109 protein-coding genes, 6 tRNA genes, 1 pseudogene and 2 riboswitches (2 of these 118 cut by a window edge) are annotated in these 112096 nt (G+C 62.4%); of the genes and pseudogenes, 38 read left to right on the top strand and 78 right to left on the bottom strand.

The features are described 5' to 3' along the window. The 30 genes from CLU91_RS07430 to CLU91_RS07575 form a co-directional block, all read right to left on the bottom strand. Positions 1-1064, bottom strand: partial view of a DUF2341 domain-containing protein gene (locus CLU91_RS07430; protein WP_100873647.1) — the 5' portion only. 718 nt of this gene lie to the left of the window's left edge; 1064 of the gene's 1782 nt are visible here — the first part of the coding sequence; the start codon lies at positions 1062-1064; the stop codon falls past the left edge of the window. A 56-nt stretch (positions 1065-1120) separates the two neighbouring features. Continuing rightward, positions 1121-2734, bottom strand: coding sequence for a ShlB/FhaC/HecB family hemolysin secretion/activation protein (locus tag CLU91_RS07435; RefSeq protein WP_100873648.1), 1614 nt, complete (start codon positions 2732-2734; stop codon positions 1121-1123). A gap of 408 nt (positions 2735-3142) precedes the next feature. Then, positions 3143-3216, bottom strand: a tRNA-Cys gene (locus tag CLU91_RS07440). 42 nt (positions 3217-3258) lie between these two features. Then, a tRNA-Gly gene (locus tag CLU91_RS07445) sits at positions 3259-3334 on the bottom strand. Between the two features lie 89 nt (positions 3335-3423). Further along, a tRNA-Gly gene (locus CLU91_RS07450) sits at positions 3424-3499 on the bottom strand. 55 nt (positions 3500-3554) lie between these two features. Then, positions 3555-3630 (bottom strand) — tRNA-Gly (locus tag CLU91_RS07455). Positions 3631-3701: 71 nt separating this feature from the next. Next, positions 3702-3777: transfer RNA gene (locus tag CLU91_RS07460), tRNA-Gly, on the bottom strand. A 92-nt stretch (positions 3778-3869) separates the two neighbouring features. Beyond that, positions 3870-3945 (bottom strand) — tRNA-Gly (locus CLU91_RS07465). Positions 3946-4059: 114 nt separating this feature from the next. After that, on the bottom strand, positions 4060-4644 hold the full coding sequence (gene pgsA / locus CLU91_RS07470; protein ID WP_034749601.1) for a CDP-diacylglycerol--glycerol-3-phosphate 3-phosphatidyltransferase: 585 nt from the start codon (positions 4642-4644) through the stop codon (positions 4060-4062). A 124-nt stretch (positions 4645-4768) separates the two neighbouring features. Continuing rightward, complete coding sequence (uvrC, locus tag CLU91_RS07475) at positions 4769-6649, bottom strand: excinuclease ABC subunit UvrC (protein WP_100873649.1); 1881 nt, start codon at positions 6647-6649, stop codon at positions 4769-4771. 24 nt (positions 6650-6673) lie between these two features. After that, complete coding sequence (gene acpS / locus CLU91_RS07480; RefSeq protein ID WP_100873650.1) at positions 6674-7069, bottom strand: holo-ACP synthase; 396 nt, start codon at positions 7067-7069, stop codon at positions 6674-6676. A 19-nt stretch (positions 7070-7088) separates the two neighbouring features. Beyond that, the gene (gene pdxJ / locus CLU91_RS07485) at positions 7089-7853 is read right to left on the bottom strand and encodes a pyridoxine 5'-phosphate synthase (RefSeq protein ID WP_100873651.1); all 765 of its coding nucleotides are present in this window, start codon (positions 7851-7853) and stop codon (positions 7089-7091) included. 42 nt (positions 7854-7895) lie between these two features. Next, positions 7896-8732: a DNA repair protein RecO gene (gene recO, locus CLU91_RS07490; protein WP_100873652.1), complete on the bottom strand. Its 837-nt coding sequence runs from the start codon at positions 8730-8732 to the stop codon at positions 7896-7898. A gap of 28 nt (positions 8733-8760) precedes the next feature. Next, positions 8761-9663, bottom strand: coding sequence for a GTPase Era (era, locus tag CLU91_RS07495; protein ID WP_034749612.1), 903 nt, complete (start codon positions 9661-9663; stop codon positions 8761-8763). 1 nt (position 9664) lies between these two features. After that, positions 9665-10480 (bottom strand): ribonuclease III, encoded by an 816-nt coding sequence (gene rnc / locus CLU91_RS07500; RefSeq protein ID WP_086140332.1) that lies wholly within the window; start codon positions 10478-10480, stop codon positions 9665-9667. 74 nt (positions 10481-10554) lie between these two features. After that, positions 10555-11478: a signal peptidase I gene (lepB, locus tag CLU91_RS07505; protein WP_100873653.1), complete on the bottom strand. Its 924-nt coding sequence runs from the start codon at positions 11476-11478 to the stop codon at positions 10555-10557. A 3-nt stretch (positions 11479-11481) separates the two neighbouring features. Then, on the bottom strand, positions 11482-13272 hold the full coding sequence (lepA, locus tag CLU91_RS07510) for a translation elongation factor 4 (protein WP_100873654.1): 1791 nt from the start codon (positions 13270-13272) through the stop codon (positions 11482-11484). Positions 13273-13587: 315 nt separating this feature from the next. Then, positions 13588-13833, bottom strand: a complete 246-nt coding sequence (locus CLU91_RS07515) for a glutaredoxin family protein (protein ID WP_100873655.1) — start codon at positions 13831-13833, stop codon at positions 13588-13590. Between the two features lie 52 nt (positions 13834-13885). After that, the gene (locus CLU91_RS07520) at positions 13886-15382 is read right to left on the bottom strand and encodes a DegQ family serine endoprotease (RefSeq protein WP_100873656.1); all 1497 of its coding nucleotides are present in this window, start codon (positions 15380-15382) and stop codon (positions 13886-13888) included. 279 nt (positions 15383-15661) lie between these two features. Beyond that, positions 15662-15985 carry a sigma-E factor negative regulatory protein gene (locus CLU91_RS07525; RefSeq protein ID WP_100873657.1) on the bottom strand — a complete coding sequence of 108 codons (324 nt, stop codon included), beginning with the start codon at positions 15983-15985 and terminating at the stop codon, positions 15662-15664. 72 nt (positions 15986-16057) lie between these two features. Beyond that, positions 16058-16681, bottom strand: coding sequence for an RNA polymerase sigma factor RpoE (gene rpoE / locus CLU91_RS07530; protein ID WP_198521274.1), 624 nt, complete (start codon positions 16679-16681; stop codon positions 16058-16060). Between the two features lie 66 nt (positions 16682-16747). Continuing rightward, positions 16748-17224 (bottom strand): hypothetical protein, encoded by a 477-nt coding sequence (locus tag CLU91_RS07535; protein WP_157814641.1) that lies wholly within the window; start codon positions 17222-17224, stop codon positions 16748-16750. A gap of 163 nt (positions 17225-17387) precedes the next feature. Further along, complete coding sequence (fabF, locus tag CLU91_RS07540; RefSeq protein ID WP_100873659.1) at positions 17388-18638, bottom strand: beta-ketoacyl-ACP synthase II; 1251 nt, start codon at positions 18636-18638, stop codon at positions 17388-17390. Between the two features lie 29 nt (positions 18639-18667). Continuing rightward, positions 18668-18907: an acyl carrier protein gene (gene acpP, locus CLU91_RS07545; protein ID WP_008449912.1), complete on the bottom strand. Its 240-nt coding sequence runs from the start codon at positions 18905-18907 to the stop codon at positions 18668-18670. 178 nt (positions 18908-19085) lie between these two features. After that, on the bottom strand, positions 19086-19829 hold the full coding sequence (fabG, locus tag CLU91_RS07550) for a 3-oxoacyl-ACP reductase FabG (RefSeq protein WP_100873660.1): 744 nt from the start codon (positions 19827-19829) through the stop codon (positions 19086-19088). Between the two features lie 53 nt (positions 19830-19882). Next, positions 19883-20824 (bottom strand): ACP S-malonyltransferase, encoded by a 942-nt coding sequence (gene fabD / locus CLU91_RS07555; RefSeq protein WP_100873661.1) that lies wholly within the window; start codon positions 20822-20824, stop codon positions 19883-19885. Positions 20825-20854: 30 nt separating this feature from the next. Beyond that, entirely contained in the window at positions 20855-21853 is a 999-nt protein-coding gene (locus tag CLU91_RS07560) for a beta-ketoacyl-ACP synthase III (RefSeq protein WP_100873662.1), read from the bottom strand. Positions 21854-21868: 15 nt separating this feature from the next. Beyond that, positions 21869-22936, bottom strand: a complete 1068-nt coding sequence (gene plsX, locus CLU91_RS07565) for a phosphate acyltransferase PlsX (protein WP_100873663.1) — start codon at positions 22934-22936, stop codon at positions 21869-21871. Positions 22937-23146: 210 nt separating this feature from the next. After that, positions 23147-23329, bottom strand: a complete 183-nt coding sequence (gene rpmF / locus CLU91_RS07570; protein WP_034749653.1) for a 50S ribosomal protein L32 — start codon at positions 23327-23329, stop codon at positions 23147-23149. A 202-nt stretch (positions 23330-23531) separates the two neighbouring features. Further along, positions 23532-24029: a YceD family protein gene (locus CLU91_RS07575; RefSeq protein ID WP_100873664.1), complete on the bottom strand. Its 498-nt coding sequence runs from the start codon at positions 24027-24029 to the stop codon at positions 23532-23534. Positions 24030-24251: 222 nt separating this feature from the next. Between CLU91_RS07575 and CLU91_RS07580 the strand changes: the two genes are divergently transcribed. Together CLU91_RS07580 and CLU91_RS07585 are read left to right on the top strand one after the other, a co-directional pair. After that, on the top strand, positions 24252-24860 hold the full coding sequence (locus CLU91_RS07580) for a Maf-like protein (RefSeq protein WP_100876626.1): 609 nt from the start codon (positions 24252-24254) through the stop codon (positions 24858-24860). Positions 24861-24878: 18 nt separating this feature from the next. Next, entirely contained in the window at positions 24879-25628 is a 750-nt protein-coding gene (locus tag CLU91_RS07585) for an SAM-dependent methyltransferase (protein ID WP_100873665.1), read from the top strand. A 69-nt stretch (positions 25629-25697) separates the two neighbouring features. Here the strand turns inward: CLU91_RS07585 and CLU91_RS07590 are convergent, their stop codons facing one another. Then, positions 25698-26615, bottom strand: a complete 918-nt coding sequence (locus CLU91_RS07590) for a 23S rRNA (adenine(2030)-N(6))-methyltransferase RlmJ (RefSeq protein ID WP_100873666.1) — start codon at positions 26613-26615, stop codon at positions 25698-25700. 276 nt (positions 26616-26891) lie between these two features. On the opposite strand from CLU91_RS07590, the gene CLU91_RS07595 reads away from it, so the two are divergent. Continuing rightward, complete coding sequence (locus CLU91_RS07595) at positions 26892-27323, top strand: thioredoxin family protein (RefSeq protein ID WP_100873667.1); 432 nt, start codon at positions 26892-26894, stop codon at positions 27321-27323. 3 nt (positions 27324-27326) lie between these two features. On the opposite strand, the gene CLU91_RS07600 is transcribed toward CLU91_RS07595, so the two are convergent. Both CLU91_RS07600 and CLU91_RS07605 read right to left on the bottom strand, forming a co-directional pair. Then, positions 27327-29600, bottom strand: coding sequence for a xanthine dehydrogenase family protein molybdopterin-binding subunit (locus CLU91_RS07600; RefSeq protein ID WP_198521275.1), 2274 nt, complete (start codon positions 29598-29600; stop codon positions 27327-27329). A 16-nt stretch (positions 29601-29616) separates the two neighbouring features. Further along, entirely contained in the window at positions 29617-32733 is a 3117-nt protein-coding gene (locus CLU91_RS07605) for an EAL domain-containing protein (RefSeq protein ID WP_100873668.1), read from the bottom strand. A 261-nt stretch (positions 32734-32994) separates the two neighbouring features. Here CLU91_RS07605 and CLU91_RS07610 point away from each other — a divergent pair, with 261 nt between their 5' ends. Beyond that, entirely contained in the window at positions 32995-33501 is a 507-nt protein-coding gene (locus tag CLU91_RS07610; RefSeq protein WP_034779265.1) for a DUF1993 domain-containing protein, read from the top strand. A gap of 116 nt (positions 33502-33617) precedes the next feature. Here CLU91_RS07610 and CLU91_RS07615 read toward each other — a convergent pair whose 3' ends face one another. Together CLU91_RS07615 and CLU91_RS07620 are read right to left on the bottom strand one after the other, a co-directional pair. After that, complete coding sequence (locus CLU91_RS07615; RefSeq protein ID WP_035820271.1) at positions 33618-33812, bottom strand: DUF1289 domain-containing protein; 195 nt, start codon at positions 33810-33812, stop codon at positions 33618-33620. Further along, positions 33812-34384, bottom strand: a complete 573-nt coding sequence (locus CLU91_RS07620; protein ID WP_100873669.1) for a DUF1415 domain-containing protein — start codon at positions 34382-34384, stop codon at positions 33812-33814. The genes CLU91_RS07615 and CLU91_RS07620 overlap by 1 nt, the downstream gene beginning before the upstream one ends. A 362-nt stretch (positions 34385-34746) precedes the next feature. Between CLU91_RS07620 and CLU91_RS07625 the strand changes: the two genes are divergently transcribed. From CLU91_RS07625 to CLU91_RS07645, 5 genes and pseudogenes are all read left to right on the top strand, one after another. Then, a complete protein-coding gene (locus tag CLU91_RS07625; protein WP_100873670.1) occupies positions 34747-36162 on the top strand; it encodes a transglycosylase SLT domain-containing protein in 1416 nt (471 codons plus the stop codon). Positions 36163-36256: 94 nt separating this feature from the next. After that, positions 36257-37045 carry an enoyl-ACP reductase FabI gene (gene fabI / locus CLU91_RS07630; protein ID WP_100873671.1) on the top strand — a complete coding sequence of 263 codons (789 nt, stop codon included), beginning with the start codon at positions 36257-36259 and terminating at the stop codon, positions 37043-37045. 72 nt (positions 37046-37117) lie between these two features. Then, positions 37118-37394: pseudogene (locus CLU91_RS28450) on the top strand (hypothetical protein). Positions 37395-37399: 5 nt separating this feature from the next. Next, positions 37400-37921, top strand: coding sequence for a helix-turn-helix transcriptional regulator (locus CLU91_RS07640; protein WP_100873672.1), 522 nt, complete (start codon positions 37400-37402; stop codon positions 37919-37921). Between the two features lie 382 nt (positions 37922-38303). Continuing rightward, positions 38304-39710, top strand: a complete 1407-nt coding sequence (locus tag CLU91_RS07645; RefSeq protein ID WP_100873673.1) for a DEAD/DEAH box helicase — start codon at positions 38304-38306, stop codon at positions 39708-39710. 88 nt (positions 39711-39798) lie between these two features. Here the strand turns inward: CLU91_RS07645 and CLU91_RS07650 are convergent, their stop codons facing one another. The 4 genes from CLU91_RS07650 to CLU91_RS28225 form a co-directional block, all read right to left on the bottom strand. Further along, positions 39799-40257 (bottom strand): acyl-CoA thioesterase, encoded by a 459-nt coding sequence (locus CLU91_RS07650; RefSeq protein WP_071326331.1) that lies wholly within the window; start codon positions 40255-40257, stop codon positions 39799-39801. Between the two features lie 81 nt (positions 40258-40338). After that, entirely contained in the window at positions 40339-40707 is a 369-nt protein-coding gene (locus CLU91_RS07655; RefSeq protein ID WP_077406755.1) for a hypothetical protein, read from the bottom strand. Between the two features lie 129 nt (positions 40708-40836). After that, entirely contained in the window at positions 40837-40974 is a 138-nt protein-coding gene (locus tag CLU91_RS28220; RefSeq protein ID WP_198521276.1) for a hypothetical protein, read from the bottom strand. A 229-nt stretch (positions 40975-41203) separates the two neighbouring features. Beyond that, positions 41204-41377, bottom strand: coding sequence for a hypothetical protein (locus CLU91_RS28225; protein WP_198521277.1), 174 nt, complete (start codon positions 41375-41377; stop codon positions 41204-41206). A 247-nt stretch (positions 41378-41624) separates the two neighbouring features. Between CLU91_RS28225 and pepA the strand changes: the two genes are divergently transcribed. After that, positions 41625-42476: a flocculation-associated PEP-CTERM protein PepA gene (gene pepA, locus CLU91_RS07660; protein ID WP_100873674.1), complete on the top strand. Its 852-nt coding sequence runs from the start codon at positions 41625-41627 to the stop codon at positions 42474-42476. 78 nt (positions 42477-42554) lie between these two features. Here the strand turns inward: pepA and CLU91_RS07665 are convergent, their stop codons facing one another. From CLU91_RS07665 to CLU91_RS07685, 5 genes are all read right to left on the bottom strand, one after another. Further along, positions 42555-43673, bottom strand: coding sequence for a nitroreductase family protein (locus tag CLU91_RS07665; RefSeq protein ID WP_100873675.1), 1119 nt, complete (start codon positions 43671-43673; stop codon positions 42555-42557). Then, on the bottom strand, positions 43674-44543 hold the full coding sequence (locus CLU91_RS07670) for a ThiF family adenylyltransferase (RefSeq protein ID WP_100873676.1): 870 nt from the start codon (positions 44541-44543) through the stop codon (positions 43674-43676). Positions 44544-44630: 87 nt separating this feature from the next. Further along, positions 44631-46214, bottom strand: a complete 1584-nt coding sequence (locus CLU91_RS07675) for a methyl-accepting chemotaxis protein (protein WP_100873677.1) — start codon at positions 46212-46214, stop codon at positions 44631-44633. Positions 46215-46358: 144 nt separating this feature from the next. Further along, complete coding sequence (locus CLU91_RS07680; protein ID WP_010399555.1) at positions 46359-46556, bottom strand: hypothetical protein; 198 nt, start codon at positions 46554-46556, stop codon at positions 46359-46361. 93 nt (positions 46557-46649) lie between these two features. After that, on the bottom strand, positions 46650-49493 hold the full coding sequence (locus CLU91_RS07685; protein WP_100873678.1) for a M16 family metallopeptidase: 2844 nt from the start codon (positions 49491-49493) through the stop codon (positions 46650-46652). A gap of 185 nt (positions 49494-49678) precedes the next feature. Then, positions 49679-49829: riboswitch (FMN riboswitch) on the top strand. 96 nt (positions 49830-49925) lie between these two features. On the opposite strand from CLU91_RS07685, the gene ribB reads away from it, so the two are divergent. Then, a complete protein-coding gene (gene ribB, locus CLU91_RS07690) occupies positions 49926-50573 on the top strand; it encodes a 3,4-dihydroxy-2-butanone-4-phosphate synthase (protein WP_100873679.1) in 648 nt (215 codons plus the stop codon). A 7-nt stretch (positions 50574-50580) separates the two neighbouring features. Here the strand turns inward: ribB and CLU91_RS07695 are convergent, their stop codons facing one another. Further along, positions 50581-51951: an MFS transporter gene (locus CLU91_RS07695; RefSeq protein WP_100873680.1), complete on the bottom strand. Its 1371-nt coding sequence runs from the start codon at positions 51949-51951 to the stop codon at positions 50581-50583. Between the two features lie 114 nt (positions 51952-52065). Here CLU91_RS07695 and CLU91_RS07700 point away from each other — a divergent pair, with 114 nt between their 5' ends. The 5 genes from CLU91_RS07700 (at position 52066) to CLU91_RS07720 (ending at position 56973) form a co-directional block, all read left to right on the top strand. Next, positions 52066-52941: a LysR family transcriptional regulator gene (locus CLU91_RS07700; RefSeq protein WP_100876628.1), complete on the top strand. Its 876-nt coding sequence runs from the start codon at positions 52066-52068 to the stop codon at positions 52939-52941. A 72-nt stretch (positions 52942-53013) separates the two neighbouring features. Beyond that, positions 53014-53829: an MlaE family ABC transporter permease gene (locus tag CLU91_RS07705; protein ID WP_100876629.1), complete on the top strand. Its 816-nt coding sequence runs from the start codon at positions 53014-53016 to the stop codon at positions 53827-53829. A 52-nt stretch (positions 53830-53881) separates the two neighbouring features. Beyond that, positions 53882-54892: an MlaD family protein gene (locus CLU91_RS07710; RefSeq protein ID WP_100873681.1), complete on the top strand. Its 1011-nt coding sequence runs from the start codon at positions 53882-53884 to the stop codon at positions 54890-54892. Then, positions 54889-55560 carry a hypothetical protein gene (locus tag CLU91_RS07715; protein WP_100873682.1) on the top strand — a complete coding sequence of 224 codons (672 nt, stop codon included), beginning with the start codon at positions 54889-54891 and terminating at the stop codon, positions 55558-55560. Before CLU91_RS07710 ends, CLU91_RS07715 begins: the two co-directional genes overlap by 4 nt. A gap of 87 nt (positions 55561-55647) precedes the next feature. Further along, complete coding sequence (locus CLU91_RS07720) at positions 55648-56973, top strand: ATP-binding protein (protein ID WP_100873683.1); 1326 nt, start codon at positions 55648-55650, stop codon at positions 56971-56973. Here the strand turns inward: CLU91_RS07720 and CLU91_RS07725 are convergent. The 8 genes from CLU91_RS07725 to CLU91_RS07760 all read right to left on the bottom strand — a co-directional run bounded on the left by CLU91_RS07725 (position 56970) and on the right by CLU91_RS07760 (position 64945). Continuing rightward, entirely contained in the window at positions 56970-58313 is a 1344-nt protein-coding gene (locus tag CLU91_RS07725) for an HD domain-containing phosphohydrolase (RefSeq protein WP_100876630.1), read from the bottom strand. The genes CLU91_RS07720 and CLU91_RS07725 overlap by 4 nt on opposite strands. Before the next feature lie 14 nt (positions 58314-58327). Next, on the bottom strand, positions 58328-59809 hold the full coding sequence (locus CLU91_RS07730) for an ATP-binding protein (RefSeq protein WP_232730664.1): 1482 nt from the start codon (positions 59807-59809) through the stop codon (positions 58328-58330). Continuing rightward, positions 59806-60645: an HDOD domain-containing protein gene (locus CLU91_RS07735; protein ID WP_100873684.1), complete on the bottom strand. Its 840-nt coding sequence runs from the start codon at positions 60643-60645 to the stop codon at positions 59806-59808. The genes CLU91_RS07730 and CLU91_RS07735 overlap by 4 nt, the downstream gene beginning before the upstream one ends. Next, complete coding sequence (locus tag CLU91_RS27815; RefSeq protein WP_157814642.1) at positions 60642-60986, bottom strand: hypothetical protein; 345 nt, start codon at positions 60984-60986, stop codon at positions 60642-60644. The genes CLU91_RS07735 and CLU91_RS27815 overlap by 4 nt, the downstream gene beginning before the upstream one ends. Continuing rightward, positions 60983-61825 (bottom strand): response regulator, encoded by an 843-nt coding sequence (locus tag CLU91_RS07745; protein WP_232730665.1) that lies wholly within the window; start codon positions 61823-61825, stop codon positions 60983-60985. The genes CLU91_RS27815 and CLU91_RS07745 overlap by 4 nt, the downstream gene beginning before the upstream one ends. 173 nt (positions 61826-61998) lie before the next feature. After that, the gene (locus CLU91_RS07750) at positions 61999-62451 is read right to left on the bottom strand and encodes a hypothetical protein (protein ID WP_100873687.1); all 453 of its coding nucleotides are present in this window, start codon (positions 62449-62451) and stop codon (positions 61999-62001) included. A 93-nt stretch (positions 62452-62544) separates the two neighbouring features. Beyond that, entirely contained in the window at positions 62545-63807 is a 1263-nt protein-coding gene (locus CLU91_RS07755; protein ID WP_100873688.1) for a DEAD/DEAH box helicase, read from the bottom strand. A 79-nt stretch (positions 63808-63886) separates the two neighbouring features. Next, the gene (locus CLU91_RS07760; protein WP_198521278.1) at positions 63887-64945 is read right to left on the bottom strand and encodes an Lnb N-terminal periplasmic domain-containing protein; all 1059 of its coding nucleotides are present in this window, start codon (positions 64943-64945) and stop codon (positions 63887-63889) included. A gap of 173 nt (positions 64946-65118) precedes the next feature. Between CLU91_RS07760 and CLU91_RS07765 the strand changes: the two genes are divergently transcribed. Further along, positions 65119-65475, top strand: a complete 357-nt coding sequence (locus CLU91_RS07765) for a glyoxalase superfamily protein (protein WP_100873689.1) — start codon at positions 65119-65121, stop codon at positions 65473-65475. A 2-nt stretch (positions 65476-65477) separates the two neighbouring features. On the opposite strand, the gene CLU91_RS07770 is transcribed toward CLU91_RS07765, so the two are convergent. Next, complete coding sequence (locus CLU91_RS07770; protein WP_100873690.1) at positions 65478-66647, bottom strand: mandelate racemase/muconate lactonizing enzyme family protein; 1170 nt, start codon at positions 66645-66647, stop codon at positions 65478-65480. Between the two features lie 97 nt (positions 66648-66744). On the opposite strand from CLU91_RS07770, the gene CLU91_RS07775 reads away from it, so the two are divergent. Together CLU91_RS07775 and motA are read left to right on the top strand one after the other, a co-directional pair. Next, positions 66745-67665, top strand: a complete 921-nt coding sequence (locus CLU91_RS07775) for a LysR family transcriptional regulator (RefSeq protein ID WP_100873691.1) — start codon at positions 66745-66747, stop codon at positions 67663-67665. A 42-nt stretch (positions 67666-67707) separates the two neighbouring features. Beyond that, positions 67708-68571 carry a flagellar motor stator protein MotA gene (gene motA, locus CLU91_RS07780; RefSeq protein ID WP_071076441.1) on the top strand — a complete coding sequence of 288 codons (864 nt, stop codon included), beginning with the start codon at positions 67708-67710 and terminating at the stop codon, positions 68569-68571. A gap of 15 nt (positions 68572-68586) precedes the next feature. Here motA and CLU91_RS07785 read toward each other — a convergent pair whose 3' ends face one another. The 5 genes from CLU91_RS07785 to CLU91_RS07800 form a co-directional block, all read right to left on the bottom strand. Beyond that, on the bottom strand, positions 68587-68985 hold the full coding sequence (locus tag CLU91_RS07785) for a VOC family protein (RefSeq protein ID WP_100873692.1): 399 nt from the start codon (positions 68983-68985) through the stop codon (positions 68587-68589). Positions 68986-69043: 58 nt separating this feature from the next. Further along, complete coding sequence (locus CLU91_RS07790; protein WP_100873693.1) at positions 69044-70486, bottom strand: aminotransferase-like domain-containing protein; 1443 nt, start codon at positions 70484-70486, stop codon at positions 69044-69046. Positions 70487-70496: 10 nt separating this feature from the next. After that, positions 70497-71081: a LysE family translocator gene (locus CLU91_RS07795; RefSeq protein ID WP_100873694.1), complete on the bottom strand. Its 585-nt coding sequence runs from the start codon at positions 71079-71081 to the stop codon at positions 70497-70499. A gap of 266 nt (positions 71082-71347) precedes the next feature. Next, positions 71348-71659: a hypothetical protein gene (locus CLU91_RS27820; RefSeq protein ID WP_157814643.1), complete on the bottom strand. Its 312-nt coding sequence runs from the start codon at positions 71657-71659 to the stop codon at positions 71348-71350. Positions 71660-71870: 211 nt separating this feature from the next. Continuing rightward, entirely contained in the window at positions 71871-72866 is a 996-nt protein-coding gene (locus tag CLU91_RS07800; protein ID WP_100873695.1) for an AraC family transcriptional regulator, read from the bottom strand. A gap of 59 nt (positions 72867-72925) precedes the next feature. Here CLU91_RS07800 and CLU91_RS07805 point away from each other — a divergent pair, with 59 nt between their 5' ends. After that, entirely contained in the window at positions 72926-74143 is a 1218-nt protein-coding gene (locus CLU91_RS07805; protein ID WP_100873696.1) for an MFS transporter, read from the top strand. 482 nt (positions 74144-74625) lie between these two features. On the opposite strand, the gene CLU91_RS27825 is transcribed toward CLU91_RS07805, so the two are convergent. From CLU91_RS27825 to CLU91_RS07815, 3 genes are all read right to left on the bottom strand, one after another. After that, positions 74626-74964 carry a hypothetical protein gene (locus CLU91_RS27825; protein ID WP_157814644.1) on the bottom strand — a complete coding sequence of 113 codons (339 nt, stop codon included), beginning with the start codon at positions 74962-74964 and terminating at the stop codon, positions 74626-74628. A gap of 155 nt (positions 74965-75119) precedes the next feature. Then, entirely contained in the window at positions 75120-76937 is a 1818-nt protein-coding gene (locus CLU91_RS07810) for a DUF4153 domain-containing protein (protein ID WP_100873697.1), read from the bottom strand. 102 nt (positions 76938-77039) lie between these two features. Continuing rightward, positions 77040-77477: a hypothetical protein gene (locus CLU91_RS07815; protein WP_100873698.1), complete on the bottom strand. Its 438-nt coding sequence runs from the start codon at positions 77475-77477 to the stop codon at positions 77040-77042. Positions 77478-77560: 83 nt separating this feature from the next. On the opposite strand from CLU91_RS07815, the gene CLU91_RS07820 reads away from it, so the two are divergent. Further along, positions 77561-77956: a MerR family transcriptional regulator gene (locus CLU91_RS07820; RefSeq protein WP_100873699.1), complete on the top strand. Its 396-nt coding sequence runs from the start codon at positions 77561-77563 to the stop codon at positions 77954-77956. Between the two features lie 52 nt (positions 77957-78008). Here the strand turns inward: CLU91_RS07820 and CLU91_RS07825 are convergent, their stop codons facing one another. The 3 genes from CLU91_RS07825 to CLU91_RS07835 all read right to left on the bottom strand — a co-directional run bounded on the left by CLU91_RS07825 (position 78009) and on the right by CLU91_RS07835 (position 80559). After that, on the bottom strand, positions 78009-78650 hold the full coding sequence (locus CLU91_RS07825) for a choice-of-anchor C family PEP-CTERM protein (RefSeq protein ID WP_232730666.1): 642 nt from the start codon (positions 78648-78650) through the stop codon (positions 78009-78011). A gap of 146 nt (positions 78651-78796) precedes the next feature. Beyond that, the gene (gene rraA / locus CLU91_RS07830; RefSeq protein WP_100873701.1) at positions 78797-79291 is read right to left on the bottom strand and encodes a ribonuclease E activity regulator RraA; all 495 of its coding nucleotides are present in this window, start codon (positions 79289-79291) and stop codon (positions 78797-78799) included. A 32-nt stretch (positions 79292-79323) separates the two neighbouring features. Then, entirely contained in the window at positions 79324-80559 is a 1236-nt protein-coding gene (locus tag CLU91_RS07835; RefSeq protein ID WP_100873702.1) for an MFS transporter, read from the bottom strand. 100 nt (positions 80560-80659) lie between these two features. Between CLU91_RS07835 and CLU91_RS07840 the strand changes: the two genes are divergently transcribed. Next, the gene (locus tag CLU91_RS07840) at positions 80660-81460 is read left to right on the top strand and encodes an AraC family transcriptional regulator (protein ID WP_198521280.1); all 801 of its coding nucleotides are present in this window, start codon (positions 80660-80662) and stop codon (positions 81458-81460) included. 112 nt (positions 81461-81572) lie between these two features. On the opposite strand, the gene fliD is transcribed toward CLU91_RS07840, so the two are convergent. The 4 genes from fliD to alr form a co-directional block, all read right to left on the bottom strand. Further along, entirely contained in the window at positions 81573-82958 is a 1386-nt protein-coding gene (gene fliD / locus CLU91_RS07845) for a flagellar filament capping protein FliD (RefSeq protein WP_100876633.1), read from the bottom strand. A gap of 231 nt (positions 82959-83189) precedes the next feature. Further along, entirely contained in the window at positions 83190-83510 is a 321-nt protein-coding gene (locus tag CLU91_RS07850) for a PilZ domain-containing protein (RefSeq protein ID WP_269800625.1), read from the bottom strand. 131 nt (positions 83511-83641) lie between these two features. Further along, positions 83642-85018 carry a DNA repair protein RadA gene (gene radA / locus CLU91_RS07855; protein ID WP_046683923.1) on the bottom strand — a complete coding sequence of 459 codons (1377 nt, stop codon included), beginning with the start codon at positions 85016-85018 and terminating at the stop codon, positions 83642-83644. Between the two features lie 73 nt (positions 85019-85091). Continuing rightward, positions 85092-86183 (bottom strand): alanine racemase, encoded by a 1092-nt coding sequence (alr, locus tag CLU91_RS07860; RefSeq protein WP_100873705.1) that lies wholly within the window; start codon positions 86181-86183, stop codon positions 85092-85094. A 247-nt stretch (positions 86184-86430) separates the two neighbouring features. On the opposite strand from alr, the gene lplT reads away from it, so the two are divergent. After that, the gene (gene lplT / locus CLU91_RS07865) at positions 86431-87693 is read left to right on the top strand and encodes a lysophospholipid transporter LplT (protein ID WP_100873706.1); all 1263 of its coding nucleotides are present in this window, start codon (positions 86431-86433) and stop codon (positions 87691-87693) included. Positions 87694-87728: 35 nt separating this feature from the next. Here lplT and CLU91_RS07870 read toward each other — a convergent pair whose 3' ends face one another. Genes CLU91_RS07870 through tsaB form a run of 4 tightly spaced genes read right to left on the bottom strand, consistent with a single transcriptional unit; the run spans position 87729 to position 90736 of the window. Then, complete coding sequence (locus CLU91_RS07870; protein WP_232730667.1) at positions 87729-88664, bottom strand: DUF1853 family protein; 936 nt, start codon at positions 88662-88664, stop codon at positions 87729-87731. After that, complete coding sequence (locus tag CLU91_RS07875) at positions 88657-89526, bottom strand: uracil-DNA glycosylase (protein WP_100873708.1); 870 nt, start codon at positions 89524-89526, stop codon at positions 88657-88659. Before CLU91_RS07875 ends, CLU91_RS07870 begins: the two co-directional genes overlap by 8 nt. After that, positions 89523-90011, bottom strand: a complete 489-nt coding sequence (gene rimI, locus CLU91_RS07880) for a ribosomal protein S18-alanine N-acetyltransferase (RefSeq protein ID WP_442906600.1) — start codon at positions 90009-90011, stop codon at positions 89523-89525. The genes CLU91_RS07875 and rimI overlap by 4 nt, the downstream gene beginning before the upstream one ends. After that, positions 90011-90736, bottom strand: coding sequence for a tRNA (adenosine(37)-N6)-threonylcarbamoyltransferase complex dimerization subunit type 1 TsaB (gene tsaB, locus CLU91_RS07885; RefSeq protein WP_198521281.1), 726 nt, complete (start codon positions 90734-90736; stop codon positions 90011-90013). Before tsaB ends, rimI begins: the two co-directional genes overlap by 1 nt. Before the next feature lie 186 nt (positions 90737-90922). On the opposite strand from tsaB, the gene dapC reads away from it, so the two are divergent. The 9 genes from dapC to CLU91_RS07930 all read left to right on the top strand — a co-directional run bounded on the left by dapC (position 90923) and on the right by CLU91_RS07930 (position 100867). After that, positions 90923-92152 carry a succinyldiaminopimelate transaminase gene (gene dapC, locus CLU91_RS07890; RefSeq protein ID WP_100873710.1) on the top strand — a complete coding sequence of 410 codons (1230 nt, stop codon included), beginning with the start codon at positions 90923-90925 and terminating at the stop codon, positions 92150-92152. A gap of 16 nt (positions 92153-92168) precedes the next feature. Further along, on the top strand, positions 92169-92996 hold the full coding sequence (gene dapD, locus CLU91_RS07895; RefSeq protein ID WP_070223998.1) for a 2,3,4,5-tetrahydropyridine-2,6-dicarboxylate N-succinyltransferase: 828 nt from the start codon (positions 92169-92171) through the stop codon (positions 92994-92996). 121 nt (positions 92997-93117) lie between these two features. Then, positions 93118-94665 carry an FAD-dependent oxidoreductase gene (locus CLU91_RS07900; protein WP_100873711.1) on the top strand — a complete coding sequence of 516 codons (1548 nt, stop codon included), beginning with the start codon at positions 93118-93120 and terminating at the stop codon, positions 94663-94665. 115 nt (positions 94666-94780) lie between these two features. Next, positions 94781-95497 (top strand): hypothetical protein, encoded by a 717-nt coding sequence (locus CLU91_RS07905; RefSeq protein WP_100873712.1) that lies wholly within the window; start codon positions 94781-94783, stop codon positions 95495-95497. Positions 95498-95507: 10 nt separating this feature from the next. Further along, on the top strand, positions 95508-96116 hold the full coding sequence (locus tag CLU91_RS07910) for an RES family NAD+ phosphorylase (protein WP_157814645.1): 609 nt from the start codon (positions 95508-95510) through the stop codon (positions 96114-96116). A gap of 142 nt (positions 96117-96258) precedes the next feature. Then, complete coding sequence (locus CLU91_RS07915) at positions 96259-96612, top strand: ArsC family reductase (RefSeq protein ID WP_100873714.1); 354 nt, start codon at positions 96259-96261, stop codon at positions 96610-96612. Positions 96613-96723: 111 nt separating this feature from the next. Further along, positions 96724-97860, top strand: a complete 1137-nt coding sequence (gene dapE, locus CLU91_RS07920; RefSeq protein ID WP_100873715.1) for a succinyl-diaminopimelate desuccinylase — start codon at positions 96724-96726, stop codon at positions 97858-97860. 56 nt (positions 97861-97916) lie between these two features. Then, complete coding sequence (gene prmB / locus CLU91_RS07925; protein ID WP_100873716.1) at positions 97917-98807, top strand: 50S ribosomal protein L3 N(5)-glutamine methyltransferase; 891 nt, start codon at positions 97917-97919, stop codon at positions 98805-98807. A gap of 56 nt (positions 98808-98863) precedes the next feature. After that, a complete protein-coding gene (locus tag CLU91_RS07930) occupies positions 98864-100867 on the top strand; it encodes an ATP-binding cassette domain-containing protein (protein ID WP_100873717.1) in 2004 nt (667 codons plus the stop codon). A 40-nt stretch (positions 100868-100907) separates the two neighbouring features. On the opposite strand, the gene CLU91_RS07935 is transcribed toward CLU91_RS07930, so the two are convergent. Next, complete coding sequence (locus tag CLU91_RS07935; protein WP_100873718.1) at positions 100908-101390, bottom strand: chemotaxis protein CheW; 483 nt, start codon at positions 101388-101390, stop codon at positions 100908-100910. A gap of 198 nt (positions 101391-101588) precedes the next feature. Between CLU91_RS07935 and arfB the strand changes: the two genes are divergently transcribed. Next, the gene (gene arfB, locus CLU91_RS07940) at positions 101589-101987 is read left to right on the top strand and encodes an alternative ribosome rescue aminoacyl-tRNA hydrolase ArfB (RefSeq protein WP_034749850.1); all 399 of its coding nucleotides are present in this window, start codon (positions 101589-101591) and stop codon (positions 101985-101987) included. A gap of 3 nt (positions 101988-101990) precedes the next feature. Here arfB and CLU91_RS07945 read toward each other — a convergent pair whose 3' ends face one another. Together CLU91_RS07945 and CLU91_RS07950 are read right to left on the bottom strand one after the other, a co-directional pair. Further along, positions 101991-103850, bottom strand: a complete 1860-nt coding sequence (locus CLU91_RS07945; protein ID WP_232730668.1) for a flagellar assembly protein A — start codon at positions 103848-103850, stop codon at positions 101991-101993. Positions 103851-104015: 165 nt separating this feature from the next. After that, positions 104016-104405, bottom strand: coding sequence for a hypothetical protein (locus CLU91_RS07950; protein WP_100873720.1), 390 nt, complete (start codon positions 104403-104405; stop codon positions 104016-104018). A gap of 263 nt (positions 104406-104668) precedes the next feature. Here CLU91_RS07950 and ompR point away from each other — a divergent pair, with 263 nt between their 5' ends. The 3 genes from ompR (at position 104669) to CLU91_RS07965 (ending at position 108307) form a co-directional block, all read left to right on the top strand. Continuing rightward, on the top strand, positions 104669-105370 hold the full coding sequence (ompR, locus tag CLU91_RS07955) for an osmolarity response regulator transcription factor OmpR (protein WP_232730910.1): 702 nt from the start codon (positions 104669-104671) through the stop codon (positions 105368-105370). A gap of 13 nt (positions 105371-105383) precedes the next feature. Then, on the top strand, positions 105384-106742 hold the full coding sequence (locus tag CLU91_RS07960; protein WP_100873721.1) for a sensor histidine kinase: 1359 nt from the start codon (positions 105384-105386) through the stop codon (positions 106740-106742). Positions 106743-107086: 344 nt separating this feature from the next. Next, entirely contained in the window at positions 107087-108307 is a 1221-nt protein-coding gene (locus CLU91_RS07965; RefSeq protein ID WP_100873722.1) for an IS110 family transposase, read from the top strand. A 103-nt stretch (positions 108308-108410) separates the two neighbouring features. Here CLU91_RS07965 and CLU91_RS07970 read toward each other — a convergent pair whose 3' ends face one another. Continuing rightward, the gene (locus CLU91_RS07970; RefSeq protein ID WP_100873723.1) at positions 108411-108890 is read right to left on the bottom strand and encodes an Imm26 family immunity protein; all 480 of its coding nucleotides are present in this window, start codon (positions 108888-108890) and stop codon (positions 108411-108413) included. Positions 108891-108983: 93 nt separating this feature from the next. Next, positions 108984-109289, bottom strand: coding sequence for a ferritin family protein (locus CLU91_RS07975; protein ID WP_232730669.1), 306 nt, complete (start codon positions 109287-109289; stop codon positions 108984-108986). A gap of 142 nt (positions 109290-109431) precedes the next feature. Between CLU91_RS07975 and CLU91_RS07980 the strand changes: the two genes are divergently transcribed. Together CLU91_RS07980 and CLU91_RS07985 are read left to right on the top strand one after the other, a co-directional pair. Continuing rightward, on the top strand, positions 109432-110589 hold the full coding sequence (locus tag CLU91_RS07980; RefSeq protein ID WP_100873725.1) for an iron-containing alcohol dehydrogenase: 1158 nt from the start codon (positions 109432-109434) through the stop codon (positions 110587-110589). Between the two features lie 67 nt (positions 110590-110656). Further along, positions 110657-110754: riboswitch (TPP riboswitch) on the top strand. Positions 110755-110839: 85 nt separating this feature from the next. Then, positions 110840-112096: the 5' portion of a TonB-dependent siderophore receptor gene (locus CLU91_RS07985; RefSeq protein ID WP_100873726.1), read on the top strand. It continues 888 nt past the right edge of the window; the window shows 1257 of its 2145 coding nt (coding positions 1-1257); it begins with the start codon at positions 110840-110842; its stop codon lies off the right edge, out of view.

Raw genomic sequence — 112096 nt, forward strand, 5'->3', positions numbered from 1 at the left:
TTGCCCGCTTGCTGTTCATCGGCGCCAAACACGGCCAGGCGCGATTCGGAACCTTGCGAGACGGCGTCGGCCAGCAGCAGCGCATCGGGACGGGCCGTGCGCGACAGGCGCAGCTCGTCGATGGCGCCCGTGAAGTTGGCCAGCGTGGCGGCGCCGGAAGCGACCGGCGGCGCATCGGCGCCCACCGAGGCGGCCGTGGCGAACGCCGGCAGGGCCGTGGCCAGCGAGACGGCCGGACGGCCGCCCACGTACAGGGCCACGTTGGCTTTATCGGCTTTCACCGCCAGGTGCGACCATTGCGCCGCCTGGATCGGCTGGCCCGGCTTGCTGCGCTGGCCATTCACCTGCACGAAGGGCACGCCCTGGTCGATTCCGATCAGCAATTCATTGGCGCCATCGCGGCGCGCATACAGCACTTGCTGCGCGCCCAGGCTGTCCGGGCGCACCCAGGCCGAGAAGGTGAATGGCGCGCCGGCGGCCAGCGCCAGCGAAGGCGAGGCGGGCAGCATCAGCGGCGCGCTGCCCAGGCGGGCGCCGGCGCCGATGACGGAACCGTCCAGCGACGGCACGGCCGTCTGGGCGTGGTTGCCGTAGGCGGTGCTGTCGCGCGAGGGCACGCCAGGCTCGGTGAAGTGGTACACCAGGCTGTAGTCGGGATCGAACGTGCGCTGGCCATTGCCGGACGCGGGCGCCTTCGGATTGCCGTAGTACATCCACAGCTGCTGCGGCGTGCCGGCCGTCAGGGCCGGTACGTCGACCCAGATCAGGGCGATGCCCAGGAGCGGGTTGAACTGTTCGATCTGGTGGTTCAGCACCGTTTTATCGTCGCCCGCCACGAAGCGCAGGTCGGCGCCGTTGTCGCTGACGCCTTCGAAATTGAAATTACCCGAATGCAAGCGCAGCAGCACGGGAATGCGGCCGGGATCGCCGCCCACGGCGCCGGCCTTCGGGCCCGCGTCGACGGTGACGGGTTTGCGGTAAGCCCAGTCGGGCTGCCACCAGGCATGCGCCAGGCCGGGAACGAGCGTGCCCAGGATCGTGAGCAGGAATAATAAACGTTGCATGACAGTGATTCTCCGAATTAAAGTCTAAAAAAGTGCAGTGCTGGTGAGCTGGCCCGTCAGTAGCTGGCCGACAGGTTGAAATTAATGCGGCGCACGTGTTTGTGCGTGCGCGGGCCATCGCGCAGCGGATACGCAAAGTCGATGCGGCCATTCAGGTAGCGCAGGAACTGAAAGCTGCTGCCCACGCCCACCGAGGCCAGGCCGAACAGGTCTTTCTGTTCCACCAACGGGTCGCGCAGGCGCAGGCGCGCGCCATCGGCAAACGCGTACAAACGCCAGTTTTCCAGGCGGCTGAAATACGTCAGCTGGGGCGTGCGCCATTCGACCGTGCCGGACACGCCGTAGTCGCCCGTCGCTTCGGCCGACAGATAGCCGCGCACGGAATTGGCGCCGCCGGCGGCCATCTGCTCGCCCGACACCAGCGCCGCGTCGGCCAGTTGGCCGGCCAGCTTGCCGTACAGCTGCGCGCCGCTGCCCAGGGTGGTGGTGGCGTTGGCGTCGCCTTTCAGGACGAGGAAGCTGGGCGAGGCCTTGTAGCGCTTGTTGTCGTAGGCGGCGCTGTCGCTGCCATAGCCGAATGAAGCGCGCGTGCCGGCCACCAGCGACAGGCCCAGGCCGTAGGTCGCCGCCTCCGTCTGCGCAAAGCCGTTATATGACACGCTGAGCGGCACGTATTTCAAGGGAACGCTGGAACCGGCGCCATTCAGTTTCAGCGCTTCCTGGTTATCCTTGAAATCGATGCCGGCGCTAAAGCTGTGCCACCAGATGCCGCTGTTGGGCACCGTGTAATTGACTTTCATGCCCAGCGCATGGCCCTTGCCCAGCACGCTGGTGCCGCCCGTGCTGGCCACGTTGCTGTTCGACTGGTAGCCGGTCGCTTCCACGCTCCAGCCCTGCGTGCCGATCGGCGCCACGTACGAGGCGGACCACACCTTGGTCTGGTTCAGGTCGCCCGGCGTGCCGAAAAAGCTGATGGTGGCGCTATGGCCCAGTTGCCACAGGTTGTCGTGGCCGAGCGAGACGCTGCTGCGCAATTTCTTCGTGTCGGCGCTGTAATCGTTGTTCAAGCCGACGCTGGCGCGCCACGGGCTGCTGTCCTCGACTTTCAAGTCCACGTCCATGGTGCCGGGCAAGCTACCCTGCTTGACCAGCGGCATCACCTGGCGCTTGGGTCCCCGGTTCAGGGCCGTCAGTTCCACTTGCGCCTGGGTAAAGTCGGGCACCTTGCCTTCCGTCAGGGCCGGCACTTGCTGGCGCACGTCGAGCGGCGAGTTGTATTGCGCGCCGACCACACGCAAGCGGCCCACCCTGGTTTCGCTCACCTGCAGCACCACCACGCCCTGCTCCACCTGCTGCTCGGGCAAATCGACGTAGACGGACTGGTAGCCGCGCGCCTGGTAGGCAGCAACGAGGGCGTCGCGCGCCCCTTCCACGTCCTTCAGCGTGCGGCCCGGCCCCAGGAACGGCGTGACGGCCTCTTCGATGGCACGCGCATCGAGCACGGTATTGCCGCGCACCAGGTATTCCTCGATCGTTACTTGCCGTTCCGGCGCGGCCACGGGGGCGGCGTCCTGGGCGCGCGCCATGCCGGGCAGCGCCAGCATGGCCAGGCACAGCATCGTCAAGGCGGTTGCGGGCGCCTGCGGCGTGCCGTTACCTCGTTTCTTCATCTCACGCATCTTCCATTCACCTTAAAATCAAACGGTTACCCTACCCCGGTATTGCGGCACTGGGCCGGCGTATCTCGCAACGGCTATCGGTTACCGTACTGCCCTACCTAGACGAGCAAGCTGTGTTGCGCCTGTCATATGTCATCAAATGTTCATAAATCTCCGGGCCAGGGCTGCCCAAGACGGAGTTGACCGGGTTTTGCTTCAGGATGGATGGGATGGGATACTGGCGCCGCTGGACGCACGCATGGGATGAGCGCGCAGGCGAGCCTTGGCACAGTTGGGCAGACTTGCCGGCGCAGCACATGGGCGGCGACCGGCAAGCCGTATTGATGTCTGCGGCATGAAGAATGACGTAGCGTACAGGCAAAAAAATAGCCCACTCGAAAGTGGGCTATTTTTTTCATCTGGAGGCGAGGACGGGAATCGAACCCGTCTAAACGGCTTTGCAGGCCGCTGCATAACCTCTTTGCTACCTCGCCAGAGGAACTGCTTCGATGCGCCTTGCGGCCCACCTTGAAAACTGGAGCGGGAGAAGAGTCTCGAACTCTCGACCTCAACCTTGGCAAGGTTGCGCTCTACCAACTGAGCTACTCCCGCATTGGAGCTTGTTTACCGCCTGATCACGCCGCATGACTGCTTTGCAGCGGATAAAAAAAGGAAGCCAGCTTAGCTTCCCTTTAGAATTCTGGAGCGGGAGAAGAGTCTCGAACTCTCGACCTCAACCTTGGCAAGGTTGCGCTCTACCAACTGAGCTACTCCCGCATTGGAGCTTCTATTTTCTGCTACTGCCATCTTGCTGTACTGCTTCAGCTATCGCTGGAGCGGGAGAAGAGTCTCGAACTCTCGACCTCAACCTTGGCAAGGTTGCGCTCTACCAACTGAGCTACTCCCGCATACGAACCGCTATTTTACTGCTTTTTACTACCGTTTACCAGTGCCGCTTTACTGCTGATCCAGTGTTCACTGGAGCGGGAGAAGAGTCTCGAACTCTCGACCTCAACCTTGGCAAGGTTGCGCTCTACCAACTGAGCTACTCCCGCAGTGGACAACATTGTATCAGAAGCTCTACTACATCGCCAGTACTACTTTTTACTGCATTTGCTGTTTTTACCTATGACACGATCCAGAAAACTGGAGCGGGAGAAGAGTCTCGAACTCTCGACCTCAACCTTGGCAAGGTTGCGCTCTACCAACTGAGCTACTCCCGCGTCATCAACAACAGGCCAGCATTATAGAGGGATTACAGGGGCTGTCAACGGGCAATATCTGGTGTTTTGCAAAATATTCCAAAGAAAGCTGTTCACTGCCTAATCCCTGTGCAATTAATGGAGATTGCCGGCCTTTTCCTTGATCAAGGGCCATGCCAGGCGCAAGTAATAGAACATCGACCACACCGTCAGCACGCAGGCGATCCACAGCAGCTTCTCGCCCCACACGTGGGTGTCGATCGCGCCGAAGATCACTTCGTGGTACAGCAGCAAGGGAATGGCCGTCATCTGCGCGGCCGTCTTGATCTTGCCGATCGAACTGACGGCCACCGATTTCGAGGCGCCGATCTGCGCCATCCATTCACGCAGCGCGGAAATGGTGATTTCGCGGCCGATGATGATGAAGGCCAGCACGGCATTGACGCGGTCCAGCTGCACCAGCACCAGCAAGGCGCCCGCCACCATCAGCTTGTCGGCCACGGGATCGAGGAAGGCGCCGAAGGCCGAGGTCTGGTTCCAGCGCCGCGCGAGGAAGCCATCGAACCAGTCGGTGACGGCGGCTACGATAAAGACCAGCGTGGCAACCAGGTTCTGGTCGCCATGCAGCAGCATCGACGGCGGCAAATAAAACACGCCGACGACGAGCGGTATCAGGGCCACGCGCAGCCAGGTCAAGAGGATGGGAATATTAAAAGGCATAAGGGTGCAATCGGCCGACGGGTAAATTGAATATGAGAAAGCGTGAAGCAAGCGGCACTAGTCTACATGGCCCCGGGGTATTAGCCTAGTCCGGTTGCCGCAGCACCGGACCAGGCCCTATTCATTAATGCAGCTGCTTGTAAATCTCTTCCGCAAGTTGCGTGGAAATCCCCTCCACCGACATCAGGTCCTCGACGCTGGCATCGGCGACGCCGCGCAAGCCGCCAAAGCGCGACAGCAGCTTCTGGCGGCGCTTGGCGCCGATGCCCTCTATCTCTTCCAGGCGCGAGGTCTGGCGCGTCTTGGCGCGCTTGGCGCGCATGCCGGTAATGGCGAAGCGGTGCGCCTCGTCACGGATCTGTGCGATCAGCATCAGGGCCGCCGATTCCTTGCCCAGTTCCTGCGCCGCGCGGCCATCGACGAACAGCAAGGTTTCCAGGCCCACCTTGCGCCCTTCTCCCTTGGCTACGCCGACGATCAGGCTGATATCGAGTCCCAGCTCGGCGAACACCTGGCGCGCCATTTCGATCTGCCCCTTGCCGCCGTCGATCAAGACCACGTCGGGCATCACGCCGTCGCCATTCGCCACTTTTTCATAGCGGCGCATCAGGACCTGGCGCATGGCCGCGTAATCGTCGCCGGGCGTGATGTCGTTGATGTTGTAGCGCCGGTATTCGCCATTCTGCATGGCGTGATGGTGAAATACCACGCACGAGGCCTGCGTCGCCTCGCCCTGCGTGTGGCTGATGTCGAAACACTCCACGCGCAGGCTGTCGAGATCTTCCGTTTCCAGGCGCAGCGCCTCGGCCAGCGCGCGCGTACGCGACTGCTGCGAACCCTGCTCGGACAACAAGCGCGCCAGCGAAATCTCGGCGCCCTTTTGCGCCATTTCCAGCCATTGGCGGCGCTGTCCCTGCGGCTGGAAGATCAGATTGATGCGGTGGCCGCACTGCTCCATCAGCGCCACCATCAGGGCCGGCTGGTCGAATTCGATATTCAGGATCAGGGTGCCGGGGATGAATTTTTCCGTGTAGTGCTGGGCCAGGAAGGCGGCCAGCACTTCCACCTCGATGGGCTCTTCGGCAATCGCCGCCGCATCGCTGAGCTGGCTGGGGAAGTAGGCGCGGTCGCCCAGATGGCGCCCGCCGCGCACCATGGCCAGGTTGACGCAGGCGCGCCCGCCCTGCACCAGCACGGCGAGGATATCGACGTCGGCGTCGCCCGTCGTTTCCATGCTTTGCTGATGCAGCACGCGCGACAGCGAAGCGATCTGGTTGCGCACCACCACGGCCTGCTCGAATTTCAGCTCGGCGGCAAACGCGTGCATCTTCTTTTCCAGGTCGGCCATCACTTCGCTCTGGCGCCCGCGCAGGAAGCGCGCCGCGTTTTCCACGTCGTTTTTATAGTCTTCCTTGCTGATCAGGTCCACGCACGGCGCGCTGCAGCGGCCGATCTGGTGCAGCAGGCAGGGACGCGTGCGGTTGGCGTAGACGCTGTCCTCGCAGGTGCGGATCAGGAACACCTTTTGCAGGATCTGCATCGACTCCTTGACGGCCCAGGAACTGGGGAACGGCCCGAAATACTGGTTTTTCTTGTCCACCGCGCCCCGGTAATACACCATGCGCGGCGCATCGCCGTTGGTGATTTTCAGATACGGATACGATTTATCGTCGCGGAACAGGATGTTGTAGCGCGGCTGCAGCGCCTTGATCAGGTTGTTTTCCAGGATCAGCGCTTCCGCCTCGCTATGCGTGACGGTGGTTTCCAGGCGCGCGATGCGCTCGACCATCATGGCGATGCGGGGACTGGCCAGGTTTTTCTGGAAGTAACTGGAGACGCGCTTTTTCAGGTCGCGTGCCTTGCCGACATACAACACCTTGTCGGCCGCGTCGAAATAGCGATACACGCCGGGCAGGTTCGGCAGCCTGGCGACGGTGGCCAGCACCTGTGCGCGGGGGTCGGGCGGCGTCTCCGCCAAGGAAGGTTCTGGGCTTGCTTCGGTCATTGCTGGCTCATTGCGCACTTATAGTTACACTGCTTGCTCCACGATCACAAACGCGACCGCATATTCTTCTTCATCGCTGATCGTCACTTGCGCGCTCAGCCGGTTTGCGGCCATGAAGTCCGCCAGCACGCCGCTGCAGACGATCATCGGCTTGCCGCTGGGGTGATTCAGCATCTGCGCCGCGGGCCAGGTCATCGGCATGCGCAAGCCCAGGCCGATGGCCTTGGAAAACGCCTCCTTGGCCGCGAAGCGGGTGGCCAGGAAGCGCACGCCGCGCACGGCGTTTTTCGCACTGCGGGCGCGGAATTTCTCCATCTCCTGCGGCCCCAGTATTTTTTTGGCAAAACGCTCGCCATGGCGCGCCAGGGCCGCCTCGATGCGGGGGATCTTGCAGATATCGGTACCGATGCCGTAGATCATGCTGCCTCCTTGCTATCGCTTAATAGGCCCTGTGGCCCAGGCACGTGGCCACCATGATGGCCTTCATTTCACGCACGGCGTTTTCCCAGCCGACAAACACGGCATGCGCGACGATGGCGTGGCCGATGTTCAGTTCGGCAATATCGGGAATGGCGGCAATCGCTTGCACATTGGTGTAATGCAAGCCGTGGCCCGCATTGACCTTCAAGCCACGGCCCACGCCGAACAGCACGCCCGCCTTGATGCGCTCCAGTTCCGCCAGCTGCTCGGCGCCCTCGGTATCGGCATAGCGGCCCGTGTGCAGCTCGATCACGGGCGCGCCAAGTTCGGCAGCGGCGGCGATCTGCTGCTCGTCCGCATCAATGAACAGGCTCACGCGGATGCCCTCGCCTTGCAATTGTTGCACGGCCGCCTGCACTTCCTTGAAGTAGCGCACCACGTCCAGCCCCCCTTCGGTGGTCACTTCCGTGCGTTTTTCCGGCACCAGGCAGACGTCGGCCGGCTTGATGCGGCAGGCGAAATCGATCATCTCGGCCGTCACGGCCGCTTCCAGGTTCATGCGCGTGAGCAACTGTGGTGCGATGGCGATCACGTCCGCATCCTTGATGTGGCGGCGGTCTTCGCGCAAATGCAGGGTGATGGCGTCGGCGCCCGCCTGTTCGGCCAGCAAGGCCGCGCGGATCGGGTCCGGATAGGCGGTGCCGCGCGCATTGCGCAAGGTAGCCACGTGGTCGATATTGACGCCCAGGTCGATGACGGGGCCGGAAGGCTGCAAAAAGCTCATAGTGATGGTATCCGTAAAGTGCTGTCGTGCGGCAAACCGCCGCTACAGCTGCATTAAATCGATCAGTATCTGGCGCGTATTCAAGGTGGCGCCGCCCAGTTGATGGGCCAGCAAAAAGCGCATCAGCAGCTTGCTTTGCGCCTGCGTGGCCACGTCAAGATAATCTTCGCGCTCCATGTCGAGCAGGGTCTTGCCCGTGATCTTGGGCCAGGCGTCGGCGGCGCGTGCCGGGCGCGGGCCCCGTTCCGGGTCGACCACGTAGACCTGCCCCGCCTCGACGGCCTGGCGCGTGCCCGTGCAGCGCGTCAGGTCGGCCGCCACGCCCGTTTCCTTGAGCAGGGCGCGCTCGAACTTGCGCAGCACGATGGGCGGCGGCTCATTGTGCGCCAGTTGATTCAAGGTAGCAACGTAGTGGTCGAACAGGACGGGATGCGGGTCGTCGCGCGCCAGCAGTTTCACCAGCAATTCGTTCAGGTAAAAGCCGCACAGCAAGGCGGTCTTTTCCAGCGGCAGCATGCCGCCCACCCATTCCGCACCGGTGAGGATGCGCAACTCGGACTTGCCCGTCCAGCCCGCCTGCAGCGGCTGGAACGTCTGCAGCACGCCGCGCAACTGCGAATGGGGCCGCTTGGCGCCCTTGGCGACGAGCGCAATGCGGCCGTACTCGCGTGTAAACACGTCGACGATGAGGCTGGTTTCTTTATGCGGATAGCTGTGCAGCACGAAGGCTGGCTGGCCCGTGATGCGGCCGTCGCGCGCAGGCGGACGGCTGCGCCGGGGGGCTGCGGAAGGTGCGGCCGGCGGCGGGATGGCCGCCGGCGCGGGGACAACGGGTGAGGCTGGCGCAGGATCGTGCAGCGCTGGCGTGGTGGTGCTCATGCGTGTAGCGTCGCCCCCGGGTTGCGGATTACTCGTAGCCGTAGGCGCGCAAGCCCGCCTCGTTGTCGGCCCAGCCCGATTTGACCTTGACCCAGATTTCCAGGTACACGGGACCGCCGAACAGCTTTTCCATATCCAGGCGGGCCTGGGTGGAGACTTCCTTCAGACGCGCGCCCTTGTTGCCGATGATCATGGATTTATGCGTATCGCGCTCGACCAGGATGGCGGCGAACACGCGGCGCAGATCGCCTTCCTGCTCGAATTTCTCGATCAGCACGGTGCTCGTGTACGGCAATTCGTCGCCGACAAAGCGGAAGAGTTTTTCGCGCACGATTTCCGAGGCGAGGAATTTTTCGCTGCGGTCCGTGATGTCGTCCGGGCCAAAGATGGGCTGGTTTTCCGGCAAGAAGCGCTTGATTTCGTTCTGCAAGCCTTCCAGCTGGAAATGCAGCTTGGCGGAGACGGGCACGATGGCGGCGAAGTCGCGCATGGCGGCGATCTTTTGCGCGAACGGCAGCAAGACAGCCTTGTCCTTCACGCGGTCGGACTTGTTGATGACGAGGATGCACGGCACTTCCTTCGGCAGCAAATCCATCACTTGCTGGTCGGCCGGGCCGAACGTGCCCGCCTCGATCACGTACAAAATCACGTCCGAAGAAATCAGGGTGTTGGTGACGGTCTTGTTGAGCGTCTTGTTCAGCGCGTTCGAGTGGCGCGTCTGGAAACCGGGCGTGTCGACGTAGATGAATTGCGCGTCCGGCACCGTCTGGATGCCCGTGATGCGGTGGCGCGTGGTTTGCGCCTTGCGCGAAGTGATGCTGACCTTCGCGCCGATCAGCACGTTCATCAGGGTCGATTTGCCCACGTTGGGGCGGCCCACGATGGCGATATAGCCACAGCGGAAGTTGTCGGGCATTTTGGTGGCTGTCATGCTAGTGTCGATTCTGTTTAGTGTGAGCGGCGATCGCCGGGGCAGCCGGGGCTTGCGCGTCGTCGCTCTGGATGGTGGCAATGCCGGCCAGCTTGAGCTGGGCGGCGCGCGGTTTCGGCTTGCGGCTGGCGGCAGGCGACTTCAACAGCGCCTGCTCGGCCACGTCCAGCGCCAGTTTGGCGGCGGCTTGCTCACCGGCGCGGCGGCTTCCGCCACGGCCGTAGACCTGGATGTTCAATTTCGGCACCAGGCATTCGATCTCGAATTCCTGGCTGTGGGCGGCGCCATGGGTGGCCACCACGTTGTACTGTGGCAGCGAAATTTTCTTACTTTGCAAAAACTCCTGCAGCAGGGTCTTGGCATCCTTGCCCAGCGTTTGCGGATCGACCGAGTCGAGGATGGGAATGTAGAACGCGCGGATCACCGTGCTGGCGGCGTCAAAACCCGTATCGAGGAAAATCGCGCCCAGCAAGGCTTCCAGGGTATCGGCGAGGATCGAGGGACGGCGGAAACCGCCCGATTTGAGTTCGCCTTCACCGAGGCGCAAAAATTGCGACAATTCCAGCTTTTGCGCGATTTCATACAGCGATTGCTGTTTCACCAGATTGGCGCGGAGGCGCGACAGGTCGCCCTCGTCGATGGTCTTGAAGCGTTCGTACAGGATGGAAGCGACCACACAGTTGAGAATGGAGTCGCCGAGGAATTCCAGCCGCTCATTATGCAAACTGCTGTGGCTACGATGCGTCAAGGCTTGCTGCAACAGGCCAGCATCCTGGAACGTATAGCCTAAACGGGTTTGCAATAGCTGAAGATTCATTGTTGTTTCTGTATCATCTGAGTAATTCGGCTGGCCGCCGCGCGGGGAATCGGCGCGGCAGCCATAGGGGCGGCCTAGTGGATGCCGCCCACTCTTTTCGGGTTGCTGAAGTTCATCCACACGAGGAAAGCCTTGCCGACGATGTTCTCGTTCGGCACGAAGCCCCAGTAGCGGCTGTCCGCGCTATTGTCGCGGTTATCGCCCATCATGAAGTAATTGCCTTGTGGCACCACACACGTAAAACCATCTTCGTTGTAGTTGCACGCTTCCTTGTGCGGAAAATCCTTCACTTCGCGCAAGTTCAACGTGGGAGCAGGCTCGTCGTTGAGGATGCGGTGGCTCACGCCCGTCAGATTTTCTTCCAGTTGCTTGTGGTACACCGTGCTTTCGTCATCGAGGTAGTCGTCCAGCGGGGTGTACTGCACTTCCTTGCCGTTGACCGTCAAGCGCTTGTTTTCATAGGTGATTTTATCACCGGGCACACCGATCACGCGCTTGATATAGTCTTGCGACATATCTTTCGGGTACTTGAACACCATCACGTCGCCGCGCTGCGGATCGTTGACTTCAATGATGCGCTTGTTGACGATGGGCAAACGAATACCATAAGTAAACTTGTTGACCAGGATCAGATCGCCCACCAGCAAGGTCGGCACCATCGAGCTCGACGGGATCTTGAACGGCTCGTACAGGAACGAGCGCAGGCAAAAGACCAGGGCGATGACGGGGAAGAAGCTGCCCGAATACTCGACCCAGGTCGGCTGGCGCAACAGATCGGCCTCGATGGTGGCACGGCGGATGCTACTGTTACCATCAGACCTGATGCCTTCAGCCAACGACTTCGCTTGACGCGCATCGAATTCAGCCAGGGCGCGGTCGGCCGCCAGGCGGCGCTGTTTGGACAGATAAAACACATCCAGGCACCAGACCAGGCCCGTCAACACCATCAGCACAAACAGGATTAAAGCGAAGTTTCCTAAAATCACTTGCAGGTTCATTGATTAACCATCCACTTGTAAAATTGCCAGGAATGCCTCTTGCGGGATCTCCACGGAACCCACTTGCTTCATGCGCTTCTTGCCCGCTTTTTGTTTTTCCAGCAATTTTTTCTTGCGGCTGATGTCGCCGCCATAGCACTTGGCCAAGACGTTCTTGCGCAAGGCTTTCACGTTCTCGCGCGAAATGATGTTGGCGCCGATGGTCGCCTGAATCGCCACGTCGAACATCTGGCGCGGGATCAGTTCGCGCATCTTGGCGGCCACCTGGCGGCCACGGTACTGGCTGTTCGAACGGTGGACGATGATGGCCAGCGCATCGACTTTTTCGCTGTTGATCAGCATGTCGACCTTGACCACGTCGGCCGCACGGTATTCCTTGAACTCGTAATCCATCGAGGCATAGCCGCGCGACGTCGATTTCAGGCGGTCGAAGAAGTCCAGCACGATCTCGGCCATCGGCATTTCGTAGACCAGCTTGACCTGGCGGCCGTGGTAGCTCATGTCCATCTGGATGCCGCGCTTGCCGATACACAGGGTAATCACGGAGCCCACGTATTCTTGCGGCATGTACAGATTGACCGTGACGATAGGCTCGCGCACTTCCTCGATGCGCGACGGATCGGGCATCTTCGATGGATTGTCGACGTTGATCATGGTGCCGTCGCGCTGGATCACTTCATACACCACGGTGGGCGCCGTGGTGATCAGGTCCATGTCGAATTCGCGCTCGAGGCGCTCCTGCACGATTTCCATGTGCAGCAAGCCGAGGAAGCCGCAGCGGAAGCCGAAGCCCAGCGCCTGCGACACTTCCGGCTCGTACATCAGGGCCGCGTCGTTCAGTTTCAGCTTTTCCAGCGAGTCGCGCAGCGCGTCGTACTGGTTCGCTTCGACCGGAAACAGGCCGGCGAACACTTGCGGCTGCACTTCCTTGAAGCCGGGCAATGGCTCGGCGGCAGGACGGCTGACCAGGGTGACGGTGTCGCCCACTTTCGCCGCTTTCAATTCCTTGATGCCGGCGATGATGAAGCCCACCTGGCCAGCGGAGAGTTGCGGCAAGGATTGCGAACGGGGCGAAAACACGCCGATGTCTTCCACCAGCTGCACCGAATCGGTGGCCATCAGGCGGATCTTGTCTTTCGGTTTCAGGGTGCCGTTGACCACGCGCACCAGCATCACCACGCCCACATAGGCGTCATACCAGGAGTCGACGATCAGCGCCTGCAGCGGCGCATCGGGGTCGCCCTTCGGTGGCGGCACCTTGACGATCAGCTGCTCAAGCACGTCGAGCACGCCGAAGCCCGTCTTGGCCGAGCAATGCACGGCGTCGGCCGCGTCGATGCCGATCACGTCTTCGATCTCGGCAATGGCGTTTGGAGGGTCCGCGTTCGGCAAGTCGATCTTGTTCAGGACGGGCACCACTTCCACGCCCAGGTCCAGCGCCGTGTAGCAGTTGGCGACCGTTTGCGCTTCCACGCCTTGCGATGCGTCCACCACCAGCAGTGCGCCTTCGCACGCCGACAGCGAGCGCGACACTTCATAGCTGAAGTCGACGTGGCCTGGCGTATCGATCAGGTTCAGGTTGTAGATCTGGCCATTGCGCGCCTTGTAGTGCAGGGCCGCCGTTTGCGCCTTGATGGTAATGCCGCGCTCGCGCTCCAGATCCATCGAATCGAGCACCTGCGCCTCCATCTCGCGGTCGGACAAGCCGCCGCACAATTGAATGATGCGGTCAGCCAGGGTCGATTTACCGTGGTCAATATGGGCGATGATGGAGAAGTTGCGTATGTTATTCATTAACTAATATATGTGCGAGTGACAACACTGCTTTAACAGGAATCAAGGGGATCATGTCCGGGCCAAACAGGGCCAAAACCAGGCGCCCCACTCATGATGAAAAAAGCGCTCCGAGCAGGACATCTGCATGCCCAGGCGAGCGCTTTTGAAGCGACAGAAGCTGCTGCCTCGGACAGTAGCTTTTTCGACCTCCCCATTTTACCGGATTTCAGAGCGGAAAGCCCGTCTTTCAGAGGACGGCAGTGGGCAAGCCGACATTTTCAGCTGTTTCCAGCAGCGGAATGCTGCAATGCAGTGTTAATATTGATATTTAAGCTACACCAGGCAGCGCCGCACAACCGCCTCGTCCAGAAAATAATGGCATAGCTCGGGCTGCGTCAGGTCGCCAAACAGCACCGGCACGAGCTCATCGAAGCGCGCCAGCAAACTTGCATCGGGCGACTCGTCGATGTCGATCACGTCCACCGTGAACGGTTTTCCGGGTGGCTGCAGCAGGAGCAAGGCGTCGAGCATATCCTGGCAAAGGTGGCAATAACTGCGGGAATAGAGGGTGAAGTGCATGGCGGGCAGGATACCGCATCCCGGCCGCGGCCGGAATGCGGGATGATCACATTTACTTCGCCGACGGACGCAGCGACACGAATTGCGCCACGTCGCCGCGGCGCACCAGCACGGCCGACGACTTCTTCGGATCGAGCTTGGCCACCAGGGCATTGAACTGCCTGGCGTCTTTGACGGCAACGTTGTTCAATTGCAAGATCACATCGCCAGGCTGCAGGCCGGCCAGGGCCGCCACGCCATCGGCGTCGTCGACCAGCACGCCCGCGTCGATCTTCAGCTCCTGTTTCTTCGCAGCCGGCACGTCGCTGACCTTCAGTCCCAGTGCATTGACGGCTTGCGCTTCCGGTTCCCGGGCGCCCTTCTTCGCCGTTTTCTCGGCTTCCAGCTCGACGATAGTGACGGGGATATCCTGCTGCGCGCCCTTGCGCCAGACGGTGACCGTGGACTTGCCGTTGACGGCGGCGCCGCCTACCAGACGCGGCAGGTCGGACGAACGCTCGATCTGCGCGCCATTGAATTTCAGGATGATGTCGCCCGGCTTGATGCCCGCCTTGTCGGCCGGGCCGCCCTCTTCCACCATTGACACTTGCGCGCCCTTGGCGTTCGGCAAGCCCAGCGATTGCGCCACATCCTTGCTCACTTCGCCGATCTGCACGCCGATACGGCCGCGCACCACTTTACCCGTCTTTTTCAGCTGCTCGCCCACGCGCATGGCTTCATCGATGGGCACGGCAAACGAAATGCCATTATAGGCGCCGGACAAGGTGGCGATCTGCGAATTGATGCCGATCACTTCGCCGCGCATATTGATCAAGGGACCACCGGAGTTGCCGGGGTTGACGGCCACGTCGCTCTGGATCAGCGGCAAGTAGTCGCCCGTGTCGCGGGACTTGGCGGAAATGATGCCGGCCGTCACCGTGTTTTCCAGGTTGAATGGCGAGCCGATGGCGATCACCCACTCGCCCACGCGGATCTTGTTCGAGTCGCCGATGGTCAGGCGCGGCAGGTTGCCACCCTCGATTTTCAGCAGGGCCACATCGGTGCGGGCATCAGCGCCGATGACCTTGGCCTTGAATTCGCGCTTGTCCGTCAGGGTCACGTAGACTTCATCGGCGCCGTCGACCACGTGGGCATTGCTCAGCACGTAGCCATCGGCAGAGATAATGAAACCGGAACCGACACCGCGCTGCACTTCCTGCTCCTGCGGCACGGCGCGACGACCGCCGCGCGGCGCCTGCTGGCGCGGTGTCGGCATGGCGCCTCCAAAGAAACGGCGCAGGAATTCCTGCATTTCCTGCTCATCCTGGCCACCCGCGCCGGGCGCCGTCATCTTCAGGCGCTCGGTGGTGCGGATATTCACCACGGCCGGGCCGACGGCATCGACCAGGTCCGAGAAATCAGGCAGTTTCACGGCCGGCACGGCAGCGTGGGCCTGTGGCGCCAGGCCCAGCATGGTCGGGGCGAAAAAGACGCCAGCAGTACCGAACAATAAAGCGGAAAGCGTCTTCACTGAAAACGACTTGCTGGCGGCACACATGTTTTTTTTCATGGAAAGGATCTTTTCGAGTATGTAAACGGATCAAAACGCCGATCAGGCGATTGCCTGCGTGCATGATTGGTTCATGACGGAATCCCGGGGGCAAACACACCTGGTCGCGCGCATGGCAGCCACAATATATCGCAAAAGCAAGATATTGCCGCACACAGTGTCAATCGTACCGAAGCCCAGTGTCAAGAGGACCAGAAGCAGCTTAATAGCCACCCCTTTAAAGGTGTAGCTCTAAGTGTCAAGACCCGCCTGGCATAAGATGCCGCAGATGCCACAGCGCTAGCGTTGCGCCAGCGGCCCCGCCTCCAGCGGCTCGGCAGCGCCCGGCGGCACGATGGGCAGCAAGGCTTCCGCGTGAACAGCCGGCTCGTCAGGCGCCGTCTCGGCGGCCAGCCGGCTGGCCAGGCGTGCGTCGAATTGGGCACTCAGGGCATAGCCGCACTGCTCCGAGCGCAGCACGTCGCCGATCAGGCGATAGGCATCCCAGGCTTGCCGCCCCTCATCCGTGTCGAGGGCGGCAAAAGCCAGTTCGAGTTCGCTCGCCGCCAGCTCGCCATCGGCCAGGGCGGAAATCGTCTCGTGCAATCGTGTATGCGTATCCATGATGGGTCCTGCCATTTCAAGAGGATAGTTGCGGAAACCGGACGCAGCCATGCCAACCTCATACTCCGCAGATTACCAGCGCTTGTCAATCGGCATATCCAACAACGGTTTCAATTTCTCTGCGATCACTTCGCGCGCGCGAAAAATGCGGCTGCGCACGGTGCCGATGGGACACGCCATGATCTCCGAGATCTCCTCATAGCTGAGGCCCTCGATCTCGCGCAGCACGATGGCCGTGCGCAGCTCGATGGGCAGCACCTCCATGGCCGCGTTGACTGTGGCGGCAATCTGCTTGCTGGCCAGCACCGATTCGGGCGTATTGTTGTCACGCAATTTATTGCCGTCATCGAAGGACTCCGCCTGCTCGGCGTCGGCATCGCTGGACGTGGCGGCACGCCGCCCTTGCGTGACGAGATAATTCTTGGCCGTATTGATGCCGATGCGATACAGCCAGGTATAAAAGGCGGCCTCGCCGCGAAAATAGCGCAGCGCCCGGTATGCCTTGATAAAGGTTTCCTGCACCACATCTTCGGCCTCCGCCGGGTCATGCACCAGCCGCGACACCAGGCGCATCAAGCGGCGCTGGTATTTCGATACCAGCACATCAAATGCCCGTTTGTCGCCAGCCTGCACCCGCTCGACCAGTAACTGATCATACTCGCGCTCTGTCCTCACGCCCAATGTCCCTGTAGTCATGCAGCGTGGGCGCCTGTATGGATATAGAGTTGGCCCGCTGCAAGAAGTTCAGTGTTCGCACCACTTTTATTTTTCCCTGTTCCGTGCCGCGATCGCCCGGCAAGCCACAGCCAGCGGGCGGAAGGTGGCGCAGCTGCCGCCGCGCTGCACCAGCACATCCGTGCGCCGCCCGGCGGCATCGGCCAGGCACAGCACCAGCAGCGACGGCCACAGGGTCGAGCCTGGCAACAGGCGCAGCCCCGGCGCCGCCTCAGCCGGCTCCGCCACCCCGGCAGCACCGGCTCCAGGCACCTCGCCATGCTCCAGATATACCGCCAGTCGCAACTGCCCAACCGGCGAAATATCAAGCGCCTGCGGCTTTCTGCGCCAGCGCAGCAAGGCCAGCAAAAACACGCCGCTAGCCGCACTCAGCAAGGCTGCAAACAAGCCCAAGGCATAGCCGCCCACCAGTTGGCCGGGCGCGGGCAGACTGCGCCAGACACCACTCAAGGGCCAGGCAGCCAGCACCGCGCACAGCCCCAGCACTGCTTGTAACAGGCGCAAGCAGACAGGCGTGCGAATGACAGCCGCTATCGCGATCGACATACTTCATGGGAAAAAAAAGGCGCGCCGGCACCATGCCGGGCAAATTCAGGCACCAACGAACGTTGGCACCGAATCAGCGCTCACTACGGTTTGACCGTAGTGAGCGCTTGAAAGTTCCTGCTTATTTCGCTTTACCGAAAATCAGCGTGCCATTCGTTCCGCCGAAGCCGAACGAATTCTTCACTGCATAATCGATCTTCATGTCCCGCGCCGTATTGGCACAGAAATCGAGATCGCAAGCGGGATCCTGGTTGAAGATGTTGATGGTCGGTGGCGACACCTGATGGTGCAATGCCAGGACCGTAAACACCGCTTCCAGACCGCCCGCGCCGCCCAGCAAATGGCCCGTCATCGACTTCGTCGAGTTGACGACCATATGCTTGGCATGCTCGCCGAAGGTGCGTTTGATGCCCATCACTTCCGCCACGTCGCCTTGCGGGGTCGACGTGCCGTGCGCGTTCAGGTACTGAATCTGATCCGCGTTCAAGCCTGCGTTGTTGAGGGCCGCGATCACCGATTTGCTGCCGCCGCTACCATCTTCCAGCGGCGAGGTCATGTGATAAGCATCTGCGCTCATCCCGAAACCATGCACTTCGGCATAGATCTTGGCACCACGGGCCACCGCGTGCTCGTACTCTTCCAGCACCATGACGCCAGCACCCTCGCCCAGCACGAAGCCGTCGCGGTCGGCATCCCACGGACGCGATGCCGTTGCCGGATCGTCGTTGCGGGTCGACAAGGCACGTGCCGAGGCGAAACCGCCCAGGCCCAGCGGCGACACGGTCGATTCAGCACCGCCGGCGATCATGACGTCGGCATCGCCGTACTCGATCATGCGCGCTGCGGCACCGATGCTGTGCAAACCGGTGGTACACGCTGTAACGATCGCCAGGTTCGGGCCCTTCAGACCATATTTGATCGAAAGGTTGCCAGAGATCATGTTAATGATCGAGGCAGGCACGAAAAATGGCGAGATACGGCGCGGACCGCGCTTTTCGTACTCGGACTTGGTGTCTTCGATCAGCGGCAAGCCACCGATACCGGAACCGATGATCACGCCGATGCGCTCGGCGTTTTCTTCGGTCACTTCCAGACCGGAGTCCTGGATCGCCTGGATGCCCGCAGCCATGCCGTAATGGATAAAGGTATCCATATGGCGGGCTTCCTTACCGGAGATGTACTCTTCGATATTGAAACCTTTGACTTCACCGGCAAAATGCGTGGTGAATGGCTGTGCATCGAACTTGGTAATCGTGGCAATGCCGGATTTACCTTCGACGATTGCGCCCCACGTTTCGGCAATAGTATTGCCGACAGGTGAAACGCAGCCCAGGCCGGTGACAACAACACGACGGTTTTTAGAACGGCTCAAGCGATTCTCCTGAAGTCGGTCAGACAGGCTTAGGCCTTGACGTGTGCAGTGGCGTAGTCGATCGCCTGTTGCACGGTGGTGATTTTTTCAGCTTGTTCGTCAGGGATTTCCATTTCGAATTCGTCTTCCAGGGCCATGACCAGTTCCACGGTGTCCAGGGAATCGGCGCCGAGATCGTCGACGAAGGAGGATTCGATTTTGATGTCTGCTTCTGCAACGCCCAGTTGCTCAGCGACGATTTTCTTAACGCGTTGTTCGATATCCGACATGTTATGGCTCCAAAGTGTGTGTTACGGAAAGTGCGCGCATTTTATCAGGTTTGCGCGTCCGAATACTAATTTCGGTGTCTGCTGCTAATTCGACCGAAGCTGCTGCTAAAAGATGCGATTATAGACAAAAACGACCGTTGAATCATGCCACAAACGCCCGCCCTGTCTACCTTTCACATCAATTCATGTACATTCCGCCGTTCACGTGCAGGGTCGTGCCCGTGATATACGCCGCTTGCGGCGAGGCCAGAAAGGCCACCGCCGCTGCCACGTCTTCCGGCTTGCCCAGGCGGGACAGGGGAATTTGCGTCAACAGGGCCGCATGCTGTTCTTCGCTCAAGCCCTTGGTCATGTCGGTATCGATGAAGCCGGGGGCGATGCAGTTCACGGTAATGTTGCGGCTGCCGATTTCGCGCGCCAGGGCGCGGCTCATGCCTTCCACGCCGGCCTTGGCCGCCGCGTAATTCATTTGTCCCGGATTGCCCGACGAGGCCACTACCGAGGTGATATTGATGATACGCCCAGTTTTGGCTTTCATCATGCCGCGCAGTACCGCCCGCGACAAACGGCCGACGGCCGACAGGTTCGTCGAGATAACGCTGTCCCACTCTTCATCCTTCATGCGCATGGCCAGCTGGTCTTGCGTGATGCCCGCATTGTTGACGAGGATCGACAGGCTGCCGTAGGTTTTCTGCACTTCATCGACGACTTGCGCGCAGCGCGCCGCATCGGTGACGTTCAGCACCAGGCCCTTGCCCGCCACGCCTTCGGCGGCCAGGTAATCGGTGATGGCTTGCGCGCCGCTTTCCGAGGTGGCGGTGCCGACCACGGTGGCGCCCTGTTTGCCCAGCTCAGTGGCGATGGCGCGGCCGATGCCGCGCGAGGCGCCCGTGACCAGCACGACTTGATTTGCTAAATTCATGAGTATCCTTAAAGATGGCTGACGGCAGTCACAGCTGCGCTGCCGTTTGCTGTTTACTTGAGCTGCGTCAAAATGCGTTCCAGCGAGGCCTGGTCGACGATGGCATCGCCCACCAGCACGGGATCGATGCGCTTGGCCAGGCCCATCAGTACCTTGCCCGGACCGCATTCGATCACTTGCGTGATGCCGTCCGCTGCAACCTTTTGCATGGTTTCCACCCAGCGCACGGGGCTCGCTGCCTGGCGCACCAGCGCATCCTTGATGCCGGCCACATCGTTGACGATGGCCACGTCGACGTTGTTGATCAGCGCGATTTGCGGCGCGGCGAACGTCAGGCCGGCCATGTATTCGCGCAAGCGGTCCGATGCGGGTTTCAGCAGCGACGAGTGGAATGGTGCCGAAACGGGCAGCTTCATCGCGCGCTTGGCGCCCTTGGCCTTGGCCAGTTCGCAGGCGCGCTCGACGGCAGCCGTATGGCCGGCGATGACAACTTGCGCTGGCGCATTGAAATTGACGGGCTCGACCACCAGGGCCGGATTTTCCGCCGCCGCTTCCGCGCAGGCGGCGCGCACGTCGTCGTCAGACAGGCCCAGCACGACAGCCATCGTGCCCTGCCCCACGGGCACGGCTTCCTGCATCGCTTGCGCGCGGAAACGCACGAGCGGCACGGCGTCCTTGAACGAGATGACGCCGGCGGCGACCAGCGCCGAGTATTCACCGAGACTATGACCGGCCACGACCGTCGGCACGGGGCCGCCCGCTGCCAGCCAGGCGCGGTAGAAGGCCACGGCCGCCGTCAGCATCACCGGTTGCGTGTTGGTGGTCAGATCCAGCTCTTCCTTCGGACCTTCGGCGATCAGCTTGCCCAGGTCGAATTGCAGGGCGTCCGACGCTTCGGCCACCGTATCGGCCACCACGCGGTTGCCGGCGAAGCCGTCGAGCATCGCAATCGCTTGCGAGCCTTGGCCTGGGAAAACAAATGCAAATTGTGTCATGGTGACTCCGTTTTTAATATTGTTGCGGGATTACATGCGCGCCAGCACGGCGCCCCAGGTAAAGCCGCCGCCCACGCCTTCCATCATGACGTTGTCGCCCTTCTTGACTCTGCCATCGCGCACGGCGATGTCGAGCGCCAGCGGGATCGAGGCGGCAGAGGTGTTGCCATGCTGATCCACCGTAACGACCATCTTGTCCAGCGGCAAGCCGAGTTTCTTGGCCGTGCTGTTCATGATGCGGATGTTCGCCTGGTGCGGGATCAGCCAGTCGATCTGGTCCGACGTCATATTGGCGTGCGCCAATGCTTCATGCGCGACCTTTTCCAGCACGGAGACGGCCAGCTTGAACACGGCCGGACCATCCATGTACAGGAAGGCGCTGCCGGCCAGCGCACCGCCGGCCAGGCTGCCCGGCACGCTGAGGATGTCCGAGTGGCGGCCATCCGCGTGCAGTTTGGTGGCCAGGATGCCCGGCTCTTTCGACGCCGTCATGACGATGGCGCCGGCGCCGTCGCCGAACAGCACGCAGGTGCCGCGGTCGTCGAAATTGAGGATGCGCGAAAACACTTCGGCGCCGATCACCAGCACGTTTTTATGCATGCCCGACTGGATGAAGCTGTCGGCCGTGGCCACTGCATAGACAAAACCGCTGCAGACGGCTTGCACGTCGACGGCGGCGCAGTTGTTCGTGATGCCCAGCTTGTTTTGCACGATGCAGGCGGTGCTGGGGAAGCTGCCGAAGAAATCGGGGGTCGAGCTGGCGACGATGATCAGGTCCAGGTCGTTGCCGCTCAAACCAGCCATCTCCAGGGCCTTTTTGGCCGCTTCCACGCCCAGGTCCGAGGAGTTTTGCATGGGTGCCGCGTAATGGCGCGCCGAGATGCCGCTGCGCGAGACGATCCATTCATCCGACGTCTCGATGCCCTTGGCGGCGAGCTGTTCGGTCAAATCCTGGTTGGTGACGCGTTTCTCCGGCAGATAGCTGCCGGTACCGATAATTTTGCTGTAAGTTTTGCTAAAAACAGTCATGCAAGTACCCGTCCACTAAATGGTAGAGCTTGTTGAAGTAGGTTCGTCCGGTACTGGCGTGCGCGGCATCAGCTCGGCGATCAGGCTGGCCAGGTGTGCTTGCACGTCATTTTTTGCCGCATCAAAGGCGCGGCGCAAGGCCCATTCAAACGAATAGGCATCGGCGCTGCCATGGCTCTTGAAGACGAGGCCACGCAAGCCCAGCAGGCTGGCGCCGTTGTAACGCGATGGATTCAAACGGTTGCCGATGGCTTTCAGGGCCCCGCGGGCGATCAGCGCGCCCAGCATGGTGATCGGGTTGCGCTTGAATTCGGTAGTCAGCACGTCCTTCATGAGGCGCGCCAGGCCCTCGATGGCTTTCAGGGTGACATTGCCGACAAAACCGTCGCAGACGACGATATCGGTCGTGCCCTTGAAGATATCGTTGCCTTCCACGTTGCCGTAGAAGTTCAGCGCACCACGCTCGTGGTCGGCCTGCAGCAGCTTCGAGGTGAGTTTCACCACTTCATTGCCCTTGATATCTTCCGTGCCCACGTTCAGCAAGCCGATCGTCGGGCGGGCGATGCCTTCCATGGCGGACACCAGCACGGAACCCATGATGGCGAACTGGTGCAAGTGATGCGGTTCGCAATCGACGTTCGCGCCCAAGTCCAGCATGTAGGTGGGGCCATTCTTTTGATTCGGCAAGATGCTGCAAATGGCCGGGCGGTCGACGCCGGACATGGTTTTCAAGACATAGCGCGACACGGCCATCAGGGCTGCCGTATTACCGGCGGAAACGGAGGCTTGCGCCGCGCCGCTCTTGACCTGTTCGATGGCCACGCGCATGGAGGAATCCTTCTTGCGGCGCAGGGCCACTTCCAGGGGATCGTCCATGGTAACTTGTTCGGAGGCATGCAATACCGTCAGGCGCGGATGCGTGTCGGCTTTATGTTTTTTCAGTTCGGCACGGATCACGTCTTCCAATCCAACAAGGATCAGTTCGGCTTCAGGCTCATGTTTTACGAAGGAAATTGCTGCGGGGATAGTGACTGAGGGACCGTGATCTCCGCCCATGCAGTCGATAGAAATTTTGATTGTCATTTGTGTTGATTCAATACCGCTGCGGGCGTGCGGCAAGATGTGAATCGGACTGGAGCATATGCAGGGCGCAGCATGTCATGCACCGCCTGAGCAAGCTTGATTCAAAATGACGGGTGCGCAAGATGAATTGCAGCCGATAAAAAAGAAGAAGCGGCGCCACGCCGAATAACCACGCAACACCGCTTTCATCTTACCCAACAAAAACGTCGATTACTCGTCGTTTTTGGTCTTCAACACTTTACGGCCACGATAAAAGCCGTTAGGGCTGATATGGTGACGCATGTGTGTTTCGCCGGTAACTGGCTCGACGCTCAATTGCGGCGCGACCAGGAAGTCGTGCGAACGGTGCATGCCGCGCTTGGAAGGGGTTTTCTTGTTCTGTTGAACTGCCATGATGACTCCTAATACATAAGTTCTAAAATTTTAGCACAATCGATTGGCAAATACATGCGAATCGAGTATCCCAGCGGCAAAGACTACCCGAAAATAGCCCGGACCGACATCGTTTATTACAACTACATTTCACTACACTTGCCATACTCGATTACAACACGCGTTTGACACGTCCTTTGATGGGGAAAACCCCTTTACTACTTTATTCTGGCTTCAAGTCCTTCAGTGCCGCAAACGGCGACTTCTTTTCAGTCTTGAGAGCATCGAGCTGCGCCGTATCGGGGCAGACGTCGTGTTTGGGTACCTGCGGCAGGGCCAGCAAGGCTTCATCTTCGATCAGGGCCGCGGCATCCATGCTGCGGCTGCCAACGATCACGTCGATCGATTCATCGTTGATGATTTCTTCGATCTCGTCCGCGTGCTCGTCATCCTTGCCCAGCATCAGAGTGGTCGTCGAATCAATTGCGTAAGCATACGGAGTCAGGCAGCGCTGGCAAACCAGCTGAACGGTGCCGTTGACCGACAAGGTCAGTTGTGGGTAGCCCAGCTTGCTGGTGCCGCCGACGATCTTCCAGGCGATGTCGCCGGAAGCATCTGCACAATCCTTGGTCAACCGGGTCATTTCAGCGACAGGAGTTACACCCTCGCGGCTCCCGCTGATACGACAAAAATCAAAGGCGTCGATCACAAAAGCATTCATTGGTAGAAAATTTCCCCGGAAAACCTGCGATAATAACAGGGTTTTGAGCACCGAGTCAAAGGCTAAGCATCTTTTTTGACGCAATTATTGCCATAAACATGACAGTTTCATCAACACCGCCATGCCGCATGGAGTCTCAGTTATGGGCTCTGCGCCCTGGAACCACGTGACATTCCATTGACATCGACCAGCGCGGCCATGCCGGCCGCCATCCACTACCGAATGATACCAACTTCCGCCCCATTGCGCTTGATTCTTGCATCGAGTTCGACCTACCGCAAGGAATTGCTGCAACGCTTGCGCCTGCCTTTCGAGGTGGCCGTGCCCGACCTCGACGAAAGCCCCCTGCCAGGCGAAAGCCCCAGCGCCACGGCCCTGCGCCTGGCCCAGGCCAAGGCGCAAGCCGTGCTCGACCGCTACCCCGGCAGCCTCGTCATCGGCTCCGACCAGGTCGCCACCCTGGACGGCGCGCAGATCGGCAAGCCCGGCAACCACGCCAACGCTCTGCTGCAACTGCAAACCATGCGCGGGCGCCAGACCGTGTTCCACACGGCACTGTGCCTGCTCGACGGCCGCCAGTCGCCCGCCGTGGCGCAAGTGGAAGACGTCCAGACCCGCGTCACCGTGCGCGACTTGCCCGACGCCGAGCTGGACGCCTACCTGCACATCGAGCAACCATATGACTGCGCCGGCAGCGCCAAGAACGAGGGCCTGGGCATCGCCCTGCTCGAACGCATCGATAGCACCGACCCGACCGCCCTGACCGGCTTGCCGCTGATCGCCCTCACCGGCATGCTGCGCAAGGCTGGCGTCACGTTTTTCACTCTTTAATGTATCGACAATAACAATATGACCGGCACCCTGTACCTGATTCCCAACCACCTCGGCCTCTCCGACAGCCCGGCCGACCCGCTGGCCCACATCATTCCCGAGCAAGTACGGCAAATCACGTCGCAGCTCGATTATTTCGTTGCGGAAAACGCCAAGACGGCGCGCGCCTTTTTGAAATTGATCGGCAACCAGCATCCGCTGGCCAAGCCGCTGCAGGAAATCACGATTTCCGAACTCAACGTCAATACCCCGGCGCAAGCGCTGGCGGGCTTGCTGGCGCCGCTGCTGGCGGGACGCGATGCGGGCCTTGTCTCGGAAGCGGGCGTGCCCGCCGTGGCCGACCCCGGCGCCGACCTGGTGCGTCTGGCGCATCAGCACGGCATCAAAGTGCGCCCGCTGGTGGGCCCGTCGTCGATCTTGCTGGCCGTGATGGCCAGCGGCTTGAACGGCCAGAGCTTTGCCTTCAACGGCTACCTGCCCACGGACGCGGCCCTGCGCGCCAAGCGCATCAAGGAACTGGAAGTGCGTTCGCGCACGGAAAAGCAGACCCAGCTGTTCATCGAAACGCCGTACCGCAACGCCGCCATGCTCGAAGCGCTGATCGCGCAATGCGCGCCATCGACCCTGATCTGCGTCGCCACCGACCTGAGCCTGGACACGGAAAGCGTACAGACGTGGAATGGGGGCCAGTGGAAGAAACAATTGGCGGCAGGCAAGTCGCCGGACTTCCACAAGAAACCGACTGTGTTCTTGCTGCTGGGACAGTAATCCTTCCCCCATAAAAAACGCCACGGTCGACTGCACCGTGGCGTTTGCATTACTTCACTACGACAGTCATTACACGCGCCGCGTCCCGGTATTTCTCTGTCCGCCCTTGCCCGTTTCCAATACGAACTTCGCGCCATCGTCGCGGCCCAACACTTTGACCAGGTAGGGCATGACTTCGCGCAGCATCGGCTCCAGCGTGTATGGCGGGTTCAAGATGAACATGCCGCTGCTGTGCAAGCCGAAGCCGTCCGGCGACGGCGTGTTGACAGTGAGGGTCACGTGCAGCCAGTCCGAGCTGGGAAGCTGCTTGAGCTTGTCGGCGAACTGGCGCGATTCCATGCGCTGCAGCACCGGGTACCAGACGGCGTAGATGCCCGACGGGAAGCGCACGAGCGCGTCGGCCAGGGTGTCCTTGACCTTGCGGTAATCCATCTTGTCTTCATATGGCGGGTCGATCAGCACCAGCGCGCGGCGCGATGGCGGCGGCAGCAGGGCTTTCAGGCTCTGGAAGCCGTCCGCCTTGGTGATGAGCACGCGCTTGCCGCGCACGGTCGGACGCTCGCCCTGGGCCAGCGCATGCGCCTCGACCTTGCGGAAGTTGTCGGCCAGAATCTTGGCATCGGCTGGATGCAGCTCGAACAGGCGCAGACGGTCTTGCTCGCGGCTGACCTTGTCGGCGCAGTACGGCGAACCCGGGTAGTAGCGCATCTTGCCGCTCGGATTCATTTCCTTGATCAGTTTCATGTACTCGGCCAGCGAGGCCGGCAGGTCCGTGCGGTCCCACAGGGGCGCGATGCCCGTTTCGTATTCCGCGTTTTTCGAGGCATAGCCGCCGTCGAGCGCATACACGCCCGCGCCGGAGTGGGTATCGATATAACTATAGGCGGTATCTTTTTGATTCAGATATTGCAACAACTGAATCTGCACATAATGCTTCAACACATCGGCGTGATTACCCGCGTGAAAGGCGTGGCGGTAACTCAACATAAGCTGGCTAATTCCATAATAAAAATAAACAAAGGCGGGAGCGCTGACACCGGGCAGGGCATGAAAACAGACTGGAGGGGTCAGGCTGCGGGGCCAGGAAACAGCATGGACCAGCGTAATCAGCGCGCAATTTCCAGCATTATCCACCAGAAAGGGCGATTGCATCAAAAAACACCCATAAACAAGCTCATGCATCCTTGGGACCGAGGGCGCCGGGCGCGGTAGAATACGCGCATCGGGCGCCCCGCGCCCATCCGCCCACTAATAGATACGAGCATGCACAGCCTGACCCTCACGACCGATAACCGCGCCGACGTCGCGGCAGCCCTGGCCGGCCCACGCTGGACCGTGGCCTGCCTGTGCGCGCTGTGGTGCGGCACTTGCGGCAGCTACCGCGCCACGTTCGAGGAACTGGCCACGCGCCATCCGGACACCGTCTTCGTCTGGGTCGACATCGAAGACCAGGCCGACGTGGTTGGCGACCTCGACATTGACAACTTCCCCACCCTGCTGATCCAGCACGAGGACCATGTCGCCTTCTTCGGCACGGTGCTGCCCGACGGCGGCCTGGCACACCGCATGGTGCAGGCGCAGCAGGCGCTCAGCACCGAGGAACTGGCGGCGCTGGCCGGCAGCACGCAGGAACGGCGCGACTGGCAGCGCGACTGCAATCTGCGTCAGTTACTGGCCGCCACCCTGGCAGAATAAAAGTCACGCCAGCCGCAGCGGCAGGCTGCGCAGCCTTTTCCCCGTCAGACTGAACACGGCGCTGGCGACGGCCGGCGCGATCGGCGGCGTACCGGGCTCGCCCACGCCTTCGGGGTGTTCCGCGCTGGCGATGATGATGGTTTCGACATGCGGCGCCTGGCCCATGCGCAGCGCGGGATAGTCGTGGAAGTTGCCCTGCTCGACTTTGCCCTCCTTGAAGGTGATCTCGCCGCCCAGCGCCGCCGACAGGCCGAACAGCACGGCCGACTCCATCTGCTGGGCGATGATGTTCGGATTGACGGCGATGCCGCAATCGATGGCGCACACCACGCGCTGCACGCGAATTTCCCCGTTTTCCACGGACACTTGCGCCACTTGCGCAACGATGCTGCCGAACGACTGGTGCAAGGCCACGCCATGCGCATGGCCGTGCGGCGGAGTGCCTGCCCTGGCGACGGCCGCGTCGAGCACGGCCAGATGGCGCGGATGTTTCACCAGCATGGCGCGGCGGAAGGCGACGCCGTCCTGCCCCGCCGCGTGCGCCAGTTCGTCAATAAAACTTTCCTTAAAGAACGCGTTGTGCGAATGCCCCACCGAGCGCCAGTAGCCGACCGGCACGGCGCTGTCGGCGATCACGTGGGCGATGCGCTGGTTGGCGATTTCATACGGCATGTCGAATTCGCCTTCGGCCGTGGTCTTGTCCGGGCCCGCACCGGGCAAGCCGAAATTACGCTGCAAAAACTGGTGCGTGATGGAAGCGCTGACGGATTTATTGTCCCAGGAAGCGATGCGGCCATGCTCGTCGAGGCGCGCCGCAAAGCGGGCCAGCGCGGCGGGACGGTACATATCGTGCCTGGTATCCTGCTCGCGCGTCCACACCAGCTGCACCGGCGCGCCATCGCACTGCAGCGCGATGGCCACGGCTTGCGCGACCATATCCACTTCCAGGCGGCGGCCGAATCCACCGCCGAGCAGCAGCACCTCGATGCTGACGTCTTTCGCGTCGACGCCGGCCACTTTCGCCGCCACGTCGACGGCGATGCCGGGCGCCTGCGTCGAGACCCACAGCATCACCTTGCCATTTTTCACCTGCGCGGTGCAGTTGACGGGCTCCATGGCGGCGTGCGCGAGGAACGGGGCGCGATACTCGGCCTTGATGCTGCGCAAACCCTGCACCGCCTTGCCTTCCACCTCGCCGCTGGCGTGGTAGGCATAACCGGCTTCACCATCGAGCAGGCGGGCAAATTCCGCGTAGACGTCGGCACTGGACAAGTTCGCTTGCGGGCCAGCCTTCCACTGCGTCGGCAAGGCAGCCGCCGCCTGTTTGGCACGCCACCAGGTGTCGGCCACCACGGCGGCGCACGAGACGCTGCGCTGGGCCAGCTGCGGCGTCAGGTCCAGCACCTGTTTCACGCCGGGCATGGCGAGGATGGGCGCCGCGTCGAACGCGGACAAGGTATCGCCGAGGCGCGGCGGCAGATGCAGGGCCGCGTACAGCATGCCGGGCGGGCGCGCGTCGATGCCGAAACGCGCGCTGCCATTGACTTTCGATGGCGTGTCGCGGCGCGGCGCCGGCTGGCCGATCAGTTTGAAGTCCTGAGGCAGTTTCAGCACGGGCGTGCCGGGGGCTATGCCGGCGGCGCGCTGCGCCAGGCTGGCGTAGCTGGCGCGCCGTCCGTCCGGGTGCAGCACTTCGCCATTTTCCGTGCGGCATTGCGCGGCCGGCACCTGCCACAACGCGGCAGCAGCGCCCACCAGCATGGCACGGGCCGAAGCGCCCGCCTCGCGCATGGGGCCCCAGCCATCCTTCACGCTGGACGAACCGCCCGTGACGATCACGCCCAGTTCGCGCGCCGCCTTGGCCACCGTCCATTGCGCCAGCGCTTTGACGCGTCCGTGGTCGTCCGGGTGGAAAGGCAAGCCATCCGCAAGCATGGCCACATTGCCGAAGATTTTATCCATGGGCGCCTGGATCAGCTTGACGCTGGCCAGCGACACGTCGAGTTCCTCGGCCACCAGCATCGGCAAGGCCGTGTGCACGCCCTGCCCCATCTCGCTGCGCGGCATGGCCAGGATCACGCTGCCGTCGCTTTGAACGGCCAGCCAGCCGTTCAGCGCCACGGCGCCATCGGCCACCGGCAGCGGCGCGCTGCCCTGCAGACGCTGGCGCGGCGGCAGCACGCCCCAGCCCAGCACCAGGGCGCCCACGCCGGCCACGCCGAGGCCCAGGCCGCCGAGCAGGAAACGGCGGCGCGAGGTGTTTTTTTCTGCGGCCATGGGATACCCTTATTAGTTAGTGATCGATCCAGCGCTCAAGCATATCCTGTGCCAGCACCGGGCGGCTATAAAAATAACCTTGCGCCAGCTTGCAGCCATGGCGCAGCAGGAAAGCGGCCTGCTCTTCCGTCTCCACACCCTCGGCGATCACCGACAAGTGCATGCTCTTGCCCAGCTGGATGATGGCAATCGCAATCGCTTCATCGTTGACGTCCGTCGAGATATCCTTGATGAAGGAGCGGTCGATCTTCAGGGTCTGCACGGGCAGCTGTTTCAGGTACGCGAGCGAGGAGTAGCCGGTGCCGAAGTCGTCGATGGCCAGTCCCACGCCGATGGCGTGCAGATCGTTGATGAAACCGAGCGCGTCGCCCGTATTCATGATCACCGATTCCGTCACTTCCAGCTGCAGGCGCTGCGGCTCCAGGCCTGTCTCCTTCAGAATATCGGCCACCATGCCGGCGATGCTGCCCCGCTCGAACTGTTTCACGGACAGGTTGACGGCCATCTTCGGCACGCGCAAGCCCTGCGCCTCCCAGCGCACCATCTGGCGGCAGGCTTCGTCGAGCACCCATTTGCCCAGCTGGTTGATGAAACCGCTGTCCTCGGCCAGCGGGATGAAGCGCACCGGCGGCACCAGGCCCAGTTCCGGGTGATTCCAGCGCACCAGCGCCTCCACGCCGACCAGGCGGCCCGTGTCGATTTCCACCTGCGGCTGGTAATTGAGGAACATCTCGTTCTTTTCCAGCGAGCGGCGCAAAAAGGTTTCCAGGCGCAGGCGCTCGACACCTTCGCCCGTCATCGACGGCGCATAGAAGCGGTAGCCGTTGCGCCCGCGCGCTTTGGCCTGGTACATGGCCACGTCGGCATTGCGGATCAGCATGTTCAAGTCCAGCGCGTCATCCGGATACAGGCTGATGCCCACGCTGCACGTAACGAACAGTTCGTGGCCGGCCACCGTGAACGGCTGGTCGAACATGGTCATCAGTTTTTCCGCCACCTGCGTGGCGCCATACTCGCCGTCGACGCGCTCGAGCAGGACGATGAATTCATCGCCGCCCAGGCGCGCCAACGTATCTCCTTCGCGCAGGCGGGCCGCCAGCTGGCCGGCCACCTTTTGCAGCAATTCGTCGCCCACATGGTGGCCCAGCGTGTCGTTGACGTTCTTGAAACGGTCCAGGTCGATGAACAGCACGGCCAGCTGCTCCTGGTCGCGCGCGGCGCGCAGCAAGGCGTGCTGCAGGCGGTCGTGGAACAGCAGCCGGTTCGGCAGTGCCGTCAGCGGATCGTGGTGCGCCATGTAGTCGAGCTTTTCCTGCGATTCCTTGAGCAGGGTGATATCGCTGAACACGCCCACATAATGCGTGGTGACGCCCTGCGTGTCGCGCACGGCGCTGATGGTCAGCCACTCCAGGTAGATGTCGCCGTTCTTACGCTGGTGCCAGATCTCGCCGCGCCAGAAACCGCTGGCCTTCAGCTCGTCCCACATGGCCTGGTAGAACGCAGCGTCGTGGCGCTGCGAACGCGTCAGCGACGAGTGCCGCCCCAGCGCCTCGGCTTCATGGTAGCCCGTGATCTGCGTGAAGGCCGGGTTGACGGCGACGATGATGCCGGTGGGATCGACCACCATCACGCCGTCGGCGATATGTTCCAGCACGGTAGCCGACAAACGCAGTTTTTCCTCGGCTTCCTTGCGCGCCGTGATGTCGGCATACACCCAGATGCTGCCGTCGTTGGGGTGCAGCGGATCGAGCGCGCAGCCGCTGACCAGGGCCCAGAACAGGCTGCCGTCGCGGCGCTGGTACTGGCGCTCCTCGCTGAAGTCACCGCCCAGGGCCAGCGCCGGATACTGGCGTTCGCCCGCGTCCTCGAAATCATACGCACTGGTAAACACGATGGCCGTCGAACTGCCCGTCATCTCGGCATGGTCGTAGCCGAACAGTTCCTCGCAGCGGCGGTTAACGGAAATGATGCGGCGGTGGCGCACGAACATCACGCCGAACATCACATTGTCGAGAATCGCGCTCTGTTCCGTCAGCAGTGCTTCGATGCGCATCTCGTGGTGCTTGCGCTGGCTGATGTCGGCAATGATGCCGTCGACCCAGACGACGCCCTGCTCACCGGCCTGCGGCTGGCCATTTTCGGCCACCCAGCGCTCGATGCCGAAGGCGTCGATGATGCGGTATTCCAGCGCATACGGCCGCACTCCAAGCACCGCCTGGCGCACGGCGCGGCGGTGCTCGCGGCGGTCTTCCGGGCAGATCAGGTCAGCCCAGGCGTGCGTGCTGCCGCGCATGAACTGGCGCGCCGAATAACCGGCGATGTCTTCGATGGCATCGCTGACGAAATCAATGGGCCCGTCGGGCCGGTAGCGGAAGACGGCGCCTGGCACCTGCGTGACGATGGTGCGGAAGCGCTCTTCGCGCTGCCCCACATCCTCGAACAGCTGGCGAATGGCCGCGCGCATTTGCTCGAGCTGGGCCGTCAGGCGACCCAGCTCGTCATTGCTGTGCGAGGCCAGCGGCGTGTCAAAATCGCCGTGCGACAGGCGGTCGGAAAAGCGCGTCAGGCGGCGCAGGGGTTTCAACAGGCGGCGGTTCAGGAACAGCACGATCAGCGCCATCGACACGGCCAGTTGCGCCCCCAGCACGAAAATATACGATCGCTGCTTTTCGCGCAGCTCCTGCTGGCTGCGCGCATCGTCCATCTCGACGACGACATGGCCGATGCGTTCACCGCGCACGAGGATGACGCGCTCGGCGCGGTACAGATTGCCCACGGGCCGCTGCGGCGCCTGCAGGCGGATGAATTCCGTGTCGCCCTGCCCCAGCACTTTCACCAGCAGCACGGCGCGGTCGCGCATCACCGACTCGACCAGCGAGCGGGCCGATTCCGCATTCATGTTCCACAGCGATTCCTGCATGCCCAGCGCCAGGATGTCGGCATTGCGCTGCAAGGCTTCATTCAGACTGGTGCGCGCCGACTGGCGCTCATGCACGCCGACCAGCAGATAGCTGCCGAAGATGGCGGGCACGACCAGGCCGCCAAACACCACCAGCAGCAAGGCGCCATAGATCGACGAGCCGTACAGCACACGCAGGCTGGCGCGCAGGCGCTGATAGGGCGAATTAAACATGCGGCAACAGGGCAACAGGGATCAGGCAGGCGGTCATGGAGCTTTACAGGGGAATCCGGGTGATAAGGCGGGAAGAAACTTTTTCAGGAGCAATTATGCATGGAAAAAGCGGGGGAAGTCACCAATAAACACGCGCCAACGACGACCTGATGCCATATACACAGGGCTGAAAAGCCACACGCGGGCCGGCGAGCCCGGCCCGCGCCAGCAGAAAAACGCGCAGCTTGCTATCATCGCCCCACTTTACCTAGAGGAACCACCATGACCTTCTCCATCTATTCCGCTTCCATCCCCGTCTTCAAACAGATCCTGGGCAGCCTGGCCGCCATCTTGGACAAGGCGGAAACGCACGCGCAAGACAAGAAAATCGACCCGAACGCCCTGCTGCAATTCCGTTTGTTCCCGGACATGCTGCCCTTCGTGCGCCAGATCCAGATCGCCACCGACTTCGCCAAGGGCTGCGGCGCACGCCTGGCCGGCGTGGCCGTGCCACCATATGAAGACAGCGAACAGAGCTTTGCAGAGCTAAAAGCGCGCATCGTGAAAACCATCGCCTTCCTGGAAAGCTTGCCGCAAGCGGACATCGACGGCAGCGAAACGCGCGCCATCACCACCGGCAGCGGCGAAAAGACCAAGCACTTCACGGGCCAGACGTATCTGTTCCACTACGCGCTGCCGCACTTCTTCTTCCACGCGACGACGGCCTACGACATCCTGCGCCATAACGGCATTGAAGTCGGCAAGAAAGATTTTATTGGCAGCTATTAATAGTTGCCCCCAATAGTACCGGGGTCAGACCCTCAATGCCGTCCACACAAAAGTCATCGCTGACATGTGAGGGGGTCTGACCCCAGCAGTTGCAGTTGGGTTTGGCAACACAAACGTCAGGTATTCCTGCGCGGATACCCCTGCGCCAATATCCGCACCCACACCACTTCCTTCTCCTCATCCGTCATCGACACCCAGTGGGCCACTTCCACCACGCTGCGCCCGCAGCCGCGGCAGATTTCATCGAAAGTCGTCGAGCACACTGCCACGCAGGGCGTGTCTGGACGCGGCGGCAATTCCTTGTCACCCATCAGGATACCTTCGGCAAGCCGAGCTTTTCCCAGCCTTCGGTGCCCAGCGCTTCCAGCGTGGCGATATTCTTGTCAAAGATTTCCGACGCTTCCGGGAATGCCTCGACGGCGCGCGCTATGCTGTCTTCGCGCAACAGGTGCAGGGTCGGGTACGGCGAGCGGTTGGTGTAGTTGCTGATGTCGTCCTCGAACGTCTCGGCAAACTGGTAGTTCGGGTGGAAACTGGCTACTTGCAGTTCGCCGGCCAGGTGCATGTCTTCCACGGCCGCGTCGGCCACATCGAGAAACTCGTTGTAGTCGAGGAAATCGGTCAGGGTGTACGGATGGATCAGCAAGGTCGTGTCGATCTGCTCGGGCTCCGTGTCGGCCAGGGTTTGCAACTCGTCCATCAACATTGCCAGCAGATCTTCGGGATTGCTCGATTCGCACACCACATAGCGAATCTGTTTCTTGACGTGCACGGCCTTGGCGAACGGGCACAGGTTCAGGCCGATCACAGCTTTTTCTAGCCAGGCAACGGTATTGGCGATGATGACGGCGTTGTCGTCGTCGTGGCGCGGCGGGGTGTTCATATGCTTGACTCTCTATCAATATGGCGGCCGGCAGCTCAATGGCCGGCCAAAGCCAAATTGTACGCACTCTTTGCGCAGTCTCATACCGGACGGTCGCCAGGCTTGCGCCATCGTCCTCGCCATGTATGCTATAACAACGGCCGAATCACGCATCGGGCAAATTAAATTTGCAATAATGATAGCATTTTCGAATGGAAACTCAGCCACTTCCCACTTATTGCTACTACTTCTTGCTACGTATTGCCGCTTATTTCCTGTCATCATGCTGACATAATTCTTGACTCCGGCATGTGGATATACGTACACTCGCAGCTTGATCATGGGTCTGTCCGATGTTTCTCCGACGACAACAATGGAACACTATGCACGAAAACTCCTTTAAATCTACCGTCCTGGCGGCGTTGGCCCTGGCGCTTGCGCCCGCCCTCAGCCAGGCGTACGAAGCCGGTGTTGAGAGCGATAACGCGCCAGTCGCCGCCGCCACCGCACCGGCCTTGATCCCGATGACCGCCCAGGTCACGGCGAAACTCCCCACCCTCGACAACCGCCTGCAAAAGACCGACCGTCTGCTGAAAAACCTTAGCGACAATTCCGATCCGCTGCGCGAAGCCGACGTCTGGGGCCGCATCCGCAGCGGCTATGCGATTCCCGACATCAACAACCAGCTGGTAGCGAACCACGTCAACTGGTACGCCACACGCCCCGACTACATCGCCCGCACCACGGCGCGCGCCTCGCGCTACATCTTCCACGTGGTGCAGGAACTGGAAAAGCGCGGCATGCCGACGGAACTGGCCTTGCTGCCGTTCATCGAGTCCGCCTTCAACCCGCAAGCGTTCTCGAGCGCCAATGCGGCCGGCATGTGGCAATTCGTGCCCGCCACGGGGCGCGATTTCAACCTCAAGCAAAACATGTTCAAGGACGAGCGCCGCGGCGTGCTGGCCTCGACCGACGCGGCCCTGACGTATCTGCAGCGCCTGTATGACATGTTTGGCGACTGGCAACTGGCGCTGGCCGCCTACAACTGGGGCGAAGGCTCGGTGCAGCGCGCCATCAAGAAAAACCAGGCGCTGGGCAAGCCGACCGACTTCGAAAGCCTGGCCGACCTGATGCCGGCCGAAACGCGCAACTACGTGCCCAAACTGCAAGCGGTGAAAAACATCATCGCCAATCCGGCCCAGTTCGGCCTGACCCTGCCCGTGGTCGACAACCAGCCGTATTTCACGGCCATCGACAAGACCAGCGACATCGACATCACCGTTGCCGCCCAGCTGGCCGAGCTGTCGATGGATGAATTCAAGGCCTTGAATCCGCAATTTAACCGCCCCGTCATCATCGGCGGCGAAAAGACCAAGATTCTGTTGCCACAGGAAAACGCCGCCAAGTTCACTACCAACCTGGCGCAATGGGGCCATGCCTTGTCGAGCTGGACCACGCACAAGATCACCAATGCGCGCGAACGCATCGAAACCCTGGCGTCGAAATTCGGCACCACGGCCGACGTGCTGCGCCAGGCCAACAACATTCCCCAGCGCACCAGCCTGCGCGCTGGCTCCACCATCCTCGTGCCGAAGACTTCGGCCACGATGAACAAGGACATCACCCAGGAAATCGCCGACAGCGCCACCATGCTGCTGGAAGCGGACCGTCCGGAACGGGCCGCCAAGGCACTGCGCCGCGTCGCCAAGGGCGGCAAGGTGCAGGCCGCGCCAATTTCCCTGGTGAAACCGCGCATCCAGCGCGGCGGCGGCAACAGCCGGGCAAAAGCGCGTCACTGATCGCCTGAGTTGTATTGACGCACCTCACCGGCCGCCACAGCTTTGCTGTCGCGGCCGGTTGCACATCCGCCCACCCACCCAGACAGGAGTCGTCATGGCTTTCTTGCAAGGCAAAAAAATCCTCATCACGGGCCTGCTGTCGAACCGCTCCATCGCCTACGGCATCGCCAAGGCTTGCCACCGCGAAGGCGCGACCCTCGCCTTCACGTATGTGGGCGAGCGCTTCAAGGAACGCATCACGGAATTTGCGGCCGAATTCGGCAGCGAACTGGTCTTCGACTGTGACGTGTCCAGCGATGAACAGATCAGCGCCGTCTTCAGCGACCTGGCGCGCCACTGGGATCAATTGGACGGCCTGGTACACGCCATCGGCTTTGCGCCGCGCGAGGCGATTGCCGGCGACTTCCTTGACGGCCTGTCGCGCGACAGCTTCCGCATTGCGCATGACATTTCCGCCTACAGTTTTCCTGCCATGACCAAGGCCGCCCTGCCGCTGCTGCATCCGGGCGCCTCGGTCCTGACCCTGACCTACCTGGGCGCCGTGCGCGCCGTGCCCTATTACAACACCATGGGCCTGGCCAAGGCATCGCTGGAAGCATCCGTGCGCTACCTGGCTGAATCGCTGGGCCCGCGCGGCATCCGCGCCAACGGCATCTCCGCAGGCCCCATCAAGACCCTGGCCGCTTCCGGCATCAAGGATTTCAGCAAACTGCTGGGCTTTGTGGCAGAACACGCCCCGCTGCGCCGCAACGTCACCATCGAAGAGGTCGGCAACACGGCCGCCTTCTTGCTGTCCGATCTGGCCTCCGGTATCACGGGCGAGATTACCTACGTCGATGGCGGTTTTTCGCAAGTGATGGCCGTCAATCCCGAAGTAGAGTAATGCGGTGATGGTCGATATTTATCGGTTGTCACTTGACAACCGAAAAATATTAACCTACATTGGAGACACCACATGGCGCGCTCCTCGCATCCCAAGAAAGAAATCGAAGCGGCGCTGCGCCACGCGGAAAGCCAGGGCTGGAGAGTGGAAGTCGGTGGCAGTCATGCTTGGGGGAAAATCTCGCCCCTACAATGACGACGGCTGCCGCTGCGGCGAGTTTTGCATCGCCTGCATCTGGAGCACGCCAAAGAATCCCGGCAACCACGCGCGGGCGATCCGGCGAGTGGTCGACAATTGCGCTTTGAATAAACTGATGCACGACTGCATGCAACGCAAACCCAGGGGGTAACAATTATGGATTACATCTTTACTCTCAAGTACCGCCTGCCCGACCACGTAACCGACCTCGACGCGCTGGCCGAGCGCCTGGGCAGCGGCGGTTGCGACGACGCCCTGGTCGGCATCGGGCAAGCGGGACGCCTGGCGCTGGAATTCACGCGCGAGGCCAGCAATGCCAACGAAGCGCTGCTGAGCGCCCTGGCCGACGTCAAAGCCATCGTGCCCGAAGCCGAGCTGGTCGAGGCCGCGCCCGACTTCGTGGGTCTGACCGACGTGGCGCAGGTACTGGGCCTGTCCCGGCAAAACCTGCACAAGCTGATGAGCAAACACCGCCACAGCTTCCCCATGCCCGTGCATGAGGGCAGCGCCAGCATCTGGCACCTGGCCGACGTGCTGGCATGGCTGCATGCCAAGGGCACATATCAGCTGGAACCCAGCCTGACCGAACTGGCGCAGCTAACCCGGCAAATCAACCTGGCCAGGGAAACGGCACAAGCAACCCAGCTGCCCGCCGACATCGTGGCCATGCTCAATTAAATCAACGAAAACTACGTATTCTTACTTATTTCACATAGGAAACATGTTCAAAACGTGGTAGGACTGTCGTTTCTTCCCATTTAGACCGTGCAAAACGACGGCAAATACGGTATAGTGTCGTTGTGCGCTGCAATATGTTCGCTTGAAGCGATGGCAACACCGCAGTAACATGCAATTACAAACTTAGCAGCTTCGCAAGCCTTAGCGCATCCACAGGATGCCGCTTATAAAGCCCTCCCGCCTTGTGTGTCGCACCTGACACCGTCCCGGCGCAAAGCTTTTGTGCCGAAATTTCTTTCTAGTTGAGTCATTTCGTTTTGGTTGGCGTTGCTATTTTGCGTTCTGCTTTTTGCAAGAACGCTGATTTTTACGAAAGAAAAGAATGACATTTGAATCCTTAGGCCTGCATCCGTCCATCATCGCCGCTCTGACCGAATCGGGCTACACCGCGCCAACCGCGGTACAGTCGCAAGCGATTCCAGCCGCGATCGAAGGCCGTGACCTGCTGGTCTCGTCGCAGACCGGTTCGGGCAAGACGGCAGCTTTCATGCTGCCATCGTTGCACAAACTGGCCAGCGCCGAACAAAGCGCCGCCGGCAAGACGCCTAACCAGGAAATGCAAGCATCGCGCGCCCGCGGCGAGCGTCCACGCTTCAAGGCTGCCCAGCCAAAAATGCTGGTGCTGACGCCAACGCGCGAACTGGCCCTGCAAGTGACCACCAACACCGACAAGTACAGCACCGGCATCCGCCGCATCAAGGCTGTGTCGATCCTGGGTGGCATGCCTTATCCTAAACAGATGCAATTGCTGGCCAAGAATCCTGAGATTCTGGTCGCCACCCCTGGCCGTCTGATCGACCACATGGACTCGGGCAAGATCGACTTCTCGCAACTGGAAATCCTGGTGCTGGACGAAGCCGACCGCATGCTGGACATGGGTTTCATCGACGACATCGAAAAAATCGTGGACGCGACGCCAGAAGGCCGTCAAACCATGCTGTTCTCGGCAACGCTGGACGGCGTGGTTGGCAACATGGCCCGCCGCATCACGAAAAACCCGCTGGTCATCCAGATCGCCGGTTCGTCGAACAAGCATGAAAACATCACCCAGCGCGTCCACTTCGTCGACGATCTGTCGCACAAGAATCGCCTGCTGGACCACCTGCTGCGCGACGAATCGCTGGACCAGGCAGTTGTATTTACCGCCACCAAGCGTGACGCCGACACCATCGCCGACCGTCTGAACATCGCCGGTTTCTCCGCTGCCGCCTTGCACGGCGACATGCATCAGGGCGCGCGTAACCGCACCCTGGACGGCATGCGTCGCGGCCAGGTCAAAGTACTGGTCGCCACCGACGTTGCCGCGCGCGGCATCGACGTACCGACGATCACCCACGTGTTCAACTACGATCTGCCGAAGTTCCCGGAAGACTACGTCCACCGCATCGGCCGTACCGGCCGCGCTGGCCGCAATGGCCTGGCCATCTCGCTGGTGAACCACGCTGAAGGCATGAACGTCAAGCGCATCGAACGCTTCACCAAGCAATTGATCCCGGTCAATGTCATCGAAGGTTTCGAGCCTAAGAAAACGGCGTCGGCACCACGTTCGAGCGCCCGTCCAGGCGGCTGGAAACCAGGCGACAACCGTGGCGGCGCGAAGCCAGCGCAACGCACGTTCAGCAAGCCAGGCGCACCACGCAAAGACGGCGCACCTAGCACCGGCGGCGGCTACAAGGGTTCCAACCCGCGCAGCACCGACGGCGCACGCCGCAGCTACGGCGACCGTTAATCACGGCGCCATGCCGCCAACAGGCGGCAGGCAATAAAAAAACGGCCACCAGATCACTCTGGTGGCCGTTTTTTCATGTCCGCTGCATTTATTTCTTTGACACCTTCTGGCGCGACAGCTTGCGCAGCTTGGCTTGCTCGAAGCGCACCTGCTGCTCCGGCGTTTCCAGCGCCAGCGGCGGCACGGCCACGGGCTTGCGGTTGGCGTCCACGGCCACCATCGTGAAATAGCAGCTGTTGGCGTGGCGCACCAGGCGCTGCTGGATGTTTTCCGTCACCACGCGGATGCCCACTTCCATCGAGGTCGTGCCCGTGTAATTGATCGAGGCGAGGAACGTCACCAGCTCACCGACGTGGATAGGCTGCAAGAACATCACCTGGTCCACCGACAAGGTCACCACATAGCTGCCCGAATAGCGGCTGGCGCAGGCGTAGGCGACGCTGTCGAGGTATTTCAGGATGGTGCCGCCGTGCACATTGCCGGAAAAGTTGGCCATATCGGGCGTCATCAGGACCGTCATCGTCAGTTCGTGGGCCGACCAGTTCATCGCGCTGTCCAAAGTGTTCTCCAAGGGGAATTAAAAGTGAGGGAAGATGTGAAAACCGGCCCCAGGGGCCGGTTGTGAGCCTTAAAGACCCAGGGTGTCGATGTCGGCCAGCGAGTCGCGGCCCTTGTCGGAAATGTCGTGCCCCTCGCCTTCGGCGCGCGCCACGATGTGGGCTTTCTTGCCCAGGAAGTAAGCCACTTCCGTATCCAGTTTGGTCAATGGATCGGCAGCGACGGCGCGCAAGCCCATGATGCAGCGGCGCAGGAACAGCAGTTGTTGTGCCTTATCCGTGATGGACAGACGGCCATCGCGTGCATAGCTGAGCAGCTTCAGGCCGGACAGGCGCTTGGCATTGCGGGCAACGCAAGCACTGGGGCGCTCGGTCTTGATGCCGCGTGCAACTTGCTCCAGCGCGTCATATTCATCGGTTGTTAATTTCTCGTTCTTCATTACTTTTCCATAAAAGGCCAGGTGTTCGGCCCCCATGGTACGCGCCCCGCTGCGCATCGGCAACAGGCAACGTGATTCAGTCGCCCTCCACCCCACGGATGGCGTACTGAAAATGCGCGTGGAGCGCGCTTATTTGTAGCTGCGCAGCAGCAGCCACGCCAGGCCGCAGCCAGCCACGGCGCCCGCCAATACCAGCGCTGCGAGGTTTTTGCTGGTGATCACAGGGCGCCGGCCCAGGTAGATTTTGTTATGCAAGGAATTGCCCATGATGGTCTCCTGTACAAGAATTTTTATGATGTCTCATTATAAGAACAGAATCGTGACGGCCACATGACACACAGCAGTTAGCGCTTGATTTATATCCACTCGGCAATGTTTATTGGCATTTTTGTTGTTTAATTGGCGTGACGACCCCGCCGCCCGCACAATCCATTTCCGAAAAGAAAATAAGCGGCGCGCGGCAGTGGCCTCGGCGCTCAGGTGCGCGACGACTTGCTCAACGCATCTTGACGGGCGGCGGCGGCGGCGTCGGTTCCTCGACGGGCACGGGGTCCGTGTGCGGCGGCTGTTCCGGTGGCGGCATCAGCGGATCGCCTTCGGGTGGCGGCGGGATATCCGGTTCAGGCGTACTATGCGCACGCAGCGGGGCATGACGGGATGGTAGTTGCATGGTGGCCTCCTTTGCCCCACTCTAGCCGATGACAGGAAAGGCTGGCGCCCGCGAGCCGCGCCATGGCAGGGTAAAACGTCGATTTTTTTTACACAAGTACGAAAAACGGCATCCCTGTTTTCATAAGCTGTTGATTTCAAATGCAAATATCACATGGTACAAATTCTGCTTCAAGGGCGTATGAGGTTATCTGAGGCACTCGCCACAGTGACCTGGTCCGATCAACCCTCACGCTGAAGGAAATGCCATGAAAACGCTGTCCTCATTCCTGCGTCTCGCTCTCTCCGCGGCCACCATCGGCGCCGCGCTGATCAGTGCACCCGCACTCGCTGGTCCTTTGTTTACCGTCAACGAAGGTTCCGTCCCCGGTACCGCAGCCAATCAGGTGGTGGCCGACCGCATCAGCTTTGAATATCACGCGCGCGTCGAACAAACCATCGTTGGCGGTTTAGGTGGCGGCAACGACCCCTTCACTGAAACAGGCTTTCTGACCAAGGCCGCTTTCGGCAGCCCGAATGGCGGCAGCATTCCATCGCAACTGAACGCCCTCAATGGCTATGGCATGTATGGCCTGTTTACCATCACCGGCCAGGCCGATACGCTCGCTGGCGGGATCCACGCCAACTTTCAAACACTGACCATGACCTTGTACATCGACCCCAACCAGGACACGGCACTGTCGATCAGTAACGTGGCAGGCTCGCCGGTGAATGTGGGTGGTGTCTCCGGGGATGACTTTGCGATCGTGACCTACACGCTCGACGTGGGCGAAGCCCACATTTTCGCCGGCCTGGCCCAGGGCGACTTCAAGGCTTTGCTTAACGCCACATTGACGCCGCAAGGACAGTTGTTTTTCATCAACCCCAACCCGTTTTTCCCGCTGGAGTCCCTCAGCGGGAATACGAACAGCTTCATCGGCGGCAGCCTGACCGACAGTTTCGTTGCGATGGCCGATGGTGGCGGCCTGGAATTATTCCAGGCAGCAGTACCTGAACCAGGCACCATCGCCCTGCTCGGCATCGGCCTGTTTGGCCTGGGCATGACTGCGCGCCGCCAGCAAGGCGGGCAGCGCCAGCAAGGCGGGCAGCGCCAGGCTTGACATGCGATCATCCCACCTGAAAGCCGCTGATGTCCTCAGCGGCTTTTTTCGCTGCGGCAACCGGCAAACCCATGCCGTTCACGCAAGCGTTCTGCCGTTGGCCGGCGCCACCAGCAAATCGTGCAGCGGCCGGCGCAAAGAGCGCGCCTGGGCCGCCGGGCCGGCGCCGATGCGGCCAAGGAACACGGCCCGGTCGAACGCCGCCGCCCCCAACACGGCCTGGCATTGCACGGCCAGCTCCTGCGCCATTTCCTGCATGCCATCGGTGCGCGAAAAGGCCCGCCGTTCGCGCACATAGCGGGCAAAGATCAGCGGCGTCAGTTCCGGCTGCAACTGCAGGCCCAGCTGCGTGGCCGTCAGCCAGAAGCGCTGCATGGCCCTGCCCGCCGCCACATAATCGTCGATGTGGCGCGGCGGCGCCTCGGCCAGCAGCACGAAATGCGCAGCGCAATACAGGCCAGGCAGCAAGTCCATCTGCAGACGCGGGGCAATGGTGCCTCCCAGCCAGGTATTGAAAAAATCCACGCGGCGCCAGCTGTGCATGACCCAGCGCATCAGCCGCGCCGTCATCGGGTCCACGCCGAGCGCCTGTTCCGGGATGCGGTCGCTGCTGAAGCGCGCGCCCCACTCGATCACGTCGCGGTGTACCTTGTGCGCTTCGGGCATGGTCAGGCGCAGCTTCGCATTGTCGAACATCAGGCGCGCGCAGGCCAGGCGCATGCGCCCGCCTTCGAACCATTGCACGCTGTAGCCGGGTGGCAAGCTGGCCGCCAGCGCCGCCTTTTCGCTGGCGCGCAGACGGCGCGTGCTGAGCCGTCGCCGCTGCACGCTGCGCTGCGGCAGGAAGGCCGCCAGCGGGTCGGGCAGCATGCCGGGGCTGTCGAGCAAGCGCACGTCAAACGTGGGCAAGGTGTCGGGCAAGCCGCCGCGCCGGCGCGCTTCCATGCGCAAGCCGTGACCGCTGGCGGCCAGCGCCATACTTTCGAGCAAGGCGCCCAGCGACAGCTGGCTGGGATGGCCGTCGAGGTCGTACACGCAGTGGCTGCGCGTATCGAAACCATGCACGACGACATGGCGCGGGCCCACGACTTCAAAGCGCCACGGCTGCGTGTTGTCGCCGCTGGGGGCCCAGCGCGCCTGGTCGAGGATGTTTTCCAGCACAGAATCGATCTGCGCGATCTGCGGTGCTTGCGCCATTTATGCCCCCTGCGCCGCGCGGCGCCGCTTGATGATGGCCATCGTCAGGCGTTGCAGCGGATGCCGGTTGCCACCGGGACGCCAGGTACGCACGAGCTTGTTGCGGTAGGCGTCGAAATGCATGCCGTGCGGCGCCGCCATCACCTTGCCGCGTTTTAACAAAATTTTCAGAGCTTCCGTGGCGGCCGCGCCCGCGCACAGCTGGCAACCCATGATGGTCGACGGTCCGCGCCGCTCCTTCAGGTTGATGGCCGACGGGTCGACCAGGTAGGGGCCGTGCAAGCCCGCCGGTGCCAGCCCGACGAGAAAGCGCAGCGCTTTTTCTTCCTCGGGCAAGTCGCCCCAGCCAAAATACTCTTCGAACGTCATGCCGCCGGGCATGAAGCTGAGCACGGCCGTGCCCATGCCCAGCGGTGCGGCCGTGATGGCGGGGATGCCCAGCCGCGCACAGGTGGCGAAGGTGGCCTGGCGCGCAGGAAAGGCAAAGAAATCCAGGCCGTCCACATACAGGTCGACACCGGCAAAAAACTCGGCCAGGTTGCTGTCGTGTATGCCGTCAGGAAATTGTTTAATCTCAAGTTCGGGATTGATGTCCATCGCCATCTGCGCCAGCACGGCCACCTTGGGCTGGCCCAGGGTGGACATCATGGCGCCCGCCTGGCGGTTGAAGTTGGCGATATCGAAGGTGTCGAAATCGGCAATGTGAAAAGCGCCGATGCCCAGCCGCGCCAGGGTCAGCAAATGCACGCCGCCCACGCCGCCCATGCCGGCAATGGCCACGCGCTTGCCACGCAAGCTGTTTTGCTCCGCCTGCGTGACCCAGCCCAGGTTGCGGGCAAATGCCGCGTGATACGAAAAACCGTCTGTCATGCTCACCTCTTCTGTGCGTCCCTTGCGGACGAAAAAGTTTGGACAGGTGAGCCGAGGATAAGTTCCCCGTATGACAGAAAAAAGTGCTTAGCGCGTCAGGCGCCGCGCCGCAGGCACACTGCGCTGTAGCGCCGCCGCTGCCGGCGCCGCTGCGCCCACCTTGAACACGCTGACGATCTGCGCCAGCCCGGCCGCCTGCTCGTTCATGGCTTGCGCCGCCGCCGACGCCTGCTCGACCAGGGCCGAGTTTTGCTGCGTCATGTTATCCATCTCGACGATGGCCTGATTGATCTGCTCGATGCCGGCGCTCTGCTCGGCGCTGGCCGAGGAAATCTCGGCCACGATATCGGTCACATGCTGCACGCTGGAAACGACTTTTTCCATCGTCTCGCCCGCCAGCGCCACGAGTTTTTCACCGGCACCTACTTGCTCGGCGGAACTGTCGATCAATTGCTTGATTTCCTTGGCCGCGGCAGCCGAACGCTGCGCCAGGTTGCGCACTTCGCTGGCCACGACGGCAAAGCCACGGCCCTGCTCGCCCGCGCGCGCCGCTTCCACGGCCGCATTCAGGGCCAAAATATTCGTCTGGAAGGCGATGCCGTCGATGACGGCGATGATGTCGCCGATCTTTTTCGACGAGGCATTGATGGCGCCCATGGTGTCGACCACCTGGCTCACCACGCCGCCCGCCTGCGTCGCCACTTGCGAGGCAGAAATGGCCAGCTGGTTGGCCTGGCGCGCATTGTCCGCATTCTGGCGCACGGTCGAGGTCATCTCTTCCATGGTCGAGGCCGTTTCTTCCAGCGATCCCGCCTGCTGTTCCGTACGCGCCGACAGGTCGTGGTTGCCCGAGGCAATCTCGCCCGACGCCGTGGAAATGGCATCGGCATCGTTGCGCACCTGGCTCACCAGATGGGCCAGGTTGTCGCGCATGGCCTTGATCGCCATCAACAGGCTGTCCGTGTCGCCAGGGCGCGTGTCGATGTGCGTGGTCAGGTCGCCCTTGGCGATTTGCGCCACGATGGCCGCTGCATAGTCGGGTTCGCCACCGAGTTGGCCCAGGATGCGGCGCAGCATCAGGGCTGCCAGGCCGCCCACCACCAGCATCAGCGCGCCGCCGATGGCCAGCAGCACGCCGGCCTGGGCCCAGAACTTGTGGTTGATGTCATCGATGTAGGTGCCCGTGCCGATCAGCCAGTCCCACGGCGCAAATTTCACCACGGCATACATCTTCGCCACCGGGTCTTTCACGCCGGGACGCGTGCCATCCGCCTGCACCAGGCCGATGCGGCTGCTGGCCAGGGCCACGCGGTAGCGGTCGCCCGACTGCTTCATGTTCTTTTGCGGCGTGCCGATGCGCGCAGGATTTGGGTGTACGTACAACAAGTCGGTGCTGAAATCGCGCACGAAATAATACATCTCATCCTTGACGAAGCTGCCGATGGCCAGCTTGGCCTGCTGCTGGGCCTGTTCACGCGTGAGCTTGCCCGACTGTTCCTGCGCATACGCCTTTTCCACCGAGGCATTGGCCAATTCCACCAGCACCGTCAATTGCTCGACCCTTTCCGCCATCATGGTCTGGCGCAGGGAGTACAAGGAGAATGAAGCGATGAGGACGATGCCCAGCAAGGTGCTGAAACACAGGAGAAGAATGCGCGAACGGAGTGTCATGGGAGCCTGGGTAAAGAATAAAATGTGGAATTATAAACAATTTCCATATGGAAATCTTTTCAGAAAAGCAAAGCGGGCGTCGCTACCAAGCTGATGCCCGGCAGGCACCGCCCGCTTTGTTCCTGCTCGCTTGTTACTGGCGGATCACGCCAGCGCTTCCTTGGCCGCCTCTTCCGGGGTCAAACCATCGTAGAACTGGTCGGTAAACCACTCGACCTGCTCTTCGATGTGATCTTGCGCCTGCGCCACAGTGGCGCCGCCGGCCACCAGGAAACCTTCGACTTCGATACACCAGTTGATCAATTCCAGGGTTTCCGGATCGAGTTCTTCTTTCTTAGCCATCGTATTTCCTTGCTTGTCAAATTGCGATCACATCAATAAGCAGCAGTTTAACAGCTTCGCCACGTTGCCGCCCCTGCGTTTCAACAATGAAGATTACTTTACTGCAACATTCTTGCGTTCCGGGTACATTACCACCTGCACATAGTTGTGCATGTCCAGGTAGCGCTGCGCCGCCTGTTTGATGGCTTGCGGCGTGAGGGCGCGCACGCGCTGCTCGTAGCGCAGGATCTGCGCCGGGTCGCGGCCCTGCGTCACCGAACCCATCAACTGACTCATCCAGTAACGGTTTTCGCGCAGCGACTTTTGCTGGCGCGTGATCCAGTTCAGCTTGACTTTTTCCAGGTCGGCCGCCGATGGTCCGTCGGCCTTCATCTTGTTCATTTCAGCAAACGCGGCAGCGATTACCTTGTCCACGTTTTCGGGCCCCGTCGGCAAGTTCAGCGCCACCGAATAATGGCCGTACGGATGCTGGCCCATGGAAGTTTCGAAGCCGCCGCCGTAGATCATGCTCATCTTTTCACGCAGCACTTCGATGACTTTCAGGTTCAGCACCTCGCCCAGCGCCTGCAAGGTCAGCTTCTGCTCGTCCGAATACGCCACGTCGCCATTGAAGGTGATGGAAATCGTGCTTTTGGGCTCGCTGCCCATGTAGATATCTTTCTTGACGATCCCGCTCACCGGGCGCATGCCCACGTCGCGGTAGGCGTGCGCCACTTCGCCCACGGGCAAGGTGCCCAGGTAGCTGGCGATCAGCGGCTTGATCTTGTCGAGCTCGAAGCTGCCTGCAAAAATAAAGGTCATGTCGCGCGCGCTGGAAAAGCGCTGGCGGAAGATGTCCAGCGAGCGGTCCAGGCCCACCTTGTCGAAATCGGCCGCGCGCGGCACGCCATCGACGCGCGGGTTGTCGCCAAACGTGGCGTGCTGGACGGTATCGTAAAACACGGCTTCCGGCTGCGCCATGCTGTTTTTTGCCAGGTCCTGCTGCTTGCCGATGAAGGACTGGTACAGGCCCGCATCCTTGCGCACCTCATGGAAATACAGGGTCACGAGTTGCAGCATGGCTTCCACGTCGGCGCTGCTGGCCGAGCCACCAAAGCCTTCGCTCAGTTCGCCCAGCGAAGCGCCCACATTGACCGTCTTGCCGGCCAACACCTTTTGCAAGTCCAGCGGCGCCAGATCCTTCAAGCCCATGCTGCCGACCACGGCGCTGGCATAGCGGGCGTTATAGATGTCGGCGTCGCCGAACAGCGACTGGCCGCCGAAGCGGGTCGAGCCCATCAGCACCTGGTCATTCTTGAAATCCGTCGGTTTGAGCAGCACGCGCACGCCATTGCCCAGGGTCAGTTCCGTGACGCCGATGGCGCTATTGAGCTTTTCAGCGACGATGCTGCCGCCGGCCGGCGGACCATCCATCAGCTTGCTGGCCAGCACTTTTTCCGTGCGCGGCTCGACCTTTTGCCGCTCGGCTTGCGCCACCGCGTCGAGCAATTGCTGCTGCGTCGGCACAGCCGAACCCGTATCGCCTGCTTTCGGCTCGGCGCCCATGAAGACGACGAGTTTCTTTTGCTGGTCGGGAATCACCCTGGCGACAGTCTCATTGACTTCCTGCAAGGTTACCTGCGGCAAGAGTTCCTGCGCGTACAGCAATTCATTGGCGATGCCGGGGATGGCTTCCTGCTCCAGGAAGTTGCGCGAATACTCGGCCACAAAACCGGCAGAATCGGACTTGTCGCGTTCGCTGTGCGCGCGCTCGTAATTGCGCAGCATGTTCTTGCGCGCGCGGTCCAGCTCATCCTGGCTGAAACCGAAACGGCGCGCCCGCTCATCTTCCTGCACCAGCGCATCAACGGCCGGCTGCACGCCGCCCTTGCCCAGCAAGGCATACGCGCTGAACGATTCGTAGCCACGCACCAGCTTGCCCATGCTGCTGCCGCCCTGAATGAAGGGCGGGTTCGCCTGCTGCGTCAATTCCTGCATGCGCGCGCTGAGCATCTGGCCATACAGGTTTTCGATCATCTGACGGCGGTAATCGGCAATGGTGACGGCCTCTTGCGCGGCGCGGATCGGATAGCGGATGAAGACGGTGTCGTCCGGCGCTTCCTTGTCCGTGATCACCAGCGCTTCCGTCTGCGAGCGCTGCGGCACTTCCGCATACAGGCGCGGCCGCGGTTGCGCGGGGTTTTTCAGCTTGCCGAAATGCTGCTGGATCAGTTTTTCAGCCTGTTTCGGCTCCACGTCACCGACCACCATCACGGCCATCAGGTCGGGCCGGTACCAATCCTTGTAGAAACGCTTGATGGCTTCCGGCTTGAACGTTTTCAAGACGGCTTCCTTGCCGATCGGCATGCGCTCGGCATAACGCGAACCGTTCAGCAGCTTCGGATACAGCACCTTGTTCATGCGGTCGCTGGCGCCCTTGCCCAGGCGCGCCTCTTCCAGCACGATGCCGCGCTCGCTGTTGATGTCGGCCGGATTGAACTTCAAGCCATGCGCCCAGTCTTCCAGCACGAGAAAACCCTTTTCCAGGTTTTCCTTCTTGTTCGTCGGAATCGGCAGCACGTACACGGTTTCATCGAAGCTCGTGTAGGCGTTCAGGTCGGCGCCGAACTTCACGCCGATCGATTGCAAATACGAAATCAGTTCATTGCGCTTGAAATGCGTGGAGCCATTGAAGGCCATGTGTTCCGTGAAATGCGCCAGGCCTTGCTGGTCGTCATCTTCCAGGATGGAACCGGCTTTCACCACCAGGCGCAATTCCACTTTCTGCGCGGGACGGGCATTTTTCTTGATGTAATAGGTCAAGCCATTCGGCAATTTTCCTACAGTCACTTCTGGTGCCAGCGGCAGGGGATCGCTCAAACGGATTTCCGCCTGGGCCATGCAGGCGCACGCCAGCAAGACGGCGCCCGAGATCAGGCGTAATTTACTCAGCTTCATGTATTCTCAACGGTAAGATTCAGTAGGCATACCTTACACTGAAATCGTCTTTCCGCCATTAAAAACAGCTTAGGAAAAACGGCTTTCCCCAGGCAACTTCGCCGAATGACAAACTCAACAGTGACCTGCCAGCTTTTTTCAGTTGTGCTAAAGTATTGCCGCCGGTCATGTGGACCGGCACAACAATACGTCTTCGGGGCGGGGTGCGATTCCCCACCGGCGGTAAGACCGGCAACGGTCAAGCCCGCGAGCGCCTGTCAAACGTCGTTTGGCAGGGTCAGCAGATCTGGTGTGACTCCAGAGCCGACGGTATAGTCCGGATGAAAGAAGATGTGCAGTAAACGCGATTGTCCGCTCGACCTGTCGATGCGGCCTGCTGCGTCTATTCGCTTGCCCTGTTGCGTTTTTCGCTGATGCGAGGAGCGTTTCACCATGTTAGTCAACAGCTATACCCTGCTTTCCAGCGACCTCGAAGGTCGCATCCAATCCGCCCTGGCCGCCATGCGCGCCGGCATTCCCGTCATCCTGCTCGACGATTTCGACCGTGAAAACGAAGCCGACCTGATCCTGTCTGCCGAGAAACTCACGAATGAAACCATGGCCCTCTTGATCCGCGAATGCAGCGGCATCGTCTGCCTGTGCCTGCCCACCGACGTCGTCAGCGCGCTGGAATTGCCGCCCATGTCGCCCGACAACGGCAGCCGCTACGGCACGCCGTTTACGGTTTCCATCGAGGCGCGCGACGGCGTCACGACGGGCGTGTCGGCCGCCGACCGGGTCACCACCATCCGCGCCGCCATCGCGCCGAACGCCAAGCCGGCCGACCTGGTGCGCCCCGGCCACGTCTTTCCCCTGCGCGCCGCGCCCGGTGGCGTGCTCGAGCGCCGTGGCCACACGGAAGGCTCCGTCGACCTGTCGCGCATGGCGGGCCTGAACCCGGCCGCCGTGCTGTGCGAGCTGATGAATCCGGACGGCAGCATGATGCGCGGCGACGATATCGAGCGCTTCGCCGAACTGCACGGCATGCCGATACTCACCATCGAAGAACTGGTGGAATGGCGCAGCACGCGCGAACAGTAAGCGCTCTTCAGGCGGCCACGGCCTTCGGCAGATGCACGTGCCGGTAGACGAGGCCCGCCGCCAGGCCATACGCGACGGCAATTGTCGCGTAGGCCAGCGGCAAACGCAGCGACCAGTCCGGCACCATGTGCAGGATGCTGCCGATCAGGGCCACGCCCACCAGCGCGCCGATTTGCCGGTTCGCATTCAGGGCCGCCGCCGCGCTGTTCGCATGTTGCTTGCCGGCCACCCGCATCACGGTGGCCGTCATGGCGGGAATGGCGATGCCGATGGCCACGTTCATGATGGCCGTGCCCAGCGCCAGCAGCGCAAACGGCGTACCCGGACGCAAGCCCATCAGCAACAAGGCCATGACGGCCCCCACCAGCAAGCCGGCCAGCATGGGCCAGCGCGTGCCATGGCGCGCCGCGATACTTCCCGCCATGAAATTACCCACCGTATAGGCCGCCATCATAGGGAGCAGGCGCAAGCCCGACTGCAAGGCGTCGGCGCCGCCCGACTGCTGCAGGAACAGGCTCAACAAGAACAGTTGGCCAAACACGCAGAAATTGATCAAAAAACCCACGCCATTGGCCGCGCCAAAGCTGCTGCTGTGAAACAGTGCACGCGGCAACAGCGGATGGCTGCCGCTGCGTTCGCGCCGCAGCAATTGCCCGGCCGACAGCACCGTCAAGGCCCCCGCCGCCAGCACACCGGGCGACAGCCAGCCCAGCACGGGCCCTTCGATCAGCACGAAACTGAGACCCGCCAACGCCGCCACGCCCAGCGCATGGCTGAACAGCGATAAATCGCGCGGCTGGCGCGCTGGCGCCGCCAAGAGCACTTGCGCCATGACGATGGCCAGCACGCCCAGCGGCACATTCACCCAGAAGACGCTGCGCCAGCCGAACTGGTGCACGAGGATGCCGCCGATCAGGGGGCCGGACGCACCGGCCACGCCCACCAGCGCCGACCAGGCGCCCAGCATCCGCGTGCGCTCGCGCTCGTCGTCAAAGCTGTGCGTCAGCAGGCTGAGCGAGCTGGGCATGAACAGGGCCGCGCCCGCGCCCTGCAGCAAACGCGCCGCCGTCAGGAAGTGGCCATCAGGGGCGGCGCCGCACAAAATCGAGCCGAGGATGAAGATGCCCAGGCCGCCCTGGTACACGGCTTTCGGCCCGTAGCGGTCGGCCAGCGCGCCGCCGGCCAGCAGCAGCGCGGCAAACGTCAGGGTATAGCCGTCGACCACCCAGACCAGGCCCGTCAGCGGGATACGCAAATCCAGCGCGATATCGGACAAGGCCACGTTGACGGCCGTGACGTCAATCATCGCCATGACGAAGCCGAAAGCCAGGGTCAGCAAGATCAAGCCGCTGGCGCGGCGCGGTGTGGGGGCAGACATGGTATTCCTTGCAGAGACAGAAGGGCAGCCATTATGCGAGCGTTGCATGATGCAGTAAACAGGCATAAAATCGGCACCTTGATGCAAAAATGCATCATGAAAAAGGACAACAGAATGGACTGGGATAACGCGCGCATCTTTCTGGCCATCGGCCGGGCCGGCACCCTGCGCGGCGCGGCGGCCCTGCTGCGCATCGACCAGGCCACCTGCGGGCGCCGCCTGGCCGCGCTGGAAAGCTCGCTGGGCGCCACCCTGTTCCTGCGCACGCCGTCGGGCTACGTGCCCACGCCGGCCGGCGAACTGGCGCTCACGGCCGCCGAAGCGATGGAGCGAGCGGCCGACAAGATGCAGCGCGAGATGCAGGGCGTCGACAACCGTTTAAGCGGCCTGGTGCGCGTGGCCACCACCGACACCATGGCCAGCCATTTCGTCATCCGCGCCATGCAGCAGCTGCACGCGGCCCACCCGGACATCCGCATCGTGCTCAACGTGGCGCCGGCATTGGCCAGCCTGACGCGGCGCGAAGCGGACCTGGCCGTGCGCGGCGTGCGCCCCACCGACCCGGATCTGATCTCGCGCCACCTGGTCAAGCGCAGCCTGGGCCTGTACGCGTCAAAAAGCTACCTGGCCGAGCGGGGCGAACCCGTGCGCGGCACGGCGCTGGCCGGACACGACATCGTCATCTACCACCATTCCGTCACGCCGCGCCATGGCGACAAAATCGCCGGCGAATCCGTCGCCAACGCCCGCGTCGCAATGGAAGTCAATTCGGCGGCGATGCTGCAGGAAGCCACGCGCGCGGGCCTGGGCGTGGCCGAGCTGGCCACCCACTTGGGCGACATCGACCCGCAACTGGTGCGCATCTGGCCCGAGCGGGCGGAAAGCTACGACGTATGGCTGGTCATGCATGCCGACCTGAACCGCTCTGCCCGCGTGCGCGCGGCGGCCGACGCCATCATTGCCAGCGTGGCCAGCGCAGCCGGCCAATAGCGGGCTTGCCAGGCACGGCCGCACGGCTGGACAATCGCTTGTATCGAACGCATCCAATGTTAAGATGCCATGATGACCCTATCCGTCTCCCTCATCATCAGCCTGCGCCGCCTGCACCGGGCCACCATGGCCTGGCTGGTCAGCTGGTGGCGCATGCTGCATTTCGCCACCCTCGTGTTTTCGCTGGCCCTGTCGCCGTCAAGCTATAACCGCGACAACCGCCCCATCCTCGCGCACCGCCTGGTGACGAATACGGCGCCGAACCTGGTCTGGTTCAGCGTGGCCTGCGCGCTCGTCAGCCTGGTGCTGATACGCATCGTCGTCGTCAGCGCGCAAAGCTACGGCCTGTCGCGCTATGCGCTGGAAATGGTGGTGCGCGTGCTGGTGCTGGAACTGATACCGCTGACGGCCGCCCTGTTCGTCGCGCTGCGCCTGACCTTGCCCGACGGCATTGCGTTCGCGCAAATGCGCTCGTCCGGCATGCTCGATACCATGCAGCGCCAGGGCGTCGACCTGCTGCGCCGCGAATACTTTCCGCGCGTCATGTCCGGCATCTTCGCCGTGTGGATGCTGGCCATCGTCAGCTGCGTCACCTCGCTGATCCTCGCGTATGTCACCATCTATGGTTTCACGCCGTGGGCGCTGCAAGGCTACACGCGCGTCGTCGGGCAGATCTTCAATCCGGCCGTGGCGCTGATTTTGATGCTCAAGGTCATCTTCTTCAGCTTTGCCGTGGCCCTGATTCCGCTGGCCTCGTCATACTATCCGGAGGAGCCGCATGGCCGGCGCAACCGGCTGTGGGCCGCGCACGGCCTGTCCGAAATGCTGCGCCTGTTTTCCGTCATCCTGCTGATCGAAGTGGCTTCGCTGATGGGCAATTACTACTGATGCCCCGCCGCCGCCAGCGATCCCCGAACCACCCATACGAGAGCCAGAAGCCATGAGCCAACCTCCAAATCCCGACCAGACCGACGTCACGGCGCCCGACGCCGTTTTGCCCGCCCCGCCGCCCGTGCGCCACGCCGAACTGAAGGCGGCCATCCTGCTCGTCTTCATGTTCGTGCTGGTGGTCGGCTCCGTCGTCTACCTGATGTATGCGCGCGGCGCCTTCGAAGCCACGCAAACGCTGGTGCTGACGGCCGACGATTCGGACGGCGTGGGCGTGGGCGCCGACCTGACCTTTTCCGGCTTTCCCATCGGCCGCGTGCAGCGCATCGAACTGGCGCCGGACGGACGCGCGCGCGTCATCATCGACGTGCCGCGCAAAGATGCGCACTGGCTGCGCAGCAGCTCCATCTTCACGCTGGAGCGGGGCATCGTCGGCGGCGCCAAGCTGCGCGCCTACAGCGGCATCCTGACGGACCCGCCGCTGCCCGACGACGCCACGCGCGACTTGCTGGTGGGCGACATGGCGGCGGAAATCCCGCGCCTGCTGGCCGCCGCGAAAGACTTGCTGAACAACCTGGGCAACCTGACGGGCACCGATTCCGCGCTCGACGGCACCCTGCGCAATGTGCAGGCGGTGACGGGCAAGCTGAGCGGCCCGGGCGGCGCCATGGGTCTGCTGACGGGCGACGACAAGCAGTCGCGCCTGCTGGTCGAGCGGGCCAACGCCCTGCTGGTCACGGCGGACCAGCTGGCGCGCCGCACGGATGGCCTGGTGGCCAATGCCGACACGCGCGTCTTCGGCGACAAGGGCGTGATGACGGATGCGCAGGCCACCATCGTGCAGCTGAACGCGCTGCTGGCCGACACGCGCGCCAGCCTGAAAAAAGTCGACGCCGTGCTGGTCGAAGCGCAAGCCGTGGGCGCCAACGCCAAAGCGGCCACAGCCGACCTGGGCCCGCTGCGCGCGGACGTGGAAAGCAATCTGCGCAAGGTCGAGCAGCTGGTCAATGACATCAACCGCAAATGGCCGTTCAAGCGCAATCCGGAGATCAAACTGCCATGAGAAAACTCAACGTCACCCTGTCCGCACTGACCCTGACCGCGCTCGCCGCCTGCTCCAGCGGCCCGCCCGTGCCGGACTGGAAGATGAATGCGCAAAGTTCCATCGAGCGCTTTCAAGCGGCTTACTTGAATGGCAACGCCCTGGTCGAGCAGACGGAATTCCGGCGCGCCCGCAGCCAGGTGGCCGGCACGGGCAAGCTTGACCTCGTGGCGCGCATCGAACTGCTGCGCTGCGCCGCGCGCGTGGCCAGCCTGGCCTTCGAGGACTGCGCCGGCTTTGAGGCCTTGCGCGCCGACGCGAACGACGCCGACCGCGCGTATGCGGCTTACTTGGCCGGCAAGGCGCAGGTGGCCGACATCGCCCTGCTGCCGGAAACGCAGCGCGCGCCAGCCGCTGCCGGCTCGGACACGGCCGCCGCCAGCGCCGTGGCGGCCATCGCTGACCCGCTGTCGCAGCTGGTGGCGGCCGGCGTGCTGCTGCGCTCGGGCCGCGCCACGCCGGCGCTGCTCGATACGGCCGTGGCCACCGCCTCGGACCAGGGCTGGCGCCGCCCGTTGCTGGCGTGGCTGGGCGGGCAGCGCCTGCGCGCCGAACAGGCGGGCGACACGCAAGCGGCGCAGCGCATTGCGCGGCGCATGGCGATCATCGAGCAGCCGCTGGCCCCCTGAACGTGCCGATGGCGGCCCAAGGCAGGCAGAATCAGGCATAATTCAGCCAGGATGACAGCAATGCCGTGCAGGCAGCGAGGTGTGACGATGCAGTTCGAGGATTTCGACTTTTCCACCCCCGAGGCCGGCAAGCACGGCGAGGGGCCGCCGGCCGATGACACACCGGCCGCCACGGCCGTACGCCTGCAATACCTGCTCGACAATACGCCCTCCATCATCTATTGCACCGTGCCCAGCGGCGACTTCAAGATGACCTTCGTCAGCAACAATGCCTTGAACGTGCTGGGCTACCAGCCCGAGGAGATGGTGGCCGACCCCAACTTCTGGTTCGACCACATCCACCCCGACGATGCGCCCGGCATCTTTTCCAGCCTGGCGCAGATCTTCGTCGAAGGCGCGCGCGCCTATGAATACCGCTTCCGCGTGCGCGACGGCAGCTATCTGTGGATGCACGACAGCCTGCGCCTGGTGCGCGACGAGCATGGCGTGCCGTTCGAGGTGATCGGCTCGCTGACGGACATCACGGAACGCAAGCGCATGGAAGCGATGCTGCAGGCGCGCGGCGAAGAACAGCAACTACTGATCAGCAAGTTGCAGGAAGCGCACGACCAGCTGCTGCAATCGGAAAAAATGGCTTCCATCGGCCAGCTGGCGGCCGGCATCGCGCATGAAATCAACAACCCGATCGGCTTCGTCAATTCCAACATGAGTTCGCTGCAAGGCTACGTCGGCACCCTGTTCGGCGTCATCGGGCAATATGAAGCGGCGATGCGCGAGACGCCCGACGGCCCTGCCCTGGCCGCACGCGTGGCCGAGGTACGCGCGCAGGCCGACCTGGCCTTCCTGCAGGACGACATGGTGGACCTGGTGCGCGAATCGATGGATGGCTTGAAGCGCGTGCGCGACATCGTGCAGGCGCTGAAGGACTTTTCCCACGTGGGCGAGACGGACTGGCAAGTGGCCAGCCTGCACGCGGGCCTGGACAGCACCTTGAATATCGTCGCCAACGAATTGAAATACAAGGCGCGCATCGAGAAACACTATGGCGAACTGCCGCAGATACTGTGCCTGGCCTCGCAGCTGAACCAGGTCTTCATGAACCTGCTCGTCAACGCGGGCCAGGCCATCAGCAGCGACGGCGTGATCAGCATCCGCACGGGCCACGCGGGCGACTGGGTGTGGGTGGAAATCGGCGACACGGGCGCCGGCATCGCACCCGAGCACCTGAACCGCATCTTCGAGCCATTCTTCACCACCAAGGCCGTGGGCAGCGGCACGGGCCTGGGACTGTCGCTGTCATATGGCATCGTCAACAAGCATGGCGGGCGCATCGAGGTGGCGTCCGAAGTGGGCCAGGGCACGCGCTTTACCGTGCACCTGCCGCTGCAGCCGCCTGGCGCCGCGAAGGCCTAGGCGTCTTTCGGCGGCGCGTACACGCGGATGCTCAGGCGCCCGCCATTCTTGCCTTCGAAATCGAGCAGCTGGGAAATCACGCGGGCCGTCAGCACGTGTTCGGCCGCCAGCAGCATCAGGCCGTCGCGGCTGATCAGGTCGCGCGACAGCGTCATGCCCGGCTCCAGCTGGCCTGACAGCACGGTCAGGTCGCGCGCCGGCGGCTCCGTCTCTTCCATGATGCTGCGGAAAGCGGCCACCACGGCCGGGTCGTAGCGCTTGCCGACGCTGTCGTAGATCAGGGTGCGCGCTTCGTCGGCGCGCAGGCTGCGCTGCACCATGGCGCCGATCTGCAAGCCGTCGTAGTCGGACGCCAGCGCCAGGATGCGCGCGCCCATGGGAATGGCCAGGCCCACCAGGCCATCGGGAAAGCCGCCGCCGTCGAAGCGCTCCAGCTGCGAGCGCAGGATGACGGAGACGGCGCGCAGCTCGTCGAGCGCCATCAATAATTGTTCGGCGCGCAGCGGATGCTTGCGGAACGCGGCCAGCTGCTCGCCCGTCCAGGCGCTGGCCGGCAGTTCCAGCACATCGTCACTCAAGCTGAGCTTGCCGATATCCTTGAGCAGGGCCGCGATGAACACGTCGCGCGCCTCCTGCCCTTCCAGGCCCAGCGCCTGCGCCAGCTTGCGCGACAGCTCGGCCACCCGCCGCGCATGGCCGGCCAGCTTGCCGCCGCGCATCTCGATCAGGTTGGAAAACACCTTGATGGTCGTCACGAACGTGGCTTTCAGGCGTTCATTGGCCGCCTGCACCTCGTCGTGCGACTGTTTCAGCTGCTGCGTGCGCGTGGCCACCTTCGCTTCCAGGCTGGCGTTGAGCGCCTGCAGCTGCACGTTCTGGCTGGCCGTCAGCGCTTCGAGGCGCAGTTTTTCCTGCTCCAGCGCGCGCCGTTCCAGCGCGTGGCGCACCACCAGCACGATATCGTTTTCGTCCCACGGCTTGGTCACGTAGCGGTAGATTTCGCCCTGGTTGATGGCGTCGAGGATGGACTGGATGTCGGCATAGCCCGTCAGCAGCAAGCGGATGGTGCCGGGCCAGCGCTGGCGCACCTGGGCCAGGAATTGCGCGCCATCCATGTACGGCATGCGCATGTCGGAAATGACCAGGTCCACCGTCTCGCTCTCGAGCAGGGCCAGGCCGGCCGCGCCGCCGTCGGCCGTCAGCACGCGGTAGCCGTGCGGGCGGAACAAGCGCCGCAGCGACGAGAGGATATTCGGTTCGTCATCGACGCACAGGATGGTCGGCGGCGCGGCCGCGGTGCTGGCGCTGGTGCTTGTACTGGTGCTGGTACTGATGCTCATGCTGTCCTGTTCGGTCATGGTACGGCGGCCTGCGCCTGGCGCACGGGCAAGGTGATGCGGAAGGTGGTGCCGCGGCCGATGATGCTGCGCACGTCGATGCGGCCATGGTGTTTCTGCACCGTGGTGTAGGCCAGCGACAGGCCCAGCCCCGTGCCCTTGCCGACGGCCTTGGTGGTAAAGAAGGGATCAAAGATGCGCGACAGGTGTTCGGGCGCGATGCCGCCGCCCGTGTCCTCGACCTCGATCCACACCTCCGCCGCGTTGTCGCTGCCCGTGCGCAAGGTGATGCGTCCGCGCTCCTCGCCCATGGCGTGGGCCGCGTTGACGACCAGGTTCATGATCACCTGGTTCAGTTCGGACGGCTGGCATTCGATATCGGGAATATCGCCATATTCGCGCACCACGTCGGCCTTGTACTTGACCTCGTTATTCACGATATTGAGCGTGGTATCGATGCCCTGGCGCAGGTCGGCCCAGACCCACTCCTGGTGCGCATCCGTGCGCGAAAAATCCTTCAGGTCCTGCACGATGCGGCGCACGCGCGAAATGCCTTCCTTCGACTCGCCCATCAGCATCGGTATGTCGGTGCGCAGGAAGTCCAGGTCGATCTGTTCGCGCAAGGCGCGCAGGCGCGCCGCCACCACCGGGTCGGCCACGGCCGGCTCGGCTTCCTCGTAGGCGTCGAGCATGCTGAACAGGTCGTCCAGGTAGCCTTCCAGGGTGCCGAAGTTGGAAAACACATAGCCGATGGGATTGTTGATCTCGTGCGCCACGCCGGCGGCCAGCTGGCCGATCGAGGCCAGCTTTTCCGACTGCAGCAGCTTTTGCTGGGCCAGCGACAGCTTGCTGTTCAATTCCGTCAGGGCCAGGTTACGTTCGCGCAATTCCAGATCGGCGATCTGGCGCTGGCGGATATCGTCGGCCAGGCGCTCATTCATTTCGGCCAGCTGGGCCGTGCGCTTGGCCACCAGGTGTTCCAGGTTGTCGTGCGCCTTGCGCAGCGCCAGTTCGGCCAGGCGCCGCTCGCTCACGTCGCGCAGCGTTTCGATGGCGCCCACCAGACGTCCCTGGCGGTCGCGCAGGGGTGCCGCCGTGAAATGCAGCCAGTGGCCGTCGGGGCCGATATCGGCAAAGAAATCCTCGGCCTCGAAGGCACCGGGAATGACGGGTGAACGCTTCAGCTTGCCAAGGTAAAGGTCATTTTCACCGAGCGCGATATCGTCGGCCACCAGCAGGTCGGCCAGGCAGGCGCGCGGCTGCGGATAAAACGCCTTCCAGTGGTCGCGCGTGCCAACCATCTCGGCGGCCGTAAAGCCCAGCAACTGTTCGCAGGCGCTGTTCCAGTGCGTCACCACATGCTCCGTATCGATGGCGAAGGTGGCCACGGGATGGCCGTCGAAAAATGCCGATAGCGCGATGGTGTCGCCCTGGCGGCGTTCCGGCGTGGCGGGCAATGCCTTTCGTGCGTCTGTTTCCATGGCCTCTTTCTTGTTCATGCCAGCATGATCCGCGACATTTCATCGAAGGTGTGTTCGGTTTGCCCCAGCAGTGCCAGCCAGGCCGGCTCGTCCAGCGCGATGCTGCGCCAGCCCGTCGGCGACAGGGCCGGCACCAGCGCATCGTCGATGCCGGCCAGGTCGAGCCCCAGGGCGACGGCATTGGCCATGTGCACGACCAGCGGCAAGCCGCCCGCCTCCAGGCGGTCGATGGCGTGGTGGTCGGCCACCGCCTGCTGTATCGCCTCGGGAAACTTCCAGTAGGCGGCCAGGGCGCTGCCCACTTGCGCGTGATCGATGCCGATGACGGCCAGTTCGGCCTCGGCCATCTGGCAGTCATGCGCCTGGCGGTAGCTGCGCACGAGCGCGTGCTCGGCCGGGAAGCGCGTCACCAGCACCAGGGTGCCCAGGTCGTGCAGCAGGCCGGCCGTGAACGCCGTCTCGGGATTGACGCGCAGGTGCGGCGCCAGCAGGCGCGCGGCGATGGCCGTGGCCAGCGAGTGACGCCAGAACGCCTTGAAATCGAAGCCGCCGGCCACCGGCGCGAAGCTGCCCGTCAGGGCGCAGGCCGTGACGACGGTGCGGATGCTGTGAAACCCCAGCACGGACACGGCTTGCGGAATGCTGGTGACCTTCGATTGCATGCCGTAGAACGAGGAGTTGGCGATGCGCAGAGTCTTTGCGGCCAGGGCCTGGTCCAGTTCGATCTTTTGCGCCAGCACATGCACGTCCGTATCGTCCTGGTCCATGCTCGACAGCAGCTCCAGCACCACCACCGGCAGCGAAGGCAGTTCCTGTATCTGGCGGATGATATGTTCAAAACTGAGCCGTGTCATGCCGCGCCCCCTTGCCGGTAGCGCTGCAGCAGCGCCAGCAGTTCAGCCCCGGGGGAATCGGGCGGCGTGGCGCGGAACAGCACGGCCAGCCGTTCCAGGCGGCGCAAGCGTTCCTGCTCGGCATGCGCCTGCGCGGCCGGGTCCGGCGCCTCGTCCATGACGACATGGCAGCGCTCCACATTGCGCCTGCGCAAGGCCGTCAGGCTGGCCGCCGTCAGGGTGGCGCCACGGGCCAGCAACACGGCGCCGCTGGCGTCGCTCAGCGCCTGCGCCAGCACCATGCCCTCTCTTGCCTGCTCCATGGAAATCTCGCGGCCGCTTTCACTCACGCTTTCACTCATGTATCGGCTCCGTGACGGCTCAGGGTGACGAGGCTGCCGCGCGAGCGCGAATGCAAGCCCATCGGATGGACTGCCACGACATACGGCTGGCCGTCGATGGCGGCCAAGCGGGGCGTGTCCTGCCCGTCGAACAGTTGCGGCAAGACCAGCGCCGCCTCGTTGCCCAGCAGGGCCGCGCCCCGCTCGAACAGGTTGGCTGCCGACGCGTTGATGAAGGCGATCATGCCTTCGTCGTCGAGCCCGATCACGGGCAGCGGCAGAAATTGCAGTACTTCGCGCGCGATGCCCAGGCTGACCTCATCGCGGCTGATCTGGTGCTGCTGCTGGTTCACCAGCGCCTGCATGGCGGCATTGGCCGCCGCCAGCGCCTGGTTGGCGTCGCGCAGTTGCGCATTCAGGCGCACATTGTCGTCGTCGATGCCCTTCAGGCGAAAGGCTTCGGCAATATGTTCGCGCAGCTGATGGTCTTCCCAGGGCTTGGTGAGGAACTTGAAGATGGCGCCCTCATTGACGGCGTCCGTGACGGCCTGCAACTCGGTATAGCCCGACAACATGATGCGGATGGTTTGCGGACACTGCAGCTTGGCCTTGCGCAGGAAGTCGGCGCCCAGCATGCCGGGCATGCGCTGGTCAGACACGATGACGTCGACCGCATTGCTGTCCAGCACGTCCAGACCTTCCTGGCCGCTGTTGGCCGTGAGGATATGGTAGCCATCGCGCCGCAGCAGGCGCTTGAGGGAAGCGAGGATATTCGGCTCGTCATCGACCAGCAGCAAGGTGCGCCGCTGCGCCGCAGGCTGCTGTACGGCGTCCGCCGCCAGCACCGCAGTACCCGGCATACCATGCTCGTCGTGCACATCCATCGGACCATCCTCTCATCGCCACGGCGATATGGAAGCTTGCCTGGAGCGGGAATCTGCCGCGCGGCATCCTCTTGCGCGGCAACCAGCTTGCGCTGAAATTATACGACTAAATATTCCCGTATGACACTAATCCCGCACTTATCCGCCAGTTATCCGCGCTGTACAGGACAAGGCGTGTCGCGGTAAAACACAAAGCCGCCCAGGCCGATGGCTTGCGTATCGGCCTTCACGGCGTAGACCAGCGTATTTTTGGCGGCCTCGACCCTCAGCAGGTTCTTGTGCAGCACCGTTTGCGCGTGCGACAGTTCCAACGACGGCGTCGGCGCCAGTTGCAAACGCAGCTCGGACGTGGCCGCATCGTAAGCCCAGCGGCCCGGATTGAAAAAGGCGAAGCCGCCGTCGAAACGCAGGCTGCCATCCTTGAACTGGGTCAGGCAAATGCCGGGAAATTCGCTGGGCGGGTTGTACCAGGTGGCGGCCACGGCGGCATCGGACGGCGTCTTGCCCGGCATCTGCATGCCGGTGCTGTCATTTTTTCCGCCCATGCCGGCGCAACCGGCCAGCGCCGCGATGCAGGCGGCAGCGGCCACCCGTTTGATCATGTTCCTGTGCATTCCCATCCCCTTGCTTTATAGAAACACAATCTTAGTCCGGGAAACGTGGCCGTTCAAGCGGCCAGCGCACATAAGGCCGATTTAATTGCCCTCGACAGCCTTCGCGGCCATGGCGGCAGCTTCGCGCAATTTATCTTTTTTACTCTTGCGCGCGCCCTTCACGCCGCCGTTTACCGTATCCGTGACGGGACTTACGGGCGCGGGCAGTTCCGTCGGCTCGAAACCGGCCACCACTTCGCGCACGATGCGCAAGTCGTTGCGGTTTTCGATCAGGCGGAAATGCGCTTCCGTGTCGGCCGTGACAAAACTGATGGCCGTGCCGCTTTCACCGGCGCGGCCCGTGCGGCCGATGCGGTGCGTGTAGTCGACGGCCGAGCGGGGCAAGTCATAGTTGACGACGGCCGGCAAGCCGGCGATGTCGATGCCGCGCGCGGCCACGTCGGTCGCCACCAGCACCTGCAAGCGGCACGCCTTGAAGTCGGCCAGCAGCTGGCTGCGCGTGCCCTGGCTGAATTCGCCGTGAAAGGCGCCCACATGCAGGCCGGCGCGCTGCAGCTTGTCGGCCACGTGTTCGGCCGCATACTTGGTGGCGACGAACACCAGCACGCGCTCCCACTGCTGCTGCAGGATCAGGTAGCGCAGCAGCTGCGTGCGGCGCGGCACGTCAACCGTGATGGCGCGCTGCACGATGTCGGGCTTGTCCAGCGCTTCGGACGCCACTTCGATGCGCACGGGGTCCTTGAGCAGGCTGTCGGCCAGCGCCTGCACGCTGTCGGGGAAGGTGGCGGAAAAGAACAGGTTTTGCCGCTTGCCCGGCAGTAGCGCCAGGATGGCGTTGATTTCCTCGCTGAAGCCCATGTCGAGCAAACGGTCGGCTTCGTCGAGCACGCACAGCGACACGCCGCCCAGCTTTACGGCATTTTGCCGCACCAGATCGAGCAAGCGGCCCGGCGTGGCGACGACGATGTCGGCGCCGCCGCGCAAGTCCATCATCTGCGGGTTGATCGACACGCCGCCGAACAGCACGGAGATCTTCAGCTTGATCGGCAGCGGCTTGGCCAGCGCGTGCACGGTCTGCCCCACCTGCGCCGCCAGCTCGCGCGTGGGCACGAGGATCAGCGCGCGCACCTGGCGCGGACCGGAGGCGGGCGCCATCAGCGCCTGCAGCAGCGGCAGCGCGTAGGCGGCCGTCTTGCCGGAACCCGTCTGCGCGGCGCCCAGCACGTCGCTGCCGCGCAGGATGGCGGGAATGGCGGCCGCCTGGATGGCCGTCGGCGCGGCATAGCCGGCCTTGTCGACGGCACGGACCAGGGCGGGGATCAGACCCAGTGAGGAAAATGGCATAGCGGGCCTTCTTTATTCGTAAAGTGGGACCGGCCGCAATGTGCGGCCGGTCGGAATAGCGACAGTATAAGGCAGGCGGCTATTGCCTGGGCATTTGCAGCTTCGGATGGCCCGCGTCATCATAGCCGGGCATGGCGCGACGGATCGCGTGCGAAAAATCAGGATCGTCGTTGGCAGCGCGCGCGCGCGCCGTGACGTGGCCCCCATCGCGCAACTGCTGGAAGGTCTGGCCGGGCACCAGACCCTTGACGTCGAACAGGTAGCGGTCCAGGTAGCCCGAGGCCATCAGCCGGTAGTCGAGCGGCAGGCCCGGCACGATGCGGCGCACCATCTCGAAGACGATGGTGGTGCAGTTGGCCGTCAGGGTGTTGTAGAAGCGCGGCTGGTTTTTCAGCGCTTGTGCTTCGTCCAGGTAGGCGAGGAACAGCGAGCGCATGGCCGCTTTCGGCATCATGACGCGGTACAGATGCATGTCCTCGCCGCGCGCATTCGTGCGCACGCGCAGGATGTCGCGCTCGTCGGCCGCCACCAGGCTCATCTCGAAATGCTTGAAAAAGCCGCCGATGGCGGAAAAGCTCTCGCCCTTTTCCTTGCGGATCTCGATGGAAAACGTCAGGAAGCGCCCGTCGGCAAAACCGAAGGAAATCAGGGTGTGCGCAATGTACGGCCCCGTCCAGTACGACAGCGCAGCGTCCACCGTGCGCAGTTCGTCGAGGTCGTAGCTGCGCTGCTCCCACTTGACCGTGTAGTCGTCATCGCTGCGCCAGTCGAAATTGCGCACGTTCTCCAGCGTGACGATGCTGCCCTTGACGGTGCCCGTGACATTGCGCGCCACGTCGTCGGCCCACACGCGCTGCTGCTTCGGCGTGATGAAACTCCACCACACAAGCAGCAGGAAAAAACCGGCCGCATACGGCAGCAGCACGCGCGCGTCGCCGCGCAGCCACCACAGCGCCACGCTGGCCACGCCCAGCGCGCCCCACAGCAGCGCGCCGATGCCTTGCGCCGCCGTGCCGCCGGACAACTGGTACCACAGCGCCAGCGCGCCCCACAGTGCAGTCAACAGAAGAATCAGGGAAACGGCCATTTTGCCGAAGGTGGCCAGCACGGAGCGGGCACGCAGTGAGAAGAAAGTCATGCCCTGATTATAGTGGCAAGTGCAGATGTGCAAGTATTTCGGACGTGCCATCCCATCGTCGTTGGCGCCGGGCCGGCAAAGGAATCGAAGTAGGCTCACTGCCATGGCATGCGGCCACATCCATCGCAGCACAGCTAGAATACCGGCATCGCCACCTTGCTGAAAGCCCCGCCATGCATGCCCCCATCCCCATCCTGCGCAGCTTTTCCGAAGAAAAAGCGCGCGAGTTCTACCTTGGTTTTCTCGGTTTCACGCTGGACTGGGAACACCGCTTCGTACCCACGGCGCCGCTGTACCTGCAGGTGACGCGCGGCGACCTGGTGCTGCACTTGAGCGAGCATTACGGCGACGCCACGCCCGGCGCGGCGCTGTTAATCCCCGTCGACGACATCGCCGCCCTGCACGCGGAGCTGCAGGCCAAGGATTACCCGTATGCGCGGCCCGGCATCCGCGACGAGGACTGGGGCCGCATCCTGGAAGTGGCGGACCCGTTCGGCAACCGGCTGCGCTTCTGGCAGCGCAGCGAATAAGGTCATTGCCCGCTCAGCGCGCGCATTTCCGCATACAGGTTCGCCTTGCCCTCGAAGCCGATGCCGACCAGGTCCGGCATGGTGATGTGGCCATTTTCCACGCGTACGCCGTCGGGGAAGCCGCCGAACGGCTGGAATAAATCCGGGTACGATTCATTGCCGCCCAGTCCCAGCCCCGCCGCGATATTCAGGGACATCTGGTGGCCGCCATGCGGGATGCAGCGGCTGCGCGACCAGCCGTGCTGCTGCAGCATGTCCAGCGTGCGCAGGTATTCCACCAGGCCGTAGCTCAAGGCGCAGTCGAACTGCAGCCAGTCGCGGTCGGCGCGCATGCCGCCGTAGCGGATCAGATTGCGCGCATCCTGCATGGAAAACAGGTTCTCGCCCGTCGCCATCGGCTTGTCGTAATAGCTGCGCAGGGTCGCTTGCAGCTCGAAGTCGAGCGGGTCGCCCGCCTCTTCATACCAGAACAGATCATACTCGCGCAGCGCCTTGGCGTAGGCGATCGAAGTATCGAGGTCGAAGCGGCCGTTGGCATCCACGCACAGCTTTTGCCCGTCCTGCAGCACTTCCATGATGGCGTCGATGCGGCGCAAGTCTTCATCCAGCGAAGCGCCGCCGATCTTTTTCTTGACCACCGTGTAGCCGCGGTCGATATAGCTGCGCATCTCGTCCTGCAGCGCACTCAAGCTCTGGCCCGGATAGTAATAGCCGCCGGCCGCATACACGAACACTTGTTTGTCCGGCACGCCCGTGCCATGGCGTTCGGCCAGCAACTGGAACAGCGGCTTGTTCTCGATCTTCGCCACGGCATCCCATATGGCCATGTCGATGGTGCCGATGGCTACCGAGCGCTCGCCGTGGCCGCCCGGCTTTTCATTCGTGTACATGCAGTCCCACACCTTGTGCGGGTCAAAGTTGCTGCCGTCGTCCGTCACGAGCGAGGCGGGATCGGCATCGAGGATGCGGGGAATGAAACGCTCGCGCATCAGCATGCCCTGGCCGTAGCGGCCATTCGAATTGAAGCCGTAGCCGACGACGGGCTTGCCGTCGCGCATCACGTCCGTGACGACGGCCACCAGGCTCAGGGTCATCTTGGTGAAATCGATGTAGGCATTGCGGATGGGGGAAGAGATGGGAATGGTCTTTTCGCGGATTTCAACGATTTTCATGCGGGTCTCCTGTGCTTGAATGGTGACGCCAGCTTAACCGCGATAGACAGTCGTATAATCAACTCCAATTTAAACCATTCTTCACTTGAAGTTAACAATGAAAAGCGACGCCACCACGGAAATGGCCTTCTTTGTGCTGCTGGCCAAGCTGGGCAGCCTGTCGGCCACGGCGCGCGAGCTGGGCATCACGCCGCCGGCCGTCAGCAAGCGATTGCAGGTGATGGAACAGCGCCTGGGCGTGCGGCTGCTCAATCGCAGCACGCGGCGCATCAGCCTGACGGGCGACGGCGAAAGTTATCTGCAGCAGGCGCGGCAGATCCTCGACGATATCCGCGCCATGGAAGAATCCCTGGCCAGCGGCAGCGCCGAGCCGCGCGGACTGCTGCGCGTGAATGCCACACTCGGTTTCGGGCGCACGGTGATCGCGCCCCTGCTGTCGCAATTCGCCCTGCGCCACCCGCAGCTGGAAGTGCAGCTGCAACTGACGGACAGCCCCATCAACCTGGTCGAGCAGGCCTACGACCTGGGCATCCGCTTCGGCGACTTGCCCGACACGCGGCTGTCCGCGCGGCGCATCATGTCGAACCGGCGCTTCCTGTGCGCTTCGCCCGCCTACCTGCAGGCGCACGGCACGCCGCACACTCCCGACGAGCTGGCACGGCACCGCTGCATCGTGCACCGGCAGAATGACGACGCCTACGGCATCTGGCGTTTGAGCCGTGGCCGCGCCACCCACACGGTGAAAGTGCGCGGCACCGTGGCCAGCAACGATGGCGACGTGGTGCTGGGCTGGGCCCTGGACGGGCACGGCATCCTGCTGCGCTCGGAATGGGACCTGACGCGCTACCTCGACAGTGGCCGCCTGCGCGTGGTGCTGCCCGACTACACGCTGGCGCCGGCCGACCTGTACGCCTATTACCCGAGCCGCCACCAGTTGCCCGCCAAAGTGCGCGCTTTTATCAATTTTCTCGGCCAGCAGATGCAGCAGGAAGCGGCCACGGCGGCCAAATCAGGTTAAACTACAATATTGCGATATGGCAATATTATGAAGGAGTAGGTTTTGCTAGTCATCCTCGGATTTCTCGTCGTGCTGTTTTCCGTCTTCGGCGGCTTCGCCATGCAGGGCGGCCACCTGGCGGCCCTGTTCCAGCCGCTGGAACTGCTGATGATCGGCGGCGCCGCGCTGGGCACATTCTTTGTCGGCAACGACGCCAAGGCCATCCGCGCCACGTTCGCCGCCCTGCCCACCCTGTTCCACGGTTCGCAATACACGAAAGCGCGCTATATGGAGCTGATGGGCCTGATGTATGAAATCCTCAGCAAGATCCGCAAGGAAGGCTTGATGTCGGTCGAGGACGATATCGACGACCCGTACCGCAGCGCCATCTTCGTGAAATACCCGTACACGCTCGGTGACGAGCACATCCTGGAATTCATCACCGATTATTTGCGCCTGATGGTGTCGGGCAATATGGACGCCTACCAGATCGAAAATCTGATGGATAACGAGATCGAGACGCACCATGAAGATGCGGAAATGCCGATCCAGACGATTTCGCAGCTGGCCGACGCCATGCCCGCCTTCGGCATCGTGGCCGCCGTGATGGGCGTGGTGCATACGATGGCGTCCGTCGGCTTGCCGCCGGCCGAGCTGGGCGTGCTGATCGCGCAGGCGCTGGTGGGCACCTTCATCGGCATCTTGCTGGCCTATGGTTTCATCGCGCCGCTGGCCAGCTTGCTGCGCCGCAAACACCATGAAACGGCGAAGATGTACCAGTGCGTGAAAGTGACCCTGCTGGCCAGCCTGAACGGCTATGCGCCGGCGCTGGCCGTGGAATTCGGCCGCAAGGTCATTTCCGCCACGGAACGCCCTTCGTTCAGCGAACTGGAAAACCACGTGCGCCAGGTGCGCACGAAGAACTGATTCCAGCGGTTCGCATCAAGCTTGCGGCGCCGTCCAGACCAGGTTCCACAGGTGGCCATCGATATCCTCGAAGCCCTGGTCATACATGTAGCCATGGTCTTCGGGCGGATGCGGTATGCGGGCACCTGCGGCCGCGGCCTTGGCGATCAGGCTGTCCACCTCTGCCCGGCTTTCGCAACTTAGGCAAATGACCACTTCATTGGCTTGCCTGGCATTCGCAACAGGTTTACCGGTCAGTGACTGGAAGAACGGCTCGGTCGTCAGCATGGCCTCGATGCTGCCGTCGACGATATTCATGAACGCCGCGTTCTCGCCGCTGAAGCGGGGATTGAAGGTAAAGCCAAGGGCGGAAAAGAAGGCCTTGGATGTATCCAGGTCCTTCACGGGCAGGTTGAGGATGATCTGTTTATGCATGGCGCTTCCTTGCTCACACGTTGACGAAAAAATCGTACCTCCAGAATACCAATAAAAACTAAAGAAAGGCGCGGGCCAGGCTTGAGCGCGCGCCAGCCAGCGCGTGCAGGCGTTCTTCAAGGTAGGCGCTCACGCGCGGATGCTGGCTGAAGGCGACGTTGAAGCGGATGTGCTGGTCGGGCGTGTCGTTGGCCGAGAACGCGGCGCCGCGCATCAGCAGGATCTTGTTGCGGTAGGCGTCCTGCACCAGCAAGTCCACGTCCAGCCCTTCGGGCATGCTGCCCCACAAGAAAATGCCGGCGTCGCCGGGCTGCTCGAACCGCACGCCGGCCGCGCTCAGTTGCCGCGTGCTGGCGTTGCGCGCCACCATGATCTTGCGTTGCAGCCGCTCCATGTGCTTGCGCAGCTTGCCGGCCTTGAGCACTTCCAGCAGCACGTATTCGTTCAGCGCAGGCAAGGTCATGATGGAATGGATCTTGGTGCGCATCAGCAGCTTGAGCAGGGCGGGCGCCGCAGCCAGGTAGCCCATGCGCAGGGCCGGGCTCAGCGCCTTGCACAGGCTCGAATAATAGATCACGCCATCGAGTCCGGACAACGACGCCAGCCGCGTGCTGTGGCCCGGCTGGAAATGGCCGTGCACGTCGTCTTCGGCGATCAGGAAGCCATACTGCTGCGCCATGATCAGTACCTTGTGCAGGTTGGCGGCGCTGCTGCTCCACCCGGTGGGATTGTGCAACGCCGTCTGCATGAACAGCAGGCGCGGACGGTGCACGCGGCAGGCGGCTTCCAGCTCGTCCAGGTCGAGGCCATCGGGGCGGCGCTGGATGGGCACCAGTCGCACGCCGTCCTGGCGCAGCCGGCCGAACATCAGGAAGTATCCGGGGTCTTCCACCAGCACCGTATCGCCGGGCTGCAGGAAGGTGCGGCAGATCAGATCGATGGCATGGGTGCCGCCGAACGTGGTGAGGATGTGGCTGGCGTCCGCAGCGACGCCGATGCCGCGCAACAGCAGCGCGATCTGCTCACGCAGTTCGGCCAGCCCTTGCGGCGGACAGCGCGAGGCCATGCCGGCCGCGCTGCGCGCCAGGCCGCGTTGCACGGCCGCCGCCGGCAGCGCGTCCTGCAGCCAGGTGGGCGGCAGCGCGCCGCTGCTGGCCAGCAGCACGCCCGGCCGCTGGTCGTTCACTTGCTGGCTCAGCCAGACCGGCTCCTGCTCCTGGCCCGCTTCCAGCGCCACCTCGTCGGGGATGGCGCGGCTGGCGTCGGCGGGGGCGCAGACGAAAAAACCTGTCGTGCCGTGCGTATCGATGACGCCGGCGGCCACCAGCCTGTCATACGCGACCACCACGGTGTTGGTGCTGACCGCGAGCTGCGTGGCGAGCTGGCGGATCGACGGCAGCCTGGTCCCGCCAGGCAGGACGCGTTGCGCGATCTGCAGGCGCAACGCGGCCTCAATCTGCTTGAACAGGGCGATGGGGGAGGAGCGGTCGATGGCGAACATGGGTGGCAGTCTAGCGTAAAAACGTCATGGCGAGGACCAGCAGGATGGCGCCCATCGCCAGATTGAAGATGCGCTGATTGCGGGGCGCCTTCAGCACGCTGCGGATCGACACGCCGAACAGCGCCCACATGGCGTTGCACGGCGCGCCCACCACGGTGCCGGTCAGCGACACCAGCAGCGCGCTGGCGAGCATGTTGCTGTGCGCAGGCATGAAGACGGACGCCATGGTGACCGCCTTGAGCCAGCTCTTGGGGTTCAGCGCCTGAAACAGCGCGGCCTGCGCCAACGACACGGCCTTCGGTGCGCTGCTTCCCGCCACCGAGGCGCCGGCCAGCTTCCAGGCCAGGAACATCAGGTACAGCGCACCCGCGATGCGCAGTACCTGCTGTGCCAGTGGGTACGCGACGAACACGCTGCCCAGCCCCACGCACATGAGCATGGTCTGCACAAAAATGCCGGCCTGGATGCCAAGGATCACCGGCAGCGCACCACGATAGCCGAAATTGGCGCCGGTGGTGGCCAGCATGACGTTGTTCGGCCCGGGCGTGGCGGACATCACAAAGCAATAGCTCATCAGGGGCAGGAGTTCGGTCATGGCAGGCAATCGCAGCGTCGAGAAGGCCCCAGTCTAGAAGCCCGGCACGGCAGGGACAAGGCACAAGGCGCCGCATACAGGCACATGCTGTATCAGTCGAACGACTGCTACAGCGGCGATATCGACCACTCCGCACGGACAAGCATTTGGAAAGCGCTGCTTTTCCCCGGTTGCGGTCGACAGTGCCGAAGGGCATTGTCAACATTGATAACGGACTTCAGCGTCCACCGCAGGCGCACAACGCAACTGGCGGATTGCCAGTGGGCTCAAGCGAGTCGAATTGTCATTTCAAAGGCGCTTCCACATTGGCTGGGATACCACCCCGTCATCAATGCCTGTCGAATAGCGTGTTCCACAACTGAGGGCGTGATAGCACGCGTGAAATTACCCAGCCAAATATCCGGACGTGCGATATCTGTTCTCACCAGAAGGGTGGTTCGGCCACCGCTTTCAGATTCCACTGCGAAAGACAGATTCGCTTCCCCCATGGCCTGTGTATAGGTGGGCAGACTGACCGACCATCGATATGGTAAAGAATCGACAATAATTCGGCGGCTTCCTTTTCTTGCAATGGACATGATATTTCCTGTTCGCCTATGCCAATCTTGTATTGGCCGGCCGGCGTTGTAAGATCACTGAATCCCGTGGTCCGTCTTGATTACAGAAAGGCGCGAACCAATCGCGTCAAATCGTCGAGAAATGCGCTTGATCGACGTGCTGTTCGGCCACTTCGCGCGCCAATGTCGCTGAAAAAAGTGGATTGATCAGCGCTTCCCTCAGCTATTCTCCTCAAAGCATTTGCCGACAGGCACCCGGCGGCTTGCCGATGACGCGCTTGAAAGCACGACTGAACGCGGCTTGAGATGTATAGCCAAGGCGTCGGGCGACGACGTCGATGGACACTCTTTCATGAGTGAGCAATTGTGTGGCAAGACGCATTCTCAATTCCGTGGCATAGCGCAGGGGCGGCACGCCGATGGTGGTTTCAAAGCGTCGCGCGAAGACAGAGCGAGAGATATAACACTCCGCAGCCAACTGTGCAACTGTCCATTCACGACCAGGCTGGCGGTGCAGCGCCAATATGGCAAGAGCAAGGCGCGGATCCCGCAATGCGGCGAGGAGACCAGAAGCGTTTTCACAACCGCATTCAATCCAGCCGCGCACGATCATTGCTGCCGCGACCTCCGCCAGGCGAGCCAGAATGCCTGCAAAGCCAATACGGCCGGCGCAGATTTCACGCTTCATTGAATCAAGAACAGGCAGTAAGCCAGGATAGCCTTGCGCTTGCGTGTCGGCCACCATGACGGTTGGCATCAGCTTGCCGATCCCTTGCATCCCGCCGAGATCGAATTCCATGCAGCCGTAAAAAATAACCGCACTGGGCATGGGGTGCGTACTGGGACATGTGTCGACTCCGCTAACGGATTCACCGAGGGGCGCGGCATCGAACTTTGCGATGTCCTGAAATGCAATACCCGCATCCGACAGAAGCTGATGTCTCCTGCCGTGAGGCATGAACACCGCGCTACCGGCAGACAGCTTGTGCAACTCACCATCATCGGTACATATGAAGGCAGTGCCAACGGCCAGGAAGTGGAAGTAGGCATGGCCTGGCTTGTCTTCAAAGCCTATGCCGAAAGCTGGACCGGTCTGAATACGGCGGTACTGGACTCCACGCAGGCGCATACCTGTCAATAGTTCGCTGATGAGATTAGATGATGGGGAAATTTGATTTTTCTTGCTCATTTTAGGTGTTTCGATCAAAACATCAGGAGTTACCATCATAGATCATCCTGGATTTTACCTCTAGACTTTCGACTCTGATTGTTTTAGGGATTGTAGAGATGAACAACGATGTTTTTGCTACCAAGCAAACGCCCAACGCGAACGATGTGTCTGTTTCAGAGCCAGCGGCAGCAGCATGGATGGCCGTGTTTTCACTGGCAATGGGGGTTTTCGGTTTACTGACGGCGGAGTACCTGCCAGCCAGTCTGTTGACCCCGATGGCCTTCGATCTTGGTGTATCGGAGGCACTAGCTGGTCAGGCAGTGACGGTGACGGCCGTCGTGGCCATGTTCGCCGGGCTGTCGGTGCCAGGCCTCACGCGTCATTTTGACCGGCGTGTCGTCTTGTTGGCTTTCACAGTGCTGATGATCGCCTCCAATTTGCTAGTGGCGTTGTCCTCTAGCTTGACAGTATTGTTGGTGATGCGCATTCTTCTGGGCGTCGCGTTAGGCGGCTTTTGGAGCATGGCGGCAGCCGTGGCCATGCGGCTGGTGCCGGCAAAATTGGTGCCGCGAGCGCTATCCATCATATTCAGTGGCATCGCCATCGGGACGGTCGTTTCCGTACCGTTGGGCAGCTACCTGGGGGGACTATATGGCTGGCGCAGTGCATTTATAGCAGCCGCGGCTGTCGGAGGGCTGACACTTTTGTTTCAATTGTTCACGCTGCCCCGTATGGCGCCGCGCACGATGATGCGCACAACATCGGTACTGCAATTGCTCCGTCGCCCGGGGATTGGGATCGGGATGTTGGGCTGCGTACTTGCCCATACCGGGCAATATGCATTGTTCACCTATATTCGCCCCGCTCTTGAAAGCGTTGTCCATATCGATGTAAACGGTTTGTCTCTGATGCTCCTGGGTTTTGGTGTCGCCAACTTCGTTGGCACGCTGCTAGCCGGCTGGCTAATGGAGCGTAGCCTGCGTGCAACTTTAGTGCTCATGCCTGCGCTGGTGGGCTTGGCGGCATTCGGCATGATCTTACTGCCAGTCGAAGGAACAGGCCTGATGCTTTTGGTCGCTCTGTGGGGCCTGGCGTTCGGCGGCGTACCAGTCGCCTGGTCCAACTGGGTAGCCCGTGCTGTCCCTGATCAAGCGGAGACAGCCGGCGGCATGGTCGTCGCTGCGGTGCAATCGTCAATAGCTGCCGGCGCTGCATTGGGTGGCATGATGTTCGGGTTGGGTGGAGTGACAGGCGTTTTCATTATTGCTGGCGTGGTGATGCTGTTCGCGGCTCTCGTTATCGCTTTAAGAGTTCGAGTCGAACTGCCGCAGTGACCCGCCACGAGTTCGCCAGACGCACTTCAGGCGATCAAAAATACTGCCTTTCGCTGATGACCAGTTCACCGCCAGCGTACGATATTCTCTGCCTCACCGAGCGTTCAAAGCAGAGGATGGGCTAGGCTGTCGTAGCCAACTGTGCCGATGTAGGGCTCAGAAGCAGGGGCTCTACCGCGGCTGCCTCAGTCGCAATGACATCCTTCGCCGTCCATGATGACGAAGGAAATCCAGCTTTTGCTTCAGCGCGGCAGAAGTCTTTGCCGGGTAGGAGCTAGACAAGTCAGACCCGGCCTCGCTATTGGATCAGGCAGCTACGAGATCTCACACCAGGAGCCTGGCAACATAGCCAGGCCCTCAACACGATCCTTCGGTTTTTCATCCTGCAAGAACCATGGATATGGAAAGCCTAAGCTACCAGTGGCGTTTTGCCCCAGTAGCACCGTCCGCTTCCGGCCCAAAGCGGTCTTTGTTCAAGAGTTCTACTTCTCATAAAAACCACTACAAAGGTGACACCCAAAAATTCCACCATAGTGGAAATTATGATCTGAACAATAGGCGGCACTTGGGCTATATCCTTCTTGGCAATATGTAACCTCCTCAAAAATAGCTCTATTGGACGATGCTAGTTGCCGCGCGTTTTGATAGCCCAACCCTAATGAAACCTGCATCGGTCTTCTGTCGCGCACACTTTCCATCACTGCTTTTCGCAGTTCAATCTCACTAGCAAAAACTCCCTGCGCACGGATGAGCTTAAGTCCTTCTTCCCGCATAGTAGGAGCTATTTTCGCCCACAGCTGAACTCGAACTGGTTCTTCCATCTTTCGTACCTCATCAATTCCTCTAACTGTCTGCTCCTGGCCGATAGCGGACTGTCGGAACGGCTTAGCACACAAAAATATTGCCATCATGGCAGGATGGAGGCTTGGTTCGGCGTGCCAAATCTTCTCTTTGCTATTTGTCCTCTCCCTGCCATTTACGGTGCCGGCGCCGTCTCATCCGGGCAGCTGACCTCGTCCTCTGGCGTATATAAAGTCATCGGCACGCGCTGGCCGTCGACTTCCAGCTCGCGCACCTTCGGCGGCACCAGCTGGAATTGGCCCGCTTGCAGCTTTTCGCGCAGGGGCTTGCAGCGCAGGGCGTCGACAGGGATTTGCCCGCGCGCGGTCCAGCTGCCGTCTTCCTTTTCCGCCAGCAAGACCGACGAGGCACGCGGGTCATTGCTGATCAGCAGCACGTCCTCTTTGCCATCGCCGTCGAAATCGAGCAGGTAGGCATCGCACTGGGGCCCTGCCCGCTTCAGGCAGGCGGGCAGGCGCCAGGCCGGGCTCACTTGTGTCCAGTCCTGGCGCAGGAAACTGTCCGGCAACTTCGCCGTGGCCGGGCGCAGCGTCAGGTTGATCGACACGTCGCTCAGCGCGCCCGTTTCGTCGAGGCGATTCTGGCGCTTGAGCATGGCCTCGGCGCGGGCCCGCACGATGGCTGCATCCGGCCCCGTCGTGCGTTTCGTCAATTCCTGCAGGGCCGCCTGGCCATAGCGGGCGCCCTGGAAGCGCAGGTATTCAAAATCGAACTTGTCCACGCTCACTTTACCGCTGTCCAGGCGCGCCATCTGGCTGGACACGGAAATGCGCGCCGGGTCCGCCAGCGGCGAGAACAGCGCGAACAGCACCAGCAAGGTGACAAAGGCGGTGGCCACGTTGACGTTGGCGATCAGGTGCAGCCAGTCGCCATACTTGCTGGCCGCCCAGGCGTAACCGGCCGCGTAGCAGGTGGCGACCAGCAGGCAGGCGGCAGCGATCAGGCGGTCGGCCGTCCAGCCATGCGACATCACGCGCAAGGTCAGCGCATAGATGGCGATGCCCACCACCCACGGCAGCAGCAAACAGGCCAGGCGCGTGCCCAGGCGGATGCCGCGCGCCACGCCATGGCCCACTTCGCCATTCTGGAAGGCGGCATTGATCAGCACCACCAGCACGCCGGCCATGCCCAGCAGTACGGACGCCGCATGGCGCGTGGCCCACAGGCGTTCGAAACCGATGAAGGGCAGGGTCAGCAGGAAGCCGGAGACGAGCACGGCGGCGATCGGCATCAGCCACGACAGCAGCACCAGCAGCAAGGTGCGGATGCCGCGCACGATGGATGGGCGCACGTCGGTGATATGGATGGCGAACGAGAATGCAAAGCAGATGACGGGGATCACGAACCAGGCCTGGCCCAGCAACTTTTTCAGGAAACTGAGCTTGATCAGCAGGAACAGTTGCCCGCCCAGCCACAGCACCAGCCACAGGCCCAGCACGAACAGCAGGGAAAACAGCAGCTGGATGCCGAGCTTCCAGGCGATTTCAAAATACGTGGGATAGCGGGCGATGCGCTGGCCATCCTGGGCGCTGGCCAGCACCAGCGCGTGGGCGATATAGAAACCGACCACGCAAAAACCGAACAGCTGGGCAGAAATGACGCGCAGCGGCGCACCGGGCTTGTAGTTGCCCCAGATCACGTGCTCGGCGCCGCGCGCCACATCATGCCAGGCCAGCACGGCCATCACGACGGCGGCGCCGGCCATCCACAGGCCGATGCGCTTGACCGACATGTGGCCCAGGCTCGATACCAGCAGGATGGGCAGCAGCAAGCTGATCAGCATCAGCGGCGCCAGCAGATAGGCTTCCGTGGCGGGCCACACCTTGTCTTGCGCCGTGCTGTACAGCCAGTACAGCAGCAAACCTTGCAGCAGGCCCGTCACCAGGCGCGTCACCGCGATGCGCGGCGCCACCACCGGATCGAGCAACGCCATGTTTTTTCCTGCGGCATCCTGCTGCATAGTCATCCTCTTAATAGTCGTTCATTGCAGTCATTGCTGTACTGCGAGCACGGCCATTATTGCATTTCGTTATCGTCATCTCAACAGCGATTCGTGCGCGCGCCCCGCCGGCGCGCCCTCGCTGCGGTGCAATGGCAGGCTTTGCGCCAGGCCCCAGGCCAGTTCCGGCACGAAGAACAGCCACAGCACGGGCTGGCCCGTGACCAGCAGCGCCCACGCCATCCACAGGGAAAACAGGTAGCGCGCCGCCGCGTCATAGCGGCCGAAGCGCGGCTGCGGGTCGAGCATGCGCAGCACGGACCAGACCATCACCACGCTGCCAAACAAGCTGCTGATGAGCAGATGAAACGGTCCGAAGACGGGCAGCGGCAGGCCGCCCAGGCTCACGTTGAGGGCGTTCAAGTGCTCGCGCAGCAGCAAAAACGTCCACGGCGTGGTAAACGGGGCAATCATGAGCACATCATAAATGGCGCTGGCGCGCACCAGGCGGCGGAAAGCGGAAACGGACAACATGGCAACTCCTGTCGATGGAAAGCGCCCATGATCAGGGTTGGAGTACACTCCATGGTCAAGTATTTTATGAAAGAAAAATCACCATGCAGATCGGCGAAATGGCGCAGGCGACGGGCTTGAGCCGCGATACCCTGCGCTTCTATGAAAAGCGGGGACTGCTGCGCGCGCGGCGCGGGGCGAACGGCTACCGCCACTACCCGCCCGAGGCGGCCGACTGGCTGCGCTACGTGCGCACGGCGCAGCAGCTGGGCTTTACGCTGGCCGAAATCGAGGCCGACATGCCGCTGCTGGCGGCCGCCGGCGATCCCGCCACGGCGGACCTGCTGCGCGCGGCGCTGGCGCGCAAGCTGCTTGACATCGATGCGCGCATCGCGGGCTTGACGCGGTTGCGCGCAGAGCTGGCGCGGCGGCTCGAGCCGCAGGCGGCGGCGTGTCCGTTACGGGGCGAGGCCGCTGCAACGCAACGACACCTGGCGTAAAAAAACCGCCTGTGCATGGCAGCAGGCGGTTTGATTTCGGACAAAACCAGGCTTACCTGGCGGCCTTGCGGCGGCGCAGGAAACCCATCAGGCCCAGGCCGGCGAGCAGCATGGCGTAGGTTTCCGGTTCCGGCACGGCAGTCATCACGGACACGTTGTCGATCACGGCGCCCGAGAATTTGTCGAGCGGCGTGCCGGCCTTGGCGGCGCTGGCAAACGACAGGGTCGCCAGGCCGGTGGTGGCAGCCTTGAAGCTCAGGGTATTGCTGTACAAGGTGTTCGAGGCGGCAGCCGTCGAGTAGAAATTGCCTGCCACGCCACCGAAACTGACCGCCACGCCCTGGCCTGCGGGGCCGCCGGAATTGCGCGCCATGTCAAAGCTCAGGTTATACGTCTGGCCGGCAACGACACTGAAACTTTGCGAGAGGAAACCCGGACCAGGCGTGCCCAGCATATCGATGCTGTAGCCATCGATGGCATTGTAGGCATTGCGGATCAGGTCGACGGAACTGGCGCCCACGGTCCAGCCCGTAAGGGCCGACGAACCGCTGTCGATGACTTTAAAACCGCTGTTGAGGGTATAGCCGGTAGCGACCGTTTCAAAATTGCCATTCGTGATCAGGTTGACGGGACTGGCGCTGGCGGTGCCTGCTGCAAACAGAGCGACAACTGCTGCGATGGTGGCGATTTTCATGAGCTGATTTCCTTGCCTTGTTGACATTAAAGTTACCTTAAGTGAAATCATATCTCAGCCATGATGAAAATCAAAGAACTTTGCAAAAATATATTCAAGTAGACGATTTGCAACGCTTTCAGAACCCCGCCCCCTGATGTGGACCGTCAATCGAGTTGCTGGCGCGCCACCAGGATGCCATCCGCATCGGCGTAGATCCAGTCGCCCGGATGCACGGCCACGCCGCTGATCTGCACGCGCACGTCGCGCTGGCCGGCGCCCGTCTTGCCGCTCTTGCGCGGATGCGTGGCCAGGGCGCGCACGCCGATCTGGCAGACATTGATTTCCTCGCTGTCGCGGATGCAGCCATCGACGACGATGCCGGCCCAGCCGTTGCTATCGGCCAGCACGCCCAGCTGGCCGCCCACCAGCGCGCGGCGCAGGCTGCCGCCGCCATCGATCACCAGCACATGGCCCTGGCCCGGCGTTTCCAGGGTGCTGCGCACGAGCGCGTTGTCTTCGAACACTTGCAAGGTGGTGGCCGGACCGCTGAAGCGCACGCGCTGGCCGAAAGCGCGGTACACGGGCGGCAGCACGGCCAGGGTGCCATCGTCCAGCATGGCTGCATGGTCGTCGCACAGATCGGTGGTGGCAAAGGTCATGGGAACTCCTTGAGTGGCAGATGGCAACGATTCTATGCCTTTTGCAGCGCCGCCGCGCGTGTTTTGCCGCCCACACCCACGGCCGTGGCAATCGCCAGCGCCTGAAACACGCCGATGAAGACGAACAGCAAGGCCGGATGGTCGCCATCCATCAGCGCGCCAAAGAACAGGGGTCCCACGGCCAGGCCGCTGTCGAGGCCCGAATACACGACGCCATACACGCGCCCCGTGGCATTTTTCGGTGCCGCCGCGCGTATCATCAGGTCGCGCGACGGTCCCGCCACGCCCGACGTCAGGCCGATGGCGCCCATCAGCACCACTGCGCCCCAGGCCGGCACGACGGCCATGGCCAGCAGCACGGCCAGCAGCGCGGCGGCCGAAAAGGCGATCGCCACGTTGCGGTCCGGCTGCTTGCTGCGCGCACCCACCACGCCGCCGGCCAGCATGCCCACGGCCGAGGCCAGCATGTAGGCCGTGTAGGCGCTGGTGGCCAGCGCCAGGCTCATGCCGTACAGCCTGACCAGAGCCACGCTGGCAAAGCTCTGGATGCCGCCCAGGGCGATGGCGGTAATGAAAAAGAAGGCAAAACACATCCACACGGCCGGCAAACGCAAAAAGTCCAGCGTGCCTTCGCCGCCGCCCGCCTGGCCCGGCGCGGCCTTTTTCAACGGCTCTGGACGGATCGCGTGGCGGTTCAAAAACAGGATCAGCAGCACGCCGAACGGCAGCACGGCTGCGCACTGCAGCGCGATTCTCCAGTCATACTGGGTGGCAACATACGTCATGAACAGGGGCGCCAGGGCCCAGCCGATGTTGCCGCTGATGCCATGCACGGAAAAGCCGTAGGCCACGCGGGCCGCCGAGACGCGCTGGTTGAGGATCGTATAGTCGGCCGGATGGAACACGCTGTTACCCATGCCGGCCAGCATGGCGCCCAGCATCAGCGCCGCATAGCTGTGCGCGGTGGACAGGGCCAGCGCCGACACGCCCAGCAAGAAGATGCCGGAAAACAGCACGGCACGCGCGCCGAAGCGGTCGACGACAAAGCCGGCCAGCGCCTGGCCCACGCCCGAGATGATGAAAAACACGGTCATCAGCAGGCCCAGTTCCGCATACGACAGGTCAAAGGCGGGCTTCAGCCAAACGAACAGGGCCGCGAGGATCAGGTGGTAGAAGTGCGAAATGCCATGCGCCAGGCCCACCAGGGCGATGACGCGCGCGTCGCTGCGCAAGGTAGGAAGGCCGGATGCCGAGTGAGTTGTTATCATGTCATACCCTGTCTTATACTGGTGAAGCTCAAGTGTATGCAAAATACCATCGTCTGTTTTCCGACAGAACGACATAATTTATCGAATTAAGGCCAAGCTGATGGGTGTACCTATCCTCCACCATACCCGCATGTGTCCGCCAAGGGAGGCACCCAGTGCGAGCATCCCCGTGACCATGGTCGCGCGCGACCTGCAACCCGATGAATTTTTATTACCGCACAGCCACCCCTGGGGCCAGGTCACCATGGCGCTCGAAGGCGTGCTGCGCATTACCGCCAACAACAGCAGCTGGGTGCTGCCGCCCATGCGCGCCATCTGGATCGCGCCGAACGTCGAGCATGCCGTCACGATACTGGAAAAAACCCGCTTGCGCCCCCTGTGCATCCATGCCGCGCGCGCGCCGTTCGCGGGCCGCGACTGCAAGGTGCTGGAAGTGTCGAGCCTGCTGCGCCAGCTGATCATGGCGCTGGAACAGCTGGACCCGGGCCAGGAACCGGCGCGCGAGGCGCTGCTGGCCGAACTGATACTCGACGAGCTGAAACGCTCGGACACGCGTCCCATCCGCGTGCCCTTGCCCAGCGACAAGCGCCTGAAGACCCTGTGCGACAGCCTGATCGACAAGCCCGGCCTGAACCAGACACTGGAACACTGGGCGCAACAGGTCGGCGCCTCGGAGCGCACCCTGGCGCGGCTGTTCGAACGGGAATTGGGCATGAGTTTTGGCCAGTGGCGCCAGCAGGTGCGCCTGGCGCACGCGGCACCGCTGATCGCGCGCGGCGTGCCGCTGTCGCAGGTGGCCGAAGAACTGGGCTACGCCAGCCAGTCGGCCTTTTCCGCCATGTTCAAGAAGACTTTCGGCAGTTCGCCATCGGCCTTCTTTGCGCAGGGCGACAGAATCTAGCCAACTGGAAAGCGCGCCGATACAGCGCTCAGGGCAAGGCGCAGCGCCGCAGGCAGTACGCTAGTACGGCAAGGCGGTGCAACGCCGCCATGGGCGCTTTAGCGGTGCGCTCTTAAGCCATGAAGTCAAATAAAGAGTTTTTACCGGTATAACCCGGCAAGGCCGGGTTCGTGCCCATCTGTTCCTGTGCCGTATATGCTTTCACCAGCGCCTGCGCCTGCGCCGTCAGCGCCTTGGCCAGCACGGCTTTCTTGTTGTTCAGCGTGGTGATGTCCTTGCCCACCGATTGCACTTCCTTGCGGATGATGCTCGTTTCGCCCGTCAGCTCACCGATCTTGCTGGAAAACTGGTCCGCCACGCCCTTGCCGTTATTCGTAAACAGCTTGCTGACGGCGTCCGGATCGGCGGCGATGGCGGCCTTGAGTTTTTTATCGTCGAGTACCAACTCGCCGCTCTTGCCCAGGGTCACGCCAGCGCTGCCCAGGATGGAAGCGGGCACGCCCGTGCTGGCCGTGCGCAGCACTTGCTCCATCTGCGAGCGCACCTGGCCCAGGGCCGTGTCGGACTTCAAATCGCCCTGCTGCAGGCTCTGCAGCTTGCTGTTGAGCTCATTGTAGGCCGTGACGAAGCTGGCCACGTTACTGGCGATCTGGCTGCTGTCCTTGGCGATGACGAGGTCCGTCGTGCCTGTTTTCTTCAATTCGATGGTGGCGCCCTCGACGGCCGTCGTCAGGGTATTCGTGGCGCTCTTGATGTCCTTGCCGTCGACGGTCAGCAGCGCATCCTGCGCGGCGGCCGTCTGCTGCAGACCTTTGCCGGCACCGGGCGCATAGCTGAGCAGGTTGCTGACTGCCGCGTCGCCGGCCACGCTGATGCGCATGCTGCTGTCGGCGCCGCTCTTGCCGTTCAGGGCCAGCGCATAGCCATCCGGGCCCTTCACCACGCTGGCGTCGATGCCCTGCTGCTTGAGCGCGGCGGCGATGCCGTCGAGGCTATTGTTGCTGCTGTCTATCGTCAGAGAAATGACCTTGCCGCTGCCGGGGGTAAATTGCTTGCCGTCGGTCGCGCCCACTTCGATCTTGACCAGCGCGGGCGCCCCCGTGCCGATCGCCGCGCTCGATGTTTTCTGCGCGCCGCTGACCAGTGTCTGTCCCTGTGCCAGCTGCTTGACGTTCAATGCATGGCTGCCGCTGGCGGCCTTGTCGGTGGTGGTGGCGCTCAGCACATCCTTGCTGCTGGAGGTGGCCGACGTGGCCAGGCCGCTGCCGGCCATGTTCTTGGCCACGGTCTGGAATTTCGCCAGCGCCGATTGCAACTGGCCCAGGCCCGAGAACTTGGCCTGGTCGCGCGCCAGGCTGGCATTGAGCTTGACGACGCCCGTGTTCTGCGACTGCATCTGGCGCTCCACCTTCGCATACACATCGGCCGAGATATTGCCCTGCGTCGTCTGTTGCGTGTTGTTGGTGTAAGCCTTGCTGTTGATGGTCGAATTAAACATGGTGGGCATTCCCGTCGGGTGTAAGGTCATGGCACACGGTTCAGGTCATGACCGCGCGCTGCGCTGAAAACGGACAGCAAGCGCACGTGGCGCGGCAAGGTCCCTCTTCTGGTTGATAATTATGCAGTATTACCGGAATATCAAAACAGCGAACAGAACAGGTTTTTCCTGACTGCAAACCCATATGCACCATTTTAGCGCATTGCACCGGCAGCACTGCTCGGGCGCGCCTCAGCGCATGAATTTCGAAATGGCGCTGCTGACAGCCATGTCCAGTTGCAGGAAAGTAAGTCCCACCTTGAAACCTGCACTGCTGAAAATGCAGTGCGAGACGGATGCGCGCGCCTCGATGATGTGGGCCGCGCCATCGTAAAACAACTCGAACAGCACCTTGCCCTGCTTGCCTGTCGGCACCGGCTCCGCGATGACGGCCGCCATGCCGCCCGGCCCCACATCAAGCGTGCGCGCCGCCACGGGCCCCGCGCCATCCATTACCAACATTGCCTTGGCACGCAATATCTTGCGTGCGCCCTGCCTTTGCTCAACTGACACTATATTCCGCTTCTCTAACTATGCATTGTCGATGCGAACTCGCTGCGCGAATCCATCGGACGAATATTATAGTTCCAAACGGAAATTTTGTTTGACTTGTCTCAAGCTTGGCATTTACACCATACCAACTCTTACTCCAGGTCGCGCAATTTGTTAAACGCTTCGTCGATGCGCTCGACGCCGATAACCTTAAGGCCCTCGATAACCTGTTTCGGCAAATTGGACTTGGGCACCACGGCCAGGGTAAAGCCCAGCTTGGCCGCTTCGCGCAAGCGTTCCTGGCCCCGTGGCGCAGGGCGGATTTCGCCGGCCAGGCCCACTTCGCCAAACACGACCAATCCCCGCGGCAAGGGTTTGTTGCGCATCGACGAGTTAATCGCCAACAACACGGCCAGGTCGGCCGCCGGTTCCGTAATCTTGACGCCGCCGACGGCATTGATGAACACGTCCTGGTCGAACGCGGCGATGCCCGCGTGGCGGTGCGCCACGGCCAGCAGCATGGCCAGGCGGTTCTGCTCCAGGCCGACGGACAGCCGGCGCGCATTCGGCAAGTGGCTGGTATCGACCAGGGCCTGGATTTCCACCAGCAGCGGGCGCGTGCCTTCCTGCGTCACCATCACGCAGGAACCGGGCACCTGGTTGTCGTGCTGCGACAGGAACAGCGCGGACGGATTCGACACCCCTTTCAAGCCCTTTTCCGTCATGGCGAACACGCCCAGTTCGTTGACGGCGCCGAAACGGTTCTTGATGGCGCGCACCAGGCGGAAGCTGGAATGGGCGTCGCCTTCGAAATACAGCACCGTGTCGACGATGTGCTCGAGCACGCGGGGGCCGGCCAGCGCGCCCTCTTTCGTCACGTGGCCGACTAAAATGATGGTCACGCCCGTCTGCTTGGCCGCGCGCGTCAGCTGCGCCGCGCACTCGCGCACTTGCGCCACGGAACCGGGCGCCGAGCTGAGCGCGTCGGAATACACGGTCTGGATCGAATCGATGACCACCACTTCCGGCTTCAGGTCGTTCAAGGTGGAGAGGATCTTTTCCAGCTGGATCTCGGCCTGCAATTTGAGTTCCTTGGCATCGATGACGAGGCGCTTGGCGCGCAAGGCGATTTGCGCGCCGGACTCTTCACCACTGACGTACAGCACGCGCTTGTGGTGCGACATGTTCGCCAGCGCCTGCAGCAGCAGGGTCGACTTGCCGATGCCGGGATCGCCGCCGATCAGCACCACGCCGCCCGCCACCATGCCGCCGCCCAGCACGCGGTCGAATTCTTCGATGCCCGTGCCGAAGCGGGGCACGTCGATGGCGTCGATATCGTCGAGCGACAGCACGGGCGCCGTCTGCGCCAGCGACATGTGCTGCGGGTTCGAATAACGGTTGTTGCCGCCCGTTTCGGGCAGGGTTTCCACCATGGTGTTCCACTGGTTGCACGAGGTGCATTGCCCCATCCATTTATTACTGATGGCGCCGCAATCACTGCAGGTATAGATGGTCTTGACTTTTGCCATGGTGTACTTTGCTCAGGTAAAATGAAACAGCTGGTTATATATACAGTATATACAAACCGCGCTTGCGCGTCACCTACGCTTCGCTCACCGGTACGCGCGGCGCCAATGCGCACATCAGCTCGTAGCCGATGGTGCCGGCGGCCAGCGCCACCTCGTCGATCGGCATGCCCTGGCCCCACAAAGTCACGCTGCTGCCGACCCGCGCGCCCGGCACGTGCGTCAAATCGACCATCAGCATGTCCATCGAGACCCTGCCGATGAGTCCCGTGCGCACGCCGTCGACCAGCACGGGCGTGCCTTCGGACGCATGGCGCGGATAGCCATCCGCATAGCCGCAGGCCACCACGCCCACCTTGATATTGCCAGCCGCTGCGTAGCGGCTGCCGTAACCCACCACTTCGCCTGCGGCGATATCCTGGATACCGATGATACTGCTGCGCAAGGTCATCGTGGGCAGCAAGCCGAACGCCTGCGCCGAGGTGCCGCCAGGAGCGCCGCTGGGCGTGCCGCCATACAGCATGATGCCGGGGCGCACCCAGTCGCTGTCCAGATGGTGCAGCAGCAAGCCGGCCGAATTGCACAGGCTACGTGGCAAGGCCGCATCTATACTGGCCGCGCCCGCTTCAAAACGCAGCATCTGCTGTTCCAACGGCAAGCGCGTGGGCGCCGCCTCGTCCGCATTGGCGAAATGCGTCATCACGGTGATCGTGCCGACGTGCGGCATGGCGCGCAAGCGCGCATACGCAGCCGCCACGGCAGCCGGCGTAAAACCCAGGCGATTCATGCCCGTATTCATCTTCAGATGCACATCGATGGCATGCGGCAAGCGCGCCGCTGCCAGCATGGCGATCTGTTCTTCGCAATGTACGCTGCCATTCAAGCCATATTGCGCCATGACGGGCAAATCGCTGGCGTCGAAAAAGCCTTCCAGCAGCAAGATAGGCTTGGTCCAGCCCAGTTCGCGCAGGCGCACGGCGTAATCGACCTCGACCAGCGCCAGGCCATCGGCGTCGGCAAAGCCCCGCATGGCCCGTTCCAGGCCGTGGCCATAGGCATTCGCCTTGACGACGGCCCACACCTTGGCGCCGCGGGCGCAGGCACGCGCGCGCGCCAGGTTGTGTTGCATGGCATCGAGATGGATGGTGGCGATGAGGGGCCTGGGCATATGCGTCGTTCACGGCGGGTGGGAAAGCCGTATTTTACCGGATGCACAGTACGCCAGCACTGCAGGCGCCCAAGGTCGTGTGCAGAGGACATCATTTATAAAATGCTCACATCTATGTGTATTTTTCTACGGCAGAAAAATTAAGCTTCACTTAGGCAAGACTATGCAAAGCAGCCCCTGCCAAACTTGGGGTTTGCCGTTTTTTCGTGGTATAAAGCAAGCCAGATATGATTTCAGGCAATCCAGAATGAATCGTGGTTTTTATACCATCATGGCGGCGCAGTTCTTTTCCTCGCTGGCAGATAACGCCCTCTTTTTTGTCGCCGTCGATTTATTGGTGTCCATGAAATCCCCGGCGTGGATCACGCCGCTGCTCAAATTGTCGTTCGTGCTGTTTTACGTGCTGTTGGCCGCTTTTGTCGGCGCCTTCGCGGATGCATTGCCGAAAGGCAAGGTCATGTTCATCGCCAACATGGTCAAGATCTTCGGCTGTGCCCTCGTCTTCTTCCACGTGCATCCTTTGCTGGCCTACGCCGTCGTCGGCTTCGGCGCGGCCGTGTATTCGCCCGCCAAGTACGGCATCCTGACGGAATTGCTGCCGCCGGAAAAACTGGTCGCGGCGAATGGCTGGATCGAAGGCTTGACCGTCACCTCCATCATCCTTGGCACCGTCATGGGCGGCGCGCTCGTCAGCGGCCACGTGTCCGACATGCTGCTATCCATCGACATCCCCCTGATCGATACAGGCATCACCAGCAAGACGGAAGCGGCCTTGTGCGTGGTAGTCGGCATCTACGTGATGGCAACCCTGGCCAACCTGAAGATTCCCGACACTGGCTGCGTGTATGCGCACCAGGAACGCAACCCTATCAAACTGATCACCGATTTTGCCAATTGCTATTCCATCCTGTGGAAAGACAAGCTGGGCCAGATCACCCTGGCCGTGACGACCCTGTTCTGGGGCGCTGGCGCCACCTTGCAACTGATCGTGCTGGAATGGGCCAAGCAATCGCTGAACATGCCGTTCGACAAGGCGACCAGCCTGGTGGGCGTGGTCGCCATCGGCGTGGCCGCTGGCGCAGTGCTGTCGGCACGCTTCATTCCGCTGCGCAAATCGCTGACCGTCATACCGCTGGGCATCGCCATGGGCGTAATCGTCATGATGATGACGCAAGTGCACTCCGTATGGATCGCCTACCCGCTGCTGATACTGATCGGCGCCCTGTCCGGCTTCTTCGTCGTGCCAATGAATGCCCTGCTGCAACACCGCGGCCACGTGCTGATGAGCGCAGGTCACTCCATCGCCGTGCAGAACTTCAACGAAAACCTGTCGATTCTCACCATGCTGGCCGTGTATTCGATCATGATCCGCCTGCACCTGCCGCTCAACATCATCATCACCCTGTTCGGCCTGTTCGTCGCCGGCACCATGTACATGATCATGCGCAGGCACAAGCTGAACCAGGCGGAGCACGACAATCTGTCTTTGATTGGCGAGCAGAAACACTAATTTTGGGGTCAGACCCGACGGGTCTGACCCCAGCATTACGCTGGTAGCGCGCCTGTTATCCGCCGCGCGGCAGCCTGCTCCGTCCAGTCATGCGGCACGACAAAACCGCGCGTGCGCTCCACTTCCCAGCCTTCGATAGTATCCACCGTGGCCACCATCACCGGTTGTGCCAGATCAAACAACTGCGCCCGCAAGGCATCCACGTCCAGCACCTCCACGTCGCGGCCCTTGAACGGCGCCAGCCATTGCAATCGGGGCAGCACGACGTAGCGCTGCTGCGGCAATTGTGCCGGCGTGCACCAGAAGCCATGCCCATGTTCCGGGGAAATACCGTCCATGGCGGGCGTCGCGTCTGCCGCATAAAACAGCCAGCCCTTGACCAGCGCCTGCGCCGCGCGCACGGGCTGCGACAGCAAGCTTTGCGCGGCCGGATGGCGTGACAAGGCCAATTGCTTGTCGATAATCTTGCACATCTTCAAGCCCAAGGTGTCGGCCAGATTCGGGCCGATCAGGTGGTTGAAGACGCCCGGATCGGGTGCGCCTTCGAGCAGGTAGAACTTGGTGGCAAATTCCCAGTGCAGCAACGCGTCACCCTCCGTCCCGTCACGCAGCAGGAAATCGAACTCGCCGACCGTGTCGTTGCGGTTCACCTGCACTTGCAAGCCATGCGCAGCGAGCACGCCGTGCTGCTCAAAATAAAAGGCCAGCAGCTTTTCAGCGTACAGGCCCAGGCGGGAATAGAATTTCGGCCCCAGCGCCGCATCGAGCGGCGACGGATCATCTTGCAGCGCCCCCAGCCATGCCGCCACGGCAGGCGTGACGGAAGGCAAGCTGGCAATGCGCCCGCCCCAGTGGGCGCTGGCGGGATCGAGCAAGTCGGGCGAGTCGAGCAGCCAGGCCAGCGCCCGCACCCGGGGGTGCGTCAGATGGCCCCAGCGGCGCTCGAAGCGGGCCTGAAAGCTGTCAAGCACCGTGCGTGCTTTTCGCCAGGCACAGGTCGGCCCAGGCACGCGCCTTGGCCTTGCCCGTCCCATCCTGCAGCAACATTTCCGGGTGGAAGGTCGCCACGACGGAGGCATTGCCCAGCTGGCGCACCGTGCCGCGCACGGGTTTTTCGCCGGGATTGATGCCGGCGGCGGCCATGGAACCGAGGGTGACGATGGTGCGCGGCTGCAGCAGGGCCAGTTCGCGCTCGAAATACGGGCGGCAAGCGGCCGACTCCGATTCGGTGGGCAGGCGTTCCTGGCCCGCCTCGTCCAGCGGACGGCATTTCAGCAAGTGCGTGATGTACACGTCGCTGCCCGCATCGAGGTCGATGGCCTTGAGCATATTGTCGAGCAATTTGCCCTGCTCGCCCGGCAAGGCGCGCCCTTCGCGTTCTTCCAAACGCGACGGACTGCTGGCCAGCATCAGCCAATCACCGTGCCGATCGCCACGACCCATGACGACGCCCTTGCGCGTCTTGCACAAGTCGCAGCGCGCGCACTTGGCGACGGCGGCCGTCAAGCCTTCCCAGTCGAGGGTGGCGATAGCGGCGTCGCTGAGCTGCTTCACTGGCGCGGGTGCGGGCGCATCGTCGAACCAGGCCGTGTCGTCAGGGACTGGCGTAGCGGCAACGGCGACAAATGCCTCGACTTCCACGACTTCCACCGCGGCAAGCACTTCGATCACGGGAGCAGGTGCAGGCGCAGCAACCTCGGCCACGGCCACGGCCACATCCATTTCCACGGCAGCCTCGACGGCGACGTCAACCGCCTCGGGCGCAACACCCTGGCGCAAGCGCCACAGGGGGCCGACGCCCATTTCATCGAGGAAAACGGCGCTGCGGCTCATAAGGTATAACGCATCACGATGGCGTCCTCACGTTGCGAATTGGCGGCAGGATAATATCCCTTGCGCCGGCCGATCTGTTCAAATCCATAGCGCTGGTAAATGTCGAGCGCGCGCACGTTGGACGGGCGCACTTCCAGCAGCATCGATTCCATGCCCAGCTGGCGCGCGCAGGCGCAGGACTGGTTCAGCAGGAAGCGGCCCAGTCCCTGACCCTGGATGGCGCCCTCAACGGCCACGTTGAGCAAGTGCGCCTCGTCGACCACCAGCATCAGCAAGAAGTAGCCAAGCAGGGTGCCATCCACCTCGCGCAAGACCCAGGCCGGATAGCCGCTCTTGAGGGAATCGACAAAGTTGCCATGCGTCCAAGGATGCGGATACACGCGCTGCTCCAGCGCCAGCACCTCAGCCAGGTCCGCCTCACGCATCGGCTGATAGTCAAGGCGCAGCAAGTCCCAGCCGGCAGCACTGTCCTGGCCCTGCTCCATCATTGTGCCGACTCCGCAGCGGCCTTGGCCAGTTGCATCTCGTGCCGTTCCGCGCTCGTGTAAGCGATCTTGTTGCGCAAATACAAAGGCTGCGCCTCGGCCGCCGTCACGCACTGGCCGGTCGCAAAGGCGATGCGCGCCAGCTGCGCCACTTGCACGGCGTGCGGCATGATGGCGGCGTCCGCGCTGGCGGCGCACGGCAGCGCGGCCAGGGCGTCGGCATAGGCGCCAAAGCCGTTGCCGCAACCGGTGACCTCGCCTTGCGGCGCCACGCCGGCCGGCGCGCTCAGGGCAGGCGGCGCAACAATCTGCAAGCCATCCCGATAATCATATTGCGCCCAGTACACTTCGCCCATGCGGGCGTCGAGCACGGTCACGATGCGTTGCGCGCCATGCTGCTGGTGGCACGCGAGCGCCATGGCGTCGAGGGTGACGACGGGCACGACGGGCAGACTGGCGCCATACGCCAGGCCTTGCGCGATGCCGCAAGCCGTGCGCACGCCCGTAAACGAGCCGGGGCCTGAGCCGTAGGCGATGGCGTCGACGTCCGCCAGAGTCACGCCCGCTTCGGCCAGCAATTCCTGCACCATGGGCAGGATGGACTGGGAATGGGTGCGCACGCCCGACGAGGCGCGGGACAGGACGACATCGCCGCGCAGCAAGGCGCAGGAGGCGAGTTCGGACGACGTTTCAATAGCAAGCAGGGTGGGAAGTAAGGTAGACATAGCGTATTTTACCTTGCCAGGCCCGGAAGCGGCACGCCGTGCCGGTCAACAACAGCCCACTTGCACAGCCCGTGCGCGAGGACGGCTATAATAAAAGGCTAAGCTGATTGCTTGACCGGCGTCATTGCGCCATGCCTGGCAATCCATACGCGACACTATCACCCCACTCTTGCCCTGGTCCGCTCCGTGAATCCACTTCTTGCCAAACTGCAACCATATCCATTCGAAAAGCTGCGCCAGCTGTTTGCCGGCGTGACGGTCAATCCCGAGTATGCGCCCATCAGCCTGGGCATGGGCGAACCCAAGCATCCGACGCCAGCGTTCATCGAGCAGGCCTTGGTCGACAATATCCACGGCCTGGCCAGCTATCCGACCACCATCGGTTCGGAAGCCTTGCGTACCGCCATCGCCGGCTGGCTGGAACGCCGCTATGGCATCCCCACGCTCAATCCTGCCACGCAAATCCTGCCCGTGAACGGTTCGCGCGAAGCGCTGTTTGCGCTGGCGCAAACGGTGATCGATCCGTCGGCCGGTTCGCTCGTGATCAGCCCGAACCCGTTTTACCAGATCTATGAAGGCGCGGCCTACCTGGCCGGCGCGGAACCGTATTTCGTCAATTCCGACCCGGCGCGCAACTTCGGCTGCGACTACGACAGCGTACCGGCCAGCGTGTGGGAAAAGGTCAAGCTGCTGTTCCTGTGTTCGCCCGGCAACCCGACGGGCGCCGTGCTCACCTTGACGGACTGGGAACATCTGTTCGCGCTGTCCGAACGCTATGATTTCGTCATCGCCGCCGACGAGTGCTATTCCGAGATCTACCACGGCGACACGCCCCCGCTGGGCGCGCTGCAGGCGGCGCACATGCTGGGCCTGTCCACGATCGAACGTCCGTATGCGCGCCTGGTGGTGTTTTCCAGCCTGTCGAAGCGCTCAAACGTGCCGGGCATGCGCTCGGGCTTTGTCGCCGGCGATGCCGAAGTGCTGAAAAAATTCCTGCTCTACCGAACCTACCACGGCGGCGCCATGAGCCCTGCCGTGCAGGCGGCCTCCGTCGCGGCCTGGAACGACGAAACCCATGTCGAGGAAAATCGCGCCAAGTACCGCGCCAAGTTCGACGCCATCACGCCGCTGTTGCAAGCGGTGATGGACGTGCAATTGCCAGACGCCGGCTTCTACCTGTGGGCCGACGTCAGCCGCACGGGACTGTCCGACACCGAATTCGCGCAACGCCTGTACGCCGAATATAATGTCACGGTATTGCCTGGCAGCTACCTGGCGCGCGACGCGCACGGCATCAATCCGGGCCGCAACCGCATCCGCATGGCCCTGGTGGCCGAAACGGCCGAAGGGCTGGAAGCCGCACTGCGCATAGTAAAATTCTGCCAGCAGCTTTCCGCATCCGCATCAACCAACTAATTAATAAGACATCATCATGAGCCAACAACTGCAAACCATCATCGACCAGGCCTGGGAAAACCGCGCCGAGATCAATCCGCGCAACGGCACGGCCGAACTGCGCGACGCCGTCTCCCACGTCATCAATGGCCTGGATAATGGCAGCATCCGCGTGGCGGAAAAAACCTCGGGCGACTGGGTCGTCAACCAGTGGGTCAAGAAAGCCGTGCTGCTGTCGTTCCGCCTGGAAGACAACGTCGTCCTGCCGTCCGACGGCACGATGCAGTTCTACGACAAGGTCCCGACCAAGTTCGCCAACTACACGGCCGAAGACTTCGCCAAGGGCGGTTTCCGCGTGGTGCCGCCAGCCGTTGCCCGCCGCGGCAGCTTCATCGCCAAGAACGTCGTGCTGATGCCGTCCTACGTCAACATCGGCGCCTACGTCGATGAAGGCGCCATGGTCGACACCTGGGCCACCGTCGGTTCGTGCGCGCAGATCGGCAAGAACGTCCACCTGTCCGGCGGCGTCGGCATCGGCGGCGTGCTGGAACCTATGCAAGCGAACCCGACCATCATCGAAGACAACTGCTTCATCGGCGCCCGTTCGGAAATCGTCGAAGGCGTGATCGTCGAAGAAAACTCGGTCATCTCGATGGGCGTCTACATCGGCCAGTCGACCAAGATCTACGACCGCGCCACGGGCGAAGTGACCTACGGTCGCGTGCCAGCCGGCTCCGTCGTGGTCTCGGGCAACCTGCCTTCGGAAGACGGCAAGTACTCGCTGTACTGCGCCGTGATCGTCAAGCGCGTGGATGCAAAAACCCGCGCAAAAACGGGCATCAACGAACTCCTGCGCGGCATTTAATCAGCGCGCTGTAACGCATTCGCAAGACCTGAATGTCCCGCTTCGGCGGGACATTTTCATTTCCAGCTAGTAACTTCAATCGTCGCGCAGCCATCGCCCATCCTGCCCTATACTGGATGGCATGAATACACCTCCCGTATTGATCGTCGGCGCCGGTCCTACCGGCCTCATGCTTGCCTTGCGCCTGGCGCGCCATGGCGTCGATTGCCGCATCATCGATAAAAACAGCGGGCCGGGCCAGGCGTCGCGGGCCATGGCCGTGCATGCGCGCACCCTGGAGTTTTACCAGCAGCTGGGCTTTGCCGATGAACTCGTCAGCCTGGGCATCAAGATCAATGCCATGCACATCCATGAAGGCGGCGAGGAGCTGGTGAAACTGGCGCTGGGCGAGATCGGCGAAGGGCTGAGCCCCTACCCTTTTGTGCTGAGCCTGCCGCAGGACGAGCATGAACGCTTCCTGATCAGCAAGCTGGCGGCGGCCGGCGTGCACGTGGAATGGAACGTCGCGCTGGACCTGTGGACGCAGGACGATAGCGAAGTGCAAGCCATTCTGCTGAAAGACGGCGAACGTCAATATTGCACGTTTAACTACATTTGCGGCTGCGACGGCGCGCGCAGCAAGGTGCGCGAGATCGCCGGCTTTGAATTCTCCGGCGGCACCTACGACCACCTGTATTACGTGGCCGACGCGCAAGTGGCGGGCAAGAACACGGATTTGCACGCCCACCTGGGCGCGAATTCGTTTGCGCTGATGCTGCCCGTGCGCACCAGCGGCATGCAGCGCCTGATCGGCATCCTGCCCGACCGCCCCGATGGCGCGCCGGCACCCGTGTTTGACGATGTGCGCGAACAGGTACAAACCCTCCTGGGCATTCAGGTCGAGCAGGTGAACTGGTTTTCCACCTATAAAGTCCACCACCGCGTGGCGACGCAGTTCCGCGAGCGGCGCTGTTTCATCCTCGGCGATGCGGCCCATTTGCACAGCCCCGTGGGCGGCCAGGGCATGAATACGGGGCTGGGCGACGCCGTCAACCTGGCCTGGAAACTGGCGCAAAAGCTGCGCGGACAAAGCAACGACGCCCTGCTCGACACCTATGAAAGCGAGCGCATCGTGTTTGCCCGCAAGCTTGTCGCCACCACCGACCGCGCCTTCCAGGCCATCGTCGCACAGGGAATCGCCGGGCAATTCCTGCGGCGCTGGCTGGTGCCCCATGCGCTGCCTTTCCTGTCGGGCTTCGCGCGGGCGCGCCGTTTGCTGTTCCAGACCGTGTCGCAGATCCAGATCAGCTATGAAGACAGCGCCCTCTCTGCGGGCCACGCGGAATACCTGCGCGGCGGCGACCGCCTGCCCTGGTTCTCGGACGGCACGCAAGACAATTTCACGGCCCTGCGCAGCATGGATTGGCAATTGCACATCTATGGCGAGCCGGCGCCCGAACTGCTGGACGAAGCACGCGTGCTGAAACTGCCCGTGCATTGCTACACCTACAACGTGGCGGCCAAGCTGGCCGGCCTGGGCCGCGACGCGGCCTACCTGGTGCGCCCCGACGGCCACATCGCGCTGGCCCTGCACCTGCAGGAAAGCGGCGCCCTGCGTGCCCTGGCCTTGCGACTGGGCATGCATTTCGGTCCGGCGGAGACAGGCAAGGCGGCGCCAAGGCCTGTGTAAGAAACAAGGCAGCAGATTTGTGCTGCATCAAGGCGGATAGATTAAATTTCCTTGCTTTGTTTGCTTTGTTTGACTTCGTGTCCTATGCTGAAACATGCGTTTCAAGGAGACAGCCATGTCGAACAGATCGAACACACGCTCCCCTGTCAGCGATGGCGACACCGGTACGATTGATGAGGCCGCCACCGGCACCGGGCAAGCTCCAGCCGCGCCCTCGCTGGCCAGGCAGCTGGCGGATGCACTCGCTCCCAATGCCACGGGCTCGCGTTTCAACATTGCACAAGATACCTTCCAGGAAGCCTATGCATCGTTGCTCGACGCCGTGCCGCGCGACGACCGCCCCGCGCTGCTGGCGCAAATGCGGCGCGACCTCGATATCGTGGCCGAGCGCGAACTGATCCTGGCTTCAGGCAACGACGCACAGCCAGGCCACGTCAGTACCCGGCAATTCATGCGCGGCCTGGAAGAACAGGAACGACAGCAACGTCAAAAAGACGTGGCCTCGCACAGCTTGCTGTCTGGCCCCGAATTGCGTGCCCGGCTGGAAGTCACGCCGCAGGCACTCAGTGCGGCACTCAAAGCCAGGCGCCTGTTCGCCTTGCGCGGCGCCTCGGGCGAATATGTTTATCCGGCATTTTTCGCCGATCCCCGCCACGACCGCCACACACTGGAAAAAGTCAGCAAAATTCTCGGCGACTTGCCCGGCGCCGCCAAATGGGACTTTTTTACCGTCCCGCGCCTGTCGCTGGGCGGCAAGTCACCGCTGGAAGCCTTGGCCAAAGGCAAACTCGATGCCGTGATGGCCGCCGCCCGCGCCTACGCTGACGAATAACAGCACGACCGTGGCAACCTTGCGCCTGCCCCGTCTGCCGCAGCTGCCCGCAGCGCTGCAGACGGTGCGCTGCGATCCCGCCACCTTGTACCGGGTTTCCGGCCATGCCACGGATGAGCCTTATTTTGGCAGGGCGAATACCTACCGCTTCGACGATCCCCACCCACAAGTAGCGGCCCGCTTCGGCACCTGCTACCTGGGCGCGTCGCTGGCCGTGGCGCTGGCCGAAACCCTGCTGCACGACCGCAAGCCCATCCACAACCACTTCATGGTCGACCTGGCCGTGATACAGGCACGCTTTGTCATTCGGCTCACGGGAGAAACGCTCATCCTGGCCAATCTGACGGGTGCCGCCCTCAGGCAACTGGGCGGCCACGCGGGACTCAGCGGCACGTCGTCGTATGCAACGACCAAAGCCTGGTCGGCGGCCATCCATGCGCATCCGGATGCGGTCGATGGCATGCTCTACATGTCTCGCCACAAGAACGATGAAACGGCACTGGTGCTGTTCCACCGCGCAGCGCCCAAGCTCGCGATGGCGTCCGCCACGCCGCTATCCATCCATCCGGACTTCGGCCAGGTCGCCACACTGCTTGGCATCCGCAGCGCCTGGCCCTGAATCTGCCCGGTTCATGCAACCTTGTTGCACCGCCGCATCGAGTGGCGCATCGACTGTATAATGTCGGCTACCATCGCATTTTCCCCTGGCGCAAGCGCCGCGATCAAGCGAACCGCATTCATTCCCCGTTAGCCCGACCACTATGACCATTACACTCTACGGTATCCCCAACTGCGATACCGTCAAAAAGGCTCGCACCTGGCTGGCCGCGCAGCAACTCGATTTCACTTTCCACGACTTCAAGAAGCAGGGCCTGGAACGCGCCACCGTCGAGGCATGGCTGCAGCAATTGCCGTGGGATGTGCTGGTCAACAAGAAAGGCACGACCTGGCGCGCCCTGTCCGACGAGCGCAAAGCATCGATCACCGATGCGGCCAGCGCCCTGGAACTGATGCTGGAAAACCCGTCCATCATCAAGCGCCCCGTGCTGGACAAGGATGGCCAGTTCAGCGTCGCGTTTTCGGATGCGCAGTACAAAGCCATTTTTTCAGTTTAAACCCGACACCAGCAAGGCTGGGGTCAGTCCTTACGGATCGACATTTGCCCCACTGGGGCAAATGTCCCCGGCGGGTCTGACCCCGAGTTGACGCTCCGCCACATACCGCCCATGACCACCTCCAAAACCCTCGCCCTGACCGAAAAACTGATCGCCCTGTCCTCGGTCACGCCCGATGACAAGGGCTGCCAGCAGCACCTGATAGATATCCTCACGCCACTGGGCTTTGTCTGCGAGACGATACAGTCGAACGACGTCACCAATCTGTGGGCGCGCCGTGGCACCACGTCGCCCGTGTTCGTCTTTGCCGGCCATACGGACGTGGTGCCGACCGGTCCCGTCGAGCAATGGCGTTCGCTGCCCTTCATTCCCACGCACCGAGACGGCAAGCTGTACGGCCGTGGCGCGGCCGACATGAAGACGTCGATCGCCGCCATGGTGGTCGCTTGCGAGGAATTCATCGCCGCCACGCCTGACCACACGGGCTCGATCGCCTTTCTGATCACCAGCGACGAGGAAGGCCCGGCCACGGATGGCACCGTCATCGTCTGCGACAAATTGAAAGAACGGGGCGAGCAGATCGACTATTGCCTGGTGGGCGAGCCGACGTCGAGCGCGCAGCTGGGCGACATGATCAAGAACGGCCGCCGCGGTTCGCTGTCGGGGCGCTTGACGATCAAGGGCGTGCAAGGCCATATCGCCTACCCGCACCTGGCGAAAAACCCGATCCACGAAGCGGCGCAGGCGCTGGCCGACCTGGTCGAGGAACAGTGGGATGCGGGCAACGAGTATTACCTGCCGACCTCGTGGCAAATGTCCAACATCAACGCGGGCACGGGCGCCAACAACGTGATTCCGGGCGACATGGTGATCGATTTCAATTTCCGCTTTTCCACGGCCAGCACGGCGGAAAGCTTGCAAGCGCGCGTGCACGCCATCCTCGACAGGCATGACTTGCAATACGATATGCAGTGGACCCTGAGCGGCCTGCCCTTCCTCACGCCGCGCGGCACCTTGAGCGACGCGCTGTCCGCCGCCATCCTCGAAGAAACGGGCCTCGCGACGGAGCTGTCGACCACGGGCGGCACCTCGGATGGCCGGTTTATCGCGCAAATCTGCCCCCAAGTGATAGAATTCGGGCCGCCCAATGCCAGTATTCACAAGATCGACGAGCACATCGAACTGCGCCACATCGATCCCCTGAAGAATATTTACCGGCGCACGCTGGAGCATTTGCTGCCCGTCTGAACCAGAATACCGAGGCCCGTCACGGCGGGCCAGAACACCGTCTTTTCGAGAATGCCATGACCCCGAACCCGTTTTCCACGCCACGCGACCTGCTGCGCTACGCCGTTACCCGTTTCAATACCGCCAAGCTGTTTTTCGGCCACGGCAGTGCCGAAGCGTTCGACGAAGCGGCCTATCTGATCCTGCACACGTTGAAGTTGCCGCTCGACAAGCTCGAACCGTTCCTCGACGCCAAACTGCTGCCGTCGGAAGTGGCCAGCGTCATGACGGTCATCGACCGCCGCAGCATCGACCGCGTGCCGGCCGCCTACATCACCAAGGAAGGCTGGCTGGGTACCTACAATTTCTACGTCGACGAGCGCGTGATCGTGCCCCGTTCCTTCATCGCCGAGCTGATCCCTGAATACTTTTCGCCATGGGTGGCGGAACCGGAAGCGGTGGAAAACATCCTGGAACTGTGCACCGGTTCGGGCTGCCTGTCGATCATGATGGCCGACGCCTTCCCGAACGCCGCCGTCGATGCGGTGGACATTTCCGCCGACGCGCTGGCCGTGGCCAAGCGCAACGTCGACACGTATAAACTGCAGGATCGCGTCACCCTGATCGAATCGGACCTGTACGCGAACGTGCCGGCCAAGAAATATGATTTGATCATCAGCAACCCGCCGTACGTGAATTCCGCGTCGATGGGCACGCTGCCCCAGGAATACCTGGCCGAACCGCAGATCGCCCTCGACGGCGGCAGCGACGGCATGGACCTGGTGCGCAAGATCATCGCCGGCGCGGCCGAACGCCTGACGGACGACGGCATCCTGATGATTGAAATCGGCAATGAGCGCGAATTCGCGGAAGCGGCCTTCGGCGAACTGGGCCTGACCTGGCTGACGACCAGCGCCGGCGACGACATGGTGTTCCTGCTGACGGCCGAGCAGCTGAAGCTGGTTTAATTGACTACCGGGGTCAGACCCGCCGGGTCTGACCCCAAAAAAACACAAAGAAAAAAATGATACGTTTCCTACAAGTAAGCCTGATGCGCGGCATCAAACCGTTGCTCGAACAAGTCGATGTCACCCTCAATCCGGGCGACAAGATCGGCCTGATCGGCGCCAATGGCGCGGGCAAATCGAGCCTGTTCGCCATGATGCGTGGCGAATTGCACCCTGACCAGGGCGAGATCGATTTCCCGGCCAAATGGCGCGTGGCTTACGTGGCGCAGGAAACGCCGCCGCTGGACCGTGCCGCGCTCGACTATGCGATCGATGGCGACATCACCCTGCGCAAACTGGAAGCGGAACTGGCGCATCTCGAGTCGCAACCGGAAAGCACGGAAAACGGCATCGCCATCGGCAATATGTACAGCGCGCTGGCCGATGCCGACGCCTACACGGTGCAGTCGCGCGGCGAACAGTTGCTGCTGGGCCTGGGCTTCACGCTGGACCAGATGCAGCAACCGGTGGCCAGCTTCTCCGGCGGCTGGCGCATGCGTTTGAACCTGGCGCAAGCGCTGATGTGCCCGTCCGACCTGCTGCTGCTCGATGAACCGACCAACCACTTGGATCTGGACGCCATCATCTGGCTGGAAGACTGGCTCAAGCGCTATGCCGGCACCTTATTGATCATTTCGCATGACCGCGACTTCCTCGATGAAGTGGTCAACGTGGTCGTGCATATCGACGAACGCAAGCTGAAACGCTACTCGGGCAATTATTCGAGCTTCGAGCGCCAGCGCGCGGCGCAGATGATCCTGGCCGCCGGCGCGCTGGAAAAGCAGCAGCGCAAGCGTGCCCACCTGGAATCGTTCGTGAACCGCTTCAAGGCGCAAGCTTCCAAAGCCCGCCAGGCGCAAAGCCGCATGAAGGCGCTGGCGAAGATGGAAGAGCTGGCGCCATTGCGCGCCGCCGCCGAATTCTCGTTCGAATTCCGCGAGCCGCTCTCCGCGCCGAACCCGCTGATGGTGATGGAAGACGTCGACGCGGGCTACAAGATCGAGAACGAAGCGACGGGCGAGATCACGCATAAAACCATCGTCAACGGCATCAAGTTTTCGCTGCAGATCGGCCAGCGCATTGGTCTCTTGGGCCAGAACGGCGCCGGCAAGTCGACCCTGATCAAGACCATCGCCGGCGAACTGATGCCTTTGACGGGCGACGCCACCATGGGCAAGGGCCTCAACATCGGCTACTTCGCCCAGCATCAGGTGGAAATGCTGCGCCACGACGAATCGCCGCTGTGGCATCTGTCGAAGATCGCCCCGACCGTGCGCGAGCAGGAACTGCGCAACTTCCTGGGCGGCTTCAACTTCCCCGGCAACATGGTCACCGCCTCGATCGCGCCATTCTCGGGCGGCGAAAAAGCCCGTCTGGCGCTGGCCCTGATCGTCTGGCAGCGTCCAAACCTGCTGCTGCTCGATGAACCGACCAACCATCTGGATCTGGAAACGCGCGAAGCGCTGACGGAAGCGCTGGCCCAGTTCGAAGGCACCCTGGTCGTCGTGTCCCATGATCGCCACTTGCTGCGCGCCACCACGGACGAATTCATCATCGTGGCCGACGGCAAGCTGCAACCGTTCGACGGCGACCTGGACGATTACAAGGATTGGCTGTTCAAGACCAAGCTGGGTAAAGGTACCGATGTGCTGCCGGCCGCCGGCAAGGCCAACAAGACGGACTTCCCTGTGACTTCTTCCATACCTTCGCCGGCAGCGGTAGCCCCCGCCCCTGCCGCGCCCGTACGCGACAAGCGCAAGGAAGCGGAAGAGCGCCAGAAAACGGCCGCCCTGCGCAAGCCGATCGAAAACAAGATCAAGCGCCAGGAAGAGCAGATCGCCAAGCGCAATGCGCAAAAGGCGGAAACCGACGCCAAGCTGGGCGAGCCGACCATCTACGACGCCGCCAACAAGGCGAAATTGAAGCAGTTGCTGGCCGACCAGACCTTCTTCACCAAGGACCTGGCGCAGCTGGAAGCGGAATGGCTCGATTTGCAAGATCAGCTGGAAAAGCTCGGTTAATCAGGCAACGACAAAAGACGACCTCCGGGTCGTCTTTTTTTCAGGCCGCCTGCATGGGGCTGGGGCTGCGGATGGCCATCAAACGGTCGATGTCGACGAGGATCAATCGGCGTCCCGCCACCGTGCCCAGTCCCAGCAAATAGTCGGCTTCCGCCTCGCCCAGACCAGGCACGGCGCTGATGTCGGCGGGCGCCAGGCTGACGATGTCGGTGACGCCATCGACCACCATGCCCATCACGCCATTGCTCAGCTGCAAAATGATCACGTCCGTGGCCGGGTCGGGCGTACCCTGGGCGCTGCCGAACGCGGCGCGCATGTCGACGATGGGGATGATCACGCCGCGCGAGACGGCCACGCTGCGCAGCAACTCCCCTTCCGACGCAAAACGGTCGAGCTCTTTCAGCGGGCGCAATTCCCGCACGCAGCGGTAATCGAGGCCGTATTCCAGGCCGCCCAGCCGAAAGCTCAAGTACTGCGTCAGGGATTGCGCGGTTGCGGCGCCAGGCGTCGTCGTGGGCTGCATGGTGTTCCTTTCATCCGGTAAGCGCTGCCAGGATGCGGCGCAATGATGCAACTTTGCCCCATGCTAACCAGCAACACCGCAGGCGGCGTTGAGAAACATCAACTTTGCCGGAAGGCATGCGTACTCTCACTGTCCAGGCTTGCGCCGGCGCAGCCATCTTCCCTTACAATACCCACATCGTTTCCCCACAGGCAGGCCATGCAACACCTCGTCAATCCCGCTGAAGTTGAATTTTCCGCCATCCGCGCTCAGGGGCCGGGCGGGCAGAATGTCAACAAGGTGTCCAGCGCCATCCATTTGCGCTTCCCCATCGCCGCCTCGTCGCTGCCGGAAGCGTACAAGGAGCGGCTGCTGGCCCTGCGCGACAGCCGCATCAGCAAGGATGGCGTGCTGGTGCTCAAGGCGCAGCAGTCGCGCAGCCAGGAGCAGAACAAGGAAGAAGCGTTGCGGCGCCTGCAGGAAATCATCGACAGCGTCACCTTTTTGCCCGCCGTGCGGCGCGCCACCAAGCCCACGCGCAGCTCGCAGCGGCGCCGCCTCGACAGCAAGAGCACACACAGCGTGCTGAAACAGTCACGTGGCAAGGTCACCGACTAAACGTTACGGCGGCGGTGCATACGTCCAGTCCAGGCTGCCTATGCTGTCCGCAAACACGCTCTGCGTGCCCGGCGTGGCGCTGCGCAACAGCGCCTTGATCTCCTTCGGCGGCCGGTCGTAGACCTTGGCCGGCCCGGGCGGCACGACCATGGCGCGCACGGCCGTGTCACCGTCGACCAGTCCCAGGCTGCAGCGCGACTGGCCGGCCGTCGCTTGCCGCTGCTGGCGCACTTGCGCCACCATGGCCAGCATTTGCGCGTGCAGGATTTCCGACTGTTTCACTTCCACGCGCAGGCGCGCCACTTCCTTCAAGACGGGGGCGATGCGCGCGGCCAGCTTGTCGTACTGCAATTGCTGCGCCGGCTGCAGCTGCAGCTCGCCGCGCCGCAGCTGGCCCGCCAGGGTCAGGTAGTTGCGCACCTCGGGCAATTGCGCAATGGCATCGATTTCCTGCTGGCGCTTGTGCTGCAGCTGCTGGTAGTGCGCGGCCCTGGCCAGGCTTTCCGCGATCTGCTGGTCCAGGGCGCTCAAATCGGGCACCAGCGGGAACAGCAGCATCTCCACCTGCTTGCGGGGACCGGCGCTGCCGATGCGGATGGTGCGTGCCGCCACGGCGCAGCCTTCGGCCAGCTCGATGACGACCTCGTCGGCGATGATCTCGCAATTGCTGGCATGCTCGATCACCACGCGCGTGCCGGCGATGACGCAGCTTTCCGCGCGCTTCACGTGGACTTCGCCGCTCAGCGCCTGCAACACGGAACCGGAAGCGACGCCCTCGACGCACACGTCGCCGTGCGCGTTGAAGGCCGTGCCGCCCACCAGGTTGCGCCGTAGCGATATCCGCCCGCCATGCGAGTGCAGGTGGCCGTACACGTCGCCATGGATGGTGATGTCGCTGCCGTCGAGCTGGCGCTGCTCCTGCACGTCGCCATATTCCTCGTACGCGGCGCACAGCTTCAAATTGCCCGTGGTACGGCTGCTGACGCCTTCGCGGCTGACGATCTTGTTGTCGATGGAGAGCTTGCCGTGCGCATCGACATTCACATAGCCATCCTGGGTGGCGACCACGTAATCGCCATCGCTGTAGCGTTCGACCGCCATGCCCGCCCCTGCCACCGCCGCCGGGTCCAGCTCCAGCGGCGCGGGCGGCGGCAGCAGCGTGCCGTCCAGGTCGTAGCCGGGCAAGCCGGGCGCACCGGGCAGCAGCCGCAGCAGGCGCGCGTGTTTTTTCACTTGCGGAAAACGGTTCTTGAAACTGAGCAAATCCAGGCGGCCATCGGAGCGTTCGCGCGGCGCATCGTCGCGGCGGATGCCTTGCGACACTTCGACCAGCTGGGCGTCGCGGCCCGGCTGCGGCGGCAGCGCCCGCGCCACGGTGATGCGCTCGGCCTTGCCGCTGCCGAGAATGGCGCGCACGGCCGCGCCATCGATGCCATAGCGCACGCCCTTGCACCACAGGTCGGCCACCAGCTCGTCAAACTCGCGGCGCGCCGGCACCTGCCCATCCGCGTCGGCAGAGAGCGCTTCAAAGTAAAACTCGGCACTGTCGCCGCGGATCTTGACCTGCTTGTACAGCGCGCGGCGCTGGGGCGGGAATGGTGCCACACGGACGGCAATGCGCAGCAAGGCGTCGCTATTGGGCGCGGCGCGGGGCGCGGGGGCATGGAATAGGGTCAGCAGGAACAAAGCGTAGTCGAGACCGGCCAGCAGTTGCCCCGACTGGAACAGCTGGTCGACGGCGGCGCGCAACTGCGCGGGCGCCAGCGACAGGTCCAGACACACGCCTTCGTCGCGCTGGACGAGACCGTGCGGCAGGCCGCCTGCGGGGACCGCCTCAGGAACGGGTGTGTCGTCGTCGCTCACGCCTTGCCTCCCCCAACACATTCTGAGAATTTCCTCAATGCACTAGAACAATATCACGGGGCGTGGCCGTGTGCCTGACTGAGCAATAATGTTGGTGGCCAAATGCAAACAGGGCCATGTCTTGCGAGATGGCCCTGTCGGATGGGGTGCGCGATGCCTAAGTCACTAGCGGCGCGGCGGATTCGAGTAGATGTCTTGCCCCACTTCGTTGATCTGGCGGCGCAGGTCGCGCCGCTCGTCGGGCGTCATGCGGCCCGTTCGGCGCGAGGCGTCGGCGCCTTCATTGGCGCGGCGCTGCTCTTCGGCGCGCGTGTCGAAACTGCGTGCGTCACGCTGTTCGCGCAGTCGCGTATCATTGCTATTGCTGCGCTGTACCTGTTCATAGCGCTGGGCCTGCACTTGCTGCTGGTCGTCACGGCGTGGCGGCGGCTGGTTTTGTGCCAGCGCCAGGCTGGCGGCAAACACGGAGCAAACGGCAAATGCGGACAGCACGGCCGTACGTGCGGCAATAGCTGCGCTGGGAGCGGTGTGAATTTTTTTAGTAAAGATATTCATTGAGTTCCTCTTCCGCGATGCCGTATAAACTAAAGCTGATTTCCACTGTGGCCCCAGTGTATGATGCTTTACACGGTGCAGTAAGAGTAATTGGGTAAAGTTTGTAACACTTTGTAATGGGTCGCCATACCCCCTTGCCGACGCCACGCGAGGCGTTACTATAGCAACTAATATAAGATAACACGACACCTTAAATGACCACAACCTCCACTTCCGGCAGCAACACGCCTACGCAATCGATCCACGGCCACCAGGCAAAAATCATGGTGGTCGATGACGATGTGCGCCTGCGCGACCTGCTGCGCCGCTACCTGACCGAACAGGGTTTCAATGTCTTCACGGCAGAGAGCGCGACGGCCATGAACAAGCTGTGGCTGCGCGAACGCTACGACTTGCTGGTGCTCGATTTGATGCTGCCCGGCGAAGACGGCCTGTCGATCTGCCGCCGCCTGCGCGGCGCGGGCGACCAGACGCCGATCATCATGCTGACGGCCAAGGGCGAGGATGTGGACCGCATCGTGGGCCTGGAAATGGGCGCCGACGACTACCTGCCAAAACCGTTCAACCCGCGCGAACTGGTGGCCCGCATCGGCGCCGTGCTGCGCCGCAAGGGTCCCGATGAAATCCCGGGCGCACCGTCGGAAACGCCGCAAACCTTCGAATTCGGCGACTTCGTGCTGGACCTGGGCACGCGCACATTGAAAAAGAGTGGCGAAACGGTGCCGCTGACCACCGGTGAATTTTCTGTGCTGAAAGTGTTTGCCCGCCATGCGCGCCAACCGCTGTCGCGCGAGAAACTGATGGAACTGGCGCGCGGCCGCGAATACGAAGTGTTCGACCGCAGCCTGGACGTGCAAATTTCGCGCCTGCGCAAACTGATCGAACCCGACCCGTCGAGCCCGCTGTTCATCCAGACCGTGTGGGGCCTCGGTTACGTCTTCATCCCGGACGGACAGCCGCGCTGATCGCAGGCGAGGCATGATGAAGCTTGTTCCCGATATCAGCCTGGCGCGGCTGAAAAGCGGCCTGTTCTGGCGCACCTTTTTGCTGCTGGGTACCTTGACCACCGTCAGCATGATCACCTGGATCGGCATGATTTCCGTCATCCAGCGCGAGCCGCAGGCGCAGCAGATTTCCGCCCAGATCATTTCCGTCGTCACCATCACGCATGCGGCCCTGACGCACTCGGCGCCCGAGCTGCGGCGCGAGCTGCTGTTCGACCTCGTCAGCAATGAAGGCATCCGCATCTTCTCGCTGGAAGAGGACGACCGCATCGAGCCGCCGCCCGACAATTACCTGATGCCCGAGATCGAGGCGCAGGTGAAAGCCAAGCTGGGCAAGGACACGCGCTTTTCCGCGCGCGTCAACGGCGTGGCCGGCTTCTGGGTCAGCTTCAAGATCGACGACGACGAGTACTGGCTGATGCTGGACCGCGAGCGCCTGCGCGGCCTGACGGGCTTCCAGTGGCTGGGCTGGGCCAGCCTGGTGTCGCTGCTGTCCCTGCTGGGCGCGGCCATCATTTCCAGCCTGATCAATCTGCCGCTGTCGCGCTTGACGGCGGCCGCGCGCGACATCGCCAAGGGCAAGCAGCCGGCGCCGCTGCCGGAAAAAGGCCCGATCGAAATCCTCGAGGCGAACCGCAGCTTCAACCAGATGGTCGATGACTTGAAACAGGTGGAATCGGACCGCGCCGTGATTTTGGCGGGCATTTCGCACGACTTGCGCACGCCGCTGGCGCGCATGCAGCTGGAAGTGGAAATGGCCAACCTGTCGGACGAGGCGCGCGAAGGCATCCAGTCCGATATCGGGCAAATGGACGCCATCATCGGCCAGTTCCTCGACTATGCGCGGCCGACGGAAGCGTCAACCTTCACGGATGTCGACCTGAGCGGCTTGCTGCTCGACATGACGCGCGAAGCGATGCGCCTGCCGGACGTGAAGATCAACGCCAGCATCGCCGAAGGCGCGCATGCGATGGGCAACCCCACGGACTTGCGCCGCGTGCTGAACAACCTGATCGAGAATGCGCGCCGCTATGGCAAGACGCCGGGCAGCGACGTGACGGAAATCGATATCGCCTGCCATCTGCGCACCAGTCACGGCGCGAAAAAGGTGATCATCGAAGTGCAGGACCACGGCACCGGCGTGCCGGCAGAAAAGATCGAGCAGCTGATGAAGCCGTTCACCCGCCTCGACACGGCGCGTGGACAGGCGAATGGCGCCGGCCTGGGCTTGGCCATCGTCGACCGCGTGCTGCTGCGCCATGGCGCCGAATTGCAGGTACGCAACCGCGAAGGCGGCGGCCTGGCGTTTCAGATCAGCTTGCCAGCGGCGTAGGTCGGCTTAGCGCAAGGCGCGTAAGCCGACACCACCAGCGGCCTTGGCCAACAATGTTGTCGGATTACGCGAGGCAAAGCCTCGCTAACGGTCATGGTGTAGCCGTGCGCCGCCACCCATGAGGATGAAAGAAACTGGCGGTGGAAGGCGGCGGAGCGAGATCGCGAATGTTTTTGGCGGGATAAGACCCCGACGCTAACGTGACCCGCCGAACTGACTCGTACCCCGGATTGCCTCTTACAGAGCGCACGTTAATCAGGCCGTTGGCGACTTGTCGCCTTCAGGCAAATCAGTTCAGCATCCGTCGCCTTCCACACTAAAAGTGTAGCTCAATGGGAGGCATCATGGAACTGGAAACACTACACAAACGCGTGATCGGTCTTGATGTGCATCAGGCGCAAATTACAGCTTGCGCAATCATTGAAGAGGCCGATGGTACAACCCGGCTGGAGCAGCGGCAGTTTGGCGCCTTCAAGCGTGATCGGCGCGCGCTGGCCGAATGGGCGCAAGCGCTGCATCCAGATCAGGTCGTCATGGAAAGCACAGGCATCTACTGGAAGAGCCCGTATGCCGCCCTGGAAGCGGTCGGCATCCATGCCTGGGTCGTCAACGCCCGCCACGTCAAGAACGTGCCTGGTCGCAAGACCGATGTCGGCGACGCCCACTGGCTGGCCACGCTGGCGCGTGCCGGCCTGCTGCGCCGCTCGTTCGTGCCGCCAGCCATGTTGCGCGAACTGCGCCTGGTTGCACGGCAACGGCAAAAACTGGTGGGACATCTGGCGTCAGAAAAGAACCGCCTGCACAAGGTACTGACTGACGGCGGCATCCGACTCGGCGTCGTCGTCAGTGACTTGCACGGACAATCGGCACGCGCCATGGTCAAGGCGCTGATCGCCGGTCGGCCCACGCATGAGGTACTCGACTGCGCCAGCGGGCGCCTCAAAGCCAGCCGGGAAGAATTGTTCGATTCGCTGCAAAGCGAGCTGACCGGCAGCCATCGCTTCGTATTGCATGAACTGATGGGACACATCGAGGAAATTGAGGAGCGCATCGCGCGTTTCGACGCCTATCTGCTGCAGGGACTGGCTGGAGAACAGCATGCGCTCGCTTCGCTGCAGACATTGCCGGGCGTCGACCTGATCGGCGCGGCCATGTTGCTCGTCGAGATCGGTACCGACATGCAGGCCTTCGGCAGCGCTGACCGGCTGGCATCCTGGGCAGGCATTTGCCCGGGCAACAATGAGTCGGCAGGCAAACGCCAATCGGGCCGCGCGCGCAAAGGCAACCCGTATGTGCGTCGGCTGCTGTGCGAATTTGCGCATGCCGCCAGCCGGACCACGTCCGTCTTCAAATCAAAATTCCAGGCACTGGTGATGCGGCGCGGCCACAAGCGTTCTATCATTGCCATTGCACACAAACTGCTGCGCACCGTGTTCTGCATGCTGCAACGTGGCGAGCACTACCGCGACAGCGCCACCGACTACGAAGCGCTCGCGGTGCAACGCAATGCACCGCGATGGATCAAGGCACTGACGAAATTCGGATTCATCGCGAATCCAGTCTGACGTATCTCTGCCGTTGCATGCCTTGACCAACGATGGTCAGGCAGGCACGCGTCCCGAACACCGTTTCTTTCACGTTAATCCGACCTACGCCGCCGGACCGCGGTCAAGCGGACGCCTGCTCCTGCACCAGCAATTTATTCATCAACAATTCCGTCGCCCCGTAGCCGTACAGGGAATCGCTTTCCATGCCCGGCGTGTCGAAGGGGATCGATTCTTCACGGTTCAGCTTGGCAGGGTCGGCGTCCGCATAACTGGCGCGCCAGGCGCGCTGCAGGGATTCATTGCGGCGGATAAAGGCCGGCATGGGCCAGTCGTCGCGCTCCCAGTGCGGGCTGTCGCCCAGCAGGGGCCAGCGCTCGTTGAGCAGGGCCATGTCGCCCGTGCGCAGGCGGCGCACGGCCTGTTCCGGCCGCAAGCCTTCCAGTTCTTCCAGCGCAGGCAGGCTGTCGCGCTTCGGCCCGAACATATACGCCAGCATGATGCGCCCGGCAGGCGCCCGGCGCGCCACCACGCCGACGGCATAGCCGCCGCCCGGCAAGGGCACAGCAAACCAGCTGCCTTCCCGGTATGGTAATGATTTCATTTCTGCAAACTCCCCCAAAATCGTGTTCGGGGCACAGTCTACGCGAAGCAAGTGCTATGTGGCGCATGGTACGCCACAGCAACAAACCAATAGTTACCCTATTTTCTCGTCATAGTGATACTGAGCAACAATCGGCCCCGCCTTGAACAGCGCTTCCTTCATGGCCGTATCCAGGCGCGCGTCGCGGCGGCGCATCCATTCGAGCAGCATGGCCGCTTCCTTGCGGCTGGTGTCGCCCGCATGCGCGAGCACGCGGCGCAATTCCGGGTCCGTGCACGCCTCGAAACGCTGGCTGTTCAAGTCCAGCGCCTGCAGCGCGGCGATGGTGGCGCCGATGGCGCGGTGCATGTCGAGTGCCGTGGCCGGCAAGCCCGATTCTTCCAATGGGACGGTGGTCATGCGCATTCCTTTTCGCGTGGTGGAGACATCGGCTGCATTCTCCACCGCGCGGGCGAAAAGCTCAAGCGTCCACGACACGATTCCACCCGTTCGGCCATAATCATGGCTCAGCAACAGCCTAAACCTCAGCGGCAGGAGCCCCATGTTCAATTTCGACTTTTACAATCCGACGCAAATCCTCTTCGGCCAGGGCCAGATCGCCGCCATTGCCGGCCTGATCCCGCCGCAGGCCAGAGTGCTCATGACCTACGGCGGCGGCAGCATCAAGCGCAACGGCGTCTACGATGAAGTCAGGGCGGCGCTGGCTGGCCATACGGTGCTGGAATTTGCCGGCATCGAACCCAATCCCAGCTACGAAACCCTGATGCAGGCCGTGGCCATGGTGAAAAGCGAGCGCATCGATTTCCTGCTGGCCGTCGGCGGCGGCTCCGTGGTCGATGGCACCAAGTTCATCGCCGCCGCCGCCCTGCACGACGGCGTGGCGTGGGACATCCTGGCCAAGGGCGGCAGGATCGTCGAAGCGGCCCTGCCCTTCGGCACCGTATTGACGTTACCGGCCACGGGGTCCGAAATGAATGGCTCGGCCGTGATCACGCGCAAGGCCACGCAGGAAAAGCGCTCGTTCATGAGCCGCAAGGTGTATCCAAAATTCTCCGTGCTGGACCCGTCGAAGACCTTTACATTACCGCTGCGCCAGGTGGGCAATGGCGTCGTCGATGCGTTTGCGCATGTGATGGAACAGTATTTGACCTATCCCGTCAACGCGTCCGTGCAGGACCGCTTCGCCGAAGGCATTTTGCTGACCCTGATCGAGGAAGGCCCGAAAGCCCTGTCGCAGCCGGACGATTACGACGTACGCGCCAACGTGATGTGGAGCGCCACCCTGGCCTTGAACGGCCTGATCGGCGTGGGCGTGCCGCAAGACTGGTCCACGCACGCCATCGGCCACGAGTTGACGGCCTTGTACGAGCTCGACCATGCGCAAACCCTGGCCATCATCCTGCCCAGCATGCTGCGCGTGCGCAAGCAGGCCAAGCGCGCCAAGCTGCTGCAGTACGCGGCCCGCGTCTGGGGCCTCGATGGCGGCGACGAGGATGGCCGCATCGAGGCCGCCATCGCGCGCACGGAATTCTTCTTCCGCCACATGGGCGTCAAGACGCGCCTGGCCGACTACGGCCTGAACCATGCCAGCGTGGACGCCGTCGTCGCCGCCCTGGAAGCGCACGGCATGACGGCGCTGGGCGAACAGCGTGAAATCACGCCCGCCGTCAGCCGCAAGGTGCTGGAACTGAGCCTGTAGATTCCATACACACTGTTGTAAAACGGTCAGCGGGGTGGGACAGCTGGCCGTCGTTCATGCTAAGCTGTCAGTTCGCTAGGGGTCCTGGAGCAGTCATCCGGGTGAGAGATACCCTTCGTACCTGATCTGGATAATGCCAGCGAAGGAAAGCGCAAAGTACCTCCCTCCTTTGATAGCTCCTGCGTTGGCGCCAGCCGAACAAGCAGCCTGCCGTGCTCTTTACCGAGTCGGCTTGAACCACGAGCAATCTATGTCCACACCGAATTTATCTGTTTCTGTATTGACCCTGGCGATCCTGCATGCATTTGCCGCACCGGCCTTTGCCGCGAATGACACCGCCGAAGCGCCGGCCGACACGCAAAGCATGGCCGAAGTCGTCGTCACGGCCAGCAAGGCACCGGCCGCCAAGCGCGCTTCCGTGGGCGGCTTTGCCGACGCGCCGCTGCTGCAGACGCCCGCGTCCGTCACCGTCATTTCGCAAAAAGACATGCAGGATTTACAGATCCGCAATCTCAGCGACGCCGTCAAGCTCGACGCCAGCATCAACGATTCCTACAACGCCGTCGGCTATGCGGAACAGTTCACCATCCGTGGCTTCAAGCTCGATACGAACTCCAGCTACCGCAAGGATGGCGTGGCCATTCCCGGCGACACGCAAATTCCGCTGGAAAACAAGGAACGCATCGAAGTGCTGAAGGGCCTGGCCGGCTTGCAGGCAGGCGTGGCCGCGCCGGGCGGCGTGATCGACTTCATCGTCAAGCGCCCGACTAGCGCGCCGCTGCGCACGGTCACCGTGGAAACGCGCGAACGGGGCACCCTGTACGGCGCCGTCGACCTGGGCGGCCGCCTGGAAGACACGCGCTTCGGCTACCGCATCAACGTGGCGGCCGAGCGCCTGCGCTCCTACATCAAGGGCGCCGACGGCAACCGTAAATTCATTTCCGGCGCCTTCGACTGGCAGATTTCGCCGCAAGCGCTGTTGCAACTCGATGCCGACTACCAGGACAAAGCGCAGGCGACGGCGCCCGGCTTCCAGTTGCTGAGCAATGGCAGCCTGCCCGCCAACGTCAGCGCCGACGCCATGCTCAACAAGCAACCGTGGACACATCCCGTGGAAACCGTCACCAGCAACATCGGCCTGCGCTTCCAGTACGCCTTCAATGACGACTGGCGCGCCACCGTGTCGGCCAACCAGCACTCGTTCAAGCGCGACGACTACACGGCCTATCCGTATGGCTGCAGCCCGGAAGGCTGGATGCCTGTGTTCTGCAGCAATGGCGATTTCTCCGTGTGGGACTTCCGCAGCCTGGGCGAGACGAAAAAACCGCTGAGCGCGCAAGCCATGATCCAGGGCAAGTTCGCCACCGGCAGCCTGCGCCATGAAGTCACGGTGGGCGTGTCGTATTTCAACCGCAAGGACCGCGCCGGCAAGTACGTGTATAAGGAAGTGGGCATCAGCAATATCTACCGCCCCGTCATCGTTGCGCCATCGCCGGCTTCGACTGGC

It is taken from the genome of Janthinobacterium sp. 64 (assembly GCF_002813325.1).
Taxonomy (GTDB): domain Bacteria; phylum Pseudomonadota; class Gammaproteobacteria; order Burkholderiales; family Burkholderiaceae_D; genus Janthinobacterium.

Excerpts from the sequence above, each read along its gene's own strand:
- CLU91_RS07435 (WP_100873648.1), bottom strand. The coding sequence starts at position 2,734 with ATGAAGAAACGAGGTAACGGCACGCCGCAGGCGCCCGCAACCGCCTTG.
- pgsA (WP_034749601.1), bottom strand. The coding sequence starts at position 4,644 with ATGCCTTTTAATATTCCCATCCTCTTGACCTGGCTGCGCGTGGCCCTG.
- uvrC (WP_100873649.1), bottom strand. The coding sequence starts at position 6,649 with ATGACCGAAGCAAGCCCAGAACCTTCCTTGGCGGAGACGCCGCCCGAC.
- acpS (WP_100873650.1), bottom strand. The coding sequence starts at position 7,069 with ATGATCTACGGCATCGGTACCGATATCTGCAAGATCCCCCGCATCGAG.
- pdxJ (WP_100873651.1), bottom strand. The coding sequence starts at position 7,853 with ATGAGCTTTTTGCAGCCTTCCGGCCCCGTCATCGACCTGGGCGTCAAT.
- recO (WP_100873652.1), bottom strand. The coding sequence starts at position 8,732 with ATGAGCACCACCACGCCAGCGCTGCACGATCCTGCGCCAGCCTCACCC.
- era (WP_034749612.1), bottom strand. The coding sequence starts at position 9,663 with ATGACAGCCACCAAAATGCCCGACAACTTCCGCTGTGGCTATATCGCC.
- rnc (WP_086140332.1), bottom strand. The coding sequence starts at position 10,480 with ATGAATCTTCAGCTATTGCAAACCCGTTTAGGCTATACGTTCCAGGAT.
- lepB (WP_100873653.1), bottom strand. The coding sequence starts at position 11,478 with ATGAACCTGCAAGTGATTTTAGGAAACTTCGCTTTAATCCTGTTTGTG.
- lepA (WP_100873654.1), bottom strand. The coding sequence starts at position 13,272 with ATGAATAACATACGCAACTTCTCCATCATCGCCCATATTGACCACGGT.
- CLU91_RS07515 (WP_100873655.1), bottom strand. The coding sequence starts at position 13,833 with ATGCACTTCACCCTCTATTCCCGCAGTTATTGCCACCTTTGCCAGGAT.
- CLU91_RS07520 (WP_100873656.1), bottom strand. The coding sequence starts at position 15,382 with ATGAAAAAAAACATGTGTGCCGCCAGCAAGTCGTTTTCAGTGAAGACG.
- CLU91_RS07525 (WP_100873657.1), bottom strand. The coding sequence starts at position 15,985 with ATGGATACGCATACACGATTGCACGAGACGATTTCCGCCCTGGCCGAT.
- rpoE (WP_198521274.1), bottom strand. The coding sequence starts at position 16,681 with ATGACTACAGGGACATTGGGCGTGAGGACAGAGCGCGAGTATGATCAG.
- acpP (WP_008449912.1), bottom strand. The coding sequence starts at position 18,907 with ATGTCGGATATCGAACAACGCGTTAAGAAAATCGTCGCTGAGCAACTG.
- fabG (WP_100873660.1), bottom strand. The coding sequence starts at position 19,829 with ATGAATTTAGCAAATCAAGTCGTGCTGGTCACGGGCGCCTCGCGCGGC.
- fabD (WP_100873661.1), bottom strand. The coding sequence starts at position 20,824 with ATGACACAATTTGCATTTGTTTTCCCAGGCCAAGGCTCGCAAGCGATT.
- CLU91_RS07560 (WP_100873662.1), bottom strand. The coding sequence starts at position 21,853 with ATGACTGTTTTTAGCAAAACTTACAGCAAAATTATCGGTACCGGCAGC.
- plsX (WP_100873663.1), bottom strand. The coding sequence starts at position 22,936 with ATGACAATCAAAATTTCTATCGACTGCATGGGCGGAGATCACGGTCCC.
- rpmF (WP_034749653.1), bottom strand. The coding sequence starts at position 23,329 with ATGGCAGTTCAACAGAACAAGAAAACCCCTTCCAAGCGCGGCATGCAC.
- CLU91_RS07575 (WP_100873664.1), bottom strand. The coding sequence starts at position 24,029 with ATGAATGCTTTTGTGATCGACGCCTTTGATTTTTGTCGTATCAGCGGG.
- CLU91_RS07580 (WP_100876626.1), top strand. The coding sequence starts at position 24,252 with ATGATACCAACTTCCGCCCCATTGCGCTTGATTCTTGCATCGAGTTCG.
- CLU91_RS07585 (WP_100873665.1), top strand. The coding sequence starts at position 24,879 with ATGACCGGCACCCTGTACCTGATTCCCAACCACCTCGGCCTCTCCGAC.
- CLU91_RS07590 (WP_100873666.1), bottom strand. The coding sequence starts at position 26,615 with ATGTTGAGTTACCGCCACGCCTTTCACGCGGGTAATCACGCCGATGTG.
- CLU91_RS07595 (WP_100873667.1), top strand. The coding sequence starts at position 26,892 with ATGCACAGCCTGACCCTCACGACCGATAACCGCGCCGACGTCGCGGCA.
- CLU91_RS07600 (WP_198521275.1), bottom strand. The coding sequence starts at position 29,600 with ATGGCCGCAGAAAAAAACACCTCGCGCCGCCGTTTCCTGCTCGGCGGC.
- CLU91_RS07605 (WP_100873668.1), bottom strand. The coding sequence starts at position 32,733 with ATGTTTAATTCGCCCTATCAGCGCCTGCGCGCCAGCCTGCGTGTGCTG.
- CLU91_RS07610 (WP_034779265.1), top strand. The coding sequence starts at position 32,995 with ATGACCTTCTCCATCTATTCCGCTTCCATCCCCGTCTTCAAACAGATC.
- CLU91_RS07615 (WP_035820271.1), bottom strand. The coding sequence starts at position 33,812 with ATGGGTGACAAGGAATTGCCGCCGCGTCCAGACACGCCCTGCGTGGCA.
- CLU91_RS07620 (WP_100873669.1), bottom strand. The coding sequence starts at position 34,384 with ATGAACACCCCGCCGCGCCACGACGACGACAACGCCGTCATCATCGCC.
- CLU91_RS07625 (WP_100873670.1), top strand. The coding sequence starts at position 34,747 with ATGCACGAAAACTCCTTTAAATCTACCGTCCTGGCGGCGTTGGCCCTG.
- fabI (WP_100873671.1), top strand. The coding sequence starts at position 36,257 with ATGGCTTTCTTGCAAGGCAAAAAAATCCTCATCACGGGCCTGCTGTCG.
- CLU91_RS07640 (WP_100873672.1), top strand. The coding sequence starts at position 37,400 with ATGGATTACATCTTTACTCTCAAGTACCGCCTGCCCGACCACGTAACC.
- CLU91_RS07645 (WP_100873673.1), top strand. The coding sequence starts at position 38,304 with ATGACATTTGAATCCTTAGGCCTGCATCCGTCCATCATCGCCGCTCTG.
- CLU91_RS07650 (WP_071326331.1), bottom strand. The coding sequence starts at position 40,257 with ATGAACTGGTCGGCCCACGAACTGACGATGACGGTCCTGATGACGCCC.
- CLU91_RS07655 (WP_077406755.1), bottom strand. The coding sequence starts at position 40,707 with ATGAAGAACGAGAAATTAACAACCGATGAATATGACGCGCTGGAGCAA.
- CLU91_RS28220 (WP_198521276.1), bottom strand. The coding sequence starts at position 40,974 with ATGGGCAATTCCTTGCATAACAAAATCTACCTGGGCCGGCGCCCTGTG.
- CLU91_RS28225 (WP_198521277.1), bottom strand. The coding sequence starts at position 41,377 with ATGCAACTACCATCCCGTCATGCCCCGCTGCGTGCGCATAGTACGCCT.
- pepA (WP_100873674.1), top strand. The coding sequence starts at position 41,625 with ATGAAAACGCTGTCCTCATTCCTGCGTCTCGCTCTCTCCGCGGCCACC.
- CLU91_RS07665 (WP_100873675.1), bottom strand. The coding sequence starts at position 43,673 with ATGGCGCAAGCACCGCAGATCGCGCAGATCGATTCTGTGCTGGAAAAC.
- CLU91_RS07670 (WP_100873676.1), bottom strand. The coding sequence starts at position 44,543 with ATGACAGACGGTTTTTCGTATCACGCGGCATTTGCCCGCAACCTGGGC.
- CLU91_RS07675 (WP_100873677.1), bottom strand. The coding sequence starts at position 46,214 with ATGACACTCCGTTCGCGCATTCTTCTCCTGTGTTTCAGCACCTTGCTG.
- CLU91_RS07680 (WP_010399555.1), bottom strand. The coding sequence starts at position 46,556 with ATGGCTAAGAAAGAAGAACTCGATCCGGAAACCCTGGAATTGATCAAC.
- CLU91_RS07685 (WP_100873678.1), bottom strand. The coding sequence starts at position 49,493 with ATGAAGCTGAGTAAATTACGCCTGATCTCGGGCGCCGTCTTGCTGGCG.
- ribB (WP_100873679.1), top strand. The coding sequence starts at position 49,926 with ATGTTAGTCAACAGCTATACCCTGCTTTCCAGCGACCTCGAAGGTCGC.
- CLU91_RS07695 (WP_100873680.1), bottom strand. The coding sequence starts at position 51,951 with ATGTCTGCCCCCACACCGCGCCGCGCCAGCGGCTTGATCTTGCTGACC.
- CLU91_RS07700 (WP_100876628.1), top strand. The coding sequence starts at position 52,066 with ATGGACTGGGATAACGCGCGCATCTTTCTGGCCATCGGCCGGGCCGGC.
- CLU91_RS07705 (WP_100876629.1), top strand. The coding sequence starts at position 53,014 with ATGACCCTATCCGTCTCCCTCATCATCAGCCTGCGCCGCCTGCACCGG.
- CLU91_RS07710 (WP_100873681.1), top strand. The coding sequence starts at position 53,882 with ATGAGCCAACCTCCAAATCCCGACCAGACCGACGTCACGGCGCCCGAC.
- CLU91_RS07715 (WP_100873682.1), top strand. The coding sequence starts at position 54,889 with ATGAGAAAACTCAACGTCACCCTGTCCGCACTGACCCTGACCGCGCTC.
- CLU91_RS07720 (WP_100873683.1), top strand. The coding sequence starts at position 55,648 with ATGCAGTTCGAGGATTTCGACTTTTCCACCCCCGAGGCCGGCAAGCAC.
- CLU91_RS07725 (WP_100876630.1), bottom strand. The coding sequence starts at position 58,313 with ATGAGCATCAGTACCAGCACCAGTACAAGCACCAGCGCCAGCACCGCG.
- CLU91_RS07730 (WP_232730664.1), bottom strand. The coding sequence starts at position 59,809 with ATGAACAAGAAAGAGGCCATGGAAACAGACGCACGAAAGGCATTGCCC.
- CLU91_RS07735 (WP_100873684.1), bottom strand. The coding sequence starts at position 60,645 with ATGACACGGCTCAGTTTTGAACATATCATCCGCCAGATACAGGAACTG.
- CLU91_RS27815 (WP_157814642.1), bottom strand. The coding sequence starts at position 60,986 with ATGAGTGAAAGCGTGAGTGAAAGCGGCCGCGAGATTTCCATGGAGCAG.
- CLU91_RS07745 (WP_232730665.1), bottom strand. The coding sequence starts at position 61,825 with ATGCCGGGTACTGCGGTGCTGGCGGCGGACGCCGTACAGCAGCCTGCG.
- CLU91_RS07750 (WP_100873687.1), bottom strand. The coding sequence starts at position 62,451 with ATGATCAAACGGGTGGCCGCTGCCGCCTGCATCGCGGCGCTGGCCGGT.
- CLU91_RS07755 (WP_100873688.1), bottom strand. The coding sequence starts at position 63,807 with ATGCCATTTTCCTCACTGGGTCTGATCCCCGCCCTGGTCCGTGCCGTC.
- CLU91_RS07760 (WP_198521278.1), bottom strand. The coding sequence starts at position 64,945 with ATGACTTTCTTCTCACTGCGTGCCCGCTCCGTGCTGGCCACCTTCGGC.
- CLU91_RS07765 (WP_100873689.1), top strand. The coding sequence starts at position 65,119 with ATGCATGCCCCCATCCCCATCCTGCGCAGCTTTTCCGAAGAAAAAGCG.
- CLU91_RS07770 (WP_100873690.1), bottom strand. The coding sequence starts at position 66,647 with ATGAAAATCGTTGAAATCCGCGAAAAGACCATTCCCATCTCTTCCCCC.
- CLU91_RS07775 (WP_100873691.1), top strand. The coding sequence starts at position 66,745 with ATGAAAAGCGACGCCACCACGGAAATGGCCTTCTTTGTGCTGCTGGCC.
- CLU91_RS07785 (WP_100873692.1), bottom strand. The coding sequence starts at position 68,985 with ATGCATAAACAGATCATCCTCAACCTGCCCGTGAAGGACCTGGATACA.
- CLU91_RS07790 (WP_100873693.1), bottom strand. The coding sequence starts at position 70,486 with ATGTTCGCCATCGACCGCTCCTCCCCCATCGCCCTGTTCAAGCAGATT.
- CLU91_RS07795 (WP_100873694.1), bottom strand. The coding sequence starts at position 71,081 with ATGACCGAACTCCTGCCCCTGATGAGCTATTGCTTTGTGATGTCCGCC.
- CLU91_RS27820 (WP_157814643.1), bottom strand. The coding sequence starts at position 71,659 with ATGTCCATTGCAAGAAAAGGAAGCCGCCGAATTATTGTCGATTCTTTA.
- CLU91_RS07800 (WP_100873695.1), bottom strand. The coding sequence starts at position 72,866 with ATGATGGTAACTCCTGATGTTTTGATCGAAACACCTAAAATGAGCAAG.
- CLU91_RS07805 (WP_100873696.1), top strand. The coding sequence starts at position 72,926 with ATGAACAACGATGTTTTTGCTACCAAGCAAACGCCCAACGCGAACGAT.
- CLU91_RS27825 (WP_157814644.1), bottom strand. The coding sequence starts at position 74,964 with ATGGAAGAACCAGTTCGAGTTCAGCTGTGGGCGAAAATAGCTCCTACT.
- CLU91_RS07810 (WP_100873697.1), bottom strand. The coding sequence starts at position 76,937 with ATGGCGTTGCTCGATCCGGTGGTGGCGCCGCGCATCGCGGTGACGCGC.
- CLU91_RS07815 (WP_100873698.1), bottom strand. The coding sequence starts at position 77,477 with ATGTTGTCCGTTTCCGCTTTCCGCCGCCTGGTGCGCGCCAGCGCCATT.
- CLU91_RS07820 (WP_100873699.1), top strand. The coding sequence starts at position 77,561 with ATGCAGATCGGCGAAATGGCGCAGGCGACGGGCTTGAGCCGCGATACC.
- CLU91_RS07825 (WP_232730666.1), bottom strand. The coding sequence starts at position 78,650 with ATGAAAATCGCCACCATCGCAGCAGTTGTCGCTCTGTTTGCAGCAGGC.
- rraA (WP_100873701.1), bottom strand. The coding sequence starts at position 79,291 with ATGACCTTTGCCACCACCGATCTGTGCGACGACCATGCAGCCATGCTG.
- CLU91_RS07835 (WP_100873702.1), bottom strand. The coding sequence starts at position 80,559 with ATGATAACAACTCACTCGGCATCCGGCCTTCCTACCTTGCGCAGCGAC.
- CLU91_RS07840 (WP_198521280.1), top strand. The coding sequence starts at position 80,660 with ATGGGTGTACCTATCCTCCACCATACCCGCATGTGTCCGCCAAGGGAG.
- fliD (WP_100876633.1), bottom strand. The coding sequence starts at position 82,958 with ATGTTTAATTCGACCATCAACAGCAAGGCTTACACCAACAACACGCAA.
- radA (WP_046683923.1), bottom strand. The coding sequence starts at position 85,018 with ATGGCAAAAGTCAAGACCATCTATACCTGCAGTGATTGCGGCGCCATC.
- alr (WP_100873705.1), bottom strand. The coding sequence starts at position 86,183 with ATGCCCAGGCCCCTCATCGCCACCATCCATCTCGATGCCATGCAACAC.
- lplT (WP_100873706.1), top strand. The coding sequence starts at position 86,431 with ATGAATCGTGGTTTTTATACCATCATGGCGGCGCAGTTCTTTTCCTCG.
- CLU91_RS07875 (WP_100873708.1), bottom strand. The coding sequence starts at position 89,526 with ATGAGCCGCAGCGCCGTTTTCCTCGATGAAATGGGCGTCGGCCCCCTG.
- rimI (WP_442906600.1), bottom strand. The coding sequence starts at position 90,011 with ATGGAGCAGGGCCAGGACAGTGCTGCCGGCTGGGACTTGCTGCGCCTT.
- tsaB (WP_198521281.1), bottom strand. The coding sequence starts at position 90,736 with ATGTCTACCTTACTTCCCACCCTGCTTGCTATTGAAACGTCGTCCGAA.
- dapD (WP_070223998.1), top strand. The coding sequence starts at position 92,169 with ATGAGCCAACAACTGCAAACCATCATCGACCAGGCCTGGGAAAACCGC.
- CLU91_RS07900 (WP_100873711.1), top strand. The coding sequence starts at position 93,118 with ATGAATACACCTCCCGTATTGATCGTCGGCGCCGGTCCTACCGGCCTC.
- CLU91_RS07905 (WP_100873712.1), top strand. The coding sequence starts at position 94,781 with ATGTCGAACAGATCGAACACACGCTCCCCTGTCAGCGATGGCGACACC.
- CLU91_RS07915 (WP_100873714.1), top strand. The coding sequence starts at position 96,259 with ATGACCATTACACTCTACGGTATCCCCAACTGCGATACCGTCAAAAAG.
- dapE (WP_100873715.1), top strand. The coding sequence starts at position 96,724 with ATGACCACCTCCAAAACCCTCGCCCTGACCGAAAAACTGATCGCCCTG.
- prmB (WP_100873716.1), top strand. The coding sequence starts at position 97,917 with ATGACCCCGAACCCGTTTTCCACGCCACGCGACCTGCTGCGCTACGCC.
- CLU91_RS07930 (WP_100873717.1), top strand. The coding sequence starts at position 98,864 with ATGATACGTTTCCTACAAGTAAGCCTGATGCGCGGCATCAAACCGTTG.
- CLU91_RS07935 (WP_100873718.1), bottom strand. The coding sequence starts at position 101,390 with ATGCAGCCCACGACGACGCCTGGCGCCGCAACCGCGCAATCCCTGACG.
- arfB (WP_034749850.1), top strand. The coding sequence starts at position 101,589 with ATGCAACACCTCGTCAATCCCGCTGAAGTTGAATTTTCCGCCATCCGC.
- CLU91_RS07950 (WP_100873720.1), bottom strand. The coding sequence starts at position 104,405 with ATGAATATCTTTACTAAAAAAATTCACACCGCTCCCAGCGCAGCTATT.
- ompR (WP_232730910.1), top strand. The coding sequence starts at position 104,669 with ATGGTGGTCGATGACGATGTGCGCCTGCGCGACCTGCTGCGCCGCTAC.
- CLU91_RS07960 (WP_100873721.1), top strand. The coding sequence starts at position 105,384 with ATGATGAAGCTTGTTCCCGATATCAGCCTGGCGCGGCTGAAAAGCGGC.
- CLU91_RS07965 (WP_100873722.1), top strand. The coding sequence starts at position 107,087 with ATGGAACTGGAAACACTACACAAACGCGTGATCGGTCTTGATGTGCAT.
- CLU91_RS07970 (WP_100873723.1), bottom strand. The coding sequence starts at position 108,890 with ATGAAATCATTACCATACCGGGAAGGCAGCTGGTTTGCTGTGCCCTTG.
- CLU91_RS07975 (WP_232730669.1), bottom strand. The coding sequence starts at position 109,289 with ATGACCACCGTCCCATTGGAAGAATCGGGCTTGCCGGCCACGGCACTC.
- CLU91_RS07980 (WP_100873725.1), top strand. The coding sequence starts at position 109,432 with ATGTTCAATTTCGACTTTTACAATCCGACGCAAATCCTCTTCGGCCAG.